At 32.9% G+C, this 115343-nt stretch carries 113 protein-coding genes, 2 pseudogenes and 1 other annotated feature (1 of these 116 running past the window's edge); of the genes and pseudogenes, 16 read left to right on the top strand and 99 right to left on the bottom strand.

The genetic code is table 11. The features are described from left to right. From JHK64_RS02120 to adhP, 3 genes are all read right to left on the bottom strand, one after another. A protein-coding gene (locus JHK64_RS02120; RefSeq protein ID WP_199567357.1) for an ABC transporter permease/substrate-binding protein crosses the window boundary here: on the bottom strand, positions 1-740 show its beginning. Its footprint begins 787 nt before the window's first position; the window shows 740 of its 1527 coding nt (coding positions 1-740); the start codon lies at positions 738-740; the stop codon falls past the left edge of the window. Beyond that, positions 737-1462, bottom strand: a complete 726-nt coding sequence (locus JHK64_RS02115; protein ID WP_199567356.1) for an ABC transporter ATP-binding protein — start codon at positions 1460-1462, stop codon at positions 737-739. The genes JHK64_RS02120 and JHK64_RS02115 overlap by 4 nt, the downstream gene beginning before the upstream one ends. A gap of 129 nt (positions 1463-1591) precedes the next feature. Further along, the gene (adhP, locus tag JHK64_RS02110) at positions 1592-2608 is read right to left on the bottom strand and encodes an alcohol dehydrogenase AdhP (protein WP_199567355.1); all 1017 of its coding nucleotides are present in this window, start codon (positions 2606-2608) and stop codon (positions 1592-1594) included. A gap of 189 nt (positions 2609-2797) precedes the next feature. On the opposite strand from adhP, the gene JHK64_RS02105 reads away from it, so the two are divergent. The 3 genes from JHK64_RS02105 to JHK64_RS02095 all read left to right on the top strand — a co-directional run bounded on the left by JHK64_RS02105 (position 2798) and on the right by JHK64_RS02095 (position 6000). Next, positions 2798-3529, top strand: coding sequence for a hypothetical protein (locus tag JHK64_RS02105; RefSeq protein WP_199567354.1), 732 nt, complete (start codon positions 2798-2800; stop codon positions 3527-3529). Positions 3530-3646: 117 nt separating this feature from the next. Next, positions 3647-4393, top strand: coding sequence for an ABC transporter ATP-binding protein (locus JHK64_RS02100; protein WP_199567353.1), 747 nt, complete (start codon positions 3647-3649; stop codon positions 4391-4393). Positions 4394-4518: 125 nt separating this feature from the next. Continuing rightward, positions 4519-6000, top strand: coding sequence for an ABC transporter permease (locus JHK64_RS02095; protein WP_199567352.1), 1482 nt, complete (start codon positions 4519-4521; stop codon positions 5998-6000). 38 nt (positions 6001-6038) lie between these two features. Here the strand turns inward: JHK64_RS02095 and pepC are convergent, their stop codons facing one another. The 5 genes from pepC to yjbM form a co-directional block, all read right to left on the bottom strand. Next, the gene (gene pepC / locus JHK64_RS02090; RefSeq protein WP_199567351.1) at positions 6039-7370 is read right to left on the bottom strand and encodes an aminopeptidase C; all 1332 of its coding nucleotides are present in this window, start codon (positions 7368-7370) and stop codon (positions 6039-6041) included. A gap of 130 nt (positions 7371-7500) precedes the next feature. Further along, entirely contained in the window at positions 7501-8484 is a 984-nt protein-coding gene (gene pta / locus JHK64_RS02085) for a phosphate acetyltransferase (protein ID WP_199567350.1), read from the bottom strand. A gap of 10 nt (positions 8485-8494) precedes the next feature. Beyond that, positions 8495-9385 carry an RluA family pseudouridine synthase gene (locus JHK64_RS02080; RefSeq protein WP_199567349.1) on the bottom strand — a complete coding sequence of 297 codons (891 nt, stop codon included), beginning with the start codon at positions 9383-9385 and terminating at the stop codon, positions 8495-8497. Next, complete coding sequence (locus tag JHK64_RS02075; protein WP_199567348.1) at positions 9382-10215, bottom strand: NAD kinase; 834 nt, start codon at positions 10213-10215, stop codon at positions 9382-9384. Before JHK64_RS02075 ends, JHK64_RS02080 begins: the two co-directional genes overlap by 4 nt. After that, complete coding sequence (gene yjbM, locus JHK64_RS02070) at positions 10190-10861, bottom strand: GTP diphosphokinase (protein WP_199567347.1); 672 nt, start codon at positions 10859-10861, stop codon at positions 10190-10192. Before yjbM ends, JHK64_RS02075 begins: the two co-directional genes overlap by 26 nt. A 94-nt stretch (positions 10862-10955) precedes the next feature. Between yjbM and JHK64_RS02065 the strand changes: the two genes are divergently transcribed. The 5 genes from JHK64_RS02065 (at position 10956) to JHK64_RS02045 (ending at position 14812) form a co-directional block, all read left to right on the top strand. Beyond that, a complete protein-coding gene (locus JHK64_RS02065) occupies positions 10956-11525 on the top strand; it encodes a CYTH domain-containing protein (protein WP_199567346.1) in 570 nt (189 codons plus the stop codon). 81 nt (positions 11526-11606) lie between these two features. Beyond that, entirely contained in the window at positions 11607-12584 is a 978-nt protein-coding gene (locus tag JHK64_RS02060; RefSeq protein WP_199567345.1) for a ribose-phosphate diphosphokinase, read from the top strand. A gap of 2 nt (positions 12585-12586) precedes the next feature. Beyond that, the gene (locus tag JHK64_RS02055) at positions 12587-13702 is read left to right on the top strand and encodes a cysteine desulfurase family protein (protein ID WP_199567344.1); all 1116 of its coding nucleotides are present in this window, start codon (positions 12587-12589) and stop codon (positions 13700-13702) included. A 1-nt stretch (position 13703) separates the two neighbouring features. Further along, positions 13704-14051, top strand: a complete 348-nt coding sequence (locus tag JHK64_RS02050) for a DUF1831 domain-containing protein (RefSeq protein ID WP_199567343.1) — start codon at positions 13704-13706, stop codon at positions 14049-14051. Positions 14052-14170: 119 nt separating this feature from the next. Next, positions 14171-14812, top strand: a complete 642-nt coding sequence (locus JHK64_RS02045) for a redox-sensing transcriptional repressor Rex (protein WP_199567342.1) — start codon at positions 14171-14173, stop codon at positions 14810-14812. A gap of 31 nt (positions 14813-14843) precedes the next feature. On the opposite strand, the gene radC is transcribed toward JHK64_RS02045, so the two are convergent. The 4 genes from radC to JHK64_RS02025 form a co-directional block, all read right to left on the bottom strand. Next, a complete protein-coding gene (gene radC / locus JHK64_RS02040) occupies positions 14844-15524 on the bottom strand; it encodes a RadC family protein (protein ID WP_199567341.1) in 681 nt (226 codons plus the stop codon). A gap of 84 nt (positions 15525-15608) precedes the next feature. Next, positions 15609-16748, bottom strand: coding sequence for an AI-2E family transporter (locus JHK64_RS02035; protein ID WP_199567340.1), 1140 nt, complete (start codon positions 16746-16748; stop codon positions 15609-15611). 37 nt (positions 16749-16785) lie between these two features. Then, positions 16786-17610: a Cof-type HAD-IIB family hydrolase gene (locus JHK64_RS02030; RefSeq protein WP_199567339.1), complete on the bottom strand. Its 825-nt coding sequence runs from the start codon at positions 17608-17610 to the stop codon at positions 16786-16788. Positions 17611-17711: 101 nt separating this feature from the next. After that, a complete protein-coding gene (locus JHK64_RS02025) occupies positions 17712-18350 on the bottom strand; it encodes a GDSL-type esterase/lipase family protein (RefSeq protein ID WP_199567338.1) in 639 nt (212 codons plus the stop codon). A gap of 166 nt (positions 18351-18516) precedes the next feature. Between JHK64_RS02025 and JHK64_RS02020 the strand changes: the two genes are divergently transcribed. Beyond that, a complete protein-coding gene (locus JHK64_RS02020; protein ID WP_199567337.1) occupies positions 18517-19005 on the top strand; it encodes a prolyl-tRNA synthetase associated domain-containing protein in 489 nt (162 codons plus the stop codon). A 55-nt stretch (positions 19006-19060) separates the two neighbouring features. Here the strand turns inward: JHK64_RS02020 and pgfM1 are convergent, their stop codons facing one another. From pgfM1 to miaA, 25 genes are all read right to left on the bottom strand, one after another. Continuing rightward, positions 19061-21997: a glycosyltransferase PgfM1 gene (pgfM1, locus tag JHK64_RS02015; protein WP_199567336.1), complete on the bottom strand. Its 2937-nt coding sequence runs from the start codon at positions 21995-21997 to the stop codon at positions 19061-19063. A gap of 3 nt (positions 21998-22000) precedes the next feature. Beyond that, positions 22001-22951, bottom strand: a complete 951-nt coding sequence (gene pgfS / locus JHK64_RS02010) for a glycosyltransferase PgfS (protein ID WP_199567335.1) — start codon at positions 22949-22951, stop codon at positions 22001-22003. A gap of 145 nt (positions 22952-23096) precedes the next feature. Further along, positions 23097-24170, bottom strand: coding sequence for an ABC transporter substrate-binding protein (locus JHK64_RS02005; protein ID WP_199567334.1), 1074 nt, complete (start codon positions 24168-24170; stop codon positions 23097-23099). Beyond that, positions 24163-24939, bottom strand: a complete 777-nt coding sequence (locus JHK64_RS02000) for an ABC transporter permease (RefSeq protein WP_199567333.1) — start codon at positions 24937-24939, stop codon at positions 24163-24165. Before JHK64_RS02000 ends, JHK64_RS02005 begins: the two co-directional genes overlap by 8 nt. Continuing rightward, positions 24936-25730 (bottom strand): ABC transporter permease, encoded by a 795-nt coding sequence (locus tag JHK64_RS01995; RefSeq protein ID WP_199567332.1) that lies wholly within the window; start codon positions 25728-25730, stop codon positions 24936-24938. The genes JHK64_RS02000 and JHK64_RS01995 overlap by 4 nt, the downstream gene beginning before the upstream one ends. Beyond that, positions 25714-26868 carry an ABC transporter ATP-binding protein gene (locus JHK64_RS01990; RefSeq protein ID WP_199567331.1) on the bottom strand — a complete coding sequence of 385 codons (1155 nt, stop codon included), beginning with the start codon at positions 26866-26868 and terminating at the stop codon, positions 25714-25716. Before JHK64_RS01990 ends, JHK64_RS01995 begins: the two co-directional genes overlap by 17 nt. A 3-nt stretch (positions 26869-26871) precedes the next feature. Beyond that, the gene (murB, locus tag JHK64_RS01985) at positions 26872-27789 is read right to left on the bottom strand and encodes a UDP-N-acetylmuramate dehydrogenase (RefSeq protein WP_199567330.1); all 918 of its coding nucleotides are present in this window, start codon (positions 27787-27789) and stop codon (positions 26872-26874) included. A gap of 99 nt (positions 27790-27888) precedes the next feature. Next, on the bottom strand, positions 27889-29157 hold the full coding sequence (locus JHK64_RS01980) for a bifunctional folylpolyglutamate synthase/dihydrofolate synthase (protein WP_199567329.1): 1269 nt from the start codon (positions 29155-29157) through the stop codon (positions 27889-27891). Between the two features lie 136 nt (positions 29158-29293). Continuing rightward, positions 29294-29470 (bottom strand): 30S ribosomal protein S21, encoded by a 177-nt coding sequence (gene rpsU / locus JHK64_RS01975; protein ID WP_000048058.1) that lies wholly within the window; start codon positions 29468-29470, stop codon positions 29294-29296. Positions 29471-29674: 204 nt separating this feature from the next. Then, positions 29675-30721, bottom strand: a complete 1047-nt coding sequence (gene rfbB / locus JHK64_RS01970) for a dTDP-glucose 4,6-dehydratase (RefSeq protein WP_199567328.1) — start codon at positions 30719-30721, stop codon at positions 29675-29677. 30 nt (positions 30722-30751) lie between these two features. Next, a complete protein-coding gene (locus tag JHK64_RS01965; protein WP_199567327.1) occupies positions 30752-31348 on the bottom strand; it encodes a dTDP-4-dehydrorhamnose 3,5-epimerase family protein in 597 nt (198 codons plus the stop codon). Then, entirely contained in the window at positions 31348-32217 is an 870-nt protein-coding gene (rfbA, locus tag JHK64_RS01960) for a glucose-1-phosphate thymidylyltransferase RfbA (RefSeq protein WP_199567326.1), read from the bottom strand. Before rfbA ends, JHK64_RS01965 begins: the two co-directional genes overlap by 1 nt. A gap of 59 nt (positions 32218-32276) precedes the next feature. After that, complete coding sequence (locus JHK64_RS01955; protein ID WP_199567325.1) at positions 32277-33380, bottom strand: NAD(P)/FAD-dependent oxidoreductase; 1104 nt, start codon at positions 33378-33380, stop codon at positions 32277-32279. 10 nt (positions 33381-33390) lie between these two features. Then, on the bottom strand, positions 33391-34179 hold the full coding sequence (locus tag JHK64_RS01950; protein WP_199567324.1) for a Nif3-like dinuclear metal center hexameric protein: 789 nt from the start codon (positions 34177-34179) through the stop codon (positions 33391-33393). After that, positions 34169-34855 carry a tRNA (adenine(22)-N(1))-methyltransferase gene (locus tag JHK64_RS01945; RefSeq protein ID WP_199567323.1) on the bottom strand — a complete coding sequence of 229 codons (687 nt, stop codon included), beginning with the start codon at positions 34853-34855 and terminating at the stop codon, positions 34169-34171. The genes JHK64_RS01950 and JHK64_RS01945 overlap by 11 nt, the downstream gene beginning before the upstream one ends. Beyond that, positions 34842-35492: an endonuclease III gene (nth, locus tag JHK64_RS01940; RefSeq protein ID WP_199567322.1), complete on the bottom strand. Its 651-nt coding sequence runs from the start codon at positions 35490-35492 to the stop codon at positions 34842-34844. Before nth ends, JHK64_RS01945 begins: the two co-directional genes overlap by 14 nt. Then, a complete protein-coding gene (locus JHK64_RS01935) occupies positions 35492-36178 on the bottom strand; it encodes a DnaD domain-containing protein (RefSeq protein ID WP_199567321.1) in 687 nt (228 codons plus the stop codon). The genes nth and JHK64_RS01935 overlap by 1 nt, the downstream gene beginning before the upstream one ends. A gap of 48 nt (positions 36179-36226) precedes the next feature. Next, a complete protein-coding gene (locus tag JHK64_RS01930) occupies positions 36227-36739 on the bottom strand; it encodes an adenine phosphoribosyltransferase (protein ID WP_199567320.1) in 513 nt (170 codons plus the stop codon). Positions 36740-36821: 82 nt separating this feature from the next. Next, on the bottom strand, positions 36822-37184 hold the full coding sequence (locus JHK64_RS01925) for a TIGR02328 family protein (RefSeq protein ID WP_199567319.1): 363 nt from the start codon (positions 37182-37184) through the stop codon (positions 36822-36824). Position 37185: 1 nt separating this feature from the next. Next, positions 37186-39387, bottom strand: coding sequence for a single-stranded-DNA-specific exonuclease RecJ (gene recJ / locus JHK64_RS01920; protein ID WP_199567318.1), 2202 nt, complete (start codon positions 39385-39387; stop codon positions 37186-37188). After that, entirely contained in the window at positions 39384-40154 is a 771-nt protein-coding gene (locus JHK64_RS01915; RefSeq protein ID WP_199567317.1) for an SDR family NAD(P)-dependent oxidoreductase, read from the bottom strand. The genes recJ and JHK64_RS01915 overlap by 4 nt, the downstream gene beginning before the upstream one ends. Beyond that, on the bottom strand, positions 40151-41083 hold the full coding sequence (gene rnz / locus JHK64_RS01910; protein WP_199567316.1) for a ribonuclease Z: 933 nt from the start codon (positions 41081-41083) through the stop codon (positions 40151-40153). Before rnz ends, JHK64_RS01915 begins: the two co-directional genes overlap by 4 nt. Positions 41084-41110: 27 nt before the next feature. Beyond that, the gene (locus tag JHK64_RS01905) at positions 41111-41746 is read right to left on the bottom strand and encodes a cystathionine beta-lyase (RefSeq protein ID WP_199567315.1); all 636 of its coding nucleotides are present in this window, start codon (positions 41744-41746) and stop codon (positions 41111-41113) included. Continuing rightward, positions 41733-42980 carry a GTPase HflX gene (hflX, locus tag JHK64_RS01900; RefSeq protein ID WP_199567314.1) on the bottom strand — a complete coding sequence of 416 codons (1248 nt, stop codon included), beginning with the start codon at positions 42978-42980 and terminating at the stop codon, positions 41733-41735. The genes JHK64_RS01905 and hflX overlap by 14 nt, the downstream gene beginning before the upstream one ends. Positions 42981-43054: 74 nt before the next feature. After that, entirely contained in the window at positions 43055-43951 is an 897-nt protein-coding gene (gene miaA / locus JHK64_RS01895) for a tRNA (adenosine(37)-N6)-dimethylallyltransferase MiaA (protein ID WP_199567313.1), read from the bottom strand. A 69-nt stretch (positions 43952-44020) separates the two neighbouring features. On the opposite strand from miaA, the gene JHK64_RS01890 reads away from it, so the two are divergent. After that, complete coding sequence (locus JHK64_RS01890; protein ID WP_199567312.1) at positions 44021-44197, top strand: DUF3042 family protein; 177 nt, start codon at positions 44021-44023, stop codon at positions 44195-44197. Between the two features lie 68 nt (positions 44198-44265). Here JHK64_RS01890 and trhO read toward each other — a convergent pair whose 3' ends face one another. Next, entirely contained in the window at positions 44266-45231 is a 966-nt protein-coding gene (gene trhO, locus JHK64_RS01885; RefSeq protein WP_199567311.1) for an oxygen-dependent tRNA uridine(34) hydroxylase TrhO, read from the bottom strand. Between the two features lie 596 nt (positions 45232-45827). Then, the gene (locus JHK64_RS01880) at positions 45828-47966 is read right to left on the bottom strand and encodes a transglutaminase domain-containing protein (RefSeq protein ID WP_199567310.1); all 2139 of its coding nucleotides are present in this window, start codon (positions 47964-47966) and stop codon (positions 45828-45830) included. A gap of 436 nt (positions 47967-48402) precedes the next feature. Here JHK64_RS01880 and ald point away from each other — a divergent pair, with 436 nt between their 5' ends. Beyond that, on the top strand, positions 48403-49506 hold the full coding sequence (ald, locus tag JHK64_RS01875; RefSeq protein WP_199567309.1) for an alanine dehydrogenase: 1104 nt from the start codon (positions 48403-48405) through the stop codon (positions 49504-49506). A 30-nt stretch (positions 49507-49536) separates the two neighbouring features. Here the strand turns inward: ald and addA are convergent, their stop codons facing one another. The 16 genes and pseudogenes from addA to JHK64_RS01800 all read right to left on the bottom strand — a co-directional run bounded on the left by addA (position 49537) and on the right by JHK64_RS01800 (position 67727). Then, complete coding sequence (gene addA / locus JHK64_RS01870; RefSeq protein WP_199567308.1) at positions 49537-53157, bottom strand: helicase-exonuclease AddAB subunit AddA; 3621 nt, start codon at positions 53155-53157, stop codon at positions 49537-49539. After that, on the bottom strand, positions 53154-56399 hold the full coding sequence (gene rexB, locus JHK64_RS01865; RefSeq protein WP_199567307.1) for an ATP-dependent nuclease subunit B: 3246 nt from the start codon (positions 56397-56399) through the stop codon (positions 53154-53156). Before rexB ends, addA begins: the two co-directional genes overlap by 4 nt. A 93-nt stretch (positions 56400-56492) precedes the next feature. Then, positions 56493-56711 (bottom strand): annotated as a pseudogene (locus tag JHK64_RS07560) (ABC transporter C-terminal domain-containing protein); the annotation flags it as partial. A 74-nt stretch (positions 56712-56785) separates the two neighbouring features. Beyond that, a pseudogene (locus JHK64_RS01860) lies at positions 56786-58370 on the bottom strand (ABC-F family ATP-binding cassette domain-containing protein); the annotation flags it as partial. Next, positions 58363-59574: a CCA tRNA nucleotidyltransferase gene (locus JHK64_RS01855; RefSeq protein ID WP_199567305.1), complete on the bottom strand. Its 1212-nt coding sequence runs from the start codon at positions 59572-59574 to the stop codon at positions 58363-58365. The pseudogene JHK64_RS01860 and the gene JHK64_RS01855, both read right to left, overlap by 8 nt. A 71-nt stretch (positions 59575-59645) precedes the next feature. Beyond that, positions 59646-60500 carry a DegV family protein gene (locus JHK64_RS01850; RefSeq protein WP_199567304.1) on the bottom strand — a complete coding sequence of 285 codons (855 nt, stop codon included), beginning with the start codon at positions 60498-60500 and terminating at the stop codon, positions 59646-59648. Between the two features lie 3 nt (positions 60501-60503). Continuing rightward, the gene (locus JHK64_RS01845; protein ID WP_199567303.1) at positions 60504-60878 is read right to left on the bottom strand and encodes a DUF1149 family protein; all 375 of its coding nucleotides are present in this window, start codon (positions 60876-60878) and stop codon (positions 60504-60506) included. A 96-nt stretch (positions 60879-60974) separates the two neighbouring features. Next, positions 60975-61970: an FAD-dependent oxidoreductase gene (locus JHK64_RS01840; protein WP_199567483.1), complete on the bottom strand. Its 996-nt coding sequence runs from the start codon at positions 61968-61970 to the stop codon at positions 60975-60977. 49 nt (positions 61971-62019) lie between these two features. Beyond that, positions 62020-62748 carry a tRNA (guanosine(37)-N1)-methyltransferase TrmD gene (gene trmD, locus JHK64_RS01835; protein WP_199567302.1) on the bottom strand — a complete coding sequence of 243 codons (729 nt, stop codon included), beginning with the start codon at positions 62746-62748 and terminating at the stop codon, positions 62020-62022. Further along, positions 62738-63256: a ribosome maturation factor RimM gene (gene rimM / locus JHK64_RS01830; protein WP_199567301.1), complete on the bottom strand. Its 519-nt coding sequence runs from the start codon at positions 63254-63256 to the stop codon at positions 62738-62740. The genes trmD and rimM overlap by 11 nt, the downstream gene beginning before the upstream one ends. Positions 63257-63383: 127 nt before the next feature. Then, positions 63384-63623: a KH domain-containing protein gene (locus JHK64_RS01825; protein WP_199567300.1), complete on the bottom strand. Its 240-nt coding sequence runs from the start codon at positions 63621-63623 to the stop codon at positions 63384-63386. Between the two features lie 5 nt (positions 63624-63628). Continuing rightward, entirely contained in the window at positions 63629-63901 is a 273-nt protein-coding gene (rpsP, locus tag JHK64_RS01820) for a 30S ribosomal protein S16 (protein WP_199567299.1), read from the bottom strand. Positions 63902-64008: 107 nt separating this feature from the next. Then, positions 64009-64626 (bottom strand): VTT domain-containing protein, encoded by a 618-nt coding sequence (locus JHK64_RS01815; protein ID WP_199567298.1) that lies wholly within the window; start codon positions 64624-64626, stop codon positions 64009-64011. Then, entirely contained in the window at positions 64619-65836 is a 1218-nt protein-coding gene (locus JHK64_RS01810) for an ABC transporter permease (RefSeq protein ID WP_199567297.1), read from the bottom strand. Before JHK64_RS01810 ends, JHK64_RS01815 begins: the two co-directional genes overlap by 8 nt. Before the next feature lie 3 nt (positions 65837-65839). Next, entirely contained in the window at positions 65840-66553 is a 714-nt protein-coding gene (locus tag JHK64_RS01805) for an ABC transporter ATP-binding protein (RefSeq protein WP_199567296.1), read from the bottom strand. Continuing rightward, positions 66546-67727 (bottom strand): efflux RND transporter periplasmic adaptor subunit, encoded by a 1182-nt coding sequence (locus JHK64_RS01800; RefSeq protein ID WP_199567295.1) that lies wholly within the window; start codon positions 67725-67727, stop codon positions 66546-66548. Before JHK64_RS01800 ends, JHK64_RS01805 begins: the two co-directional genes overlap by 8 nt. A gap of 173 nt (positions 67728-67900) precedes the next feature. Between JHK64_RS01800 and JHK64_RS01795 the strand changes: the two genes are divergently transcribed. Beyond that, entirely contained in the window at positions 67901-68710 is an 810-nt protein-coding gene (locus tag JHK64_RS01795; protein ID WP_199567294.1) for a PrsW family intramembrane metalloprotease, read from the top strand. Between the two features lie 82 nt (positions 68711-68792). Here JHK64_RS01795 and JHK64_RS01790 read toward each other — a convergent pair whose 3' ends face one another. From JHK64_RS01790 to cdaA, 18 genes are all read right to left on the bottom strand, one after another. Then, on the bottom strand, positions 68793-70055 hold the full coding sequence (locus JHK64_RS01790; protein WP_199567293.1) for a uracil-xanthine permease family protein: 1263 nt from the start codon (positions 70053-70055) through the stop codon (positions 68793-68795). Between the two features lie 17 nt (positions 70056-70072). Then, on the bottom strand, positions 70073-70594 hold the full coding sequence (gene pyrR, locus JHK64_RS01785) for a bifunctional pyr operon transcriptional regulator/uracil phosphoribosyltransferase PyrR (RefSeq protein WP_199567292.1): 522 nt from the start codon (positions 70592-70594) through the stop codon (positions 70073-70075). A 219-nt stretch (positions 70595-70813) separates the two neighbouring features. Then, on the bottom strand, positions 70814-71710 hold the full coding sequence (locus tag JHK64_RS01780; RefSeq protein WP_199567291.1) for an RluA family pseudouridine synthase: 897 nt from the start codon (positions 71708-71710) through the stop codon (positions 70814-70816). A gap of 1 nt (position 71711) precedes the next feature. Further along, positions 71712-72158, bottom strand: a complete 447-nt coding sequence (gene lspA, locus JHK64_RS01775) for a signal peptidase II (protein ID WP_199567290.1) — start codon at positions 72156-72158, stop codon at positions 71712-71714. A gap of 143 nt (positions 72159-72301) precedes the next feature. Then, positions 72302-72595 carry a 50S ribosomal protein L27 gene (gene rpmA, locus JHK64_RS01770; protein WP_018369751.1) on the bottom strand — a complete coding sequence of 98 codons (294 nt, stop codon included), beginning with the start codon at positions 72593-72595 and terminating at the stop codon, positions 72302-72304. A 21-nt stretch (positions 72596-72616) separates the two neighbouring features. Continuing rightward, a complete protein-coding gene (locus JHK64_RS01765) occupies positions 72617-72958 on the bottom strand; it encodes a ribosomal-processing cysteine protease Prp (protein ID WP_199567289.1) in 342 nt (113 codons plus the stop codon). Between the two features lie 13 nt (positions 72959-72971). Then, positions 72972-73286 (bottom strand): 50S ribosomal protein L21, encoded by a 315-nt coding sequence (rplU, locus tag JHK64_RS01760; protein WP_199567288.1) that lies wholly within the window; start codon positions 73284-73286, stop codon positions 72972-72974. Between the two features lie 15 nt (positions 73287-73301). Beyond that, positions 73302-73375, bottom strand: a sequence feature (ribosomal protein L21 leader region). 76 nt (positions 73376-73451) lie between these two features. Then, positions 73452-73991, bottom strand: a complete 540-nt coding sequence (locus JHK64_RS01755) for a GNAT family N-acetyltransferase (protein WP_199567287.1) — start codon at positions 73989-73991, stop codon at positions 73452-73454. Next, positions 73976-75184 carry a CapA family protein gene (locus JHK64_RS01750; protein WP_199567286.1) on the bottom strand — a complete coding sequence of 403 codons (1209 nt, stop codon included), beginning with the start codon at positions 75182-75184 and terminating at the stop codon, positions 73976-73978. Before JHK64_RS01750 ends, JHK64_RS01755 begins: the two co-directional genes overlap by 16 nt. 98 nt (positions 75185-75282) lie before the next feature. Further along, the gene (gene thiI, locus JHK64_RS01745) at positions 75283-76497 is read right to left on the bottom strand and encodes a tRNA uracil 4-sulfurtransferase ThiI (protein WP_199567285.1); all 1215 of its coding nucleotides are present in this window, start codon (positions 76495-76497) and stop codon (positions 75283-75285) included. A 1-nt stretch (position 76498) separates the two neighbouring features. After that, positions 76499-77647: a cysteine desulfurase family protein gene (locus tag JHK64_RS01740; protein WP_199567284.1), complete on the bottom strand. Its 1149-nt coding sequence runs from the start codon at positions 77645-77647 to the stop codon at positions 76499-76501. 50 nt (positions 77648-77697) lie between these two features. Beyond that, positions 77698-78348: a TIGR01906 family membrane protein gene (locus JHK64_RS01735; protein WP_199567283.1), complete on the bottom strand. Its 651-nt coding sequence runs from the start codon at positions 78346-78348 to the stop codon at positions 77698-77700. Continuing rightward, complete coding sequence (locus tag JHK64_RS01730; RefSeq protein ID WP_199567282.1) at positions 78338-79111, bottom strand: TIGR01457 family HAD-type hydrolase; 774 nt, start codon at positions 79109-79111, stop codon at positions 78338-78340. The genes JHK64_RS01735 and JHK64_RS01730 overlap by 11 nt, the downstream gene beginning before the upstream one ends. Then, the gene (locus tag JHK64_RS01725) at positions 79101-79835 is read right to left on the bottom strand and encodes an acyl-ACP thioesterase domain-containing protein (RefSeq protein WP_199567281.1); all 735 of its coding nucleotides are present in this window, start codon (positions 79833-79835) and stop codon (positions 79101-79103) included. The genes JHK64_RS01730 and JHK64_RS01725 overlap by 11 nt, the downstream gene beginning before the upstream one ends. Positions 79836-79839: 4 nt before the next feature. Beyond that, a complete protein-coding gene (gene hemW, locus JHK64_RS01720; RefSeq protein WP_199567280.1) occupies positions 79840-80970 on the bottom strand; it encodes a radical SAM family heme chaperone HemW in 1131 nt (376 codons plus the stop codon). A gap of 117 nt (positions 80971-81087) precedes the next feature. After that, a complete protein-coding gene (glmM, locus tag JHK64_RS01715) occupies positions 81088-82437 on the bottom strand; it encodes a phosphoglucosamine mutase (RefSeq protein ID WP_199567279.1) in 1350 nt (449 codons plus the stop codon). A gap of 55 nt (positions 82438-82492) precedes the next feature. Further along, positions 82493-83452, bottom strand: coding sequence for a CdaR family protein (locus tag JHK64_RS01710; protein ID WP_199567278.1), 960 nt, complete (start codon positions 83450-83452; stop codon positions 82493-82495). Then, the gene (gene cdaA / locus JHK64_RS01705; protein ID WP_199567277.1) at positions 83449-84306 is read right to left on the bottom strand and encodes a diadenylate cyclase CdaA; all 858 of its coding nucleotides are present in this window, start codon (positions 84304-84306) and stop codon (positions 83449-83451) included. The genes JHK64_RS01710 and cdaA overlap by 4 nt, the downstream gene beginning before the upstream one ends. A 105-nt stretch (positions 84307-84411) precedes the next feature. Here cdaA and murT point away from each other — a divergent pair, with 105 nt between their 5' ends. Both murT and gatD read left to right on the top strand, forming a co-directional pair. Next, positions 84412-85755 (top strand): lipid II isoglutaminyl synthase subunit MurT, encoded by a 1344-nt coding sequence (murT, locus tag JHK64_RS01700; RefSeq protein WP_199567276.1) that lies wholly within the window; start codon positions 84412-84414, stop codon positions 85753-85755. Beyond that, positions 85755-86543, top strand: coding sequence for a lipid II isoglutaminyl synthase subunit GatD (gene gatD, locus JHK64_RS01695; protein ID WP_199567275.1), 789 nt, complete (start codon positions 85755-85757; stop codon positions 86541-86543). The genes murT and gatD overlap by 1 nt, the downstream gene beginning before the upstream one ends. Before the next feature lie 36 nt (positions 86544-86579). On the opposite strand, the gene JHK64_RS01690 is transcribed toward gatD, so the two are convergent. The 20 genes from JHK64_RS01690 to cpsA all read right to left on the bottom strand — a co-directional run bounded on the left by JHK64_RS01690 (position 86580) and on the right by cpsA (position 107950). Further along, complete coding sequence (locus JHK64_RS01690; protein WP_199567274.1) at positions 86580-88496, bottom strand: ABC-F family ATP-binding cassette domain-containing protein; 1917 nt, start codon at positions 88494-88496, stop codon at positions 86580-86582. A gap of 51 nt (positions 88497-88547) precedes the next feature. Beyond that, positions 88548-88916 carry a hypothetical protein gene (locus JHK64_RS01685; RefSeq protein WP_199567273.1) on the bottom strand — a complete coding sequence of 123 codons (369 nt, stop codon included), beginning with the start codon at positions 88914-88916 and terminating at the stop codon, positions 88548-88550. A gap of 183 nt (positions 88917-89099) precedes the next feature. Further along, positions 89100-89621 carry a DUF1307 domain-containing protein gene (locus JHK64_RS01680; RefSeq protein ID WP_199567272.1) on the bottom strand — a complete coding sequence of 174 codons (522 nt, stop codon included), beginning with the start codon at positions 89619-89621 and terminating at the stop codon, positions 89100-89102. A gap of 149 nt (positions 89622-89770) precedes the next feature. Further along, on the bottom strand, positions 89771-90274 hold the full coding sequence (locus JHK64_RS01675; RefSeq protein ID WP_199567271.1) for a DUF1307 domain-containing protein: 504 nt from the start codon (positions 90272-90274) through the stop codon (positions 89771-89773). Positions 90275-90414: 140 nt separating this feature from the next. Next, the gene (locus JHK64_RS01670) at positions 90415-90921 is read right to left on the bottom strand and encodes a DUF1307 domain-containing protein (RefSeq protein WP_199567270.1); all 507 of its coding nucleotides are present in this window, start codon (positions 90919-90921) and stop codon (positions 90415-90417) included. A 218-nt stretch (positions 90922-91139) separates the two neighbouring features. Continuing rightward, complete coding sequence (locus JHK64_RS01665) at positions 91140-92396, bottom strand: nucleotide sugar dehydrogenase (RefSeq protein WP_425507300.1); 1257 nt, start codon at positions 92394-92396, stop codon at positions 91140-91142. Beyond that, complete coding sequence (locus JHK64_RS01660; RefSeq protein WP_199567268.1) at positions 92365-93771, bottom strand: flippase; 1407 nt, start codon at positions 93769-93771, stop codon at positions 92365-92367. Before JHK64_RS01660 ends, JHK64_RS01665 begins: the two co-directional genes overlap by 32 nt. After that, positions 93768-94790 (bottom strand): acyltransferase family protein, encoded by a 1023-nt coding sequence (locus JHK64_RS01655; protein ID WP_199567267.1) that lies wholly within the window; start codon positions 94788-94790, stop codon positions 93768-93770. The genes JHK64_RS01660 and JHK64_RS01655 overlap by 4 nt, the downstream gene beginning before the upstream one ends. 61 nt (positions 94791-94851) lie before the next feature. After that, on the bottom strand, positions 94852-96102 hold the full coding sequence (locus tag JHK64_RS01650) for an O-antigen polymerase (protein WP_199567266.1): 1251 nt from the start codon (positions 96100-96102) through the stop codon (positions 94852-94854). Continuing rightward, positions 96099-97259: a glycosyltransferase family 4 protein gene (locus JHK64_RS01645; protein WP_199567265.1), complete on the bottom strand. Its 1161-nt coding sequence runs from the start codon at positions 97257-97259 to the stop codon at positions 96099-96101. The genes JHK64_RS01650 and JHK64_RS01645 overlap by 4 nt, the downstream gene beginning before the upstream one ends. 11 nt (positions 97260-97270) lie before the next feature. Next, positions 97271-98440 (bottom strand): glycosyltransferase, encoded by a 1170-nt coding sequence (locus tag JHK64_RS01640; RefSeq protein ID WP_199567264.1) that lies wholly within the window; start codon positions 98438-98440, stop codon positions 97271-97273. Continuing rightward, entirely contained in the window at positions 98440-99648 is a 1209-nt protein-coding gene (locus JHK64_RS01635; RefSeq protein ID WP_199567263.1) for an ATP-grasp domain-containing protein, read from the bottom strand. The genes JHK64_RS01640 and JHK64_RS01635 overlap by 1 nt, the downstream gene beginning before the upstream one ends. Continuing rightward, positions 99649-100257, bottom strand: coding sequence for a sugar transferase (locus JHK64_RS01630; protein WP_199567262.1), 609 nt, complete (start codon positions 100255-100257; stop codon positions 99649-99651). It lies immediately after the preceding gene. A gap of 8 nt (positions 100258-100265) precedes the next feature. Further along, complete coding sequence (locus JHK64_RS01625; RefSeq protein WP_199567261.1) at positions 100266-101273, bottom strand: NAD-dependent epimerase/dehydratase family protein; 1008 nt, start codon at positions 101271-101273, stop codon at positions 100266-100268. An 18-nt stretch (positions 101274-101291) separates the two neighbouring features. Beyond that, positions 101292-102497 (bottom strand): DegT/DnrJ/EryC1/StrS family aminotransferase, encoded by a 1206-nt coding sequence (locus JHK64_RS01620; RefSeq protein WP_199567260.1) that lies wholly within the window; start codon positions 102495-102497, stop codon positions 101292-101294. Positions 102498-102500: 3 nt separating this feature from the next. After that, complete coding sequence (locus tag JHK64_RS01615) at positions 102501-104297, bottom strand: polysaccharide biosynthesis protein (RefSeq protein ID WP_199567259.1); 1797 nt, start codon at positions 104295-104297, stop codon at positions 102501-102503. 18 nt (positions 104298-104315) lie between these two features. Continuing rightward, positions 104316-105038, bottom strand: coding sequence for a tyrosine-protein kinase (locus tag JHK64_RS01610; RefSeq protein WP_199567258.1), 723 nt, complete (start codon positions 105036-105038; stop codon positions 104316-104318). Between the two features lie 9 nt (positions 105039-105047). Then, positions 105048-105740, bottom strand: a complete 693-nt coding sequence (locus JHK64_RS01605; protein WP_199567257.1) for a Wzz/FepE/Etk N-terminal domain-containing protein — start codon at positions 105738-105740, stop codon at positions 105048-105050. Between the two features lie 8 nt (positions 105741-105748). Beyond that, positions 105749-106480 (bottom strand): capsular polysaccharide biosynthesis protein Cps4B, encoded by a 732-nt coding sequence (cps4B, locus tag JHK64_RS01600; protein WP_199567256.1) that lies wholly within the window; start codon positions 106478-106480, stop codon positions 105749-105751. Continuing rightward, positions 106481-107950 (bottom strand): LCP family glycopolymer transferase CpsA, encoded by a 1470-nt coding sequence (gene cpsA, locus JHK64_RS01595; RefSeq protein WP_199567255.1) that lies wholly within the window; start codon positions 107948-107950, stop codon positions 106481-106483. Positions 107951-108089: 139 nt separating this feature from the next. Between cpsA and JHK64_RS01590 the strand changes: the two genes are divergently transcribed. Then, complete coding sequence (locus JHK64_RS01590; protein ID WP_199567254.1) at positions 108090-108995, top strand: LysR family transcriptional regulator; 906 nt, start codon at positions 108090-108092, stop codon at positions 108993-108995. A 28-nt stretch (positions 108996-109023) separates the two neighbouring features. Here JHK64_RS01590 and JHK64_RS01585 read toward each other — a convergent pair whose 3' ends face one another. The 5 genes from JHK64_RS01585 to rpiA are packed head-to-tail and all read right to left on the bottom strand — an operon-like array spanning position 109024 to position 113270. Then, entirely contained in the window at positions 109024-109794 is a 771-nt protein-coding gene (locus tag JHK64_RS01585; RefSeq protein WP_199567253.1) for a LytR family transcriptional regulator, read from the bottom strand. Position 109795: 1 nt separating this feature from the next. Further along, a complete protein-coding gene (deoD, locus tag JHK64_RS01580) occupies positions 109796-110506 on the bottom strand; it encodes a purine-nucleoside phosphorylase (protein ID WP_199567252.1) in 711 nt (236 codons plus the stop codon). A 9-nt stretch (positions 110507-110515) separates the two neighbouring features. Next, the gene (locus JHK64_RS01575; protein ID WP_199567251.1) at positions 110516-111322 is read right to left on the bottom strand and encodes a purine-nucleoside phosphorylase; all 807 of its coding nucleotides are present in this window, start codon (positions 111320-111322) and stop codon (positions 110516-110518) included. Positions 111323-111367: 45 nt separating this feature from the next. Next, a complete protein-coding gene (locus tag JHK64_RS01570) occupies positions 111368-112579 on the bottom strand; it encodes a phosphopentomutase (protein ID WP_199567250.1) in 1212 nt (403 codons plus the stop codon). A gap of 10 nt (positions 112580-112589) precedes the next feature. Then, on the bottom strand, positions 112590-113270 hold the full coding sequence (gene rpiA / locus JHK64_RS01565) for a ribose-5-phosphate isomerase RpiA (protein ID WP_199567249.1): 681 nt from the start codon (positions 113268-113270) through the stop codon (positions 112590-112592). A 221-nt stretch (positions 113271-113491) separates the two neighbouring features. Between rpiA and mnmE the strand changes: the two genes are divergently transcribed. Next, a complete protein-coding gene (gene mnmE / locus JHK64_RS01560; RefSeq protein ID WP_199567248.1) occupies positions 113492-114865 on the top strand; it encodes a tRNA uridine-5-carboxymethylaminomethyl(34) synthesis GTPase MnmE in 1374 nt (457 codons plus the stop codon). A gap of 179 nt (positions 114866-115044) precedes the next feature. Here the strand turns inward: mnmE and JHK64_RS01555 are convergent. Beyond that, positions 115045-115343, bottom strand: a 299-nt coding sequence (locus JHK64_RS01555) for an LPXTG cell wall anchor domain-containing protein (RefSeq protein WP_199567247.1), incomplete at its 5' end; no start/stop codon positions are given.

Raw genomic sequence — 115343 nt, 5'->3', positions numbered from 1 at the left:
GGTCCTAATTTACCAGCAATGACAAGTTCTTTTTGATTTTGATTAGGCATCATGTGTAATTGTGGGAGAAAACTGATGCTTAATCCAACAATCATAGCCATAAAGACTGCCATTATTCGTCTTAATTTTGCTTTTTCTAAATAACCAAGGACAAGATTAAAAATAATGGCTAAAAAGGCAGATGACAATGCACCAATTAAGATGAGGCTAGTATTGTTTCTATCAATTCCTAGCAAGATAAAAGAACCTAATCCTCCAGCTCCGATAAGAGCTGCAAGTGTTGCTGTTCCAATAATCATAACGGCGGAAGTTCTAATACCAGACATGATGACAGGCATGCTTAGTGGAATTTCAAACTTCTTTAGCTTCTCCCAGCGCGTCATCCCAAAAGCTGTTGCTGCTTCTTTCAAGCTAGGATCAATACCTCTTAAGGCAGTAATCGTATTTTGAAGGATGGGAAATAAGGAATAAATGATCAATGTTGATACAGCAGGGACTGTTCCGATTCCCATAAAAGGAATAAATAAACCTAAAAGAGCTAATGAGGGAACGGTTTGAAAAATTCCAGCAATATGTAAAACAACTTCTGAAATTTTCTTATTTTTTGAGAGCAAAATTGCCAAAGGAACGGCAATGAAAACAGAGATTAACAAAGCTAGCAAGGAGAGTTGTAGATGTTCCACTAGGGCATTTGTCCAATCAGAAAATCTTTCGTTAAAGGTTTCAATTAATGTCATCATAATCTTCCTCCTTTAAACAGACTCTCTACAAACTCATTTTCTGGAGAATGAATTAACTCTTCCGGTGTTCCGACTTGAATCAACTCACCCTTGTTTAAAACAGCGATACGATCACCCAAACGTAGTGCTTCATCAATATCATGAGTGACAAAAACAATCGTCATGCCAAATTCTTCTTGAAGAGCTAAGGTTAAATCTTGTAGTTGTTTTCTAGAAATAGGATCTAGTGCACTAAAAGGCTCATCCATTAGAAGAACTTTAGGATTTGTGATGATAGCTCTTAAAATACCAATACGCTGTTGTTCACCACCAGAAAGTTCACTCGGGTAACGTTTTAAGTACTTACTTGATAAAAGGCCAACCTTATCTAATAGTTGAGTGGTTTTTTCAAGCCGTTCTTTTTTTGACCAGCCTTTCATCTCTGGAATAAGGCCAATATTTTCAGCTACCGTCATATTGGGAAAAAGGGCAATTTGTTGTAAGACATACCCCATTTGCAATCTTAACTCTCTTGGAACAAGTTCGTGAATCAACTGATCTTGGAAATAGACACTTCCTGATGTTGGTTCAATCAAACGATTGATCATTTTTAATAAGGTTGTTTTACCGCTACCACTCGGACCAACTAAAACAAAGATTTCTCCTTGTTCTATCGTTAATGATAAATTATTAATAACCGTATTGTTATCATACGTTTTAATAATATTTTTAAATTTTATCATTTGTCATCCTTTCATTTGAAATAGGACATTTTCCTATTTTCTTATGTTACCATAGACAGATAAAATCAACAATTATTTTATTTAAAAAATGATGGCAATTTGCCATCATTTTTATATGATTATTTATACTTATAAGCTAAAATCAAGTACTTTTCTTCCTTGAATAAGCCCTTTTTCCATTTCATCAAAAATGGCGGGAGCATCATCAACTGGACATTTTTCAACGACTGGTACAACAAGTCCTTCTGCACCAAATTGGAAAGCTTCTTCAAGATCTTTTCTGGTTCCAACAAGAGAACCAACAATTTTAATGCCATCTAAAACGGTTTTAACGATAGAAACATCCATCATCTCAGAAGGTAAACCAACGGCTACTACTGTACCACCTGCACGAACACTATCAACTGCTTGATTAAAGGCAACTTTTGAAACAGCGGTAACAACAGCAGAATGACATCCGCCTGTTTTTTCTTGAATAAATCCTGCGACATCTTCAATTTCTTTACCGTTAACAACTAAATCTGCTCCTACTTGTTTTGCCAATTCCAATTTATCATTATTGATATCAATGGCGACAACATGTGCATTGAAAACTTTTTTGGCGTATTGAACGGCTAAATTACCAAGTCCACCTGCCCCATAGACAGCAATCCATTGACCTGGAGCAGCACCGCCTTCTTTGATAGCTTTATAGGTTGTTACACCAGCACAAGTAATTGAACTTGCTTGAGCAGGGTCTAAACCTTCTGGAACTTTTACGGCATAATCAGCTGTTACTACTGCATACTCACTCATTCCGCCATCAACACTATATCCTGCATTTTTAACTGTTCGACAAAGAGTTTCACGGCCTGTTGTACAATATTCGCAGTGACCACATCCTTCAAAGAACCAGGCAATTGAGACACGATCACCAACTTTTAAGGAAGTCACATCATCAGCAATCTCAGTTACTATACCAATACCTTCATGACCTAAAATACGTCCAGGAACTTGACCGAAGTCACCATTTGCCACATGCAAATCTGTATGGCAGACACCGCAATATTCAACTTTGACTAAAGCTTCACCATGACCAATTTTTGGTAAGTCATGATTAATAATTTCAACACCATTTGATGCTTGATTTACTACAACTGCTTTCATTATAGTCTCCTTTTTAAAAATTTACTTGAATCGATTACACTTTATGAAATCGCTTACAATTTTATTATACAAAAATAAATTTAAAAAACAATAACTTTGTTACATTTTTAACATTTTTTTGTTAACTAGTTAACAAACTAGAACTACTTTCATATTGCTTTTTTAACAAAAAGTGATTATGATAAAGATATGAGAAAAAAACTTCATCTACTTGCTGTTTGGAACAGTAAAACTGACACATCTCTTCATAAAAAATTTTTTGAAAAATTAGCAGACTCCTTTTCAGATATCTGTCATATTGAACTAATCGAAGCAAGTCAAATTGTTCCTGATAAGGTCTTATTAAGAAATAATTATGTTGGCTTATTAGCTTTTTCACCATTAAAAGTAGATTTGCCTTCTCTCTTATTTAGTAATCAGCCTATCAATGACAATGAAAATATTTATATCTCAAATATTTCTGAAGCTTTTACTAATCCTGAGAGCATACTTTTGATTAGTAATAAACTTTTCTTATTTGTAAACAAACTTCAAAAGAATTCTTTTAATTACCTACCATTTAATTTTTCCGTTTATGATGCTAATGATAGGTTAGACTATAGTAATGACAAAACTGATAATGAATTTTCTATTGAGAGTCAACCTAAGGAAAAGATTGAAGATTGGATTGTTGAAGAAGTGAAAAACTCACCTAGTCATTCTTTCACTCTAACAATTCCAACAATGTCATCTGAGAAAATCTTAATTCAACATTTTCAAGGACTTTACGATAAGAATCAACGTTATCATGGAGTGCTTCAGAATGTCTTTGATTTAAAACCAATTCTTGAAAACTATCTCAATGAAACAGGTCAAGCCATTGTACCTTGGTCAGATGTGACTTCAGGTGCTTCCATTAAAAATGATAATTTTGATTTATAACAAAGAGACAAACAAGTCTCTTTTTCTTTTAGATTGATGACTCTGTTCCGTTTTAACTTGACTTTGTATTATGCTTTAAGTACAATTATTATAAATAATATGAAAGGAACTCTGGAAATGATTACTTTTGAACATATAACAAAACGTTATGGTGATTTTGACGCTTTAAGCGATCTCAACTTAACCATTAATAATGGTGAAATTTTTGGTCTAATCGGTCATAACGGAGCCGGTAAAACCACTACTATTAGTCTTTTAACATCAATTATTGAACCAAGCTATGGTAAGATTTTAGTTGATAATTTACCTCTTGATGAAAACCGTGATGCCATAAAGAAAAGAATTGCCTATGTTGCAGACTCTCCAGATATTTTCCTTAGTTTATCAGCTAATGAGTATTGGCATTTTATTGCAAAAATTTATGGCATTTCTGATAATGTTACCAAAGAAAGAATTAACGAATTAACTAATCTTTTTGATATTTCAGACAAACAATATGAAACCATTGATAGTTTTTCTCACGGGATGCGACAAAAAGCGATGATTATAGGCGCACTAATACCAAATCCTGATATTTGGATTTTAGATGAACCTTTAACAGGACTTGATCCACAAGCTTCTTTTGATTTAAAAGAAATGATGAAAAGGCATGCTAAAGAAGGCAATACAGTCCTTTTTTCAACACATGTCTTATCAGTTGCTGAACAACTTTGTGATCGCATCGGTATCTTAAGAAAAGGTCAGCTAATTTTTGTTGGTACCTTATCAGAATTAAAAGAGAATTATCCAGATAAAGATCTTGAGACCATTTATCTTGAATTAGCTGGAAAAAATGGTAGACAAGAGGCAGGTGATCTTAAATGAATTGGTCAAACATTTGGGAACTCATAAAAATTAATATTCTATACACCAATCCTCAAGCCGCTACTGCTTTAAGAAATAAACAGAAAAAAAATCCACACAAAAAAATAACTGTCTATAAAAAAATGATGCAACAACAACTAGTAGGAATGATCGTTTTTACTTTCATTCTTCTTTATCTTTTTATTGGTATTGATTATAGTGTTCATGCCGGTTTATTCTCTATTCAAGTTGGTGTTTTTTCACTAATTTCTATTATTCAAGCTTTTTCTACATTTTTTTCTGTTTTTTATGATAGTAAAGACAGTAATCTCTATTTACCTTTACCAATAAAGTCTCAAGAAGTTTATCTTGCTAAGCTATTATCATCTCAAGGGAATTCTTTAATGTTTTTAATGCCAATTTTCGCTTTATTTTGTATTGCATTTGAACAACGTCTAGGGCTTCTAATTGGTACACTTCTTGCCATCTTATTATTTTTTGTATTAATACTGCTGATTAATTCAATTGCTATTATCCTTATTAATGTTACTGGTAATATTCTCGTTCAAAGTCCTTACAAAAAATTCATTTCAACAACTATTATGATTGTTTCTACCATTATTTCACTAACAATGGTCATTTTGATTCAAAATGTAAGTGCTGAAATTAGCATAGAAAACAGTACAATCGTGTTTCCAAATATTCCTTATTTTAGAGGATTTTATGATGTTGTTGCTAATCCAATGAGTTCTTCTAGTTTAATAAATTTTTGGTTAAGTTTTGTATTCTTGTTAGGATTAATGGTTTATATCAAAAAAAATATCATTCCTAATTATATTAAACAATTAAAAAATATTGATTTACAAAAAACTTCTATAACAAAGAAAAGAAAATCAAAAAATAATTCAGACTTAAACATCTTATTACTAAAACATCATTTTTCAACTATTATCAATGGTACATTAATTGTACAAAGCTTTTTGATGCCAATTCTTTTACCTTTTTCTTTTTTAAGACCATTGTTTAATTATGAAAATGGCACTAATGGTTTAAATCTCAGTCTAAGTTATTTTGGAATTGCTTTTCTAATTGGTGTAGTTTTAGGAAACTTTACCTCATCTCCATCGAGTTTTATTGGGGTTGCAATGTCTTTAGAACGTGAAAACTTCAATTTTATTAAAACGTTACCATTTAGTTTTTCCTTTTTTCTTAAACAAAAATTCTACTCACTTCTACTCCTCCAGCTCTCCATTCCATTAATTGTTTATACTATTGTTGCTTTCGTTTTTTTACATATCCCAATTATGCTATATTTCTTCTTTGTTATGGGACTTTTATTATCATCCTATTTAAGTAGCGAATGGCTTTATCAAAGGGACTATAAACTATTATCACTTAATTGGCAAAATATTACACAATTATTTTCTAGAGGAAAAGGAAAATGGTTAACTGTCGGAATTATTTTTGGCAATTTTATTTTTGGTGCAATACTAATCATGGCTGAAGTTTATTTTAGTAGGATTTATGACCCATTAGCAATAAGCATTATTAATATGACAGTTATTATTCCTTTGCTTTTATTCTTACACTTACGCATCAAGAAAAGATTTTGGAATCAATTACCATAAAAAATAAGACTACTGATTTTTCAGTAGTCTTATTTTTATTAAGCTAAAGCTCCCATTGGATCCCAAGGTGCCAACACTTTTGGTGTTGCTTCATAAGCTGCTAATTCTTCTTTGGTTAAGAGTTCTTTTCTAACAACAATTTGGTAAGTGTATTCGTCCATCCAAGCATCGCTTGCAACAAAATAGCCTTTCTCACCAACTTTTTCACCCCAAGAATTTTCAATCTTCCATTTTAATGGTTGATCATTTTCATCCAAATCAACCCCAGTTAAGACCATAGCATGAGTCATTAGACTTTCACTATAATCAAGGCGTCCAGCCTTATCTTGAGTCAGAGAAATGTCCATGCTAGATGAGAAGTCATAAGTATTTAGGGCCATAACACCATTTTTACGATCACTTGATTGTCCAACATCACAACCAAACCAGACAGTCTCACCAAGTTGCATTTGCTTGATGGCTAATTCTTTAAAACGGTCCATCTCAAGGTTTAGATATTTAACATCACGACTACCAACCACATTACCTAAGAGTTCAACTGTATATGATTTTCCGAAAGGTTTATCAGCAGTTGGTGCATTGATAATTGAAACATAATCAGATAATTTTAGGCCAACATATTTGTCATAAAAAGCTTGTGGTGTGATATCTTTTTCAGTAACATATTTATCATTCTTATCACGATATGAAAAATTGAATTGGCGTGGTGGCAATCCAAGATTCATCGCTAAGAAATTGAAAATTTCTTGAAGGAAAGTTTCTTTTTTGGCTTGAATATCTTCATCAGAAGCTTTTGAAGCTACAAGATCTCTTAATTCTTGTGCGTATTGGCGCAATAATTTATTAAGGTAAGTGTTTAATTCACGACTGGCACTTGAAGAGATTGATTCTGGGTAAATCGCTTTTGGTACGACACCATATTTTTCAAATAGAGAAACAACCATATCCCATTGTCCACCGTCTTGTTGTGGTGTGTCCAAAAGGAATTTAACTTTTCTACTTCCTAATTCTTGGTCTGCTGATGCAATAATTTGTTCTAAGAACCAATTTGACTTTTCATACTTATCCCAGAAAAAAGTATGTGCTTGAGATAATTCAAAATTTTCTAATTGATAGTCATGAATTAATTTATGACGAAAAGTATTAAGTGCAGCAAACATCCAGCAACGGCCTGAAGCTTTTTGGTTGGCAACAGGGTCTTTTGTCAAATCAATAGAAAAAGCATAATGATTTTCAATAGCGCTTTGACGTGTTTCAAGAGATTTTAATAATCCATTGTGTGTCACAGCATTTTCAATAGCAGAAAATTTTGTATTTTCCTCATAATCGTTAAATAATTTTTCCGTAAAATCATTCGTAATATTTTTCATCGATTACTCCTTTTCTTTAAAAAATAATATAGTATTTATTATATTACATTGGTAAAGATAATCAAGTAAAAACAGAATTAGTGACTAAAAAAACCCAAACTAATTTAGTTTGGGTCTCATTGGTTTATTATTAGTTATCAAGAGCTTGTGCTGCAGTAATAATGGCTAATTTGTAAATATCTTCGTCGTTTGAGCCTCTTGATAGGTCATTAACAGGTTTGTTTAATCCTTGTAAAATTGGACCAATGGCTTCAAACATTCCTAAACGTTCAGCAATTTTGTACCCGATATTTCCTGATTGAAGATCTGGGAAGACAAAGACATTAGCATAACCCGCCACACGACTACCAGGAGCTTTAATTTTAGCAGCTGCTGGAACATATGCCGCGTCAAATTGTAATTCACCATCAATGTTAAGATTTGGTGCAAGTTCCTTAGCCATTTGAGTGGCTTGTGCTACCTTGTCAACTGCTGGTGATTTACCACTTCCTTTTGATGAAAAGCTTAGCATAGCAACACGTGGTTCGATATCAAAGATTTTAGCAGTTTCAGCAGTATTGACAGCAATTTCTGCTAATTCATTTGCTGCTGGATCAATATTAATCGCACAATCTGCGAAAATTAATTTTTCATTGGTTGTTTCACGATTCATAATGAAAACACCTGATGTTCTTGACACACCTGGTTTAGTTTTAATGATTTGAAGGGCAGGACGAACAGTATCAGCAGTTGAATGAGCAGCTCCACTAACCATACCATCAGCCAAGCCCATTTGAACAAGCATCACACCAAAATAGTTAACGTCTTTCAAAATATCATCTGCTTGTTCTTCATTGACTTTGCCTTTACGTAATTCTAAGAATTCTTGCTTCATATATTCAAAGTGAACATAATCATTAGGATCAATGATGGTGATGTTTTTCATTGGAAAGCCCTGTTCAATCAAAAGCGCTTTAACCAATACTTCATCACCAAGAATGATTGGTTCTAAAATACCTTCTGCTTTCAAACGACCAGCTGCTCTAATCACACGCTCATCATCACCTTCTGGAAAGACAATTTTAAGATTTTTACCAGTAATTTTTTCTGTTAATGTGTCAAATAATGTTTTCATTATACCATCCTTATTGATTTTTTAAATATAGAATAACTCTTTCAAAGTCATCTGTCAAGCCACTTGAGAAGGTCATCAATTGATTTGTAAATGGGTCTACAAACGATAAATAATAACAATGTAACGCTTGGCGTTTAATGCCTTTATCTAAAGAGCCGCCATAAAGATCATCTCCTAACAAAGGATGACCTAGATGCGAGAAATGCACTCTAATTTGATGAGTTCTTCCCGTATGAAGTTCAATATCGACAAGCTTCACAGTACCGTACTGTTCAACAACTTGAAAACTTGTTTTCGCAGGTTTTCCTGATTCATGAACACGTCTTGTAATGATACTGTCGATATCACGAGCAATTGGAGCTGTTATTTCACCAAATTGTGGTAAGTCTTCTTCTCCATCAACCAGTGCATAGTAACGTTTTTTGATGGCTTTTGTCTGTAATTGCTTATCAAGTCTTGCATGAGCATAACCATGTTTAGCAAACAACATCAACCCACTAGTATCTCTATCAAGTCTAGTAACGATATGAATTTGTTTATTGTCATAACCTTGTTCAATAATGTAGTGTTTCACAAAATTAGCAATGGTATTATCATGGATAGCACTTGGGATACTTGCATAGCCAACTGGTTTATTAATCACCAGATAATGATCGTCTTCATAAACAATATCAAGGGAAAATGGGACCGCCTTTAGTTTTTCATAGGCTGCTTCATTAGGAATATTAACGGTAACAACATCACCTTCACTAAGATTATAGATGGCATTTTGCTCAATGCCGTTTACCCATATATTGCCACCTTTGTATTTGATTTTAGCCAACAAACCTCTTGAAATATCATGCTCTTTTAAAAAACTCTTCACTTTGCAAGATCGATCTGCTTTAAATTCAAATCTCATGCTTCATCTTCTCCGATAAAAGCATCTTTAACCCGTTGCCAGAAACTAGTGTGACTAGCCGTCTCAACAAAACTTACTTTTTGATCAGCAATTTCAAATTCAATTTTGGCAACATTTTTGTAAGAAAAAGTACGATTATCTACTGAAACGATGTAATTACCTCTTCTTTTAGGAATAATTTCAATCTTGTCTTTTTTAGGAACAACAATAGAACTTCCTAGTGTCCGATAAACACGATTGTTTAAGCTAGCAATTTCTGTCAATTGAAGAGCTTCAATAGTTGGATGCAATATAGCACCACCTAAAGACTTATTGTAGGCTGTGCTACCTGTTGGCGTTGATACAGCAAGACCATCACCTCTAAAACGCTCAAGCTTGACATGATTAATGATCACATCAGCAACCATCGTTTTTTCAACGCGCTTAATGGTTCCTTCATTGAGTGCTAGAGCGGTAATCACTCTTTCATCTAGTAAGGTAATGGTTACTTTTAAAACAGGATAAGTCACCTTACTACCACTATCAAGACGTAAACGCTTTAAGAGTGTATCTACTTCAAAATCTTGATAATCGGTATAAAAGCCTAAATGTCCTGTATGAATACCAACAAATCTAACCTTGTCTAACTCATTTTCATACATATGAAAAGCTGACAAGAGCATACCATCACCACCAATAGTAATGACAACATCGGGATTCTTTTTGGTTAAATAAAATTTAGGGTCATTGCGAAAAGCGGTAAATAATTTTGAGGCCACACGTTTACTTTCGTATTTACCATTAGCAATTATTGCCACTCTTATCTTATCTGTATAATTCATCTGTGTCATCACTATTTCCTACACCATCGTTTAATTTTCTAGTCTCTGAATCAAATAAAAGCTGAGCTTCTCTGATATCATCTCTAATTTTACGCATTTCTTCATCTAGTTGAAAAGCTATTCTTGCCGTAATTTCAAGACGTTCCTTAATTTGATCAGGAAATTCTCCCTTATATTTGTAATTAAGAGAATGCTCAATTGTTGCCCAAAAATTCATGGCTAAGGTTCTAATTTGTATTTCTGCTAAAACCTTTTTTTGACCAGTAATCGTCTCAACCGGATATTCAACAATCACATGATAAGAGCGATAACCACTCTCTTTCTTATGATTAATGTAATCACGTTCAATAACAATGTTCATGTCTTTTCTGTTTCTTAGTAATTCAAGTACCTCATAGATATCATCAACAAACTGCACCATAATTCTAAGTCCAGCTATATCTTGCATGTCAGTTGCTAGGTTTTCTTCACTAATAGAACGAACAATCATTTTTTCTTTAATACTTTCAACCGATTTAACACGTCCTGTGACAAATTCTATTGGTGAATGTAGTTTTTGTTTTCTAAACTGTTTTCTGACACCACGCAACTTAATCTTAAGTTCTCCAACTGTTTGAATATAAGGATCTAAAAACTCTTCCCAATTTTCGACCATCAGAGCACACCTTCCTTGTAAAAGTATTAACTTTTTTATAAAATTAATGTAACAACTTATTATACCATAAAAATAGGGGTTAAAGGAAAACAGTATGAATCATTTAGAGATAGAATATAAAACACTACTAAGTAAAGAGGAATTTCAGGCACTTGATAAACTATTTGCCCATATTCCTATCGTGACACAAACCAATTATTACATAGATAATCCTAATCAAGAGATTAAAAAGCAAAAAATGTCTCTACGTATTAGAACTTATCAAAATTCAGCAGAAATGACACTAAAAGTGCCTCAAAAAATAGGAAATTACGAATATAATCTGCCACTAACATTAAATCAAGCAAAAGAACTCATAACAGATTTTAAAATTCCTAATTCTAAAATTAAAAATATTTTAGACAATACTAAAATTGATTTATCGACGATTAAAGTCTGGGGGGCTTTAACCACAAAACGACGTGAAACAAAACTTGAAATTGGTTTATTAGCATTAGATCACAATACTTATGAAGACAACTCTGATTATGAATTAGAACTAGAAGTATCTGATGCCAAAAAGGGAAAATCAGACTTTGATTCCTTTTTAGAACAACATCACATTCAATTTAAATATGCTAAAAGTAAAGTGGCAAGAGTTTATCACTATTTACATGGGAATTAATTTTAGTCTTTTAAAAAAATCACTGAAATATTTTAGCTTTTTTGTTAAAATAGACTTATCATAAAAAGGAGCAAAACTATAATGACACAACGTTATGCTGACAAGCAACTAAAACTTTTTTCACTAACCTCAAATACTGAAATAGCAGAAAAAATTGCCGATGCCGCTGGGATTCCACTTGGCAAACTATCATCAAAACAATTTTCAGATGGTGAAATAATGATTAACATTGAAGAAAGCGTTCGAGGTGATGATATTTTTATCATCCAATCAACTAGTTACCCTGTCAATGATCATCTTTGGGAACTTTTAATTATGGTTGATGCATGTAAACGTGCCAGTGCTCATTCTGTTAATGTTGTTATTCCTTATTTTGGTTATTCTAGGCAAGACAGAATTGCTGCTGCTAGAGAACCAATTACTGCAAAATTAGTAGCAAATATGCTTGTAAAAGCAGGCGTTGATCGTGTCTTAACGTTAGATCTTCATGCTTCTCAAGTACAAGGATTTTTTGACATTCCAGTAGATAATCTCTTCACCATCCCTTTGTTTGCTAAAAGTTATGTTGAAAAAGGCTTAACTGGTGAAGAAGTCGTTGTTGTTAGTCCTAAAAACTCAGGCATTAAACGTGCTCGTGGCCTTGCTGAAATTTTAGATTCACCGTTAGCTATTATTGATTATTCTATGGATGATAGTGAACGTGAAGAAGGTTACATCATTGGTGATGTTGCTGGCAAAAAGGCTATTTTGATTGATGATATTTTAAATACTGGAAAAACTTTTGCCGAAGCTGCAAAAATCTTAGAACGTGGTGGCGTTACAGAGATTTTTGCAGTTGCTAGTCACGGATTGTTTGCTGGTGGTGCTGCTGATATTTTAGAAGTGGCTCCTATTAAAGAAATCATTATTACAGATTCTGTATGCTCAAACGTTCGTATCCCTAAAAATGCACACTATATTTCAGCAAGTGAACTCATTGCTGATGCTATTATTCGAATTCATGAAAAACAACCGCTCAGCCCCTTATTTGCTTACCATGCTGAGAATGAAGAAGGTTAATTATGCCTTATTTTGACAATGCATCTACTACTTTTTTAACACCATCAGTCATTGAGCAAATGACTAAAGTGATGAATTCTACACCTGCTAACCCTTCTAGTATTCATAGTTACGGCAGAAAAAGTAATCAACTATTAAGAGAAGCTAAAGAAAAAATAGCACGACTTTTAAACGTTAATGCTAAAAATATTATTTTAACTTCAGGTGCAACTGAAAGTAACAACACTGCTATAAAAGGGTATGCTTTAGCAAATGAGAACAAAGGTAAGCACCTCATTACTACTAGTGTTGAACATCACTCTGTTTTTGATGTCATGTCTTATTTGGAAAAAAATCATGGCTTTGAAGTCACCTACCTCTCTCCAATTGACGGCACAATCAGTGCTAATCAAGTAAAAGATGCTTTAAGAGACGATACCATTTTAGTTAGCATTATGCATACAAACAATGAAACGGGTCACCAATTTCCAATTAAAGCAATTGGTGACTTGTTGAAAAATCATCAGGCTGTTTTTCATGTTGATGCTGTACAAGCCATTGGCAAAGTTCCTGTTTATCCTGAAGAACTTGGTATTGATCTCATGTCCTTATCGGCACACAAATTTCATGGTCCCACTGGTATTGGAATTCTTTATTCGAAACCTCTACACATGATAAAATTGCTTCATGGTGGTGATCAAGAAGATAAAAAAAGAGCTGGCACTGAAAACCTTGTTGGCCTTGTTGGTATGGCTCAGGCTTTAGAAGACAGTTTGTCTCACCAAAAAGAGAATTACCAACATGTTGTTGCATTAAGAGATCTTTTTTTAAAACAACTAGATGGCGTAACATACTACCTCAACAGTCCCAAGGATGGTCTTGCCCATATTATTAATATTGGTTTTCCAAAAATTAATAACAGTATTTTATTAACTCAACTTGACTTAGCTGGATTTGCAGTTTCTACTGGTTCAGCTTGTACAGCTGGTAATGTAGAACCGAGTCATGTTCTTGCAGCTTTTTATGGAAAAGACTCAGAAAAGTTAAAAGAATCCATTAGAATTAGTTTTTCAGAATTTAATACCACTGAAGAAGTCATCCAATTAACAACAAAATTAAAAGAAATTATAGGTAAATAAAATGGCATTTGAAAAAGAAGTTTATTTAGAAGATAGTCAATACAGTTACAGAATTAGTCCTAACGTAAAAAAATATACATTACGTGATACGACTTTTATTCAAAATAAGGTTGGTCATTATGAACTTAATCGTTTACTTGAAAAAGTTCCCAACTCAAAAGAAGGATTTCCTCTTAAAATCACAATTAATTCTGATTTAACAGGGTTTAAGCTAACAATTACTGATAAGTCTGGTTTACGCCATGTCAATATCTTTAAATCAGAAGATCATAAAATGTTACAAGAAAAATTTTATTTCTTAATGAATAGTTTAGTTGATAGAGATATTTTTGAAAAAATTGAAAAATAAAAAGAAGTCTTTAAAGGCTTCTTTTTTCAAAAATAATTTTAAATTTTAAGCTTTATTTGTTGCATTTTTCACAACCTTTTTTTACAATAGTCTTATGAAGATTGAAAGAGAGATTTATAATGGCTTCTGATAAAATGATACCAAATGCAACTGCAAAACGCCTATCACTGTACTATCGTATTTTTAAGCGTTTTAATGCTGATAATATTAAAAAAGCAAACTCAAAACAAATTGCCGAAGCAATAGGTATTGACTCAGCTACTGTTAGAAGAGATTTTTCTTACTTTGGTGAACTTGGTCGTCGTGGGTTTGGTTATGATGTTCAAAAATTAATGAATTTTTTTGCAGACATCCTAAATGATAATGCTATCACTAACGTTCTCTTAGTTGGTGTTGGTAAACTCGGTGGCGCCCTTTTAAATTATCGCTTTCATGAACGCAATAAAATGAAAATTACGATGGCATTTGATGTCAAGGAAAATGAGTTAGTAGGAACAACTACTCCTGACGGTATTCCTATTTATGATATTTCTGATATTAAAAAATATATCAAAAAAACTAATATTGAAACTGCTATTTTAACAGTTCCCAGTAATAAGGCTCAAGAAGTTGCTGAAATCTTAGTTGATGCTGGTATCAGAGGGATTTTAAGTTTCTCACCTGTTAACCTAGCACTTCCAAAAAATGTAGTTTCACAATATGTTGACTTAACCAGTGAGCTTCAAACACTACTATACTTTATGAATCATAATGAAAACTAATCTGAAACAGTAGAGAATATCTACTGTTTTTTTAGAAAAAATCATCTTCTTCTCTAAAACTATAATAGTTCGATTGACCAACAATAATATGGTCTAAAAAAATAATTCCCAAGTCTTCACAAGTTCTTTTGATTTTATCGGTGAAGAGTTGATCATTTTCACTGGGATAACAAGAATTAGAAGGATGATTGTGGACTACAATTAGTGAGGTTGCCATTGCTTTACAAGCATAATGTAAAATTTCTCTTGGCTCTGCAATAGATCGTCTCACTGTACCAATAAATATTGTTTTTTGTTCAATAATTCTGTTTTGTGTATCAAGATAGATAGCCCTTAGTTCTTCTTGTTTTTTATCACCAAGTTCTAACATCATCTGTCTAGCCAATTTTTCACTACTTAGTAATTGATCAGTTTGCTTTATCTCAGCTTCTTTGATTCTTGTTGCAAATTCAATCATAGCTTTAATCTCAATGGAACGAATATGTCCTATGCCAAAAATTTTTTGAAGTTCTTGCAAAGAGAGATGCTTAAAGGCACCAATTGTTTTCACTTTTGTCAAAATAGAATTTGCCATATTTAAAACAGACTCTTTTTTATTGCCGGTTCTTAAAATAATGGCAAGGAGTTCCTGGTTACTTAAACGTTCAGCGCCTTCTACAACTAAACGCTCTCTTGGTAAAATAGCTTCTTTTTCAAATCTTATCTTATACATAAATCACCTCTACTTTTATATTCGTTTTAGACATTAAAAACCTTATCCAATGGACAAGGTTTTTAGTTTAGAATTGACGAAGTTTTATTTCACTACTGCATCTTCTTTCACTGTAGCTTTTTTACCCTTTTGTTTAGCAACATTATCCTTAACAATTTGATAAAGGCTAGCTGATAATGGAACAGATAATAACATTCCTAATACACCATATAATGATGCTCCTATCGCTATTGACAGTAACACCCACATAGACGGAAGACCTATTGAGCCGCCTACTACTCTTGGATAAATAATATTACCTTCAAATTGTTGTAAAATAACGACAAAAATGAGAAAGACTAGAGCTTGGGAAAGAGATTGTGTCATAATGAGAATAGCACCAATCGTTACCCCTATATAAGGCCCAACGACAGGAATAATGGCAGTAAAAGCAATAAGAATGCCTATTGTTGGAGCATAAGGTAAGCCAAGAAGCATCATACCAATAGCTGATAAACTACCAAGAATCATCGCTTCTAATGTTTGACTAACAAAGAAACTATGAAAACGCTTGTTCAAAATATCTGTCACGTAATGAATTTTTTCCTCATATTTAGACAAATAAGTAGATACTAAAAGATTAAACTGGTATTTAAGTTTCTTTTTATTCCCTAAAACATAAATGGAGAACACAAGACTAACAAAAACAGATAATAGGGTTGAAGCAATTGACGTCACAGAAGACAAAACACCCGTTAAGACAGATAAAAATTGCTCTAACACTTGTTTGCTGTATTGACTAATCAGTTGACTAAGCTCTGTTTCGGTTCCAAATAGTTTTAGCAGTCGAGAGACTAATTCATTATTTTGTAAATCATCGATAATTTTTTGAACATCTGAAGGATTAATTGATAATAGAGATTTTAAACTATCAATCAAATCTGGTAAAACAATAGTAAAAATAAGGGTTGCTACAATAATAAATGTCGCATAAGCCAAAAGCATGGCCAATGTTTTTTGGATTTTTTCATGTTTTTTAGGTGGAAAAACCATTGAAAATAATCTTTCGTAGGCAGTCATTACAATATTAATGACAAATGCTATTGCTGCTCCCATTAAAAAAGGGGTAGAGGCTTGATAAAGAGTTCTTAGAATTCCTTCACCTGTTGACCAATACGTCATAATGGCATAGCAAAGTGCAAAGGTCAAAATAACATAGTAAAAATAAATTTTGTTTAGCTTCATTTTTTCTCCTTAAATGATGAGTAAAAAAGACAATATTTTAACGCCCAAGTACTTGTTTTTCAATGATTTTAAAAACACCGTTATCACGATTACTTGGAGCAAGAAAACGAGCACTATTTTTAACATCTTGAGGGGCATTTGCCATAGCATAGGAGTATTTCGCTAATTTTAGCATTTCAATATCATTATGAGCATCTCCAAATGCCATTAATTCATCTTCCTTAATATTCCAATTACTCATGAAATGCTTTAATCCCCAAGCTTTATGAATACCTGTTGGTGTCACATCAACAGCACCGTAGCCACTTGTGACAGCTGTTAGAGATCCTGTAAAGTTATGATTGAATGATGTAATAATCTCATCTTCTTGGTCGACAGGAATGGCCATATTAATTTTTAAAAAAGGCTCTTTAGGAAGTTCTGAAAAAGATTTTATCGTTTTTATTCGACTTAAAAACGTCTCAAGTTGTTCTTTTTCAATAGCTGATTTAGAAAAATCAAAATGAGTGCCTTTTAAAACATATGATGTGCTAGCTGTTGAAATCATTACACGATAATCAACTAATTTGTCATGGTAAAAATCCAAAAAATCATAGACAAGATTATCTGAGATACCTTTACGAATAAACGTTTTTCCATTTTCCAATAAATGCGACCCATTTTCGGCAACAAAACTTAAGTCATCAACTAAACCATCAAACATCAACGAGAGACGTTCCATATTATTTCCCGTTGCTACCAAAAATTTGATATCTCTTTCTTTTAGGTCTCTTAACATTTTTTCAAAACGTGAACGATCATAACTACCTTTGTTATCTAACAAGGTACCATCCATATCACAAGCAATGAGTTTTACTGACATTTAATAATGACTTCCTTTCAAACTAATCATCAAAAGATGATTTTCTTTCATTGTATTATACCATAATAATAAAAAATAAGAGAATACAGTATTGCTGTTTCTTATAGATATTCAGTTTGATTAATCAACTCTGCAAGGACTTGATAGCCTTTGTCTGATAGATGAAGACCATCTTTTGTAAAATCAAATTTTAAATCACCTTTATTATCTAAAAAAGCATCATGTGTTTTCAAGAGAGAAACGTAATCAAACCTATTTGTTAACTCTTCATAAGCACGATTTAAGTCTGAGATTGTTTCATTATCTCTCATGCCAAATCTGCTTAAATCAAAAACAGTCGTATTTACAGGAAGAATTTCAAGCAAAACGATAGTAACAGACGGGTAATTTTCCTTGATTTTTTCAATGATTTGAGTTATGTTTGTTATCGTTTTTTCCTTGCTAATAGAGATGCCTATATCATTAGTACCAATTAAAATAAAAACTGTTTTCAATTGATCACCAAAGATGTGTGTGTCTAAATACTTTAGTAAGATATCTGACGTGTAGGCAGAAATGCCTCGATTAGCAACTACTTTTTGGGTTTTAATATAGTCTTCTAATTTAAAAAATTCGACAATTGAATCGCCAATAAAGATAACTTCTGGAAATCTTAAAGTACACCTGTTTTCGATTTGGTAGGCTTGTCTTTTATCATTTTGAATTTTAAAATAATAGCGTAACATTTTTTCATCAGACATTGTTAGTTGACCCCCTAGATATGTCTTGTTAATTAAATTTTGAATACAATACTTATCCTATTATACCATAAGATAATTCAACAAGATTAGCTTTTAAAATTTGCTGAAATGAAGGAAAAGTACTACAATTAACCTATAAGAGACTAAAGAATAAAAGGAGGTTATTATGACATTATATGAAGAATTAATTAATAAGCTTGATAGCTTAAAGATAGCTTATGACATTGTTTCTCATGAACCTGCTTTAACAACAGAACAAGCAGACTCATTCATTGAAGGGATTGAGGGAGTTCGAACAAAAACACTTTTTTTGACCAATAAGAAAAAAACTGCCTTTTATTTAGTTATCATGGATGATCAAAAACGTTTAAATTTAAATCATTTTAAAGAAAACATTAAAGAAAAAAGAATCAAATTAGCTTCTGAGCAACTCATTTTTGAGAAAATGTCATTAGAGCCAGGCGTTGTTTCTCCTTTTGGTTTATTATTTAATAATGATCATGATATTCGTGTTTATTTTGATCGTGAGATTATGGCAGAAAAAATAATGAGCTTTCACCCAAACATTAATACCAAAACATTATTCATTGCTACTAATGATTTATTAACTTTTATTGAACATTTGGGAAATACGGTCGAGATTATTGATTTGTAGCTTAAAATCATATGAAAAAGCATCCACAAAAAATGGGTGCCTTTTTAAATGACTCTTATTTATAACCAAGAGGTGATTTTTTATCTTTGTACCATAAAAATGATATCATAACAATCGATAGTGCAGAAACTGCTAAGCCGGTTTTTAAGCCTTTAGGAGAATAATGCATCTCTATATCATGTTTTCCTGAGGTGATGGGAAAAGATAAGAGACTATTCCAGGCTTTTGTTGTTTCAACGACTTCTCCGTCTACTCTAACAGTCCAATCAGCACTATAGGGAATACTTGTCATCATGACATCGCTATTGTCAGTGATGTCGACATGTCCCTTGATTGATGTGTTGGTCCATTCAGTGACGGTCATACTTTGTTTTAATCTGTCAGCAAGTATTTTTTCGATTTCAATATTATTGGCTCTAACAAGACCTGCATTTTCAATATTGACTTCATCATCTGAAAAACGCATTTCAAGAACTGTTTCTTCTCCTTCAGTACCATGTGTCAGTTGCCATAGTTGTTTTTGTGAATAAGATTTTTGATTGGTCAACCATTTATTGTTTAATAAAATTGATAAATGATCACGTTTCGTTTCTAGTCCTGAGGGTGTTAGGAAATAATAAGTAAATGAACTTTTTGGAATAATTTTAAATCGGATAATACCCAGTTGGTTTTTATCAATGCGATTATAGACCGGTTGTCCATTTGGACCATCGACTTTTTCCATATTTTCTATTTCAATGGCTGAAAAACTAAATTGTTCAAAATAATTAGTATCAGTTCCAGCCATTGATTTCAAGATAATATTTTGGTTGGCAACAGGATTATTTAATCCAAACAAGATACTTTGTGTTACTTTATTGGTTCCAAAAGCAACTGAGAAAACATTGGGATTTTCATAAACAAGGTAGCGATCATTTTCATCAATTTTATGATAGTAACTCGCTAAGTCAAAACGACTAGAATTTTTGTTGAAAAACATCTTTTCTGGATGTTCATCTGCTTCTTCTTGTGTATGGTCTTTTACATCAACATAGTATCTCACACCAAATAAAGCATCTGTTAAAAGAGTGCCGTTAGTGTATTGGGTTGAAGCATTAACACCAATATCACCTAAGTAAGAAAACAAGTCCATGGTTGAGCGCTCTAAACTAGAACTAAAGCTACTTAGTCCTGGATAAGAAACCAAACTCGGTGTTGTTCTTGAATAGGAAAAGGTCGATCCAATACGGTAAAATCCAACATCGCTTTTTGCTTGTATTTTATCTGTCACTTCTTTAACTGATAGGGTTGCATCTGTAAACTTATCTGCATCAGCATAATATAACGTATATTGCGATAGATAAGCATTAAGACCTAGTTCAAAAATGGTGACACCATAGATAAGCAACCATAAAAATCGGCTTGAACCAAAGAAATAGAACAGTAAAATAAGTACCCATGTCAACAAAGTAAAAACTACTTGCGTCAGTAAAAAGCCCTTAACAAGTAAAAAGTATTCCGCTGGAATTGTTAAAACGACTATTATTATCAATAAACTACGCTGTAATAAGCTGTATTCTTTTTTTTGCCAGATGAAATAGCTACTGATAACTGGAATAATCGTTAGTAAAAATAGAATCACTTTTGGATTTTCAATAACAAAGGTTGTTATTGCTTTGACCTGTTTTGGAGCGATATAAGTGTAAGATTGTGTCATGACATACGTCACTGACGCAAACATCAACAGTAGACCAAAGAAGAATTCTTTTCTATTTATTTTAACGGTTGCCTTTAGTACTTTATATGCTGTTAAAACAATAAAGAATGAGAAAATCCATGAAAAACGATAAAAGAACCCAGCCGGATTTTGGCCCATATGCCAAATCTTACTAGTAAATTCATTAACAAATGACACAAAGAAAACGGTTATTATTAAACCTGCACCAATTTTTTGATAAAGATGGTCTTTAACATGTCTGAAATAAAAGAATGAACTAATTAAAGACAAGGCGCCAACATAGATATTTGGAAGACTTGGTCCTTTTGACCAAGAATTGTCATCAAAACCACCTATCATTACTTTTGATATGATATCAAGTGGATTAATTTGGAAATCCCAGCTAAATAACAAGGCACCGCCTATTGCTCCTTTACTTTCCAATAAATTTAAGAAAATAGGATATAAAAGGAAAAAAACACTAGTAATAGCGAGGATCGAATAAAAAGCTGTTTTAAAAAGTGGAATAAAGAATGCCAGTGTTTTATCTTTTAAAGTTCCTCTTATTGCTAACTTGGGTGAAAGATAATAACAAGCGTATAAAACCACAAATAAACAGATCATATAGCCCATGTAAAATTGTAAAAACATGGTTAAAGCCAAGGTTAAAATATAACCAAATGGTTTTTTACCATCTAGTGTCTCTTCTAAAGTAAGAATAACTAAGGGAAGCATAAACATGGCATCATAAAACAACACGTTCATCTGGTAAGACACTAACATCCCTGAAAGAGCATATGATAATGATAAAAGAGGAACTAGCCAAGTCTTGGTAGATAATCCCTTATAACGTTTAATGAGAAGATGACTAAAACTTAATGAGATGGCACCATATCTTAATAAGATAGTGAGAAATACTGCCCATTTAAACTGTGACAGTGGTAATAAAATATAAAAAATATTAAAGGGACTAATCAGATAATACCCTAAAATACCTATCATTGGCCCACCAATCGATTTGGTAAAAGAATAGAAAAATCCAGACCAATCCCCTGATAAAATAGTTTCTTTGAGAAAACCGTAAAAACTAATGTATTGTTGTCCAAAGTCAACTGCCATCAAGGTTTTCTTGCCAAAAGGAAAGGCGCCCATAAAAAACCAGACAATAAGCATGACAAAAATGGGCAATAAGGCACTTGAAAGATAAGTGACTGCTTTTTTATGCTTTTTTAAAAATGGGAGATGGCGTTGATATAATTTTTCGAAAAAACTCACCAAATGAGTTGTTTGAGTCATTGATTAATCCTTCTTTACTTCTTCAATATTAGTGTCGCTGATAATATAATGTGGTCTCTTTTTAACTTCGTAGTAAATTTTACCAATGTATTCTCCTAAAATACCAATTGAAATTAATTGAACACCACTAAAGAGAATAATAGCTGCAATTGTTGTAAAATAACCACTAACAGCAGTATCTGGGTGTTGAATATATCTAAATAGTTCAAATAAAAGATACAAAATGGCCAAAGCAATACTAAATAAACCAAATTGGATAGAAATTCTTAATGGTTTATCATTAAACGAAATAAGTCCTTGAATAGCATAATTAAGAGATTTTCTAAACCCAAACTTACTTTTCCCTTCTTCTCTTACATGATTTTGATAAGGAATAACTTTTTCATTAAATCCAATCCATTCGTAAAGCCCTTTATTGAAACGATTATATTCTGGAAGTGAAATAAATTTTTTATAGGCTCTTCTACTTAAGAGTCTTAATTCTGATTTACCATCAGTCAAATGGACATCCATGAGACGGTTAGAGATCATATAAAATAATTTTGCAAAAAAACTGCTAAATGCTGATTCCCCTTGTCGATTTCTTTGCCCACTAACAATATCATAACCTTCTTTATAAGCATTGACAAATAAAGGTATAAGACTAGGCGGATGCTGTAAATCCCCATCCATAACCATAGCAGCATCGCCAGTTGCATGTTGAAATCCTGAAAGAATTCCACCCTCACGACCAAAATTACGGCTAAAACGGATAAACTTCACTTTATCATCAGAATTTGCAATGGTTTTCATTAATGAAAAAGTCTTATCTGTGCTACCGTCATCAATATAAATTAATTCATAATCAGAAATAGATTGATTTTGCATTTTTTTAAGTTGTTCAGAAATAGCGTGATGGGTTTTTTCTATCATTTTTTCTTCATTATAGTAGGTAATAATGACTGATAATTTCATATTTTTCTCCAATTATTAACAACTTTTATTTATTCTCTTTGATTCACTTAACCCTTATTCTATCATAATTTTAAAGCTTTTTCTATGCTTACTATAGCTAAGCCAGCTAAAAAATAACATAAAAAATAGTCTGAATCAGACTATTTTATTTACGATACATTTTAAATTGCAGATACAAATCATTATAAATACCAAGCCATTTTTGACCTAAATTATCATAGACTTCTAAGTGAGCAATTGTTTCAGGACTTGGGTAGAAAGATTGATCATTTCTAACTTCCTCATCGAGAAGGTCTTTTGCTTTTTGATTTGGAGTCGCATAGCCAATATAATCAGCATTTTGAGCTGCATTTTCAGGTTCAAGCATGAAATTGATAAATGCATAAGCAGCATCTTCGTGTTCTACTGATGATGGGATAACAATATTATCAAACCAAATATTAGATCCTTCACTTGGAACAACATAACGAAGATTTTCGTTAGCATCAAGCATTTCGCTAGCTTCACCTGAGAAGGTTATACCGATAGCAGCATCTTCTTGAATAAGATAGCCCTTCATCTCATCACCAACAATGGCTTTGATATTAGGTGTCAAATCATTCAGTTTTTCAACAACTTGATTGAGTTCCATCATATCTTTAGTATTTAGACTGTAAGAAAAAGTATTTAAACCAAAACCAATGACTTCACGGGCGCCATCAACAAGCATGATATCATTTTGATATTCTTTACGCCATAAATCTTCCCAGTGTCTAGGCTCATCTTCAACCATATCAACATTGTAAACAATACCAACTGTACCCCAGAAATAGGGAATAGAGTATTTATTTTTAGGGTCAAAACTCTTGTCTAAAAATTCAGTACCAATGTTTTCAAACCCTGTTATTTTAGATTTGTCTAGTGGAATGATTAGCTCTTCTTTAATCATTTTGTCAATCATGTAATCACTAGGTACTGCTAAATCATAAGAAGTGCCACCTTGTTTAATTTTGGTATACATGGCTTCATTAGAATCAAAGGTTTCATATTCAACTTTAATACCAGTTTCTTCGGTAAATTTTTCTAATAAATCTGGGTCAACATAATCACCCCAGTTATAAATCACTAGTTTGTTATCATTTTGACTACCACCAGATTCATGTTTCATGATGAGAGAAAGAGCCAAGAGAATACCAATAATGGCAAGGATACCTGTTAAAAAAACATAAAGTTTACGCATGGTCTTCCCCCTTATCTTGTGAAATCATATAATAACCAATCACTAGTAAGATACTAAACAAAAAGACGATTGTTGAAAGAGCGTTAATCTCTAGTGATATTCCCCTTCTAGCTCTTGAATAAATTTCAACAGATAAGGTTGAAAAATTATTACCAGTGACAAAAAAAGTAACTGCAAAATCATCAAGAGAATAGGTAAAAGCCATGAAGTAGCCGGCAATAATAGCTGGTGTTAAATAAGGAAACATGACTTCCTTCATCATTTGAAATGGTGTTGCACCAAGGTCATAAGCTGCATTCACCATGTCTTGGTTCATTTCTTTGAGTCTAGGTAAAATCATTAAAACAACAATCGGAATTGAAAAAGCAACGTGACTTAAAAGAACCGATGTCATACTAAGACTAAATCCTAGATAGGTGAATAAAATCAAGAAACTTGCACCAATCATAACATCAGGTGCAACCATTAAAACATTGTTTAGTGATAAGAAAGTATTTTGATGTTTTAAACGTTTTTGATATATCATAATAGCACCAAATGTTCCTATGATAGTAGCAATCAGTGCACTTAAAAACGCTAAAAAGAAAGTATCGGCAAGGATTATCATTAAACGCTCATCTGAAAACATAGTAACATAATGCTCAAGTGTAAATCCTTTAAAGCCATTCATATCACCACCATTATTAAATGAGTAGATAATCAAATAAACTATTGGAAGATAAAGAATTAAAAAGACAAAGGATAAATAAAGATTTGCAAATTTTTTCATTTTTGTCTCTCCTTTGTCACCCACATTGTTGCTAACATAGCTAAGATAAGTATCACACCTATAGTTGAACCCATTCCCCAGTTATCAGTTGTTAAGAAATGTTGCTCGATAGCGGTACCAAGAGTGATGACACGATTTCCACCAATAAGGCGTGTTAGCATGAATAAGCTAAGACTTGGAATAAAAACGGCTTGAATACCACTTCTTACACCACTCATAGAAAGTGGGAAAACGACTTGCCTGAAAGATTGTACACTACTTGCTCCTAAATCTTTACTTGCATTAACAAGGTTTGGATCAATATCATCAAGGGCATTGAAAATTGGTAGAATCATGAATGGTAATTCGATATAACTTGCCACAAAAATAAATGAAAAATCTGTAAATAAAATTTGTTGTGGTCCAATACCAATGAAACTTAAAAAACTATTGATACCACCATGTTGACCAAAAATGCCCATAAAGGCATAGGCTTTTAATAATAAATTGATCCAAGTTGGTAAAACAATGAGCATCAACCACAATTGCTTATGTTTTAGTTTTGTTAAAACATAGGCAGTTGGATAGCTGATTAAAAAAGTTATTAGCGTAATCACACCTGCATAAAACAATGAATTAAGGCTCATTTTGAGATAAGTAGCATTAGAGAAGAATGTTTGATAGTTTGCTAAAGTGAACTGCCCTTCTGTGTTAAAAAATGATTGGTAAACAATAAGTATAACTGGAGCAATAACAAACAGAACTATCCAAAGAAAGTATGGAACAGAGAAAAAACTAGAGGTTTTCTTCATTTTTTCCTCCTGCAATAGCCTTGATAAGGCCTTCTTCATCATCTTCTGCTTCAACATATTCTTCAATACGTGCATCAAATTCTTCTTCTGTTTCATTGAGACGCATGATATGAATATCTTCAGGTGTAAAGTCTAAGCCGATAATTTCACCTTCAATCGCTTTTCTCGTAGAGTGAATCATCCACTCATTGTCTAATTCATCATAGGCGATAATTTCATAGTGAACACCGCGAAAGAGTTGTGTGTCTACCTTAACTTGTAGTTTACCATCTTCTGGAAGCGTGATTTGTAAATCTTCTGGACGAATAACAACTTCAACTGGTTCATTTGGTCTCATACCACCATCAACAGCTTCAAAACGTTTACCGTTAAATTCAACCAAATAGTCTTCAACCATAATACCAGGAATAATATTAGACTCACCAATAAAGGTTGCAACAAAATGATTAATCGGTTCATCATAAATGTCAACTGGTGTTCCTGATTGGATAATTTCACCATCATTCATAACAAATATCCAATCACTCATCGCAAGTGCTTCTTCTTGATCATGTGTGACAAAAACAAAAGTGATTCCAAGACGTTGTTGTAATTCTCGTAATTCATACTGCATTTCAGTACGAAGTTTTAAATCAAGGGCTGATAAAGGCTCATCTAATAAAACCACTTTGGGTTCATTGATGATAGCTCTTGCGATAGCAACACGTTGTCTTTGACCACCGGATAGTTTTTTAATAGAACGATTTTCAAATCCTTCCAAACGAACCATCTTTAAAGCCTCAAGAACACGTTTTTTAATCTCGTCTTTTTCTACTTTTTTAACTTTTAAAGGAAAGGCCACATTATCAAAAACTGACATATGAGGGAATAAAGCATAGTTTTGAAAAACAGTATGAACATCTCTTTTATTAGTTGGTACATCATTGATACGTTCACCATCTAGATAAACATCACCACTAGTGGCATCAAGTAAACCTGCAATAATATTTAAAATAGTTGATTTACCACTACCTGATGCACCAAGAAGAGTATAAAATTTTCCTTCTTCAAGTTCAAAATTGATATTTTTTAAAACTTGAGTTTGGCTGTCCTCGAATGTTTTACTAACATTTTTGAATTCTATAATTGAATGAGTCAACGGTCATAAATCCTCCATAATCGTTTCTTTTTCCCCGATAATTCGAACTTCGGGTTCTAGCGTGACACCTGAATTTTCTTTTACGCGGTTAATAACATAGTGAATTAAATCTTCGTAATCTTTTGCTGTACCATCTAAAACGTTAACCATAAAGCCGGCATGTTTTTTACTAACTTCAACACCACCAATACGATGTCCTTTAAGTCCTGCTTCCATGATTAATTGACCAGCATAATAACCTGGTGGTCGTTTGAAAACAGAACCACACGATGGATATTCCAAAGGTTGTTTTAATTGACGAAGATGAGTGAGACGTTTCATTTCATTGTCGATTTGGTTGAAATCACCTGGAGCCAAAGCAAACTTAGCAGAAACAACGATAAACCCATTTTCTTGAATCACTGAAGAACGATAACCAAAGTTTAACTCAGAAGCCTGAATAGTTTTTTTCACACCTTCTTTTGATAATACCTTAACAGATAATAGAATATGAGCAATTTCACCTCCATAGGCTCCGGCATTCATAAAGACGGCACCACCAACGCTACCTGGGATACCACACGCAAATTCAAAACCTGTTAAACTATGAAATTTAGCAATTTTAGTTGTTTCAATAAGGTTTGCACCGGCTTCAGCCTCAATCACATAACCATTAACCGTCACAAGATTTAAACGGTCAAACATGATAACAAATCCACGAATACCACCATCTCGAACAATGATATTACTGGCATTACCCAACACCTTGTAAGGAATCTTGTGTTTATTTGCAAAACGGACTATTTTTTCAAGCTCTAGTTGGTTTCTTGGAAAAGCTAAGTAATCAGCTGCACCACCAACTTTGGTATAGGTATATTTTTTTAAGGCTTCGTCAAAGCGAATATCAATACCTGTTAAAGCCTCTTGTATTTTTTCTTTCATAATGATCTCTTTTTCATTTTTTTGTTAGCAAGTATTACTAACCTCATTATATCAAACTTTAGTCTCTTTGACGATAGATGTCGTAAAGAGTTTAAATCTTCAAATCTCTAAATTATCATTTCCAGTCATTAAAAAATGCCTAACTTGCGAGATAAAATAGAGTGAACCGGTAATAACAAACAAATCATTTGCTTTAGCTGTTTTTATTTGTTGCAACCAAGTTTGATAGTCTATCACTCTTTGATAACCAGAAGGATAAGCATCAAGAGTAAGAGCGTTGTAAAATTTAAAACTAGTCACAGTAATGTCTTCAAAAACAGATAGTTGTTTAAGCATACCGTCAACAGGTTTCGTATCAATTGCAGCAAACAAGATGTGAATTCTTCTATCTTTATAATGTTCTTTAAGAACAGACACTAAGGCTGATACACTTTCATTGTTATGAGCGCCATCAATCAAGATATTGTTTTTTATTAATTCTGTTCTACCAGCCCATTTACTGTTTGATAAACTTTTTTTAATGCTTTTTTCAGTGACATTAGGATAATAGTCTTTTAATAATAAAGAAGTCATAATAGCTAAACTAGCATTGTTAACCTGATGTTGACCATTCATTGCTAACGAAATATTGGTTAGGGAATGATTTTTCCAAGAAAAGTCAAAAGCATCACTGGTACCAAAAGCCTTAAAGTCTTTGTTTAACTCGAAAACAGGGCTATTTGTTTCTTTGGCTTTTTGATAAAAAACAGTTTTAACTTCTGGTAATTCTGAGGCGAAAATAAAAGGTACCTTATCTTTTAAAACTCCCACCTTATGTTGCGCAATTTCATGGTAACTTTCACCTAAAATCTTTTGATGATCTAAGCCTATTGAAGTGGCAATAACTGCTAAAGGGTTAAATACATTAGTTGAATCATGTAACCCTCCAAGTCCTGCTTCAATGATTGCAATATCAACAGGATTAATTTTTCCAAAATAAAGAAACATTAAAACAGTGATAACTTCAAATTCAGTTGCATTTTCAAGATCGGTTTCTTTAGGAAGTCGCTCAACGATTGGCTTAACAATAGTCACAAGTTGTAGAAAATCAGCTTCTGGAATCATTTGACCATTAATACTAATTCTCTCTCTAAAGTTTTCTAGGGCAGGTGAGACGAAGGTCCCCACTTTGTAGCCAGTATCACTAAAAATATCTTTTAAATAGTTAACTGTTGACCCTTTACCATTTGTTCCAACAACATGAATACCTTTTACCGAATTTTGAGGATTTCCCAGTTCATTTAAGACCCATTTCATCCTCTTAATACCTGGTTTAATACCAAATCTAAGTCTACCATGTATCCATGAAACAGCTTCATTATAATTCATTTTACTATCCTTGAATCTTTTATTTCTTATTTACAAAAATATGATTACGTAATCAGTCTTTTGATAAAAAAAGACTACTAAGGATTTTGTAACTTAGTAATCTTGTTTACTGATGTAAGCAAAGCTTAATCATTTATTAGAATTTCTTACGTTTACGAGCTGCTTCTGATTTACGTTTACGTTTGACAGAAGGTTTTTCATAGAATTCACGCTTACGTGATTCTTGAAGAGTACCAGCTTTAGTAACAGAACGTTTGAAACGACGAAGAGCATCGTCAAGTGATTCATTCTTACGCACTACTGTTTTTGACATTTTTTTCACTCCCCTCAATTTCAAAGTAACATTTTCACGTTCTTAGTCATTATACTTGAAATCACTAGCTTGGTCAAGCTTTTTTATGATAATTTTTAATTTTTTATTAGAAAAAAACACCTAAGTTTTAAAACAAAAATTTAAAATTTAAATACTAGTTTTAAAAGAAAATAACTCATCAATCAATGATTGATGAGTTATTTGTTATTTAATCACTTTTTGTGTTTTAGCGTACTTCGCTTCAACTGCTTCTTTTTCAGCTTTCCACCAGTCTTCATTATCAGTATACCACTTAATAGTATCTTCTAACCCTTGACTAAAATTGGTAAATTCTGGTGTCCATCCAAGTTCCTCACGTAATTTTGTTGAATCAATGGCATAACGTAAGTCGTGTCCTGCACGGTCAGTGACATGCTCATAAGCATCTTTAGGTTGTCCCATCTTTTCAAGAATTAATTCCAAGACTTCCTTATTATTTTTTTCACCATCTGCACCAATCAAGTAAGTTTCGCCAATACGACCTTTGGTTAAAATAGCCCAAACACCAGTTGAGTGGTCGTTAGTATGAATCCAATCACGAACATTTTTTCCTTCGCCATATAGTTTAGGTTTAATGCCACTTAAAATATTAGTGATTTGACGGGGAATAAATTTCTCAATATGTTGGTATGGCCCATAGTTATTTGAGCAGTTTGAAATAGTTGCTTTAACGCCAAAAGAGCGAACCCAAGCTTTAACAATCAAATCTGATGCTGCTTTGGTTGATGAATAAGGTGAACTTGGATTGTAGTTGGTTTCAGCAGTGAATTTTTCACCTGGTCCTTCGCCATGACCTGGTAAGTCTTCGCGAAGAGGCAAATCCCCATAAACTTCATCTGTTGACACATGATGAAAACGGATATCATATTTACGAGCTGCTTCAAGAAGAGTGTAAGTACCAATAAAGTTTGTATAAACAAATGGACTTGGGTCATTAAGTGAATTGTCATTGTGGCTTTCAGCTGCATAGTGAACAATAGCATCAGCTTTACTAGCTAACTTATCAACTAATTGGGCATCTGAAATATCTCCTACAACTAATTCAACTCGGTCTCCAAGAATTGATTTAATGTTGTTTTCATTTCCAGCATAAGTTAATTTATCTAAAACGGTAATGTGAACCTCTGGATGATTGTTATAAACATAGTGAACAAAGTTTGAGCCAATAAATCCTGCGCCACCTGTCACAATGATATTTTTAAAATCTGACATGTTTTTAAATTCTCCTTGGTTTTTTTCGTACTAAAGTAAATCTTCTTTTTTCAAAGGTTTAACATCTTTAAGCATTGGATGATTTTTGTCAGCTTCTGACACTTCTGCTTCTTCTAAATTTTCCCAAGAAATAGCAAGGCTTGGGTCAGCGTAGTTGACAAAAGCATATTTTGGTTTTAATTCAAGTGCCCAGTAATCATTGACTAAATAACTGTATGAAACAGTATCAGATAGAACTTGAAAACCATTAGCAACACCTCGTGGAACAAAGATCCCTTTTGAAGCGTCTATAACTGTCTGATAAACATGACCAAACGTATCACCTTCTCTTAGATCAACCCAAGTGCCTAAAACTTTACCATCATCTGCTACTGAAATGTATTTATCCCATGGTTCAGCATGTAAACCACGAAGAACATGTTTTCTTGAAAAAGAAACATTATTTTGTAATTTTCCATCTTGGAAAAAACTTTCAGGAAAGCCTAAAGGTAGCATTTTTTCCTTTTGAAAATTCTCTTTAAACCAGCCTCTGTTATCCCCGTGTACAGGAATATCAAACTCAATAAGACCTGGAATACTCTCAATTTTACGAGCAGATAACGTTTTACCAAAAAAATTTTCTGACATTAAGCTTCTCCAATCAAACGTAATAAGTATTGGCCATACTCATTTTTCTTAAGAGGTTGAGCAAGTTCACGGACTTGATCTTTTGTAATATAACCCATACGATAAGCAATTTCTTCTAGATTAGCCACTTGAACATTTTGAAGACGTTGAACGGTTTCAATATATTGTGCGGCTTCTAGAAGACTTTCATGTGTTCCAGTGTCAAGCCAAGCAAAACCACGTCCCATCAGTTCAACAGATAAATCACCACGCTCTAAGTAAGCTTTATTAACATCAGTGATTTCTAGCTCGCCTCTTTCAGACGGTTTAATCCCTTTAGCAATCTCAACAACATCGTTATCATAAAAGTATAGACCTGTTACAGCATAATTTGATCTTGGTTTCTCTGGTTTTTCTTCGATAGAAATGGCATTCATATTGTCATCAAATTCAACAACACCAAATCTTTCTGGATCTTTGACGTGATAACCAAAAACAGTTGCGCCAGTCTCTTTTGTTGCAGCTCTTTGCAGCATTTTTGTTAAACCAGCTCCATGATAAATATTATCACCCAAAATAAGGGCAACATTATCATCACCAATAAACTCTTCACCAATAATAAAGGCTTGTGCAAGTCCATCTGGACTAGGCTGAACAGCATAAGATAATGAGATACCAAACTCAGAGCCATCTCCTAATAATTCTTCAAATCTTGGAAGGTCTACTGGTGTTGAAATAATGAGAATTTCCTTTATTCCAGCTAACATCAAAGTAGATAGTGGATAGTAAATCATTGGTTTGTCATAGATTGGCATGAGTTGCTTTGAAGCAGCTCTTGTTAGTGGATACAAACGTGTTCCTGACCCACCTGCTAAGATAATACCTTTCATAATAGACTCCTTTGTCGTTTATTCATTCTATATTCTACCATTATTTAGTATTATTGTCATTATTCTTTCTGTTTTTGAATGTACTTTTCAATTGGATAATCAATCGGCTCCAGATCTAAAGTTTTTTCTAAAATTAATTGAACAAGTTGATAGGCAATTAATGGGCCCGTTGTTAAACCTGATGAGCCAAGCCCACTTGCTGCAAAAACATTTGGGAGCTGAGGAACTTGACCAAAAAAAGGAGAAAAATCACTGGTATAAGCTCTTGTTCCAACTCTTATTTCAGTTTTATCAGCTTGATTTAATGCAGTAAAATAAGTTAAAGCTTCTTTTTCGATTGTATCAAGAATACTTTTATCTTCTGATAAATCATAGCCCATATCATTTTCATGACTAGCACCTACACTCACTTTTCCATCAGGAAATGGAATAATATCAGCTTCACCTTCAGGCATTAAGACAGGGTAATGATTGAAAATATTTTTTGAAAAATAATAATCCCTTAGTTGTCCTTTTTGAGGTCTAACATCAACCTGATACCCAAGTGGTTCAAGAATAGAAGGTAACCAAGCCCCACTAGCTAAAATAACCTTGTCAAAAACGATACCATTAATCATGTACTGCTGATTTTCTGTTATCTCAAGACTTACCTTTTGATGGATAATTGTAATTTTGTGGGTATTTTGAAGAGTTTTTACCAATTTTCCTCCATCAACCCTAGCACCACCAGAAGCAAATAAGGTTTTTTTGAAACCTGATAAGTAAGGGTAATCCTCTTTTAAGTCATCAAAAGATTTTAAGGTTATTTCTCCAATTAAAGGCGCTTCTTGTTTTCGAATGTTAGCCAACTCAAAAAGTTCCCCAAGTTTTTCTTCTTTTTTCTTAAATAAAAAGACTCCCGATTGTTCATAGAAGTCATTTTTAATCCTATCATTTTCTAAATCTTGAAGTAATTTCTGGTAGAAATCAGCACCTAGACGTGCCATTTTATACCAAGCTTTATTACGTCTTTTAGAAAACCAAGGACTGATAATACCTGCAGCAGCCTTTGTTGCTTGACCTTTTTCATCGTCAAACAAAAAAACGGAGATTTCTTTTTCTTTGGCTAAATAATAGGCGGCAGTTGAACCAACTATGCCACCACCAATAATGGCAATTTTCATCTTAGAACTCCTACAAATGATAAAACGGATTAGTATTAGCTTGACTTTCAATAAAATCAACTTCCCAATCGTTTTCTTTCTTCCAAGCTTCAAATTTTTCATGTAATTTTTTAACAAATAAGACTTCAATATGATGTCCCGGATCAATTGCTAAAAGGCCATCTGTTAACATTTCTTGGGCTGTGTGATAGTAGATGTCACCAGTAATATAAACTTGAGCACCCTTAGCAATAGCTTCAGGATAAAAGCTCTGACCACTGCCACCGCAAATGGCAAGGCGAGATATCATTTGATTATCATTGCCATAGCTAATCAAACGCACACTATCTAAATGAAACACACTGGCAATTTTCTTAGCTAAGTCCTCAAAAGGCATTGGCGAAATAGTGCCAATACGGCCGATGCCAAATCCTTCTTTGCTTTCACTTAAATAGCTTGTTTCATGGATGTCTAATAAGTCACAAAACCAATCATTTAGTCCACCATCAACCACATCGATATTAGTATGACTAACGTACACGGCAATATCATGTTTTACCAGGTCAAGATAAATATTATTTTTTGGATTAGCGACAAGATTGACTAAGGGTTTAAAAATCGGAGCATGTTTTACAATTAACAGGTCAATATTTTTAGAAATAGCCTCTTTAACAGTAGCTTCTCTGACATCAAGTGCTATCATCACTTTAGAGACGTCCTTATCTAAACAACCAATTTGAAGACCAGAAATATCTCCCTCAAGTGATAAGTCTTGAGGACAAAACGCTTCATAACGATCAATAATAGCTTCAGCTTTCATTTAGAATCTCCTTAATCATTTCTATTTTTCTAGACAATTGTTCTCTTTCATTTTGATAATTTTCTGGAATTTGTTTCAAAGCAGTTAATAATTTTTTTTGCTCTTTTTGCCATTTTTTTATAAAAACAGGTGATTTTTCCTTAGAAAGAAAAGGGCCAAATTGTTTTTCTTTTTGTGTGATGTTTGATATGCCTGGTTTTACAACAATAATTTCATAAATTTTATCATTTTCTTCAAGAATTTTCTCTGCTGTAATCGTAAACTGATTTGCTACTAACCAATCTCTAAGTTCCTCTTCACGATTATTAGGTTGTAATATTAACTGTGAAATAGTGGATAGTTTTTCTTTTCCATTTTCTAAAATAGTTGAAATCAAGCGCCCGCCCATTCCACAAATGGTGATAACTGAGACATAATCATTATCTTCTAAGGCTTCAAGTCCATCAGCCAATCTGACAGTGATTTGTTTGTCGAGTTGATGTGCTTTAACATTTGATAAAGCTGATTGATATGGACCATGAACGACTTCACCAGCTATTGCACTACTAATTTTTTTATGTTGCAAAAGATAAATCGGTAGATAAGCATGGTCGCTTCCAACATCAAGAAGCTTGCTACCTAAAGGTACCAAGCTTGCGACTTCTTTTAAACGTTGTGATAGATTAAGTTCTTCCATAAGTTTCCTTATAATATTTGCAATAACTTTGAACAGGACAAATGTCACATTTAGGATTTTTAGCCAGACAATGATAGCGACCAAAGAAGATTAAACGATGATGAGTTACAATCCAATCTTTTTTAGGAACTTTTTTCATTAAATCTTGTTCAATTTCCACAACATCTGCCGTTGGTGAGGAAATATTTAACCTTTTTGCTATTCTTGCAACATGCGTATCAACAGCAATAGCCGGTATTTTGTAAATTTCTGCCAAGGTGACATTAGCTGTTTTTCGACCTACACCGGGTAAACTTTCTAATTCTTTGTGTGTTTTTGGTAGTTGACCATCAAATGTCTCAAGAATTAATTGCGCTGTTTTAATAATATTTTTTGCCTTTGTTTTATAAAGGCCGATATGTTTGATGTAACTTTCAACCTCACTAACCTCAGCACTAGCTAAATCTTCAATCTGAGGATAGCGTTGCCACAAATTTGGTGTCACTTTATTAACCGCTTTATCAGTTGTTTGAGCTGATAAAATAACAGCAACTAATAACTGAAAAGGAGTATTATAGGTTAATTCACCGTGGGCATCTGGAAAAAGGTCACCAATAATAGCCAGAACTTTTTTTAAGCGTTCTTTACCAATTCTCATCAATCACTCCATAAATTTAAAGCTGTCTTAAAATCATCTGAGATGGCAACGTTTTTAGGGTCTGCTTCTTCTCTTGCTTTTCGTCTTTCTTCCACTTGACGAACAGTTGTTATACCTTCTCTACGCCAATTTCTAAGAATTGCTTGAATGTATTTCCAGTTGGTTTTACCATTAAACACAGCCTCCTTTAGGGCTGCAAGAATAATTTCTGGATCAGTATTATCATCATTAACTAATTTAGTTAAATCTTCCAGTTCAAAAGGACTAAGCAAGCGACCAAGTTCTTGTTCAAAGCTTTCTACTAAAGGTTTAATAACGTTAACCGATTCTTGTTCTTGAGGTTTATTCGAAAAACTTTCTTGTGTTTGAAAGAGATCATCTAATTTTTTTAAAGCTGGCGTTGCATCAAACATAATCTCGCTATCACCTGCTAATTCGATGGTTCTAATTTCTAATAATTCAGCTTTTTTCAAATTAGAAATAGACCGATTAACATCAGCAACAGTTTTACCAATCGCTTTAGCGATATGACTTGGAGCTATTTCTTCAATTTTTGATGTGTTTTGCAGATAGAAAAATTGCCAAACCAAATAATCATCAACATTTTCGAAAATGTGATGAAAGTGAAATAATAAATCACTTGGTAGAACCAAAATCCCTGAATCAAAGGCTTTTGAAAAACTCATGATATCTCAATCCTTTACTCTTATTAGCAAATAATATTGTTATGATGATTAAAAATGCATCAAAACCTTGTAATCATAATCGCCAATAGCTTCTCTTCCTTTTAAATCATCTAATTCGATTAAAAAGGCACAACCGGCAACAATACCACCCATTTTTTCAATTAACTCGATAGTTGCTTTAACTGTTCCACCAGTGGCTAATAAATCATCAACAATTAATACTCTTTGCCCTGGTTTAATCGCATCTGCATGCATGGTAAGAGTATCAATACCATATTCTTTTTCATAATCTGCTGAAACAACTTCGCGTGGTAATTTACCTGGTTTACGAACTGGTGCAAAACCAATACCAAGTTCAAAAGCGACTGGACAGCCAACAATAAAACCACGTGCTTCTGGACCAACAATCATATCGATTTTTTTATCAGTCGCATACTGAACGATATCACGTATAGCATAGCTATATGCATTTCCGTCAGCCATTAGAGGACTAATATCTCTAAATTCAATTCCTTCTTTAGGGTAATCTTTAATCGTTGCAATATAATCTTTTAAATTCATTTTTAATCTTTCTAGGGCATCTGCCAAAAAATAGTTTACATTGTATTATATCATGAAATAAGTAAATGGTAAATTTATCACTTTATAAAATGATTTCTTTCTTTGCTAAGTTAGTTAAGCATTCATGAAGATAAGTGTCATCATGCTCAGGATAAATTGGTTGTGTAAGAAGCACTTCTTCTAAACTCTTGTAAGCTTGTGTATTCTTACCTCTGTATAGGGGATTAAGCCATAGTTTGTCAGGTTTATAACCTCTCTTAATCATTTCATTCATGATAAGTTGATGGTATTGAAACAATTTGTAAGGACTGTGACTAAAAACATAATTGACCGTTGCATGTTTTTTACCCCAGCCAGAACCACGTAAGGCTGCACATTCTCTATGCTGTCCCAAAAGTTGTTGTCTCGGTAATTTTTCAATCAAGGATTCATGCCATAATCTCATCTTAATCTCCTTTCAAATACTGATAGATTTCTTCCGGAGTTCCTAGTGCCATCAATGATTGAAATGCCACTGTTTTTTTCAAATCTTGATAAATGTGACTTTCAGAAATATCCCTCTTTTGAGCCGTTTTATTGACAGTCATTACGCCATCATCGATAGTGACAAAGCCAAGTTCTTCAAAAATTTGTATCATCTTAATGAGCAGTAATTTTGGAATCGTTAAATAGTCAGAAAGCTGATTTAATTTGTGACGAATGTCAAAACTTTCAAATTGGAAAATCGTTTTATAAAGGTGGGTAAACTGCTCTCTTGTTCCAAATCCTGATAGATAGTAAGGATGTTTAATCGTATTTTTGAAATATATTGCTTCAAATTCTCTGTTAGTAAAAAGAGTTTTTAATCTTGCTTCATTTTCTGGAATATCAGCAATAAGGACAACAGAACTTTTTTTGTCTTCATCAATCGTCGGAATATTTTCAGGGAAATAGGCATTTTTTGCTCTGATATCAATCAGTTGGACACCATTTACTCTAGCATCAACCAACATGAGTTGAATAGAGGTATTGCCATTCCATTTATTAACAGATAAAGTGGTTACCATCTCAATGTTTTGTAACTGTTGAAATTCTTGAGCTAAATGTCCTAAATGAAAGGCAACAACATCACATTCAACACCATCTTGAGTGACTCTTAATTTAAGATGACTATTAGCTGCACCCATTGTTCTTGCTGTTTTAACAGCAAAATCCTTTAGTATGAAACAGGGTTTCTTATTATCCATCCCAAAAGGAGCCAGTTTATCAAAGCTTTTTAAAAGTGAAAAATCAATATCAGATAGACTAAGAAAGCCATCAATAGAAAGATTGTTTTTTTGAGGGCCTTCAATATGATTGGCAATCATATCATCACGAACTGCTTTTGAAAGGGTAGCTATTTGACTTGTTTCAATGGTCATACCAGCAGCTCCACTGTGTCCTCCAAAAGCAACAAATAATTGACGATTTTTATTGAGAGCTTCAAACAAGTTAAAACTATCTGGACTTCTACCACTACCTTTTGCATAATCACCATCAATGGTTAAGACAATAACAGGCTGACAAATTTGTTCCAAGATACGACCAGCAACAATACCTAAAACACCTGGATGCCATCCTTTTTTAGCCAAAATTTGAATAGGTTGAGAGTTATCAACCATGAGCATTGCTTCATCATAGATAGATTGAACCAAGGTTTTTCTTTCTTCATTTTTAGCTTGAATCATTAAAGCGATTTGCTGAGTTTCTTCTTCATCAAAGCCAGTTAGTAATTCAATAGCTGGATTTGGGTCATCTAATCTTCCAAGGGCATTAAGTTGTGGTGCTAAGATAAAACCAATTGTTTCTTCGTTGATACTCTCTTTTTCGACATTTGCTAGGTTTAATAAATCTAATAGGCCTAAACGCTCGGTATCTTTTAAGACTTTTAATCCCATTTTAACAAGTGTTCTATTTTCGCCCGTTAAACTAACCATATCAGCAATAGTACCAATCGCCACTAAATCAAGTAATTCAGCAGGAATTGTTTCTAAAAGAGCACAGGCTAGTTTAAAAGCCACCCCACAACCTGCTAGATATTTAAAGGGATAATCTGCACCTTGATGTTCTGGGTGAATAATAGCATAGGCATCTGGTAATTCAGGTGGCATACTATGGTGATCGGTAACGATGACATCAACACCCATTTCATTAGCATAGGTAATTGCCTCGTGGCCTGAAACACCATTATCAACCGTAACAATGAGATTAACCTTTTCTTGTTCAATATAATATTGATAAACACTTTTATTTGGTCCATATCCGTCGACAAAACGGTTTGGCAAATAGATAATACTCTCTGCTCCCAATGCTTCAAAGGTTTCTTTTAAAATAGAAGCTGCGGTCATACCATCAGCATCATAATCCCCGTAAACAAGAATTTTTTCATTCATTTCAACAGCCTGTCGAATCCTATCGACTGCTTTTTTCATATCATTTAATAAAAAGGGATCGTGCAATTGTGATATATCAGTTGATAGAAAATCATCAAGCTGCTCTTTCGTTTGAATCCCTCTACGATAAAGAATTTGACTAGTAATCTCATCAATGCCTTCTTTTTTTAGAAGGTCACTATTATCAAAATTAAGCTCTTTTTTGGGTAATAGCCAATTATATTTTGGTGCAATCATTTAAAATTAAAAACCTTCCTTGCTAACATATCAGATAGTTTCGGGAATAAAACATAGCATTTATGGGCTATATTTAAAAGTAGAGGGAGATTGATGTCACGTTTATTTTTTCCCATGTTCTTAATGATTTTTTGAGCAACAACATCAGGCTTTAAGGTAAATTTTTCTACCGTTTTTAAATAACTTCCTGAAGGATCTGCTCTATCAAAGAAATTGGTTTCAATTGGACCAGGATTAACCGTTGTAACATAAACATTGTCTTTAGCGAGTTCTAGACGAAGGGCATTTGAAAAACCAATCACAGCAAACTTTGTTGCAGAATAAATACTTGACTTGTTTGAGGCAATAAGCCCTGCCATACTTGCGATATTAATAATATGTCCTTGCTTTTTTTGAGCCATTTTTTGTCCAACTAATTTTGAAAATTGAATGGTGGCAAAAGTATTGACATCAAACATTTCACGCATTTCATCAGCAGTAAAATCGGTAAAATCCTTAAATTCACCAAAACCAGCATTATTTATCATGATATCAATTCGACCAAACTGGTCGTATATGTCATCCACCATATCACTAATTGCCTTGTCGTCACGTATATCAAGTGACTTAAAAAAGTAATTTTCTGATGACCCATAAATGGTTTGTAATTTCTCTTTTTGGCGACTTAGCAAAATCAACTGGTCGTTAGTTGGTAGTTGTTTAACGATTGATTGTGCCAAACCACCACTGGCACCTGTGATAACAATCACTCTTTTTGTTGTATTCATTTGATAATAATCTCTTCTAAATCTTTCACCACATGTGTGTTTTCAAAAATCGTTTTGGCATCTTTTTCTAATTGGCGAATATCTTTTGATAAGAATCGTGCACTCACGTGATTCAATAATAATTGTTTTGCTCCTGCTTCTTTTGCAACCTGTGCGGCTTGCATATTAGTAGAATGAGCATGATTTTTTGCAATTTTTTCATCACCTTTACCATAGGTTGACTCATGAACAAGAACATCAGCCCCCACGGCTAAACGAACACTAGCGTCTGTTTTTCTTGTATCTCCTAAAATAGTGATAATTTTTCCTTTTTTAGGGGCAGATAAATAGTCTTTCGCATGAATTATTCGACCATCTGATAAGGTAACATCTTGACCATTTTTTAATTGACCAAACAAGGGACCAAACGGAACCCCTGCTTTTTTTAAACCTTCAGCATCTAATGTGCCTTCTAAATCTTTTTGCATGACTCGATAGCCAATACTAAGAATGCTGTGATCGAGCTTTTCAGCAAAAACGATAAATTTATCGGATTCAAAAATCTTTCCTAGTTGCTTTTCTTCTAATTCGTGAAAGTGAATTCGGTAGGGTAGGCGTGAACCAGTCACGCGTAAACTAGATAAGACATAACTTCTAATCCCAACAGGACCAAAAATATCAATATCAGTTTGTTCATCATTTGCCTGAAAGGATCGACTTGATAAAAAACCAGGAAGACCAAGCACATGGTCACCATGTAGGTGACTAATAAATATTTTTCGTACTTTTCTAGGTTTGATGGTTGTTTCTAAAATTTGTCTTTGGGTCCCTTCGCCACAATCAAACATCCAAATCTCATTAATTTCATCAAGCAATTTTAAAACGAGACTTGATACATTTCTTGATTTTGAAGGTTGTCCGGCACTAGTGCCTAAAAATTGAATTTCCATATGTTTTCTATACTTTCTAATCTCTAACTATTCTTGTTCAACATAAATAATCACTTGTCTTTGCTTAAATTGATAATATTTTTTTCCTAAATAATCATTTGCTGCTTCTAATAATTCATCTTCATTAAAACTTGAAATTTGGATGATATTGTTTTTAAGTTGTTTAATATCTGTCACTAAAAACCTTGTTTGACAGATGATTTCAGGATCTGTTTCATCAAACTCTTTTGCCATCATTTTAATCTGATTATTTTCTACAAATACTTTATAGTGAGGAAAAAGTTGTGCTATTTGTAATAATAATTTCTCAGTAATTTCAGCAGGTTTTTCGCTAAAAACTTGGGCTATTTCTTGGTCATTTTCATAAGCAAACCCATAAGCCTTGCCTTTTAAGTTCAATCTAATAAAGGGATTTTTTTCGACAAAGCTTGGCTTATCATCAAATAATTGAAGCGCTAAACTCAGTTGAAAATAATAATCGGTCGCTGCTTTAGGGGATTGTTTTTGATAAATCTCAGCAAAGTAAGCATTAATAACACTCGGCGGTGGCGTAATAAAACGCATGACTTCTTTTTCATCCATCGTGTTAAAAAGATGGGTCAAGTAATGTTGATCAAGACTGGTAAAACCACCGTAAGTCATTGCTAATTTAAGATAATCCATGATAGAATTCCTCTAGTTTCCATTTGTTTTTTGGAGAAATATAGCCTTTAACAACTTTTGTACCATCTTCTAACTCTTTTTCTTCTAAAAGAGCTAGTTGACTCAACTCAAATAATTGGTAACTGTTTTCTGGTTTAATGGTCATATCAAAAGATTGAAATTGCTTTTTAATGTCATCAATAATAACCGAACGAATTGTAGTTGAAGCGTTTGGTGATTTGGCAGAAATCATCACTCTTGGATGAAGATTTGGTACAAAATTTTCTACCAAATCCATTTTGTTGTAAACAGCTAAGCGAGGTATTTTAGCCATATCAAGCTCTTTTAATAAATCTAGGACAATCTTTTCTTGTTCAAGATGATTGGGGTCGCTAGCATCAATCACGTGGAGTAATAAATCTACTTGACGACTTTCTTCAAGGGTTGATTTGAAAGCGGCAACCAGCTCTGTTGGTAAATCTTGAATGAAACCTACAGTATCTGTTAGTGTTGCTTGAAATCTGTCTTTCAGATAAATTTGTTTTGTTGAAGCATCAAGAGTTGCAAATAGTTCATTAGCTTCATAATGACTGTTGTCAGTCAAAAGATTCATTATGGTTGACTTACCAGCATTGGTGTAGCCAATCAAACCAATATTAAATGAAGATGATGCTACCCTTTTTTCTCTAATCGTTTCTCTATTTTTAGCAACAATTTTTAATTTTCTTTCAATATCATTAATTTGATTTCTGATGGAACGTCTATTCAATTCGAGTTGACTTTCTCCTGGTCCTCGACTTCCAATACCACCAGCTTGACGGCTTAGCATAATGCCTTGTCCAACTAATCTAGGTAAAAGATACTTTAATTGAGCCAATTGTACTTGTAGTTTTCCTTCATGGCTTCTTGCTCTCATCGCAAAAATGTCAAGAATTAACTGCATGCGATCGATAACTTTAACACCAAGTTTTGTTTCAAGATTAATATTTTGTCTAGGTGTTAAACGATTATTAACAATGACAGTATCAATTTCCTGCGCATCAATGAGTTGTTTAATCTCTTCTAGTTTACCTTTTCCGATAAAAGTGGTACTGTCATATCTTTCTCTGTTTTGTAGAAGACTATCAATAACCAAAGCACCCGCAGTCTGAGCTAATTGTTCTAACTCAAGCATTGACATTAAAATATTAGTATCACTTGGCAAGGATACACTTAATAAAATAACCCGTTCTTGCTCTTTTTTGGTTTCAAACATTAGTTGTCTCCTCTCTTTAATCATCTTTTTATTATACCATAAAATCACTGTTAAAATCTAACTAAAAAGAGGCTTTATTCGGCCTCTTTTTGACTTAAAAATATTTTAACGTTTTGATCAATAATATCAAAAACATTATCTTCATTCACTTGAAAGAAGGTAACACCCATTCTATTTTTAAACCAGGTTAACTGTCTTTTTGCAAATCGTCGAGTGTTTTGTTTTAATTGATTGATGGCTTCTTCTAGTGATACCTTCCCTTCAAAATAAGGGAAAAATTCCTTGTAGCCAATTCCTTTTGTAGCTTGGCTATTTGGATAGTTATCATAAAGCCATTTTGCTTCTTCTAGTATTCCTTCTGACATCATCTTATCAACACGATGATTGATACGTTCATATAGTTTTTCTCTATCATCATTTAAACCAATAATCAAGCTATCATATTGTGGTGGTTGATTTTCTAGATTTTTACCAAATTTAGCAATTTCTAGGCTTCTAATCGCTCTTCTGCGATTTAATTCACGAATCTGCAATTTTTCCTTTTCAACTAATGAAAAGAGAAGCTCATCTCTCAAGTCTTCTAAGTACTTACGATAGTCATTAACTTCTTTTTGATTCATATATCCACCAAGATGATAGCCCTCTAATAAACTTTGAAGATAAAGACCAGTTCCACCTACAATGATTGGAACTTTTCCTTTTTCGACAATAATATCAATGGCTTTTTTAGCCTCAGAAACAAAATCAAAAACAGAATAATTATCTGTGACATCAACCATGTCAATCAGATAATGAGGAGCCTCTTCTTGTTCTTTTTTAGTAACTTTTGCTGTACCGATATTAAGATGACGATAGACTTGTTGGCTATCACCACTAATGATTTCACCATTGTATTTTTTAGCAATTTGAATCCCTAGAGCTGTTTTTCCAATCGCTGTTGGACCGAGGATAACAATAATTTTTGTTTTCATACCTTTTCCTTGAATTTTTAGGCTTTTTTCGTTAGTATATATTATAACATAAGAAAAAGGAGAATCCCTATGTCTAAAAATTATAGTTTCTTGAAAGGCTTAGCAACCGGTGTTGTTGGTACTTTAGCAACCGTTGCTGGTGCTGTATTTGCAGTTAAAAAAACCATTATTGAACCGGAAGAAAAAAAAGCTGCCTTCATTGAAGAAAATCGTAAAAAAGCAGCTCGCAGACGCGTCTCACGTTAAGTAAGACACTTGAACATAAAAACAGGATTCTCTGGAATCCTGTTTTTTTATAATTTTTGTATCATCCTTTAAGCTGTTACTTCTAACGATTCACCAATCTTGTTAAGTGCTTCTTCCCACTCTTGTCTAGTTAAACCATTTTCAGTAATGTAGCGATTTTTTTCATGACGACGGCACTCTTTAGAGCAACCACGTAAGTATTTGTCTTCATTTTCTTTAGACGTTAATATCTGACGGTTACAAAATGGGTTACCACAATTAACATAGCGTTCACAAGGTGTCCCGTCAAACCAGTCAACACCAACAATTTTAGGATCTACTTGATTGATTGGAACAGCAATGCGTTCATCAAAAACATACATCTGTCCATCCCAAAGCTCACCTTTAACTTCTGGGTCTTTACCGTAAGTAGTAATACCACCATGTAATTGACCAACTTCTTCAAAACCTTCACGTAATAGCCAGCCAGAGAATTTTTCACAACGAACACCACCAGTACAGTAAGTGACAATTTTTTTATCCATGAATTTTTCTTTATTGTCTCTAATCCATTTTGGTAATTCTCTAAAGTTTCTGATTTCTGGTCTAACAGAACCACGAAAATGACCCAGGTCATACTCATAATCATTACGAGCATCGATAACGACTGTGTCCTCATCAAGAATGGCTTCTTTAAATTCTTTTGGTGAAAGATATTTCCCAGTCAATTTCAAAGGATTAACATCATCTTCTAGTCCTAGATGGACAATTTCACGTTTGTAACGAACAAACATCTTTTTAAAGGCATCTGTTCTTTCTTCATCATACTTAAACCACAAATCAGCAAAACGTTCATCACTATGAACATAGTCCATATATTTTTGAGTGGTTTCATAATCACCTGAAACAGTACCATTGATACCCTCATCAGAAATAATGATGCGACCCTTTAAACCAATGCTCTTACAAAAAGCTAAATGTTCTTTTACATATTCTTGTGCGTTCTCAATTGGTGTGTATTTATAGTAAAGTAATACTCTTATTTTATCTGACAAAATATTCTCCCCATTCATTTAGATAATTACTTAGCAGTATACCTTTTTTTACGAGATATGGCAACTTCTTGAAATTTAAGAGTTATTAAAAAAATATCCCTATATCCTTTAATTTAAAATCGTATACTAATTTTTTTACGGGAATTTCTTTAAAAAGTAATATTGAGCAGAAACATAAACATAATACTTTACAATTCAAGTACAAATAAGTCTTTTTGTATTTCTGTTTAAAATTAACATCCATGCTTCCTCTTATTAGAAATTGTATAGCTCTTAACTTTTCATCTTACTTGGAATTATTTGATAATGTCATATTAAAAAGATTAATTTAGATTTCGAAAACCTTGATAATAAGTCCATCATACCATGACATAAATTGTCAGATGTTTCTTCTTGGAAAGCCTTAAAAATTGCATATTATTCTTTTTCATTTTTACTCCTAGTTATGAGTTCTTACTAATAGACAAAAGCTAAGGCTTCTATGTAAGCCTTAGCTTTATATAATGATAAACTAAAATTAAAAATATTTAACTTATAAAAGTTACAAACGAGTTAGAGCTTTATTTTATTCACTATCTAAACAGATTAACAATATTCTATCGATAATTTGAAATAAAGTTTGGAACAATATATCTTTTCTCATCTTGTGTATGTGAGCTTGTCAAGATTTCATCATCATGTGAAAGATTAAAATACTCTTCTTGCCTACTAGGATCGTCATGATCATTCCATGTTATATCAAAGTAACGCCATTCCCCATCAATTTTAACAGCATTCCAAGCATGACCAGCATTTTGATCGCCATTAACATAGCCAGTAACAGTAATCACTTCTAAACCAGCTTTTTTTGCCATATAATTAAACGTTTGAGCATAACTAATACATACCCCTAAATGCTCAACACTAATTCCATAGGCATGGTAGGCATCTGCAAAATCACTATCTAATAACCAACTACCCTTACCTTGTTTAAAAGCTTCATAGTCGTATTCTGAGTTTGAAATAATGTATTGGTTAATAGCTCTTGCCTTCTCTATTTCTGTCATTCCTTCTGTAATGATTTCAGAAACAGCTTTATCTAAAACATCACGAATTTCTTTAGTTTTTTTGTTTCTAGTCTCTTTATCTAGATCATAATATGACACTAATATTTTTGAATTATCTGCAGACAATTGTACATTTCGAATATGTGGAATCGTTGGATTTTGGTATTCAATTTCTGAAATAACATCATTAATGAAAGAAGTATCGACAGCTTCAGTAAACTGAGAAATATCAATATAGTCATTACCAGAAATCATGTGAGCTGCCAAATATTCTCCCAGTGCAGTTGTTGAAAAAATCTTATCTTCAACTTCAACATAACCAGAAGCAAGTTTACTTTTGATATTTGATTCATCAAACTGTGAGTAATCAAAAGTATTACTTGAAATACCTGTTTTTTGATTTTGTTTTTCAGCTTTTTTATTAAATGTCTTAATATCTTTAGCAACCTCTTTTTCATCATAAGATTTAACCTTTAAAGAATCGCTAAATTTAGTTCCTTTAATCTTATAATAAACCAAAAAAGTATCGAATTTGCTTACACTTGTTTCTTCAGGAATTATCTCTATTGGAAACATTTTGGTTGATCCATCCGCCATTGTAATTGGTGTTGTGGTAGGTAAATCAGTTATTTTTTCAAATGGCTTGTTAAGTGGATATAAGAATCTTGAAGTATAGTAGGCGATTTTAACGGGTAATTTATCATTAATATCTCTGTTTGAAATCATATTTGAAAAAGCAGATTGGTTTTGCTTGTTGACAGCTACAACAGTGATAAATGTAGCATCATTGTAGGCATTAATCTTTTCTGTATCACTTCTTTTAAGCTCTGTTTCAGCAGCACTAGACTCATCTAATAAATAATCTTCAAGTCCTATATCATAATTAATAAAAGCTTCGTTTTGACTAGATCTTGAAAAAGATTGTTCTATTTGAGAGGAATCCCACTCAGTTTTAGTTGTTGTGCCAATTATTATTGGATGAGATCTAACATTTAATCCACCCTTATCATCTCGGTGACCACTTACATAATTTCTAATAATATAGTATTCGGAAGCATTCTCTACTTCATTCCATGTTAGTTTTAGCAAACCATCATCATCAATTTGATAATTAATATAGGGTGCTTGTAACTCATCTTCACTGTGATCAATTTTGTAAATTTGAACAGTTGGTTTTTTTAATAGTTTACCTGTTTCTAGATCATTATAAGTCACAAGGTATAAAATATTTAACCTTCCCCAATCATTATTTCCTGTAGCAGTTATTTTTTTACTTTCATCTGCTCTATTAGACATGATAACTTCATTATCCGCGAAAATTTTGAGTTTCCCAGCATAATCGTCTCTTTCAAAACTTGCTCTACCTGAACCATCTATATAATTTATCTTCAATCCATAATCCGTGTAAATACCAACTGGTATATTTGTACTATATGATTTCGTCACTTGGTGTTCTTCAAAATCAGCAAATGGTGCTAAAGTCCATTCAGTTTTTTTCATGATATCTAATTCAATAGCATCCGTTGCTTTAATTGTTTTTATTTCTGGAATAATTTCATACTGACTATCTTTTTGGTATTTTGCAATTAATTCTGTTGTTGCCTTTTGATTTCCTTGGTTTACATTACTTCCTTGTTGGCAACCTGAAATTCCTAGGATTGCCAAACAAGTTATAATGAAAGTAAACATTTTTCTTCTCATAAGATATCACCTTTCTTTTAATAAAATAATTTGACTTTTGACATTAGCACTTTGTTTTTTAGTTAACTTTCATTGATTAATGACTCTACTAAAAACTATTCCTCTTCTTTTGATATAACTAAAACTAATAACCAACTCTTTTTTCTTTAGATAAATTTAGCGCCTCCAGTTCTTTAAAGTATCTTAACCATAATAACTATTCTTGTTTTAAAACAAAAATTTAAAATAACAACACTAATTAAAAATACAATTTTTTATCGTTTAACGTAATCTTCAATTTCACTTACCTTTATTATACTCTTTTTTATTACATTTTTATAGCTGGATTAAACGAAATTATAGGTTTTTTGTTGACTGATTTCTCAGATAGTGTAAAATATGTAAATGAAGAATTATTTATATAAAAGATTGAAAGGATGAGACTATGATTATCGGTGTTCCAAAAGAAATTAAAATTCATGAAAACCGTGTAGGTTTAACACCTGCTGGTGTTCTATCCTTAAAACAAAACGGCCATGAAGTGCTTATCGAAACAAATGCAGGTTTAGGATCTGGTTTTACTAATGAGGAATATATTGAGCAGGGGGCCAAAATTGTTGATTCTGCTGAGGAAGCTTGGGATGTTGACCTTGTTATTAAAGTTAAAGAACCTCTTAAAGAAGAGTATGCTTTTTTCAAAGAAGGTCTTATCCTTTTTACCTACCTTCACCTAGCCCCTGCCCCTGAATTAACAAAAGCTCTCCTAGATAGCAACATTATTGCAATTGCTTATGAAACTGTTGAAAAAGAAGGTCTCTTGCCTCTACTTAATCCAATGAGTGAGGTTGCTGGACGTATGGCAGTACAAATTGGTACTCACTACCTTACAAAAATAAATGATGGTCTTGGTATTCTAATTGGTGGGGTCCCTGGCGTTAAAAAAGGAAAAGTTGTGATTATAGGTGGTGGTGTCGTTGGTACCAATGCAGCTCAAATGGCTGTTGGCTTAGGTGCTGATGTGACCATTTTAGATGTTAATCCTAAACGTTTAGCTGAATTAAACACACAATTTGGTAATAGCATTCAAACTTTGATGTCAAACCCACTTAATATCGCTAAAGAAGTTAAGGAAGCCGATCTTCTTATTGGGGCCGTTTTAATTCCAGGTGCACGCGCTCCTAAACTTGTAACAAGTGATATGATTTCTTCGATGAAAAAAGGGTCAGTCGTCATTGATGTTGCCGTTGACCAAGGTGGTATCATTGAAACTGCCGATCATTCAACCACTCATGATGAACCTGTTTATGTGGTGAATGCTGTTACCCACTACGCTGTTGCCAACATGCCTGGTGCTGTTCCAAGAACATCAACTATCGCACTAACCAATGTGACTCTTCCTTATGCTATTGAAATTGCAAATAAGGGTGTTGAACAAGCAATAAAAGATAATAAAGCACTTTATAAGGGTGTTAATATCTACCGTGGTCTTTTAACAAATGAGTCTGTGGCTAAATCCCTTGACTTATTCTATTCAGAATTAAAGTTATAATATAAAAGAAGTTGCTCAAGCAACTTCTTTTTAATATTTAACGACTTCTAAGGTTTCTCCACCTAATAAGACTAAGTACTTTTCAATTGTTTCAATCTGATAAGATTTTTGAAGTGCTTTGGCATAGAGACTCAGCTGTTCTTGATAACGTTGTTTAATAACCTCAGCATCTTGATACTTGTCTGTTTTATAATCAAACAAAATAATTCTATCATTCCATTTGATAAAGCCATCTATAATACCTCTAATAACAAAAGGTTCTTGACTTAAAGGATCTATTTCTAACATAGCAAAAGGTGCTTCGCGGTATAATTTATCAGGATTTTTAATGATAAGTTGACCAAGTTCTGTTGTAAAAAAGCTTAGAATTTTTGCAATGTCAATTTTTGCTTTAACAGCATCAGAAGCATCAACATAGGTAAGTGTTTCTTTAACAAGTTCAGTTGTTAGCTCTTCTGTGATTGGTAAGCGTTGCATCAATTCATGTACTGCAGAACCTATCTCAGTTGCTGTGACATTTTTTTGATTTGAAAAATCAGGAAAACTAAAATCAACAGCTGGTTGATATTTTGTCATTACTGCCATCTCACTGTTTTGCATAATCGGTTCATAAAAAGCTTTTATTTGACTTGGTGTTTTAACCATTGGTAGATTGATAGCTGCTTCATATTGTTTATTTAGTTTATCTACATTTTCCATGATGTCAAGTGCTCGTTTGATCTCCTGGCTTTGACGATTATGTTCTAAATCATTTATAGGAATTGGATTTGCCTGTTTGATTTGACCAATTTTATCTGGTGTTAGTTCTGATTGTTCTACAAATTGAACCTTAACAGTTTTTGAAGTATTGGGAAAGGCTTCTTTAACTGCTAAGACCCAATCCTGAAAACTGGCAAAACGTTCTCTACTTGAGGTTGTTAATTTACCATTTTTTTCCTGTCCATCAAAACGATTAGTTAATTTTTCTTGGCTTCCTTTACCAATCAGATAAAGTTTTTTCTCAGCACGCGTCATAGCAACATAAAGTAAACGCATTTGTTCTGATAAACTAGCCAAGGTTAATTCTTGCTGATTTTGTTGATAAGCTAATGTTTTCATTGAAACTAAAAGATGAGGTAATGGTGTCTTATTACCAAATTCTTCTTTCATATCAGCTAAGAATTTGATGCCAATACCATTGTCGCGACTTAAAATCATCGATGCTGTTTCATCTCTTTTGTCAAAGCGTTTATCCATATTGAGAATAAATACGTATGGAAATTGTAGTCCTTTACTTTTATGAATGGTCATTAGGCTAACAGCTTCTTTTGGTGCTACCACTTCTACATCAGCTAAGTCATTTTCGGTTTCAATAATCTTATCAATCATTCTAATAAAACGAGATAGACCTTTAAAACCAGTTGTTTCAAATTGATCTGCTCTGGTTGTTAAAGCATAAAGATTGGCTTGTCTTTGCTCACCATTTGGTAAGAGACCAACATAGTCATAGTAATGACGGTCTTGGTAGATTTTCCAAATCAAATCATACAATCCATGCGTTTTTGTATAGTGACGCCATGACTCTAAGGTTTGATAAAATCGTTTTAGTTTTTGATAATCTTTTTCTCTGATTAATTCAGGATAAGCCCCTTTTTTATTAAGTGCTAGTAAGAGTTTCTCATATAAATAAGACTTATCTTTATTGCTTTTTCCTTGAAGTGAAATCCGTGTCATTTCATCTTCGTCAAAAGAAAACATTGGTGATCTTAAAAGAGCGACAAGGGCATAATCATTTAAGGGATTATCAATGACTCTTAAGGTATCTAACATGACCATAACTTCAACAGATTGAAGATAATGTTGCTCACCACCATCAGAAACAAGAGGAATACCGTGCTTTTCAAAACTTCTTATAATGGCATTGTTACGTGTTCTAGATGATACAAGAAGCGTAATGTCATTAAAAGAAACATTTTTCTCATTTCTAAGTCTAATAATTTCTTTTGCTACCAGTTCAACTTCAAAAACAGTTAAATCATCATTATCAGTTTCATCTAAACTACTGTCTGTATCATAGATTAAAAGTTCTGTCTGATTTTCTTCACTAGCTAACAACTGTTCTTTACTACCTCCTAAGAGGCTATGTGTGTCATTATAGTCAATGTCTCCAACTTTTTCATCCATTAACCGTCTAAAGATAGCATTTGTCGCATCTAGTACTTCCATTTGACTACGGAAATTCTCCTTGAGTAAAATGAGACGACCATTTGCTGGATTTTGTTGATAATCTTTAAATTTTTGATTGAAAATTTGTGGATCGGCCTGACGAAAACGATAAATCGATTGCTTGATGTCACCTACCATAAAGCGATTATGACCAGAAGATAACAATTCTAGCATTTTTTCTTGACTATGGTTAGTATCTTGGTATTCATCAACCATAACTTCATGGTATTTTTTTTGAAAGCTATGACGAACATACTCATTTTCTTCCAAAAGCTGAATGGCAAAATGACTGATATCAGCAAATTCAAAAGCATTTTCAAATTTTTTACGCATCAAGTAGTCAGAATGAAAATCAATCATGAAATCTTTTAAAAGTGCAATTAAAGGTAAGGCTTGTTCTTGATAACGAATAATTGTTTCAATATATTTGAATTGATTGATAAATTGGTGTAACGAAGCATATAGACTATATTTTTGCCCAGCAATAGTCACTTCATTTCCAGCTGGTAATAATGCCTCAATCGTTAGGGCCAACTTCGAAAAATCAATGCTATTATAATCATTTTCCACTTCATAGGCTGACTCTCTTAAAGCAGTAAAAAGCTTTTGATGTTTTTTGTAGACAGCTGTGGGAGTTCCTTGCTTGGTAGTTTGCTTGTATTCTGGTAAAAGTGTTAAATCCTCCAGTTGATTAGCAACACTGTACATTTCTTCTATAAATTTTTCAATAACAGTACTTGGTAAATCATGGATGCTGACATATTTTTTAGTACCCTTATCAAACGTCAAATTTAGCCACTGGATGGGATCGCTTGTAGATTGGATAAATTGATGAATGGCGTCAATCACTTGGTAAAATCCCTTAGTATCTTTTCTTTGCCCAGAAAAATTAGTGACTAATTTCTGGAACAAGCTAGCCTTATCACCAGTCATATATTTCTCAAATAAAGCGTCAAAAACATCATGCTTTAAAATATCTTGCTCACTTTTATCTTGCAAAATACGAAATTGTGGTGAAATACCTAATAAATAGCCATATTGACTAACTACTTTTTGAGTAAAAGCATCCATTGTCCCAATATCAGCATGTTGGAGTGCTGCAATTTGTAAAGACAAGTGTCTGCGACTCTCATTATCAATACTTTCCTTTATTTCCTTTGTTAATTTTGTTTCCAATCTCTCTTTTAATTCATTTGCAGCCTTAACTGTAAAAGTGGAAATAAAGAGTTCTTCAATCCCGATACCTCTTTTAAGTTTATCAAGAATACGTTCAACCATGACAAAGGTTTTTCCAGAACCAGCAGAGGCTGAGACCAAGATATTTTGACCGTTGCTATATATGGCTTCTATTTGTTCGCTTGTTCTTTTTTGCTGTTTATCAGAAACTTTTTCTTGATTTTGCAATGTTCTTATCTGATCTTCTGTTAAAAAGGGAAGCTGCTTCATTTCTCAATCTCTCCTTTCATTTGTTCTAGAATCAATTGCTGTTGACTAGCGCGTGGAAAAGTTTTCAATTGCCGAGCATTTGATAAATGCTGATTTGCTTCAAAACGTGTAATGGCTTTAAACTGATCGCCAGCAACTGACTTATTGTCTTTTGTGTATGGATTAATAGCATAATGTCCTGATAAAATTTTCTTTGCCGCTTCTTTGTACAGTTTTTCATTATAAGCTATCATAATCTCTAAATCATTTTCTGAAAAAGTGGAGCGTTTATTGGCATAGAGTTGGCTTAATTCTTGACTTTTTTCTTCTACAAATAATCCTTTATACTTTAATTCTTCAACGGATTTAGATAAAACATCTTCAAGAGATTTCGTTTGATCAAGTGAAAGGATTGGATTTTTCATATGGAGATACATAGCGCCAAAAATACTTGTTATTTGCTCAAATTCCTTAGCACTTCTTAATGCAGCTATATAAGTGATAAGTTGCGGGCTTAAGCGATTGTAAAAATCAGCTAAATTGAATTTTTTATCGCTTGATTTATAATCAACCACGCCATAACTATCCGTTTTTGAAAAATAATCTAGTCTATCAATTTTTCCTTTAATATTAACCAATCTACCATCACCCAAGTCAAGAGTATTTTGATTATCAGCTCCAAAAACAAGTTCCTGAGCTATCACGTCAATAGCAGGATTATCTTTTAAAACAACAGCTGTTTCTTTAGCAATATCAAGTAAAACAGCTTTTGAAAACTCACTTTTCGTATCTTGTTGATAAAGAGACATAAAAATAGGTTCAAGACTCACTTTGTTAATGGCTAAAGACAATTTGTCATCAAAGTGATTAGAACTCTTATCAGCCATCAGTAATTCAAAAATACGATGTAGAAAATTACCATGTTGACTGGCATCGGGATGAATGGAAGCTTGTTCTTTTAGACCAAGAACATATTTCAAAAAATACTTATATTCATTCTCATAAAAGTCAGTTAAAGCTGACGCAGATAATTGCAACTGCTTGTCTTTTGGAAACTTAATCGCTAAAGTATCCTTTGCTAAAGGAGCAACATGTAAATCCTCGTTTGGACTAGGCAAAAATAGATCTTCTTTTGCTAGTTTTTTCTTCAAAACACGAACAGCAACTGACCAAAAAGTCCTCTCATCTTTACTCAAATCTTCTTTTTGAATGTCCTCTTGATAAAAATCAACCAAACGGTTTAATAAACCACTATAACTTCCCAAATCATCAGGATTGATAGTTGTTAGGTCTTTATTTTTTTCAATAACAGGAAGCCCTATCTGTTTAAGGACTTGTAAGTATGGGGATGACATTTCTTGACTGTCATTTATTATGCTTGGGCTAGAAAGAACCAATTCTTTTGTAGCAGCATTAAGAAGAGATAGAGCGACAAGATGATTTTTTTTCATCATTTCTTGACTTGGAATATCAAAGCGAGCTATTTTTTTGACACTTTGATTAATGGCCAGTCTCTCTTCATCTGTAATAAGACTTGTATTTTTAGATGCTTTTGGGAAATGAGATTGGCTAAGACCAATAGCAAATACAAATTGATTGGTATGAGGTTCTATTAGATCAAATGATTTCACATTAACAACATCTAACGTAGCAGGTACTATACGATAATTGGCAGATAACATCCCAATCTTAAGAAAACTTAGAAAAGAAGCTAAATCCAATTTATCATTTTCAAATATGAGTTGGAATTGTTCTAAGATGTGAGTGAAAGTCTTCCAAACTTCTTGATGTTTCTCCGCTTCTTCTTGGGTTGAGGTCTTTGCAATATTTTCTAAATGCCAATCTAGTTGGACATCTTTTAACAGCGTCATGAGGTTATCTAGTAATCCTTTTGCAGTTTTACTTTGACTATTAAAAAAATGAAGTAAAGGTGACATCACTCGGTGTCTAATGTCATTTATTTTTTCAAGATCAAATTGTCCTGCATTATCATAGATAAATTGACGAGAAAAAGCAGCCTTTCCTTTAATATCAGCATAATTAATGTATTTCTCAAAAAGATCACGTTCCATTTGTGAAAACTGACCAAATAGACCTGACTTGAGAAGATTAAGAAGATCTTCTGCCCTAAAACGATAACGTTTCAATCGCTCAAGTGCATCAATAAAATGAACAAGAGGATGATGGCTCATTGACTCTGGTTTTGAAAGATAAAAGGGAATCTGATACTTATCAAAAATAGTTTTAATATAAAGATGATAACTATCAACATCTCCTAAGAGGACTAAAATATCCTTATAACGATAACCTTCGTGAAGTTTTGACCGAATCGCCTTTGCGACTTGTTCTACTTCTTCTTTTTGATGAGAGACTTCCCAGATAGTAACTGGAGAGTCGTTTGAAATTGCTAATTCTAGAGGCGTTTTGGAGAAATCATAATAACTCTCAACTGTTCGTGAGAGATTGGCAAAAAAAGTTTCTGAGGTCTTTGCAATATATTCTGGTTTCACCAAAAATAAAGACGCCAAGTGTCTTAGAAAATCAACACCAGCTTGATAGATATTACCTTCTGAATAGTTAGAACGATAGGCTTTTTGACTGGCATAAGTTCCAATAATAATCTCACTAGTCTTTTCTTCTAATCGCTGAATAAGCAATTCTTCTTCAGCAGAAAATCTTGTAAAACCATCAATAACAAGCACAACATCGGCTAAAGCCTTATCAAGGAAACCAGATGCCACTTGGTTTGAAAAAAGACTGATTGGAGAAATACTTTCAAAATGATTATTGTTAAGCTCTTCTTCTAAAGCAGTAAAAATCTTTGATAAGTCTTGAAATTTTAGATTATCTAGCTCAGTTAGTTCTAATAAACTCATATTGGCTGTCTTTAGTTCTTGATATAGATTGACTAACTGATCAATAAAATTGGGATCTTTCTTTAAAAGGCCATAAATAGGTAAATCCTCTTCAGAAAATTGTGATAAGGTTTTTTGAAAAAGCATAAAAAGACCAATATCATCAATACTGGTCGACTTAACCGTATTATTAAGGGTAAAATAACGCGCCATTTGCGTAAAACGTGTAATCGTAATAGCAAAGGAAGCTTGTTCAGGTAGTAGGCTAAGAACTAGCCGTTCCTTTTCAAAGGACAGAGAGTTTGGCGCAATATAAAAAACCCTTTTCCCTTTTAACGCATATTCATGAGCTTTTTTTGCTAAAATACCAGACATGTCATTATAAATATCAGTGTATAATAATTTCATTTCTCCACCCATCTCTCACTTTCTTAGTTAATATTATAACAAAAAAGCCCATCAAGTGGGCTGAAATAGTTATGAAAAGATATAACAAAACATTTATTGACTCAATTGACTGAGATAATCATAACGCTCATATTTTTCAAGAAGGTCTTCATTATTTTCGTCTAGTTCTTTTTGAAGTTTAGCTAATTGACTATAGTCACTAGAAGCCTCGAGCATTTGTTTTTCTATTTGAGTAATACTTTCTTCAAGTTGTTCTATAGCGTCTTCAATCGTTTCCCATTCCTGTTTTTCAAAGTAAGACATTCTCTTTTTAACAGTTTCTGGCTTACTATCTGATTTTGTTTTTGATGCCACTTTTTTTTGCTGTTCTTCTTTTAAACGAACTTGAAAGTTTTTTTCATCAAGATAATCTGTGTAATTACCATAAAATACTTTAATGGTATTATCTTCAAAAGCTAAGATCTTAGTTGCCACCTTATCAAGAAAATAGCGGTCATGACTAACAGTAATGACAGGCCCACTAAAACCTTGTAAAAAACGTTCAAGAACAGTTAAGGTAGCAATATCAAGATCATTGGTGGGTTCATCCAACAAGAGAACATTTGGTTTTTTAATGAGAAGTTTTAACAAGTAAAGGCGTTTTTTCTCACCCCCTGATAATTTGGAAATCAAGGTGCCATGACTTGATCTTGGGAATAAAAATTGTTCTAACAATTCACTAACACTTGTGATACCAACTTTTGTTTTAACCTCATCTGCCACTTCTTGAAGATAATTAATAAGCCGTTTATTCTCATCCATCCCTTTAATCTGCTGAGAAAAGTAACCAATTCTCACCGTTTCACCAATAGATAAATGACCTGAACTTGGTGTGATATCTCCTGAAATTAGATTAAGCAGGGTTGATTTACCAACACCGTTATCACCAACAATACCAATCCTATCTTTATTTTGAATCAATAAATTAAAGTCTGAGATAATAGGTTTATCAGGATAGGAAAAAGAGACCTCCTCAAAAGAAATGACTTTTTTGCCAATTCGTGTGGTATCAAAATTTATTTCTAAATTGTCTGATGCCACATCATTTTTTACTTCGTTTTCTAGTTTTTCAAAACGATTTATCCGAGCTTGTTGTTTTGTTGCTCTGGCTTGAGGTTGAGTACGCATCCAAGCCAACTCTTGTTTGTAGAGTTGTTTTTTCTTATGGAGGCTACTAGCTTCTCTTTCATCTTGTTCTGCTTTTAAGCGAACATAGTCTTGGTAATTGCCTTGATATTCTGTTAACGAAGCATTGGCTAATTCAAAAATACGAGTTGAGATGGCATCTAAAAAATAACGGTCATGGGTGATAAATAAGACTGTTTTTTGACTATTTTTAAGATAGTCTGTTAACCAAGAAATGGTATCAATGTCAAGATGATTGGTTGGTTCATCAAGTAATAACAAATCACTATCAGATAAAAGCACTTGAGCTAGTTGAACACGTCTTTTGAGACCACCAGATAACTGTGAAATGGTTTGATTGAGATTGTTAATACCAAGTTTTGATAGCACAGTTTTAACATCACTTTCGATAGACCAAGCATCAATGGCAGTCATTTCAGACATGACTTTTTCTAAGCGTTCTTGATTATCATTAGAATAATCCATCATCAGATCTTCATATTCTTTGATTAATCTCATTTCTTTTAGGTCTTCTGATAAAACCGTATCTAGCACTGTTTTTGAGTCGTCAAAAACTGGATTTTGTTTAAGATAAGCTATTTTATAATCATTGGCATGAGAAAAAGGAGAAACATCGCCATCAAAACCTAATTCTCCAGAAATAACTTCTAAAAGAGTTGTTTTTCCAGTGCCGTTAACACCAATAATACCGATGCGATCAAGTGGATGAATCATAAAAGAAATTTTTTGAAAAACTGTTTTGTCACCAATCGTTTTAGTCAGATTGTCTACTAAAAAATCACTCACTTGCTAATCTCCTTTCAACAAAACTTAAAATAGCTTTTTCAGTATTATCCAAATGGCCAGCAACAATCTGACGTTCAATATCACTTAATAATTTTCCAAGTTTAGGACCTGGTTTTAACTGATACAAAGTCATAAGTTTACTACCATTCACAACAATTTCTCTTTTATCATGAATTGATAGTTGACCATCCAATTCAGACACTTTGTCATAATTAAATGATAGTCCTTTTGCTTCACGCAATGATTCTACTTGGTTAATGATACTTTTTCCAAAACGATATACATCCTGTCTTGAAATGTCACGCTCAAGGCGAATCTGATAAACGGCTAACAGATTTTCTACAGATTTTTGGAACTCATTTGAGGTTTTCCATTTTTTTAGAAAGCTCTTAATACTTTTTACTTGAAGGCACATTACGAGATTTGCCCAAGCCTGTTCAGAAGTTTCAAACTGAAAACTAGGCGTAAGCTCATCAAGCATTAATTGTAAGCTTTCTTTACTATTTTTTAATTCAGGCAAAAAGTGATAAACATCACTTGAAAGCAATTGTTCCAATCCTTTTCGCCAAAAAGGGGCCATTAATAATTTATCAAGTTCGATAAAAATGCGTTCAACTGAAATTTTTTCTAGTAGATTGGCATTAGCCATCATGGCAGAAAATGTTTTTTCTTCAATGGAAAAACCAAGACTTGAAACAAAACGTAAGCCTCTCATAATTCTTAAGGCATCTTCGTTGAAACGTTCCTTGGCATCACCAACTGCACGTAATGTCTTTTTTTCTAAATCCTGTAATCCGCCAAATAAATCAATGACTTCTGAGTCATTATTTAAAGCAAAAGCATTAACGGTAAAATCTCTTCTTTTCAAGTCTTCTTTGAGAGAACGCACAAAGTGAACCTGACTTGGCCTACGGTAGTCAACATAAGCTTCCTCGGTTCTAAAGGTTGTTATTTCATAAACCTCATCCTCCTCAAGAACTAAAACAGTACCATGTTCAATACCGACATCAACAGTTCTTGAAAATATTTTTTTGATTTCTTCAGGATAGGCACTTGAAGCAATATCAACATCATGAATTGGACGTTCTAAAATAGCGTCTCGGACACTGCCACCAACAAAATAAGCATCATACCCAGACTCTTTAATCTTAGACAAAATAGGTAAAGCCTTCTGAAATTCAGAAGGCAACGTTTTTAATCTCATCATTTTTCCCAACTAACTTTTAATGACTAAATAAATGCGTTACAATAAAAAGATTATTAGTAATAATTCTTTTACTTATACTTAGAAACAGGAGAAAATGCAATAGCAACAGCACCTTTTCCTAAATGAGCAGCAATGACGCTACTAAAAGTAGTAATTGACACTTCACCAGAAAAATCAGAATTTAAAAGTAATTCTTTTAATTTTTCAGCCTTTTCTATAGCATCTGCATGCACAATGGAAACATCAAAATGATCATTTGAAGTGGCTTCATTTAAAATTTCAATGAGTCGATTGTGTGCTTTTTTCTCAGTTCTAACTCTCTCGTAAAGCTCTAAAATTCCATTATTAAAATATATAATTGGTTTAATACTTAAAAGATTACCAATTAAAGCAGAACCATTTGATAAGCGTCCACCTTTTACAAGATGATTTAAATCATCAACAACAACATAAGCACCTGTCTCAGGAATTTGTTGTAATAAATCAGCTTCAATAACTGAAAATGGTTGACCAGCTTCATAAGAGGAAATGGTGTTTTCAACAAGCATTCTCAGAGGAAAACTAGATGTTTTAGTATCAGGAAAACGAATCGTTAAATGATTATATTCATCGACTAAGTAGTGAATGTTTTGATAAAAACCAGAAATTCCACTTGATAAAAACAGACCAATGACATGAGTATAATTTTCTTTTGAAAGATAAGCCAACACATCATCCAAATCAGAAAGGCTTGGTTGACTGGTCGTTGGAAAGTCTTTAGCAGTTTCTAATTTTTCATAGAACTCATCAATCTTTAAATTCTTACCTTCTATAAAAGTTTCATTATCAATAATAACGGGTATATCTAAGACAAATACATTATCTTTCTTCTTAAGACTTTCAGCTAAATTAGCAGATGAGTCTGTGATAACAGCTAATTTCATTGATTAAAACTCCAAATTCAAACCAGCTCTATCAAGAGCAATCTCTGATACTTCATAAGTTAATCTTTTAAGAATGTCAAGTAGTGGAGAAGCCAACTCTTTAGCCTCTTCTTGTGAAAATTCATTTGGTTGATTAATAATGCGGTCTTTAACCAAGTTTAACTGTGAAATCATCCCACTAATAACAAATTCTTCTTGAACGATAATAAATTGAAGTGTTGAAACAATAGTAGTTTGTGTCTTCTCCATATTTTTTTCAACTAGCTTAAACTTTACTTCGACTGCTGTTTCAGGTGTCCCATTTTCTTTTTCCCACTCTATATTGCGAGCATCATAGTGATATTGGTTCACGAATTCTTTTTGACGAACAATTTCCATCTTTTTCTCCTTACTAACAATTACTACTTATTATAGCATAATAAAAGTAGTTCTTAAAGTTATTACCTAATATTGTAGATTGGTTAATCAAATCAATTAATCGTTGATTAGACTAGTCGAGTGAACCACGCGATTGTCTCTATCTGGGTAAATAAGTTTAATAGCTTGACTAACGGCTAAGGGGGCTTCACCAAAACCAGTAGCAATAAGTGAAAGTTTACCGTCATAGGTTGCTGCATCACCAACGGCAAAAACACCTTCTAAAGTAGATTCAAAAGTCGAAGAAACCTTGATGCTTGTCCTTTGACTATCAATAGGCCAATTTTTAAGATTTTTATTTGACGTTGTAAACCCAAAACTAACGATTAAATCATCTAATGGTAGTCCAAGTATTTGATCATCTTTAACTTTTTGAATATTGAGTTGACTGATATTACCTTCTTTAGCTTCAAAGGAAACAGGAATAAAAGGCGTTAAAAGCTTAACAGTTGATTTTTTCAAAAGCTCAACACTATGTTCATGAGCACGAAATTGATCACGACGATGAACAAGAGTAACACTCTCTGCTATTTTTTCTAATTCTAAAGCCCAGTCTACTGCTGAGTCCCCACCACCACAAATAACAATATTTCTATTTTTAAATTGATTAAGCGATTTGACGTGATAATAAAGGTTTGTTTGCTCGTAGTTTTCTTCGTGAGCTAATCCTAATTTTCTTGGTGAAAAAGCACCATTGCCACAAGCAAAAATAATTGTTTTTGAATGATGAGTAGCTTTTGACGTTTTGATGATAAAAACATCATCTACTTTTTCAAAAGATTGTACTTCCTCTTTTAAACAGACTGTAACTTTGTCTGATACTAAATCTAGCTGTTTGATAAGGTTATTCACCAATTCCTTACCTTGAATAGTAGGATAGGCTGGAATATCAAAAATATTTTTCTCAGGGTATAAAATAGCAGGCTGACCACCTAATTCTGATAAACTTTCAATGAGTTTAACACGAACACCACGTAGGCCAGCATAAAATGCCGTGAAAAGACCTACTGGACCTCCACCAACAATTGTAATATCATATGCATTTTCTTTTATTATCATTATTTCTCCATCAAATGTATTTAATAGTTATTATTTAATTAATTTAGTCAGATGAATGTGATTCTTCTTTAATTTCTTTTAGCAACAGTTTTTCTTCTTCCGATAATGAATAATTCTTCAATAAATCAGGACGTCTCTGATAAGTTTTTCTTAGACTTTCTTTTAAACGCCACTTTCTAATATTTTCATGGTGACCACTCATTAAAACATCAGGAACTGTCATCCCTCTAAAATCATAAGGACGAGTGTATTGTGGATATTCTAATAAACCTGAAGAAAAACTATCTTCTTGATGACTAGCTTCTTTACCAATCACATCAGGAATCAAACGGACAGTCGCATCAATAATTGTCATTGCTGCTAATTCGCCACCTGTTAAAACAAAATCTCCTAGAGAAATTTCATCTGTTACTAATTTCTTGATGCGCTCATCGTATCCTTCATAGTGACCACAAATAAAAACCAGCTTTTCTTCTTTGGCTAATTCCTCAGCATAAGATTGTGACATTTTTTGACCAGAAGGATCTAATAAAATAACACGTGCATTATCAGTATCGATAGTGTCCATAGCATCAAAAATAGGCTGAGCTCTAAGAAGCATACCTTGACCACCACCATAGGGTTCATCATCAACATGTCTAGCTTTTTCGGCATTATCTCTAAAATTATGATAATCAATAGTAAGTAAACCTTTTTCTTGAGCTTTACCAACTATTGAATGTTCCAAAGGGGCAAACATCTCAGGAAATAAAGTCAAAATATCAATCTTCATCGTCTAGTCCTTCCAAAATGTCAACATCTACTCTTTTATCTGGAAGATTAACTGATAAAATAACAGAAGGAATGTAAGGTAGCAATAAGTCTTTTTTTCCTTTTCTTTGAACCACCCAAACATCATTAGCACCAGGTTGTAAAATTTCTTTAATCACACCAATTAATTGATTGTTTTCATAAACTGATAACCCAATAATTTCATGATAATAAAATTCATCAGATTCAAGAGGTGTTAATAACTCTTCAGCTATTTTTAAATAAAAATCTTTAAATTTTTCAACCTCATTAATATGATATAGTCCTTTAAATCTAAGAATATCAAAGTTCTTATGTTGACGATGGCTTGCCACTTCAAGATTTCTCACAAATTGATTATTTTTGTCAAAAAGTGCCAACTGGCTTCCAACTCTATATCTTTCAGAGACAAAGTCTGTCACACTCAAAACACGTACTTCACCTTTTAGACCTTGAGTGTTTACAATTTTACCAACGTTAAAATAATTCATAGCAACTCCAATTATCTTGTTTTATTCATTCTATCATTTTCGATTATAATAAACAAGATTAACTACTGATATGATAATATTATAATAATAACTTAATTAATCACAATAAAAAGCAGTAGACAAGCTACTACTTTTCATCGATAACAATTCTAACTTTTTTACCTTGTGTTGGGACGGAATAGACAATTGATCTTATTGCTGTAATTGTACGCCCTTTTCTGCCTATAATGCGACCAACATCATTTGCATCTAAATCAAGATGGTACTCCAAAAATTCAGGAGTATCTTCAATTTTGATTGAGAAATTTTCTGGATGTGAAATAAGAGGTTTCACAATTGTAATAATAAGATTTTCTATTGTATCCATAGGCCTTACTTCGTAAATTTAGAATCGTGGAATTTTTTCATAATTCCAGCTTTTGAGAAAATGCTACGAACAGTATCAGAAGGTTGTGCACCTTTAGATAACCAATCAAGAACACGCTCTTCTTTAAGTGTTACTTGGTTTTCTGCTAAAAGTGGATTATAAGTTCCAACTGTCTCAATAAAACGTCCGTCACGTGGTGCACGTGAGTCTGCAACGTTGATACGGTAAAAAGGTTTTTTTCTTGAACCCATACGAGTTAAGCGAATTTTAACTGCCATTTTTTCTCTCTTTTCTTTATTGTTTTTAATATTATAACAAATATTCTTCACTTATTATAACATAAAAAAAATAGGTGTCAAGAAAAAATCTTGACACCTTTAAAATTTTAGAAAAAATCTTTAAATAAATGACCACCATAAATCCAAAAGTAACTGTATGCAACAATAGAGAATGGTTTAGTAATTAAAATAATAGTTATAAATTTACGATAACTCATCTTGGTTAGTCCGGTTACCATAACAAGTACATCAGCAGGCGATACTGGAGATAGCATATTTAAGATAAAAAAGTATTCATAAGTTGGGCTAGATAATTTTTCTTCGTAGTAATTCAATTGCTTTTCCTTGGTGAATAATAAGATAAATTTTCGACCATAGGTTCTAGTAATCGTAAATAAAATAATACTACCGATGATAATACCAATGTAGTTGAGAATAAAGCCAACAATTGGTCCGAAAGCAATAAAGCCGACAACCGTTGTCACACCTCCAGGAATAATGGGGATAATAACTTGAACAATTTGTATAATGAAAAATAAAATTGATCCCCAAAAAAGGTGCTCTTTTATCATTTGTGCTAAGGCATCTGGATTGTTTAAAATATCCAGTCCTTTAACTAGATAAATAACAAGTCCAATTGATAAAATAATAGAAATGATTCCTAAAACATGGAAAAACTTTTTTAATTTTTCATATTTTTCTTGCCTTCTAGTTAGCTTACTCATATCTTAAAGCCTCAATCGGATCTAGCTTACTCGCTTTATTTGCTGGAAGAATACCAAAAATAATACCGATAAATGCAGAAAAGAGAATACTACCAATAGCTACCGTTAAAGAAACACTAGGATGCATATCAGGCAATGATTGGTCAATAATGGCTGTTGCTAAATATGCAATGACTAAACCAATCAAACCACCAAGCATGGTTAATACCATAGACTCAATTAAAAACTGGGTTAAAATATTTCCTCTAGTTGCTCCTAAAGCTTTTCTAAGACCAATTTCTCTTGTTCTTTCTGTAACAGAAACTAGCATGATATTCATGACACCAATACCACCAACCAATAGCGAGATACCAGCAATTGAGCCAATAACTGTTGTCATAACGCCAAAAGCTTCATTTATATCATTTAAGACTTCTTCTAAGTTATAGGTTTTATAAAAACCATTTTGTGCACCCGATAAGTTGGTTAATTTTAGCCCAGCTTCTTCACCTAGAATCGAAGCATTTTGAACATTATCAACATGGATATAAATCATTGAAATATCTTCTACATTAAATTCAGCAGATAATTGAGTATTAGCCATAATAGCAGCTCCATCAGTTGGAATACCCATAACCATCCCAGATTCATCAACTTGTTCTTTGTAAATACCAACAACCAAATAAGCCTTATCACCCACAGAAACCACTTGGTTTAGAGCATCTTCTGGACTATCAAAAAGTTTTTCTGCTAGTTTAGTATCAATCATTATAATACGAGAAAATTTTTGAAAATCAATCATTTGAAATGAGCGACCTGCTACAATTTCCAATTCTTTCACGTCGAAATAAGTTTGATTGACACCTGTCACATTAATACTTTCAGCTTTTTTTGATTTAAAATCGATAGTTTCGGTTGTCATGTTGGTAACATAATAATTATCGATTCCTTCTGTTTCAGCAACTATTTGTTGTAACCACTCCTCTTTTATTTGAGGGGGTTTGTAGTCTTCAAAATTTTCTTTTAATCCATCAAGCGAATCTGGTTCATAGTATAACTGAATATCTTGTTGTTCAGATGTAAAAATACTAGTGACTTGTTGTTTCATCCCTTCACCAAGTGCCATGATAATAACAACTGATGTTACACCGATAATAATACCAAGCATGGTCAAAAGAGACCTCATTTTATGGCTCAAAATGGAAGTCAGAGCAAATCTCCAATGTTCCATAAATTACTCCTCCTTCACTTCTTCTTGTTTAGTCCATTCTTCAACAATTTCACCATCTCGAAGAACAATGGTATGCTTGGCATAAGCCGCAATTTCAGGTTCATGAGTAACCATGATGATTGTCTTACCTTCATTATTTAAGGTAGTCAATAAGTCCATGATTTGTTGACCTGTTTTTGTGTCTAAAGCACCAGTTGGCTCATCTGCTAAAATCAAAGATGGGTTATTAACAAGTGCACGGGCTATAGCAACTCTTTGTTTTTGACCACCCGAAAGTTCAGATGGTAAGTGGCCTCTTCTATCTGACAATTCAACTTTTTCAAGGAGTTCTTCAGCCATTTTTCTACGTTTTGTTGAAGAAACACCAGCATAGATAAGAGGGAGTTCAACGTTTTGAACAGCATCTAATTTTGATAGCAAAAAGAATTGTTGAAATACAAAACCTAATTCTCTATTTCTAACTTCTGCTAATTTTTTCTCTGATAAATCATCAACATATTGGCCATTTAATTCATACTCACCTGATGTTGGTCTATCAAGTAAACCAATCATATTCATCAATGTCGATTTTCCTGAGCCTGATGGACCCATAATGGCTAAAAAATCACCTTTTTCAACAGTTAAATCAATGCCCTTTAAGACTTGTAACTCTTCATCACCATTATGGTAACTCTTGATAATCTTATGTAATTTAATAAGGGTATTTTCTTTACTCACTTGGCTTTTCCTCTACTTCATCATCATATGGTACAGCGATGTCACCATCAATGGTTTGACCATCTTTAAAATCGTCCCAAGGGAAGTCAACAACCACTTGACCAACCTCTATACCACCAGTAACTTCTTGATAAATGGCATCCGCCTTTCCAATGGTTACCTCAACCTTTGAAATTTTGCTCGTGTCTTTATCATAAACCCAAACATAGTTTTTATCTTTTTCAGTAACAATAGCAGTCACAGGAACAAGTTTATTTTTCTCATTATTAACAACTTCAATACTTACCTTGAAGCCTTGTTTTAAACTATCTGCATTGCTAGTGAAATTAACTTTAAATGGATAAGTTGAAGAATTTGAAGATTGTTCACCAACTCCACTAGCAGTTTCTGTTGGATAGTTTGAAACATAATTAATCTTACCGGTAAATGATTGATCTGGATAAACTTTTGATGTGATTTTAACATCTTGATCAACTTTAATATTGGCTAAATCATATTCAGTTAAATTACCCTCAACTTGTAATTGTCCTTCACTAACGATATGAATTAGAACTTGTCCACCTTGTTTTGAAGGATTAACTGACGTATTCACTTCAACCACTGTCCCACTAACGTCACTGATAATAATTGTTTGATTAAGAGCTTCTTGTGCTTTGTTAACAACTGCTTGAGCATCTGCATAAGCATCATATAAGTCATTGAGCTGACTGTCTACAGATTTTCCAGAAACAGCACCTTCTTCTCCCTCAAGAGCTTGAGCACTAGCTGCACCAGTTCTGACTTCTTCAATTTGACGACCAACTTTATTTAAGGCTCTAACAGCTTGATCATATTGTGCTTGAGCTTCTGTAGTGTCATATTGCAATAATTTTTGTCCAGGCTCAACGGTGTTACCTACTGCAACATCAAAGGAAGCAACCTCACCTTTAGAAGGATCATAATAAACATATTGTTCATTAAGAGCTTTCACAGTTCCTGACAACAAGGTACTTGAAGCAATTGAACCCTCGGTAACTTCTGCTAGTGTATAAGGAGGCTTTTCATTATTGTCAGCTACAGAATTTTGAGAATTACTCCAAAAATAAGCTACTAGAGTGACTACTAAAACTAAAATTGGCAATAAGATAAAAAGAACTTTCTTTTTTTTAGACCCGCCTTTACTTTTTCTTGACATATCCGTCTCCTTTGTATTGTTTATTTAATACAAGTATACTTTTTTTAAAAATAAAAGTCAAACATAAATTGATAAAAATAGTAAAAAAATTTATACGTTAATTATCTTTAGTCACATTGACAAAAAACTAAGATATTGCTAAACTGTATCTTAATCTATTAAGGAGAAAACAAATGCCAATTTTAACTAATAAACAAAAAATAGCAGCTTCTATCTGGCTTTTTTTAATCGTCTATGGAATTGATTTTGAATTATTCCCTCTAATAGGCTATGATGGTTCAGCAATCAATCAAATCATTATTCTTTTTAGCACTCTCTTGCTAGCTATTTATATTATACCAATATCCCTAGCCATAAGGTTTTTAAAAAAACAATTAAATATTCCTAATAAACTCCTAATTGTTTCTATCATTTCAGGAGGACTAATCACTGGATGGCTTTCTAGTATTGGAAATGGACTTGCCTATTCAATATTGCAGACATTTGGTTTTAATAGTGTCTTTCTACAAGACTGGGAAGCAGCCCTAACAGCACCTTTTGTCGAAGAAGCTATCAAAGCTTTAATGGCTTTTGCAATTCTTTTCTTTTTCAAAGCTTTTAAAAAAGAAACAGTTTTTATGACTGGTCTAACAGTTGGCTTTGGTTTTCAAATAGTTGAGGATTTTGCCTATATTTTAACAGATGCTTCTGAACAGATTGACTACACAATTGGTACGGCTCTCTCAAGAGTTTCTGGAGCTCTGTCGTCACATTATCTTTACACCTCCGTTTTATGTTTGGGCATTTTTCTATTAGTAACAAAGTCACAAGAAATACCCAAAAAGAAAATATTGACTTGGGCTTTCTTACCAATTTTTCTTCATTTCTTATGGAATTCACCATTAAATGTTAGTTCAGTTGTTTCTGCTATTTTAGTAACAGTCGCTGTCTTTTTATTTATCGATGCTCTAACATTTGTCTATCCAAAACCAAATCAACAATAATAAAAAACTTCTTAGATGACGATTGTTAAAATAACAGTATCATCTAGGAAGTTTTTTTATACTTAATCGTATGCTAAACTAATTAATCATTTTCTGGTAGGATTTGATAAAGTAAAATTCCAAAAATGGTTGAGACTGCAACACCTGGGATGTGAAGCCAAGGTGTTTGAATAATCAGACCACCAATACCTGAAATAAGAATAACACTTGTGATAAAAAGATTTTTTTTATTATCTAAATCTACTTTTGACTCAATCAATATCTTAAGACCACTAGCACCGATAACACCAAAAAGAGCTAATGAAATGCCTCCAACAACTGGAGTTGGGATAGAATGAATTAAAGCAGAAATTTTACCGATAAAACTGAGAAGAATGGCAAATACTGCTGCTCCTGCAATCACATAAACAGAATAGATTTTATTAAGGGCCATGACACCAATATTTTCACCATAAGACGTTACTGGCGGTGCTCCAAATAATCCTGCAAGAACTTGAGCGAGACCATCACCAGCTAGGGTTTTATCAAGACCTGGATCTTTAAAATAATCTCTTCCAGTTAAACTGTTTAAAACCATGACATGACCGAAGTGTTCAGTCATTGTGACAAAAGCGATTGGTGCCATCGTTAAAATGGCACTAGGATAAAATTTTAAGCTATAGGTTAAAAATGGTATATTAAAGGCTGGTAAACTAAACCAGTTAGCAGTTTGCACTTCAGTAAAGCTGACAATTTCTTGACCTGTTACCAAACCAAATAAAAGCGAAAATAAATAGCCTGAAATAAGTCCTAACAAAATTGGAATGACACCTATAATACCTTTCCCAAAGATATTAAAGAGAATAACAGCAAATAAAGTAAACAAGCCAATAACAACATAGCTAACGTTATATGACCCATCTTTTAACATGACGTCATTAACCGCAACAGAAGCTAGGCTAAGTCCAATAACCATAACGATTGGACCAACAACAACAGGCGGTAAGATTTTGTCAATCCAGTCATTTCCTAATTTTCGAACGATAAGGGCCACAGCAAAATAAACTAGACCACCAGTAATTGCCCCTTGTGCGACTGCTCCAATCCCATCTGTTTTTAGAAGAGTTTGCATGGCGCCAATATAGGCAAAACTTGATCCCATGTAGGCTGGAATTTTATATTTCGTTACAGACAAGTGAGCCAAGGTCCCAAGACCACTTGAAAAGAGTGCAACCGCAGGATCAATACCAACAAGTATGGGTACCAGTACCGTTGCTCCAAACATCGCAAAAAGATGTTGAAAAGATAAACCTACAAGTAAACTTGGTTTTGGCATATCATGAACGTCGTATCTCATTTCTTCCATTATTTATTATCTCCTTTTTAACTTGGGTCATTTAGAATAATTGCATCTTCATTATCAACTTCAGACATTTTAACAATAATTTCTTCTGTTGAACTGGTTGGGATATTTTTACCAACATAGTCTGCTCGAATAGGCAATTCCCTATGGCCACGATCAACAAGAACGGCCAAAGCAATTCTAGCAGGACGTCCTAAACTAACTAAGTTATCAATCGCAGCACGAATGGTGCGACCAGTGTAGAGAACATCATCAACTAAAATAACATCTTTATCAGTGACGTCAATTGGAATTTTTGTAGTATCTTCTTCCACCTTGATATCATCTCTAAAAGCTTTGGTATCAATTTCACCTACAGGGAGAGAAATACCTTCTAACTGATTTAATTTCTCTTGTATCCTTTGTGCAATATAAACACCACGTGTTTTTATCCCTGCTAAAACAATGTTGTCAAGGATTTTATTGCGTTCAATGATTTCATAAGTTATTCGCGTGATGGCTCGTTGCATCGTGATATCATCAACAATTTTTTTGCTTTTCACCCTTTGTCTCCTTTTTTCTATTAAAAAAGTCTCCTTTTTCAAGGAGACCACAGAAAAAATCTAAGCATAAGGGGACCTATGCTTTTTTTATGCTCACCTTGATTGCCTCACGGGACAATTTTAAAGGATCTTATTTTTATAAAAGAATATCACATTATCTAACTTTTAACAAGTCTTTTTTTATTTTTTTATAAGAAAACATAAATGTGTTGAATGATTCTAATTATTTAAATCTCTTAGCTGTTGTAAGGTCTTTTGGAAAATTTCAGGTGGTTCAACAGAAAATGTCATTGTTTTTTTGGTTTTTGGATGAGTAAAACCGATGGTTTTAGCATGTAAAAATTGTCCATGACCATTTAGTGTTTTTCTTGGTCCATATAAAGGATCTCCAGCAATAGGATGACCAATATAAGCCATATGAACTCTAATTTGATGAGTTCTCCCTGTTTCTAACGTCAAGGACACTAAAGTATAATCCCCAAATCTCTCTAAAACTTCAAATCTTGTCAGTGCAGGTTTACCACCTGTTTTGACTGCTTGTTTTTTACGATCTTTGTCACTTCTTGCAATAGGTGCCTCAATAACACCACGATCGTTAGGAAGATTACCATGAACAATGGCCAGATAATGGCGATAGGACTTCTTGTCTTTTAATTCTTGTGCTAGTAATTGATGGGCATTATCATTTTTAGCTATCATTAATAATCCAGAAGTATCTTTGTCAATCCGGTGAACAATGCCAGGTCTAATGACACCATTAATGCTTGATAAATTTTTAATATGAAACAATAAAGCATTAACAAGTGTTTTTGATGGGTGACCATGAGAAGGATGAACAACCATTCCTTGAGGCTTATTGACTACTGCTACATCGTCATCTTCATAAATAATTTGGATAGGAATATCTTCTGCCACATATTCTAAAACAATCTCTTTGGGAATTTCGTAAGTGACCACATCACCGATCTTGACAGCGTATTTTGGCTTAACCTTTTTATCATTAACGGTAACAATACCCTTTTTAATTTCTTCATTGGCTTGTGCACGTGACAATTCAGTATAATCAGCAAGTACCTTATCTAGACGATGACCTGCTTCTTTGATGATTAATTTCATTTTAATTTTCTTTCCATAATGCTAAAACAAGAACAAGGACACCGACAGTTAAATAAGAATCAGCAACGTTAAATATGGCAAAATCCATAAAATCCAACTGAATCATATCAACAACATATCCTAAACGCAAACGGTCAATAAAATTACCAATACCGCCTGATAGAATTAATAAGAGTCCTATTCGAGTGATGATTTGATGATCTTTTGACTTAATAAAAAAGCGAGTAGCAGCCCCAAGAAAAGCGATGGTTATCACGAAGAAAAACCATTGCTGATTTTGAAGGATTGAAAAAGCAGCCCCGTAATTTCTTAAATAAGTTAAACTAAATACACCAGGTAAAAATGCTTTAACCTCACCAAGAGAAATATTAGAAACAATCCATAACTTACTCAATTGGTCTAAAATAATTAGAACAATACCTATACTAATAAAATGTATTTTCTTCATTTGGTCTTTTAAAACCTTTCTTTGACAGTCTTTTAAAAATATCTGACATTATTATACCATAAGATAACTATTGAAAAAATGTCAAGTTTTAAGTAAAGAAAAAACTTTCTCTAAAAACAGAGAAAGTTTTTATTAGTGTCTTATTATTTTGCAATTGGATAGACAGAAACTTGTTTTTTGTCACGTCCTTTACGTTCGAAGCGAACAACACCTTCAACTTTAGCAAAAAGTGTGTCATCTCCACCACGTCCAACGTTAACACCTGGATAGATGTGTGTTCCACGTTGACGGTAAAGAATTGAGCCGCCAGTAACAGTTTGTCCGTCAGCTGCTTTAGCTCCTAAACGTTTAGATTGAGAATCACGTCCGTTTGAAGTAGATCCTCCACCTTTTTTGTGGGCGAAAAGTTGCAAGTTAGCAAGATTCATTTTTAACATAATGTTATTTCCTCTCTTTTGTTAGTTTGTCATGACGCTTGTTTTGACATATTCTGGGGAGTCCTCAGAAAGTTTTGTCATCCCAAGTAGAAATGATTCAAATAAAAGTTGAATGATTTCTTTATTAGGTGTGGTGTCAAGATTTGAAAAATCAATAATCATCTCACCACCCGTAATATCATTAATACGATACTTTGGAATATAAGCTGCTAAATGCTCTAAAGAATTAATCAAATTAACTGATAGAGTAGATACAGCTGCACACATGACATCGTGGCCATATTCTCCACTGGCAGCGTGGCCCATTATTTTAATGTTAACAGGATCGCCATTAGATAATTTTGATATGGTTGCTTTAATCATGTGTTATTCCTTTTTAAGCGTTGATGGCTTTAATGATAACCTTTGTATATGGTTGGCGGTGACCTTGTTTACGGTGACTACCTTTTTTAGGTTTATATTTGAAAGTAACAACTTTCTTTTGTTTACCTTGTTTTTCAACAGTTCCAACAACTGTTGCGCCAGATACTAATGGTGTTCCAACAACTGTTTTTTCGCCACCAACAAGAACAACTTCGTCAAAAGTAACTTCTGCTCCTGCTTCAACGTCAAGTTTTTCAATGTAAATCGCTTGATCAACTTCAACTTTAACTTGTTTGCCACCAGTTTTAATGATTGCATATGTGCTCATGATGCACCTCCTATAATTTTTGTGAAGACTCGCCTTGTATTGTGAGATTATATCTACTTAAAACAATAGTCGCGCGGTTGCACGGGATGTGCATTTAGTCAACGTTACAATTTTACCACTATTTCTAGTCTTTGACAAGGGTTTTAAACGATTATTCTTATTTTTTTAATCAATATCGATAGGAATAATACCATAAGATATTTTTCGAAGCATTTTTTTGAATTCTCCCATATCAATCTCACTACTAGTTGACAATAGTTGATACTTTTCACCCATTTCATAGTAAAAATGTGGCATCAAATGATAACCATTTTTCTCATAAAAAGCAAGACGATTCAAACGTTCTTGGTAATTATCTGCTTCTTCATCCATTTCTTCAATGGCTAAAACAACTGGACGACCTTTTGATGATGATCTGATGGTATTTAATAAACGACTGCCATAGGATTGATTGCGATGTAAGGGATTAACTGCTAAAAATAAGAGAAAAACAAAGTGTTTGGAAAATATAATATAAGATAGGCCGACAAATTTATCATCATCATAATAAGCAATAAACTCAATATCACGTCGGTAAGCATTTAATAATAAAGGGAGATAGGGAAATCTTTCAACTTCTGGAAAGGCTGATAAGTATAATTCTTTAACATCTTTAGAGACTTTTGAAAATAGAGTCACTTTCTTTTGGATTAATTGCTCGGCCATTTTAAATCCACCAATTCATTCATTTCTTTATAAGCTAAATCAACTTTTTCTTTCATCGCATCATCTATTGTATCTCTATATTTGCCACCTGCGATGAAATCTTCCAAAATCAAAACACGATAATCACGATATTCATAACCTTCTATACCATACTCACCTTTTCCCCAAGACCATACTTGTGTAGGATGAGCTTTAGCTGTTTTAATCGTTGTTTTATCACCTTTCTTTTCAAAGGTAACATCCATTAAAACGCCACGTTCTGTCCAGATATCATCAACAGTCTCAAGACGTTGATTTGAAATAAAATTACCCATCGAATAGATGATTAATTTATTTTGACCATCTTTTTCAACAATTTCTGAAGGTTCTGTCACGTGAGGATGACCTCCAAAAACAACATCTGCTCCCCAATCAATCATTTTATGATAAAGGTCAATTTGTTCTTGAGTTGGTTCTCTTTGATATTCAACGCCCATTTGTGGCATGATAATAGTGACGTCAGCTTTTTCTTCAGCTTCTTCAATTTCAACTTGCATTTTTTCTTCATTTAAATCGGACAAGTGTTTTTCGTATTCCTCTTGAGTCAAGTTGGCTTCCATGCCATTATAACCATAGGCATAAGCTAAAATTGCAATCTTTATCCCATTAACTTCCTTGATGAGAATATCTTCTGTCTCGCGATTAGTTTTATAAACACCAACTGAGTCAATACCTTGTTCTTGAAAGACATCAACTGTGTTAAGTGCACCAGCTAGTTGAGAATCAAGAATATGGTTATGAGCTAAATCAACTACATCATAGCCGACACTTTTTAAATTTTCAGCAATTTCACTAGGGGCATTAAATAAAGGATAACCGGCTAGTGGAAAGTCTGGACTTATCGTTCCTTCATAGTCACCAATCGCTAAATCAGGGTCACTAATCCAACTTTTAGCATATTCAAAATAAGGTGTAAAATCATAACTATCATCAGATTTTCTAGCACTAGTGTATAAAATATCGTGTAATAAAATATCACCATTAGCCACTACTCTAGCTGTTTTCACTGAGTTATCAGTTTTTTTTGTTGACTTCTCTATGGGTTTTGTTGATGTTAATTGTGAACGATTAATCAGGATACCCAAAAAGGTAATTGCCAATAATGATAAGACTGATAATAGTAGTAATAATGTTTCTCTTTTAAATTTAAACATACCATTTTCTCCTTACAACTATTATACTCTATTTTACAATACTTGATAAGTAAAAATAAAAAACTAGAAAAAGATCTTCTTTTCCTAGTTTTTCTTTTTTAGAGAAAATCATCAATCAGTTGTGACAGATTATCTTCTTCCACTTGAGGAGTGATTTCAATAATCTTCATATTAGCTACTGCACGCGCCACTAATCCTCCCACATCAAGACGCTTTTCATAAATTTCAGCCTTATTTACTTTTGGTGTTGTCTTAGGATGATCTGGTGCAAAAATAGTACAACAATCCTCAAAAGGTTGGATAGAAACATCAAAAGTATCAATTTTTTCAGCAAGTTCAATGATTTCAAGTTTGTCCATGGTGACAACAGGTCGAATAATTGGTGTTGACGTCACTGCATTGATGGCTTGCATACTTTCTAACGTTTGACTGGCTACTTGGCCAAGACTTTCCCCGTTAATGATGACTAGACCATGACGTTTTTCTCTAATAGCATCAGTAATTCGCATCATAAAACGACGAGTTAAAGTCATAAGGTAAGCTTCTGGTGTTTTATTTTTTATTTCTTCTTGGATTTCAGTTAAAGGAACCTCAATAAATTGAATATTGCCTCCAAACTTAACTAATTTTCTAGTTAATTCATGCGCTTTTCTTAAGGCACCTGGGCTTGTATATGGTGGACTAGCAAAATGAACAACCTCAATTGACACCCCTCTTTTAAGCGCAAGATAGCCTGCAACGGGTGAGTCAATACCGCCAGATAACATCAACATGCCTTTACCAGACGTTCCAACCGGTAGCCCCCCAGCGCCTTTAATATTTTCATGGGATAAGTAAGCTGCTTCATCTCTGATTTCAACCTTCAAATCAATATCTGGTTTTTTCATTTGAACCTTGATATCAGGGATAACGTCAAAAACAGCATCTCCTAAAACTTGATTCAACTCACGACTATCTAACTCAAAGTCGTGGTCGCTTCGCTTACTTGTAATTTTAAAAGTCATCCCTTCTTGATAGATGTGTGTCATAACATCTTGAACAGCTTGTTTGATCGCTGGCATTTCTTTTTTAACCTTATAAGAAGGTGAGAAAGCCTGAATACCAAAGATTTCTTTTAGAGATTCTGCTACTGGTAGATAATTTGTCCCATTTAAAAATACATGAGCCCGATCACGATCAGCTGTGACCTTGACCATAGGATAAATTGATAACACATCTTGAATGTTTTTCTTTAATTTATTGATGAAACGCATACGGTTTTTACCCTTAGTTGATAATTCACCATAGCGAATCATAATTTCTGAATATTCCATTCTAACCTCTCACTTTTTCCATTTTTTCATAAATATGGTTGAAAACTGTTAAAAACTGTTCCACTTCTGCCATATTATTACTATCATTTAGACTGATTCTTACAGCTGTCTGAGCTAAACTGGTTTCAACTCCCATACTGATTAAAGTCCCTGCAATTTTACCTGCACGTGATGAACATGCGCTTGTCGTTGAGAGATAGATATCATGTTCTTCAAAGGCATGTACCAAGACTTCTCCTCTAATTCCTTTAATACCAAAAGTAAGGATATGGGGTGAAAAATTATCCGTATTTTCTGAGAAGAGAACGACATCTTTATTTTTTACCAATGCTTGGTAAATAGTCTCTTTCATTTGTGTTAAACGTTGATTGACTGTGTCTCTTTGTGCCATGACTAAACGAAGGGCTTTTGCCATAGCAACAATCGCAGGCACATTTTCAGTTGTGCTTCGTAATTGTCTTTCTTGTCCTCCACCTGATAGAAGCGGTGATATCATCTTACCATCTTTTTTATAAATAAAACCAACACCACGCATGGCATGGAATTTATGACCAGAAAAGCTAGCATAGTCAACACGTTCAGGTAGAAAGACACTTGTATCTATTTTACCGATAGCTTGAACAGCATCCACATGAAAAGAAATTTTTGGCCAAGCTGTTAAAACTTCAGCAAGTTCTTGAATGGGTTGAATAGCGCCAATTTCATTATTAACAGCCATAATAGAAACTAAAATCGTATCTTTTCGTACCATTTTTTCCAAATGCTCAACAATAACAAATCCTTGTTTATTAACTGGCGCATAATCAATCTCAAATCCAAGTTTTTCAAGTGCTTTGGCTGATTCAGTCACTGCTGGATGTTCAATGCTTGAGATGATAATGTGTTTTCCAAAACTCATCTTTTCAAAAGCAACTCCTTTAATCACCCAGTTATCACTTTCTGTTCCACCTGATGTGAAAAATATCTCCTCAGGCTTCTTACCAATTAATTCTGCGATTTGCTTTCTTGAAGCTTCTAAAATTCTTGAAGCTTGCGAGCCTAGTTGATGTAAACTAGATGGGTTACCAATAATTTTTTGGGAAACGTCTTGATAGGTTTTTAAAACTTCTGGATAAGGCATTGTCGTTGCCGCATTATCAAAATAAATCATGTCCTGTCCTTTCATGGAAATAGATGGCTAGTAAAACCATTTTCTTAAAATCATTTCTTTGACCTTTGGGAGAGCTTATTAGAAAGAGAACGTCTTGCCATCAAATAAAAAAGAAACATGATAGCTTCATAGAGAATAAAAAAGACGATAAAACAAGCTAGGAAAAACTCTTCTGGCAGTATTAAAATCACAGGATCTGTAGCTGGATTAAATAACCATGATGAATCCCCTGGAAACAAAAGCGTGTGAAAGAGTGTAAAAAAATTGTCAAAGCTGATAAAAAAAGCAAAACCAGCTACTAACACCGGTAAAATAAGAGCAAATAAATAGTATCTTTGATAATACCATAACCTTTGTTTTTTAAGAGCTTCTTTAAAAAACGATAAGCTTGGAAGAGCTAAAACGATAGCGACTGCTTGTGCGAGATGAAATAACCATTTAACATCAAAAAAGTGTTTAAGTCCACTTTCAGAAGTTGGAAAATCAGGCATCAGCAACTCTAATTTTAGAGGATTGGTCAAAAAAAACATTAAATCATTAAAATTACTTGTAATTCTTTTAGCTGGTAGAGCGACGATATCTCCCAGACTAAAATAGTCAATGGCTAATGGATAACTAAGCCAAACCAAATAAATAGTGACTAAAATCGCTAGTGAAAGTAGCCAGATGATAGAAAATAGGCTTAATATTTTATTTTTCATCAAACGACCACTCCGCTAAACTGTTTAATACAAAATCAGGTTTGATAGGTAAGCTACTAATCTCCTCAGGCTTGGTAAAACCAGTTGTCACTAAAAGACTTGCAATGCCGTTATCAATAGCAGCGCGAATGTCTGTCTTATAATTATCGCCTACAACAATAGCGTCTTTTTTGTCAACATCTAAAATTGCTAAAGCTTTTTCAATGATGATAGCTTCAGGTTTTCCAATAATCGTTGGTTTAACACGTGTTGCTGCCTCTAAAAAGGCTAAAAGAGCTCCTGCACCTGGTTGTAATCCTTTTTCAGTAGGAATATTTAAATCAGGATTCGTACCGATAAAGGTGGCTCCATTTAAAATAGCTAGTGTTGCAATTGAGAGTTTGTCATAATCGAGTGTCCTATCTAAACCAACCACTACGTAAGCTGGGGTTTTTGTGTCTTCAATATAACCAGCACCATAAATGGCTGATTTTAAGCCTTCCTCACCTAAAACATAAGCTGTTTTTTCTTTTCCTAAATCATTCATATAATCAAGTGTGGCTAAAGAGGCCGTATAAATTGTTTCTAAGCCTGTGTTGATATTGAACTGTTTAGAAAGCATGTCTTTGATCATTTGAGGAGTTCTTGTTGTATTATTGGTCAAGAAAAGATAGGGGATTTGTCGTTCTTGTAAGTGATGAACAAATTTTTCCCCTTCAGGAATCCGATTTTTACCTTTATAGATTGTGCCATCAAGATCGATGATATAAGCTTTATAAGTCATTTTTTCTCCATTCGATAATAGCTTGGGCATGAACAGCGTCATGATATTGTATTTCGTGATAGGACGTATTGTCATTAAACTGAACTTTTGAAGAAATCGCCCCTTCACCAGTAATTTCTTTTAAAAAGCGTAGATTAATCTGTTTTGGCGTATGCTCTTTCAAAAATTCAAATGAAAGACTATCATAGACCCAATTGAGGTATTGGCTATTAGTCACATGACCATTCAAATCATAGTCAAAAAACGTGATAGGCAGTTGCGTCTCTATGCTCTCATCGAGTTTTGGATATTTGGGACCCTTAAATCGTTTTTTTGTTCTCTCAGATTCATAAGGAGCTACAATTTCGTCTACTACAGAACTCAATTTTCTTGTTCTATAGTCAATCAAGACAAAACTGCCCATAATTGTTAAAAGAAGGTTGCTATCTTGGTCAAGAATTTTGAATTGACGATAACAAAAATAGTGATTATAACTGAGTGCTTGCGTTTCAATGGTAATTTCTTCATCATAATGTGGAAGACGATTAATGGTTATATCATAGTCAGTAATCACCCAAACCAAGTGATAATCAGCAAATATTATTTGATCAGAAACACCAAGTTCTTTTGATTGGAGACCAGAAACATAGAGACATCTTGCAAGAAGATGAGATAATTTCATATTTTGGTTAAGATCAACATCATAAAACGGTACACGAAGAGATACACTGTATTTTTTCCCCATAATATTACTCCAAAATAAATTTCTCTGCAACACTATCTCCAAGAAATAGTCCTTTTTTCGTCATCCTCACTCGATCGCCTGTTCGTTGCAATAAGCCGTCTTGGTAAAGTTTTGAAACAACGTCACCGTACTGTTCTTCAAAAGAAAGATTAAATTTTTCTTCAAAGCGTTTTATTGAAACCCCTGATTTTTTTCGAAGCCCTAAGAAGAGTTCTTCTTCTATTTTTTCTTTTAAACTGAGGACTTCTTCTGTGACTCTTGTTGACCCTTCTTCAACAGCGTTTAAATAATGTCTAATTGGTCCATGATTTTTATAGCGAATCCCATCAATGTAACCTGATGCACCAGCCCCACAGCCGTAATACTCATCATTATTCCAGTACATCAGATTATGTTGACTTTGAAAACCGGGTTTGGAAAAATTGGAGATTTCATAATGCTCAAACCCATTGTTTTCCATCTCAGCGATAATATAGTCAAACATTTCTGCTTCTAAATCCTCAGTAGGCAATGGTAACTTACCACGACGCATTTTGTTCATAAAAACGGTGTGATTTTCAAGAATCAAACTATAAACACTAAGATGCGGAATGTCAAGCTTGAGAGCTTTTGCGACATTTTCCTTAACATCAGCCATGGTTTGATTAGGAAGCGCATAGATTAAGTCAATCGAGATATTATCAAAACCTGCTGCTTTTAAACTATCAATACTTTCGTAGATTTGACTCTCATTGTGTCCTCTACCAATTTGTTTCAAGTGTTTATTATTAAAGGTTTGAACACCCAAGGACACACGATTAACACAAGAATTTTTCAAAACAGCAATCTTATCTTTTGTAAGGTCTCCAGGATTTGCTTCAATGGTGAACTCTGATAGCTGAGAAAGATCCAAATGCTTTTGTAAGTGTTGTAATAGATAATCCAGCTGATAAGCATCGATGGCAGTTGGCGTTCCCCCACCAATATAGAGCGTTTTTAATTTTTTAATGCCATAAGAATCAAATTCACGAATAAGAACCTTTAGATAGTCATCTACAGGCTGATTCTTTATAAAGACTTTAGAAAAATCACAATAATAACAAATTTGTGTACAAAAAGGGATATGTACGTAGGCTGACGTCGGTTTATTTTGCATAGGACTATTTTAACATTTTTAAATGATAAAAAACAAATATCTTTTCTTATATAGCTAATCACTGTCTTTTAAGGAAACTAATGAGTGAAAAATGCATCGCTTAAACGATGCATTCTTCTAAATTCCTATTTCAGCTTTAACAACTTCTGCAATAGTATCAACATAATAATCCACTTCTTCATGTGTTGGTGCTTCAGCCATCACACGTAAGAGTGGTTCTGTGCCACTAGGACGCACTAGAATACGACCGTTACCAGCCATTTCTTCTTCCATCTTTTTGATAATTTCTGAAATAGCAGGCACTTCCATAGCCTTATTCTTCATTTGGTTTTCAACACGAATGTTAACCAATTTTTGAGGGTAAATGGTTAGTTCACCAGCCAATTGTGACAGTGATTTTCCAGTTTCTTTCATAATTTTAGTTAATTGGATTGCTGTCAATTGCCCATCTCCTGTTGTATTATAATCCATGATAATGACATGACCAGATTGTTCACCACCAAGATTATAACCTGACTTTCTCATTTCTTCGACAACATAACGATCGCCAACAGCCGTTACAACTTTATGGATATCTTCTCGATCGAGGGCTTTATGAAATCCAAGGTTAGACATAACAGTTGTTACAATAGTATTTTTGGCTAATTCACCTTTTTCATAAAGGTATTTACCAATAATATACATGATTCTGTCACCATCAACAATCTCACCTTTTTCATCAACAGCAATTAGTCGATCACTATCACCATCAAAAGCTAAGCCAATAGCTGACTGACTTTCTATAACAAGTTTTTGAAGGGCTTCAGGATGAGTTGACCCAACACCATCATTAATGTTTAAACCATCTGGCTGTTCACCAATAATTTTAATATCAGCATTTAAATCTAAGAAGATTTGACGTGCTGAGGTACTTGCTGAACCATTAGCCGCATCTAGTGCCACTTTCATTTCTTTTAAGTCAACACCTGTGGAAACAAGGAATTTTTCATATTTTCTTAAGCCTTCTGGAAAATCAACTAATTTACCAAGACCTTTTGCACTTGGACGAGGAAGAGTATCTTCTTCTTTATCAAGTAAGGCTTCAATTTCTAATTCTCTCTCATCGTCTAATTTAAAACCATCACTACCAAAGAATTTAATCCCATTGTCTAAAGCAGGATTGTGGCTGGCAGAAATCATAACGCCAGCACTGGCGCCTTCTGTTCTTACAAGATAAGAAACAGCAGGTGTTGCTAAGACACCAAGTTTATAAACTTCAATACCAACTGATAAAAGACCAGCAACTAAGGCTGATTCAAGCATTTCTCCTGAAATACGTGTATCTCTTGCTACCAAGACTTTTGGTGTCCCTTGTTCATGTTGACTTAGTACATAACCACCAAATCTACCCAATTTAAAAGCTAATTCAGGTGTTAATTCAACATTCGCCTCACCGCGAACACCATCTGTTCCAAAATATTTTCCCATAATAATCTAGTGATTACTCACTATCCTCCTTCTTTATTTTCCTTGTTACAAATACTTATTTTTTCTCAACTGTCAAGGTTAGTTTCATTGTTTCTGGAACAACAGAGACATTATCATCCAATAATTCAATTGTTCTAATTGTATTTTTCTTAACATTAGAAATATCAACAGGTACTCTGATTTCAGTAGTATTATCTAAATCTTCTTGAGAACCAAATATCAAGGCCTCACTACTCTCTAGTTCATAGCGAATATCTTTAAGACTACTATCGATTGTTCCTGTCAATTCAATGACAATAGGAACAGTTTTGCTAAGTCGTTTTAACTCAACTGATAGCTTGGCACTCACTGGATCAATCTTACTAGGCAATATTGTACCATTTTCTGAAACTGCTTGTAAGATAACATCTTCTTCTAAATCATCAGATAACTCATAATCATCAGGAAAAGAAGCTACGACATGATCAATTTGATCAATTGTCGCCTCATCACTAGTAACTTCTACTTCTTTGATATCAGAATTAATACTCTTAAGTTCATAACCCTTAGCTATTTGTTCATCTTTAATGGTAGGTACAACTTCAAACTTCTTAGTTTCTTTTTTTCCGATAGTGACTTCCATCGTTGCAGGAGACACTTGTCCAGTCACCTCAGAAGGCATATCTTTGATAACTAATGGCACTTTCGTTTGACCAACCCCAAGATTTGTTAAATCAGCCACGACTTGAAAATTTCTTGTTGATGGATTAATTTCTGAGTCAAGCTTAACACGATTAGTAGATGTTAAATAAACTTCAACCTCATAAGAATAACCACTGATAAAATATTCATCACTATCATACTTAATATCAATTGGAATATTTTCCAGAGTATGTGTGTAAGTTTCTGTCACACGATTAATTTGAGATGTTGTGCTGTTATAATTGCTTGATTTTGCGGTTAGAAATAAAAAAAGTGCAAAGAAAACTGAAGCTAGTATCAGACTAATTTTTTTAACTAAAAATCGTTTCATCAAGATTTCTCACCTCCCAATAGTTTTTTCCAATTAAAGGTGTATCGTTTCTTTTTATCTTTTGGAGAAAAGACCGAGTGTAATTCTTTATCAAATTCATCCAAGGAAAGGTCATGTTCTAATCTTTCTTTGTAGGCGATGGATATAGCACCAGTCTCTTCAGAAATAATAACAGTTAGAGCATCTGAACGTTCTGACAGACCAATGGCTGCTCTATGACGTGTCCCAAATTCTTTTGAAATATTTTTTGAATCAGTTAAAGGCAGATAACAAGAAGCCGCTGCCACCTTATTGCCACTAATAATAACAGCACCATCATGTAAAGGTGTATTTGGGATAAAGATATTAATTAAAAGTTGGCTTGAAACGTCTGCATCAAGTGGAATACCTGTAGAAATATACTCTCTAAGTCCTTGTGTTTTTTCAATAGAAATCAGAGCACCAATTTTACGTGGACTCATATATTTGACTGCTTTGACCAAAGCAGTAATTAGTTTTTCTTCGTCAGTTAGAGTCTGTGTTTGAATAAAGGATTGTGGTGTTCTTCCAAAACGCTCTAAGCCCGAACGAATTTCAGGGGCAAAAATGATAACCCCAGAAATAACACCGTAGGTAATAACTTGGTTCATCAAATAGGTAAGGGTGGTAAAACCTAGTAAACCAGAAATAAAACGGATAACTACGAATAGTACTGCCCCTTGCACTAAAGACATTACCTTAGTTCCAGCAAGTGCTTTAATAAACCGATAAATTAACCATGATACAATTAATATATCTATAAGATTAATCATAATGGTAATCGGGTTATCAAAAAGTGAATTCCAAAAATTAGCATCAATATTAAATAAATTACTCATACAACACTCTCTCGTTCTTATCTTTTTTTAAATTCTTTCTCATTATACCACTTTTTGTAGTTTTTTTCTTTATTAGAAATCTAAATTTTATGTTAAAATATAGGAATGAAACTAAAAACTTTGGCAGCTTTAACTGCAGGAAAAACAAGTAAATTTATTTTAAATAGATTAGGAAGAGGCTCGACATTACCCGGTAAAATAGCTCTTCAATTTGATAAGGATATTCTAAAAACACTAGCTAGTGATTATGAAGTGATTGTAGTAACTGGTACCAATGGAAAAACCGTTACCACAGCTTTAACTGTTGGGATTTTAAAAGAAGCCTTTGGAGAAGTTATCACAAACACCAGTGGCGCCAACATGATTACTGGTATCACTTCTACTTTTTTGAGTGCCAAAAAAGGTAAGTCCGGAAAAAAGATTGCTGTTTTAGAAATTGATGAAGCCAGTCTTCCAAAAATAACAGACTACCTAGCACCAAGTTTGTTTGTGTTCACCAATATTTTCCGTGATCAAATGGATCGTTATGGTGAAATTTATACGACTTATCAAATGATTCTTAACGGGACAGCAAAAGCACCCGAGGCAACAGTTATAGCTAATGGGGATAGCCCACTGTTTCACTCTAAGAAAATTCCTAATCCGATAAAATATTACGGATTTGATACTGAAAAACACGATCCACAGTTAGCTCACTATAACACAGAAGGTATTTTGTGTCCGAGATGTCAACACATTTTAAAATTCAAACTTAACACTTATGCTAACCTTGGTGATTATATCTGTGAAAACTGTGGTTTTAGTCGCCCCAAACTTGACTATGCTCTTACAGAGTTAACAAATATCTCAAATACTGATTCTGAATTTGTGATTGATAATCAGCGCTATAAAATTAATGTTGGCGGCTTATACAACATTTATAATGCTCTTGCTGCAGTGGCTGTGGCTGAATATTTAGACGTTCCTGCTGAGAAGATTAAAAAAGGGTTTGAAAAAAGTAAGGCAGTCTTTGGTCGACAAGAAACTTTCAAGATTGGCAACACTTCTTGTACACTTGTCTTGATTAAAAATCCAGTTGGTGCCAGTCAAGCTTTAGAGATGATTAAATTAGCGCCCTACCCATTCACACTTTCTGTCCTTCTTAATGCTAATTATGCCGATGGCATTGATACCAGTTGGATCTGGGATGCTGATTTTGAAAGCATTACAGAAATGGCTATCCCAGAAATTTTTACTGGAGGAATTAGAGAATCTGAAATTGCAAGACGCTTGCGCGTGACTGGTTTCCCAGAAGAAAAAATGACTTCTGTATCTTCTCTTGAAGAATTGATGACAAAACTTGAAAATCAAGAAACAGATCATGCCTATATTCTAGCAACCTATACTGCCATGCTTGAGTTTAGAGAGATTCTAGCCAATAAAAAAGCTGTGCAAAAGGAGATGAAATAATGGTTTATCGAACAATTGAATCCCCTAGTGATAAAGCGTTTCGTTATGAGTTAAAAGTCGCTCATCTTTATGGTGATTTGCTTAATACTTATGGTGACAATGGAAATATTCTAATGTTAAAATATGTAGGTGAGAAACTAGATGCGAAAATGTCATTTGATGTGGTTTCTCTGGGTGACTCTTTTAATGCTGATGATTATGATATTGTCTTCTTTGGTGGAGGGCAAGATTATGAACAAGCTATTGTTGCTAAAGACTTACCGCCTAAGGCAAAGGAAATTGATCGCTTCATCCAAGAAGATAAAGTCTTGTTAGCCATTTGTGGTGGTTTTCAACTGCTAGGTCAGTATTATGTTCAAGCTAATGGTGAAAAGATTGATGGTATTGGTGTGATGAACCACTACACCTTGAATCAAAAAAATAATCGCTTTATCGGAGACATTAAAATTCATAATGAAGAATTTGATGAAACCTACTACGGCTTTGAAAATCATCAAGGACGTACCTTTTTATCTGAAGAAGAAAAACCACTTGGTAAAGTTGTTTATGGACATGGTAACAATAAAGAAGATGGGACAGAAGGCGTACACTATAAAAATGTTTATGGTAGCTACTTCCATGGACCAATTCTGTCACGCAATGCTAAATTAGCCTATCGCCTTCTTACAACTGCTCTTAAAAATAAGTATGGTCAGGATATGGCATTAAAAGCCTATGACGACATACTTTCTTTGGAAAAATCAGAAGAATATTTAGATGTTAAGAATAAAGCTGACTTTAAAGCTTAAGAAAAACTCACAGATAAAATCTGTGAGTTTTTTAGATTAGTTCTCTTCAAAGTCTTCAATCATTTCAGCGATTTCTTCCCATTTAGTCATCGTATTTGTTTGTTGTGTTGTTTGGTCTTCAAGTTGTTCTTGAAGTAAGATAAGTGTTTCAGCATCATTGGTCTGTGTCATTTCAGTTTCAATTTCTGCTATACTAGCATCCAAATTTTCCAGTAATTCTTCAAGATCAGAAAGCTGTCGGGTTAATTTTCGCAATTCTTTTTGACTAGCTTTTTGGGTGTGATAATCATTTTTTTTATCATGCTTAGGAGAGTTTTCTGTCACGTTGTCAGCTTTTAATGTCACTGCTAATTCTGTTTTTTTGGCAAGGTAGTAATCATAATCACCAAGATAAAGTGTACTACCTGTTTCAGAAATTTCAATCACTTTTGTTGCCACTCGATTGATGAAATAACGGTCATGACTGACAAAAATTAAGGTTCCGTCATAATCGATGAGGGCATTTTCAAGCACTTCTTTACTATCAATGTCTAAATGGTTAGTTGGCTCATCCAGTAAGAGAAAGTTGTTATTTTCCATGGATAACTTGGCAAGTAATAGTCTAGCTTTCTCTCCTCCTGATAAGACAGAAACAGTTTTTTTAACATCCTCACCAGAAAACAAAAAGGCGCCTAACCGATTTCTAATAGCCACTTCTGGCGTTGTTGGAAAAGCAGACCATAATTCTTCCAGAACGGTATTGTTTGGTGTTAAACGCGACTGGGTTTGGTCATAATACCCACTTTCCACATTAGCTCCAAACTTAATATCACCAGCAATTAAAGGAATATCACCAATAATGGTTTTAATCAGTGTTGATTTCCCAATGCCATTTGGGCCAACTACTGCTATGGCATCATATTTTCTAATGTCTAGTTGAATCGGCTCAGCTAAGATGTCACCATCATAACCAATAGCAGCATCTGAAACGGTTAAGACGACATTCCCTGAAGGTTTCTCAGAGTGAAAGGTCATGTTAGCCTTTTTTGTTTGCGTTGAAGGCTTATCTAGTCGTTCTATTTTTTCCAGTTGCTTGCGTCTGGATTGTGCACGTTTAGTCGTTGAAGCTCTAGCAATATTTCGCTTTACAAAATCTTCAAGATTGGCAATTTCTTTGGCTTGTTTTTCAAATAATTTTTCTTGAGTGGCTAATTTTTGAGCTTTTTGTTCAACAAAACGGGAGTAATTACCAACATACCTATCAAGTGAATTGGGTGTTAAATCAAGCGTAATCGTTGTCACCTTATCTAGAAAATAACGGTCATGACTAACAATCACTAAAGCGCCTGGGTAATTAACAAGATAGTTTTCCAACCAGGCAATCGTCTCGATGTCTAAATGATTGGTAGGCTCATCAAGCACTAAAAGCTCAGGTTTTTCCAATAACATTTTTGCTAGAGCAAGACGTGTTTTTTGTCCACCAGATAACTCTTTGATTGGCATTTCCCACATGGTCTCATCAAACTTGAAGCCGTTTAAAATACTTCGAATATCTGATTCATAGGTGAAGCCCCCTTGATGTTTGAAATTCTCTGACAACTTATCATAGTCTGACATTAGTTCTTGTAACGACTCATGTGAAGCTGTTGCCATTTTTTCTTCCATCTGTCGAAGCGTTTTTTCTGTTTGTCTTAGCTCATTAAAAACACCAAGCATTTCTTCATATATCTTATTTTCTGAATCAAACTGACTATCTTGAGCTAGGTATGATAAAGAAAGATCTTTTTTTGTACTTACTTGACCAGTGTTTGGACTCTCCTCACCAACTAATAATTTAAGAAGCGTTGATTTACCTGCACCATTACGACCAACTAACGCAATTCGGTCACGTTCATCAACTTGAATAGTGATGTTATGAAATAAAATATCTCCAGCAAAGGAGCGTTCTAGCTTGTTTCCTTGTAAAATAATCATATTAATATTGTAACAAAAAAGCCCACAAAGTGGGCAAAAATTTAAAAGCTTTTAAAACTTTGAAACGACAAGATTAACGAGGTCTTGATTTTTCATCAATAGATAAAGTCCAATCAAAATAATGGCAACAAACAAGACAAATTTAATCAAACCTTTAACAAAACGGATTAAAATAAGTACTCCCATAGAGACAATAAGCCAAATCCAAGGCGACCCTTCTATCAAAGTTTTAAGATTTTCAAGGTTATTACCCGTTAGAGCATGGATAGACTCGGGCACTTTTGACATGATAGCTTGTGAGTCAATGCCTAAATGATCAAGAATCGTTTGACTACCCATTTTTAACCAGGTGAAAACACCTGTATTAAACAAGAATAGAAAGACCTGCTCTGGAAATTTTTTAATCGTTCTAACTAGCATTGTTTATCATTACTCCTTTTAACGTTAACCCTCAAATTATTATTAGTGGTTAAACATGTCTTATATTCTATAAAAAAAGAGAAATAAAAGCAATCAATTATTTTAACATAAAAATTTTAAGTGCTAGCTCATCAATGACAAAAAAATAACAAGTAAGCTCACTTACTTGTTATTTCATTTTATTTATTCTTCAAATTCTTTAAATTTGCCATCTTTGACTTCTTCAAATCCACTGTTTTGAGCTTTTAGAGGAGCTGTGCTTTGTTCTAAACTAATATAAGTAGCATTTTCATTATCAAGCTCAAATCCAACAATATTTTTTACCTCTTTTAGATCAACTTGTGAATAATCAACCATTACAAATTCTTTTAAATATGTATCTTCATAGCTAATCTCATGTTCAACACCTTTTAAACCCTGATATTGTTCAACAAATGGTGCAACTTTTTCTTTTGCTTCCTCAGCTGAATCAACGCCAAACATTTCATAAGACATGGTATTGATGGTTTCTTGCTTCAACACTTCATCGCTACCATCTTCATAATAGAAGGTATAGATAACGTTGTTTCCAGGGGAAGAATGTTGAAAACTCATCGTTTTTAAACTGTCATCCGATGTTTCCTTAGATGTTTTAGAACCACAAGCTGCAAAAAAAACCAATGTCAGCATTAACAAAATGCTTAAAATAATATTTCTTTTTTTCATCGTAATCTCCTAATTGATTTGATACTATTATTATATCGCTTTATTGTTAATAAAACAATATTACTCAAGCCTTAAATCTTCGTGGTATTAAAAAATGATGTTAATGAAACTATTCTCATTAATAACAATAATTTAAATTTCTATTTTTTTTAAGGTTGAAACTCTTTAAATTTACCATCTTTAACTTCTACAAAGCCACTATTTTTATCCCTAAAGGGTTTTACTGATCTTGTTAGACTAAAATAATCAGCGTCTTCTCCTTCTATTTCAAATCTTGGATTTTCTTTTAATTGTTTTAAATCGATTTTTGAATAATCAACAATAATCTTCTCTTTTAGATAATCTGTTTCATATTCAACTGCCTGAGTAACGCCTTTGATAGTTTCATATTCTTTGGATAATGGTTCCAAAAGCTCTTTAGCTTCTTCTTTTGAGGCAACCCCAAAAGCGTCGTATGTAAAAATAGTAACTGATTCTTGCTTCACAATTTTGTCACTACCTTTTTCATAGTAAAAAATGTATCTGATATCTCTACCCGGCATGGCATTTTGGTAAGCAATTGATTCTATTTCTTTTTCTTTTGGACTACATGCACTTAAAATGATTATTATAATGACAACAAAAAAGCTTATTAGTATTTTATTTCTCTTCATTTTATACTCCTCATTTAAGTCATGTCTTTATTTTATCTTCTTAAAGGAAATATGGCAATATTTTTTAATCCAAATAATGACAATTAAAAAGCCATTGATAAACAATTGTCTATCAATGGCATTAATTAAAAACCTTAGTTTTAATTTAAGGGTTTAAACTCTTCAAATTTGTCGTCTTTAACTTCTTTGAAACCACTTTTTTCGAGCATTTCTAACGTTTGTTTGTAACTAATATAGTCAGCATTTTCAAGATTATTTGAAAATACTCCTGGAATATCAGCAATCTCTTTTAAGTCAACTTTTTCGTAATCTATCACTAACTCTTCGTTGAGAGTTGTCTCACCATAATCAATTTTATCTGAAATACCATTTATTCCTTGATATTGAACAGCAATACTATCTAAAATATCTTTTGCCTCATCAGCTGTTTCGACACCTAAACCGGCATAATCCATCTGTGTATGTGTTTCTTGCTTAATAATAGCATCTTTATCTTCATCGTAGTGGAAAGTCATACGAATGTCCACTCCTGGCTGATTTCTTTGGAAGTAAGTTGTTTTTAATTCCTTTTTGTCAGATCCACAGGCTACTAAAACAACAAGAGCTAGCAACGATAAAATGCTGAGAATAATTTTTTTTGCTTTCATAGAAGTCTCCTTAATTATTTGATACTATTATTATAACTTTTTATGAGTGATAAAACAATGTTATTAAATAAAATAGTATTCTTTTAATTTCTCTAAAAAGTAAGAGAAATTGGTAGCTAAAATTTATTTTTGGAATGATATTTCTAAAAATTATAAAAATCGCTAATATAACATTGTCAAACTAAAAGACACCACAATATTAATCACTTTTTTAGAACTCAATCTCTACCAAATAAATCTCTAGTATAAACTTTATCTCTAACATCATCTAGAATAGTATCATATCTATTAGCAATAATAGCATGAGATTTTTCTTTAAAAGTTGCTAAATCATTAACAACTTCATTATCAAAAAAAGTAGTTCCATCTTCTAAAGTTGGTTCATAGATAACAATTTTTGCACCTTTAGCTTTAAGGCGTTTCATAACACCTTGAATAGAAGATTGTCTAAAGTTATCACTATTACTTTTCATGGTTAATCGATAAACACCGATTATAATCTCATTGTTGTTAATATTGTCATGAGGTTGTGTTTTAGCAATTTCTAAAATTCTTTTGGCAATAAAATCTTTTCTTGTTTTATTACTTTCGACAATTGCTGAAATCATGTTTTGTGGAACATCTTGATAATTTGCCAAAAGTTGTTTGGTATCTTTTGGTAAGCAGTAACCACCGTATCCAAATGATGGGTTATTATAATACGAACCAATTCTAGGATCTAATCCAATGCCTTTAATAATTTCTGCAGTATTTAATCCTTTTTGTTCCGCATAGGTATCAAGTTCATTAAAATAAGAAACACGTAATGCTAGATAAGTATTGGAAAAAAGTTTAACAGCTTCAGCCTCAGTAAATCCCATCATTAATGTTTCTACATTTGCTTTTATGGCACCTTCTTGAAGCATTTCAGCAAAAATTTTAGTTTTTGCAAGTAATTCTTTGTCTTGAAGATTAGTTCCAAGAACAATACGACTTGGATATAAGTTATCATACAAGGCCTTAGATTCACGTAAAAACTCTGGACTAAAAATGATATTATTAGTTTGGTATTTAAAACGAACTGACTCTGTAAATCCAACTGGAACTGTAGATTTTATAACCATTATTGCTGTAGGGTTAACGCTTAAAACCATTTCAATGACTGACTCAACAGCACTAGTATCAAAGAAATTTAATTTAGTATCATAATTAGTGGGTGTCGCTATAATGATATAGTCGGCATCTTTATATGCTTCTTTTGCGTTAGTAGTAGCAATAAGATTAAGATTTTTTGTTGCTAAATACTCTTCAATTTCTGTGTCATGAATTGGAGATTTTCTTTGATTAATTAATTCAACTTTTTCAGAAAGAACATCTACTGCTGTTACTTGATGATGTTGTGATAACAAAACAGCAATCGATAAACCAACGTAACCTGTACCTGCTACAGTAATTTTTTTTGTTTTATGCATGATGACTCCTTTTTTGAATGACATAAAATATGACTAAACTAATTAAATAAATAATAATGCCAATAGCAATTTTAATGATTAAATTTTGAAAATTACTAAAATCTAGATTAATATGGTATAACAACAAGTACATCATAAATCCAATGATGACGAAAGGACTAGCTTTAATAATATATTTACCTATCGGAAGACTTTTTCGAATACTGTATATTTGAAAAAGACAAACAGACATTTCAGCAAAAAAAGTTCCTATTGCTGCCCCTATTGCTGCCATATTAGGAATTAAAAGTAAGTTGATGATGATATTGACAACTGCTCCTAAAATAGTTGATTTTATATAAATGGAATCCATTTTATGAGGAATAAGGAATTGCGTTCTGATGATATTAGCTATTGCAATAAAGATACAACTGGGTAAAAGAATTTGAAACAATAGTATATTTACTTCATACCCTTGACCATAAAAAAGTGGTACAAACTCTTTGCTAACCCCCATTATACCAAAAGACATGGCTGAAATAATTAATAAAGTAAACCACATAGAGCGTTCCAAATATTTTTCACTTGTTTCAATCATTCCTTTTGAAATAATATGTGAGATTTTTGGTAACATTACTGTACCAATAGATGTCACTATTGCCAATGGAATCTGGATAATTTTCTCCGATGTTTCAAAAAAACCAACTTGACTAAAATCTGCTAATTGGGCAAGCATCACTTTATCCATCATTTTGTAAAGACTAATGGCAATGACAGGTATAAAGAGAATTATGTTTGGCTTAACATGACTTAATATTTCTTTTATCGAAACTTTTTCAAAATTAATATATCGTCTTATAACAATCCATAAAACTATTTGAGAAAGCAATATACCTATCACGTTAATAAAAGCATATATATTAACATCTTGGCTTGATTTAACAAATAAGAATATGCACAGTAAAGTCATTAATTTTATGATTGAATTTCTAATAACTGTTATTCTAAAATTTTCAATTCCAAAAAAGAACCAATTAATATCAAGACCTGCTGATAATACGTAGAAAAACATTATCAAAGCAATGTTCTTATCTGCAGCAAAATAAAATGCGTAAAAAAGATAAACTATTGTAATCACAAACGATAACAATAATTGGAAAAAATAGATTCCCCAAAAATTTTTTGAAAGTTCTTTCTTATCCGATCTAGAAATAGCTATAGTCCTGTTTCCATAGTTGTTAACCCCTAACATAGCAAATAAGACAAAATAATAGGCAACAGTGTAGGCATACGAATAACTCCCAATTCCTTCTGAGCCTAGAACTCTAGAAAGGTATGGCGTTGTCAGCAAAGGGATAGCCATTAATAATATTTGGTATAAGAAATTATACATAAAATTTTTTTTAAGGTTTGAATTCAATTATTTGGCCTCACTAAATATTTACTTTTACGTCTTACACCAGTTAATAACCAGTTTAACAAACTACTATATCTTATGATATATTCAAAAATTAAAATTGAAAAGATCAGAGATAAGCTAAACATTAAACAAACACAAATAGTATAATCAAGTTTTAAATATCGCCATAAAATAAATCTTAAAACAACTAATAAAGGTCCATGTAGCAAATATATATACATGCTAGTTTTTCCAAGATAACTTAAAAACTTTTTAGCGTGAGTTTCTCTTTTTTCAAATAAAAAAGAAATTTTAAGAACCATTAATATTCCAATAATAGCTAATAAAAAAGCAAAATAAGACAAGTCATAATAATAGTACGGGTAAAAAATAATTAGAAAAACAATTGGAATAAATAACCAATTAATTTTCTTTAAATAAGAAAAAAAGGTTTTAGAATATCTCTTAAAAATAATTCCTATGATAAAAAATACATAGTTGTAACATAAATATTTTAAAACACTATATGAAGGATTTAATATTAATCCACGCGTTAAAAAAGATAAAGTCGTAAAAATAATTAAGAAGATATAAATATTTTTTTTAGTAAGAAAATAGTAACTAATGATAATTGATAAAGCTAAAACATATAAAAACCAAAGTCCTCCATTAGGACTGACTCCAATTAAAATTTTCCAAAAAGATCCTGTATCATACTTTGAAACAGCTAAACCGGAAGCAAAAAGTCTCAATGGTATGTATACAATACTCATAAACAAGTATGGTATTACTAATTTTTTAAGTTTTTTTACAGAATTAAAAGTTTCTTTTTCATACACAACATTATATGCTAAAAAACCTGAAATAAAAAAGAATAAAGGCATATGAAAAGTATAAATTAAACTTTCAATCATTCTAAAAAAGGGGACACTTATTCCACTCTTAGAAGTTGCATCAGGAAATGAGTGTCCTAAGACAACTAATAATATCCCTATACCCTTAGAAATATCAATAAAATCCCAATATCTTATCTGTTTCATAATTCTCCTTTATCAATTTATTGAAATTTTTTTAATACTAAATTTCAATAACTAAATATTATTACTTTATTACAATTTTTAAGCTAATAATTTTCTTCAAAACAAGAGTAGTAATAATAGTAATTAGTACGGGTACCAATTTGCCTGTTGAAAATCCAAAAGAATAAATAATATAAAAATAAATAGATATAGAAAAAGAGTCAAAGTAATCTTGCATATATTTATAGCTTAAAATATAGATATAACCCAGAACAAAACCTCCAACAATAATTCCTAAAATACCAAAGTTAGCATATAAATAGGACGGAGTAGAAAATGGAACAGAACCAGTTCTTGAAGGAAGCATATTAGAATTTGTATTTATACTAACATTATAACCTCTAATATAATTAACCAGATATAACCCATCATCAATTGGTGGTTTATCAATTTTCCCAGGTATAACAGATGGAATAATATTTAAATACCCTCTACCATATAATTTGGGTTCTTCTGAAAATTTTTCATAAACAAACATATCTCTTCCATCATAACTTAAATTTCTTACAATATCAAAAATTCTAGAGGTCTCAATAGTACCTGAATTTTGGACTCTTTTTTGAGATGCTGAAAAAGATAAAAAAACTATTAGTAAGCCAACCATTAAAACTCGTGGATTAACAGCATCATAAATTTTGAATTTCCTTACTTTAAAATGATATATAAATAATAAAATCAAAAATAAAATTAATGCAGGAGTTCTATTTGTATAAACCAAAAAAGAAAATACGTAAAATGAAACCATTAAAACTAAAATAACTAAGTAATTTAACTTTTTATAATGTAAATATTTATCTGTTAATGCTAAAATAGCAATCACCATAAATTTATAAAAAATATTATAAATTCCGAAACCATGTGATTGTAATTGATAAGCCAATTGAGGATTACTCATTATATTTGAAACTCCACCAAGCTTATTAAAAACTATTATTTTTGCTAAAAAACCAATAAAATAAAAAATAAAAATACTTGACATTGGAATGTCTTTATAAACTTTTTTATTATTAATTTTTTTCCCCATAAATAAATAAATAGCAACTAAGGTAGATATTATAAAAATAATCTCATAAATAAGTAATTTAAATGTTAAAGGTTCAGTAAAAAGAATTGAAGACTCTTCTTCAAGTAAAAATAAACCGGGAACATATCTTATAAATTCTAATATTAAAAATAGTTTACTTGGAGATAATAAATCATCGTCAAAGTAAAAAGAAAATAAAAACATCAAAAGAATGAAAAAAGCAAGAATAGTAGCATAAATTTGAATCATATTATATCTCCATTAATAATCTTTAGAAACATTTTTCTGTGACTATCAACTGCTTCATCTTCATTCATTTTTTTCGTAAAATAATTCTCAGTCTCTTCAACTACTTTTTGATAGCTTATGTCATCCAAAGATGCTAATTTATCAAGAGTCTCAGAAAACATATTTGGGTAATCTAAATTAATAGAATAACCAGCTATGTTATTAACATCATCCCAAGGAGTTGTTCCTTGACTAATAATCACTGGTAATGAATTAGCTAAAGATTCTGCAATGACATGTCCATAATTTTCATTGATCGTCGGAAACAACAGGTAATGATAATCTTGTAACACACGAGACATCGAATCTCTCTCAATAATTCCCTTATAGGTTATTTTTATATTTTCAGGTGATTCCTTTATTAGTTTCAGACATTCTTCCCAATATTCTTTTGATTCAATTGGACCATAAATATCAAAACTAATAGTCTTTTTACAATTGTTTACTGCTTTTATAGCGTAATGTAAATTTTTCACATGATGAATTCTTGAGAAAAAAACAATTTTCAATTCATCAATTTTTTTTGTCCGATTAATTATTCTTTCTTGCCTTTGAATAGAAATATTTGGTGAAAAGAATAAATGAGAAGACTTTGGTTTAAAAAATTGTTTAATACCATTTACTTCATCACTGCTTGTTGCATGAAAGTAAGCATTATTAAACATTCTTAAAAGGTTTACAAGTCGTAAATAAGTAACTTTTTTTATTTTTTTAATAGCTACTCTGTCAGCACTAACTTCACCTCTTGGAGAAAACAAGATGGGGATGTTTAATTTTCTACCATTAATTAATGAGACGATTTTATTATTTGGAGTTAAAACTCCTGAAAACCAAACAAGACTAGGTTTTAAAGTTTCTAACATTCTCCTATTTTCTTTAATTGAAAAATCCAAATCATTATTCTTAACGTACATTACCTTGGCTTTTCCAACACTGATCCACTGTGAAACTGGGACATCAAAAGGCTTGTTATCATTAAAATCATGATTATAAGCTATAATGTAAAAATCAAACTCTTCACTAAGAGAGTTTACGGTATTTTCTATACTTGTAATTGGCCCTCCAGAATTTTTAGAAGGGTAATAGTATCCATTAAAAATTAGTATCTTGGGTTTCATTTTATTCCTAACTATTTTGTCGCATTAATATGTTTCAATAATTTAGTAAATTTGCTGTGAACGACCTTTTCATCAAAATTTTCCAAATAGACCAATCGAGATTGTTGCGCCATTTTCTCTAAATTATCAGTTGTCATTTCTGATATTTTTTGAGACACTTTTTTAATATTATCATTATTAATATTAAAGCCACAACTATACTTCTCTATCATCGCTTGACTATCATAAGGCAAATTATTAATAACTGGTATCCCCCAATGAAAATATTCTAAAGATTTCATTGTAGCACCAACAACAACATTATCCTTCATGATATTTAAAGCGAAATGACTCCCTTTGATAATCTTTTGCTTTTGAAAATCATCATAGACAATGCCATGATTTATTAAAGTGATATTATTAAGCTGTGCTTTTTCAATTAATTCAGATTCTCGTTCTCCTCCTCCTATTAGATGGAGCTCAACTCTTCTATATTTATTCAGCTGTTTTAAAAATGAAACAATAATGTCAATATCAACAATATTATTTAATGCACCAATGTAAATCACTTTAACTATTTTTTTGAATTCAGTAGAGTCAAAAGTCCAATAATTAGTTTTGGTGAAAAAATCTTCTTTACTTAAATAAATGACTTGACTTTGAGAAGGTAGCAAATATTTTTTTAATCTTTCTTCAAATAATTGACACTCAAAAATAACAATGTCCGAGTTATTTAAATTTTTATTTCTAATATTTCCCCAGAAATGTAAAATTGGTAACAATATTTTTTTCTTTGAAGAAGATATTGGAAGAGTCTCTGGCCACATGTCACCAACCTCAGAAATCAATTGAACTTGAGGATTCTTTTTTTTATATTTAGTCGCGAAAAAATATAGACTATTGGGTGGGCCACTACAGTATATAAGATCAGGCTTTAATCTTTGTAATTCATCATAAACACTTTTAGCAAGCATCACATGTGACATAATTCTTTTAATCGATATATTTTTAGAATATCGTAAAGTTTTTAATAAAGTAGTGTTCTTACGATTGACTGAATAGGCCTCTTTTTTTCTGTGATCAAAATCAGAAGTTAATATTGTTGAATCATAATTGAATTCCTTTAGATAATTGACCACATACTTAATTCTAACGTTATAACTATAGCTATCAAATGGTGTTATTATAACAGCTTTTTTCATTACTCTTCCTCACAGTACACATTAACTGTCTTGATGGCCTTGTTTGCAACATCTAATGCTAATGTTGCAGTTTTCCCAGAAGATAGAACATAACCCAATCTATCAGTGCTATTTTGAATATCTTTTAAAACACTACCAATTTCTTTAACAAAAACAATATCTTCAACACCATCAATTTTTAAAGCTTCTTCAATATTTGAAATTTTTTGAAGCTTTCCGTGATATCCGACAAAGTATTTTATTGCTGCCCCTTTAGACCATTTTTGTTCAATAAAAACAGACTCTCCTAAAGACATTTTAATGCAATTTTCAACTAAATCGATTCCTGTTGACATAGGAACAAGGTGCGTTGAGATGTTATCTCCTCCAAGCCTAGCCCCAATCTCAACTATCTTAGGACCTTGTTTTGTTACAATAATTTCAGTATGTGAGGGACCATTTTCAATACCAAGCGCTTTATTGGCTTTAATAGCGACCTCTTTAATTTGTTCAACTACATTTTGATTTAAACAAGTCGGCTGACTATGTCCAATTTCAACAAAATTTGGATAGCCTGTTGTTATTTTGTCTGTAATTTGAATGACAAAAATTTGACCATCAATGGCAAAAGTTTCAACACTAACTTCAGGACCTTCCATAAATTCTTCAACTAATAAAATTCCTGATCTTGAAAATTCTTTACTATATTGAAAAGATTCAACAAGTTTATCTTTATTATCTATGTCTAAATATTGTATTCCTCTACTTCCAGAATTATCTGATGGTTTTAAAATGACTTTGTGACCAAGATCTGAAATATAGCTAACCGCATCAATAAATTCAGAAAAACTATTTACTTTTTTAAATTGTGGAATTGGTACTTGATTGTCAAATAGTACTTCTCTCATCTTATTTTTATCTGTTGCGTTTATGGCTGTATTTTCACTTGGTCCAATAAGATTTAATTTTTGACACACATATGAAACTGTTCTAATAGGAAGATCACTTGCCAATGTCATAATACCGTCAATTTGATGTTTTATTGCTGCAGCTAAAACTTTTTCTTTATCAATCGTACTAATATATTCCCTATAGATACCTTCTTGTTTAAAACCTACTGCATTTTCATCCATATCTACAACAACTACTTTTAGCCCTAATTGCTTGGCTTTTAAAATTGCTGGAAGCTGTAAAATACTTCCTCCTAAAATCATAATGGTCTTTGACATTTATTCTTTCCTATCTTTTGATACTTCTCCTCGGTAGACATCTTTATGACTAAGAACAGATTTTATAGTCCATACGATTATCTTGCAATCAAAAACAAATGACATATTATTAACATAGTAAATATCATTCTTTAATTTTTCTTTTGTTCCGACTGCATTTCTATTTATTGCTTGGTTATATCCGGTAATACCAGGTCTAACAGTTAGGATAATTTTTTCCTCATCTGTGTATTGATTTAAATAACTAGCTGAATCAGGACGGGGACCAACAAAGGACATGTCTCCCTTTAAAACATTTAAGATTTGAGGTAACTCGTCAATACTCGTTTTTCTAGCAAATTTCCCAAATTTTGTAACTCTGGGATCACTTTCAGAATTAAAAGTAGAACCGTCTTCAGTTCTAATATCTGGTGCGTCAACAATCATTGTTCTTAATTTATACATTCTAAATGGTTTACCGCGCAAACCTGATCTACTTGCCATATAAAAAACAGGACCTTTATCTTCTAGTTTTATAAAAATAGCAGATATTAAGACAATGATTAACGTTGGAATCAATAATATTAGTGCAATAAAAAAATCAATAACTTGCTTTATTATTATGTACATACATCACCTCAGTAGTTAAACAATTCTTTATGTTTTTCATTATCCAGATCTTTTTTATAGTCAAGCATCATATCCTTGAACTTCGAGTATTTTGGAACAAAATTAAAGTCATTCTTAGCCTTTTCCATAGAAAAAAGATAAGATGATGTGTTATTTGTAACATTTGAATTATATAAAATATTAGATGTTTTTTGATGATTTTTTGAAAAAACATCTATGATAGTTTGAACCTGATCAACTAATGTAACTGGAGTTCCCGAGGTCATGTTATACAAACCCGCTGCATGATCATTATTATAAGCGCAATAAAAAGCGTGAGCGACATCTTTAACATAAACTACATCTCTAGTTAATTGTGGATTACCATAGATAGTAATATCTTCACCAGATGACGCTTTTTCAATAAATATTTGAAGACCAGATTTTACTTTTTTTCCATTTACAAATAATGATCCATGTGGGCCAACACCATAAACCGGTGGTAATCTAAACCAAGCATTTCTCATACCATGTTGTTGATTATAATATTCCATAACATCACACGCAGCATTCTTTGAAAACACATAGACAGCATGATCACCAGAATAATTATAGTCTCTAGGCACAGATTCTGTTAAAGGATATTCTGACGTCCATGAGTTTTGGACATCTGCGTATGACGTTGTTGATAATAATTTTTTGATATTATTTTTACGACAAAATTCTAGAACATTTATTGTACCTATCGTATTAACTTCAAAATAATCTTTAGCATTTTCATCGTTTTCTAAATCAGCTGTAGCATTAGCAGGAAGCAATGCACTTAAAAGTATAACTGCTTCAACATCTTGTGTAGGTAAATTATCAAAATCTTCGGGTTTAGTAATATCTAAATTATAATAATCGACACCTAATGATTCATAATAACTTCTAAATTTATTATTTCGTCCAGTAACAGCAATTTTTTTACCTTGCTTTAAAAATTCATCAACGGTATAAACACCAATAAAACTTGTACCTCCAATTAGAATAATCATAATTTTTCCTACTTTCTTTTAAATAGTTGAAACAATAGTTTTTAATGTATCAATAATATAGAAAACTTCTTCATCAGTTAATTTGGTATGCAATGGTAACGTTATTTCATTTACAAAATAATTAAAAGCTTTAGGAAAATCGGCAATATTAAATCCCATATTTTTATAGGCGGTTAACATTGGTAAGGGGATATAATGTACATTGCAAGAAATACCCTTTTCAGCCAGTTTTCTGATAACTTCATTTCTTGACTCTAAATCTAACCCTTCTATATGAGTGATATATAAATGCATAGAAGATGTGTAATTTTTTCCAATATGAGAAAGAGGTTTGATTCGTGTTCCTTCAAAACCTTTATTATACATCTCAACAATCTGTCGTCTACGCTGTAGTAACTCAGGGTATCTGTCTAGTTGTGCCAATCCGATTGCAGCCATGATATCTGTCATATTGCATTTATAACCTGGAACAACAATATCATATTCCCATGATCCAGATTTTGATTTTGATAACGCATCTTTTGTCTGCCCATGAAGCGATAAAATTTGAAATTCTTTATATAGTTGTTCATCATCTATAAAAGGTTGGCTTTTCCAAGTAACACTACCACCTTCAGCAGTTGTTAAATTCTTTACTGCATGAAAAGAAAAAGAAGAAAAATCTGCTATTGAACCTGACATTCTTTCTTTATATGAACTACCTAATGAGTGAGCACTATCGGACAAAATCACAATTCTGTTAAGTAATCTTTGATATTTGCCATTTGGCTCAAATAAAGCCAATTTATTCTCTATAATTTGATAAATTCTATCATAGTCACAAGGAATTCCAGCTAAATCAACTGGAATAATGGCTTTAGTTTTTTCAGAAATTAAACTTGCCATTAAATCATAATTCATTTCAAAAGTATTATCTTGAATGTCTACCATAACTGGAGTAGCTCCAACATGCTCAATAACACTACATGATGCAGTATAAGTCATTGCTGGTACAATAACTTCATCTCCTTCACCAATATTTAATAGTCTAAGAACAAGTTCTAAACCTGCCGTTGCTGAATTCAAACATACTGTTTTATTTGTTTTTGTAAATTGTGATAATTTATTTTCAAATTCCTTTGTTCTTGGACCTGTTGTTATCCAACCTGATTTTAAAACTTCTTCTACGGCTTTTATCTCTTTATCAGAAATATCAGGTGGTGAAAATGGGATATTAAATGTCATTTTTTACTCCTGTTTTGCAAATTCAATTAAACTTTCCTTAAGATTTTTTTCATTTTTTAGTAATAAGCCATCAATAAATTCTGTCACCTCATGGATATCTTTATTTGTCACTTTTCCGACAAATATTTTTTCATAGATTTGCTCGGTAACACGCTCTTCTTCAGATAGTAACTCTTCATAGAGTTTTTCACCAGGACGTATGCCTGATTCAACAATTTCAATTTCGCCTTCGTTGTAACCACTTAGCTTAATTACTTTTTTAGCTAATTCTAGTATTTGAACAGGCTCTCCCATATCTAATACAAAAATTTCACCACCTTTAGCTAGATAACCAGCTTGAATAACAAGACGGCTAGCTTCAGGAATAGTCATAAAATAACGCGTCATACGAAAATCAGTAACAGTGACTGGACCACCATTTTTAATTTGTTCTTTAAACAAAGGTACAACGCTTCCACGACTACCAAGAACATTTCCAAAACGAACGGCAGCAAATTGTGTACCTTGATTATCATTTAGACCAGTGACAATCATTTCTGCAATTCGTTTCGTAGCTCCCATAACATTTGGAGGATTGACAGCTTTATCAGTAGAAATCATAACAAATTTTTCAACGCGTGCTGCTTTAGCAGCCTCAGCAACATTTTTTGTACCAAAGATGTTGTTTTTAACAGCTTCTTTTGGATTATACTCCATCATAGGAACATGCTTATGAGCAGCAGCATGATAAACAATATCTGGTTTATACTCTTGCATTAATTGAAACATTAATTGCCTATCTTGAATATCTGCAATCAAAGGTTTTATCTCAGTGTACTTTGAATACTTACCGGAGATTTCACGATTAATTTGGTAAATAGAGTTTTCTCCATGACCCAATAATAAGAGACGTTTAGGATGAAATTGTGAAACTTGTCGACAAATTTCAGAACCTATGGAACCACCTGCTCCAGTTACCAAAATTGTTTTATCAGAAAAGTAGTTACCCAATTGAGTTTGATCTAAAAAAACTTCCTTTCGACCTAATAAATCGGACACATCAATTTCTTTAAGTGTGCTAACAGAAACATTTCCAAGAATAATTTCTTCAACACTTGGCATACTATTTACAATAATACCTAATTCATTACAGATATCGACAATTTTTTCCCTTTCTGTTCCGGACAAACTAGGAATAGCAATGGTGACTTGTTCTATCTCCAATTCTCTTACTAATCTTGGTATATCAGAACGGTTTCCCAAAACTTTTTTACCATGTACATAGGTATTTAGTTTATTAGGATCTCCATCAACAATTCCGACAATTTCAATATCTGAAGATTTTTGTAGAACTGTACTAATAAATAAACTACCACCAGACCCTGCTCCAACTACTAACGTTCTGAGTGGTTTTTGATATTTGTTTCCAATACGAACTTTTTTGGTATGAATTATCCTCCAGACAAGTCTAGGTATGATAATTGAAATCAAAGAAAAAATGAAAGATAAAAAGATAAATCGAAGACTAAATTGTTTGAAAAATAAAAATGATAAAATTAAAAGTAGAGTATGTGCCACTATTAAAGCAATACTAATATTGGCTATAGCTCTATAATCTGTATATCTAGTCAGTATTGAATAGATTTTCAGATAAAAACCCATAAGAAAATAGGTACTGGATAAAATAATTAAGGAAAACAGAAAATAACCTTGCGTAATGTCTGCTATCACTTCTAAAAAATGAAGTACTGTCAACAATGAACAGAATATCATCAAAAAATCTACAACAATTAAAATAATTTTTTTTGTTGAACGTTTCATGATATCACCCTCATATTTCTAGCTTCTTCTAAGCAAAGATTTCTTTCCTGTTTTTTTAGATTGATTTCCATATTCACCATAAGCACCATAAGCACCATATTGTTCTAACGTTGAATCAACTTTATTTAAGATAATACCAAGAAATTGTGCACCACTTTGCTCCATCTGTTCTTTCGCTTTTTGCACAAAACGTTTCTTAACAGATCCTGCCTCTGTAACAATAATACTAGCATCACATTTCTGAGCAATGATAGCCGCATCAATAACCAACCCAATAGGTGGAGAGTCAATAATAACATAGTCATAAACTGAACGAGACAATTCTACTAATTGTGAAAAATTTTTATTTTGTAATAAACTTGTTGGATTTGGTGGTACTTGACCAGCTGGAACAACCATCAAGTTTTCAACATTAGTATCAGAAATAATCTCTGAGAGTTCGCAACGTCCAGATAAAAAACTTGTCAATCCTTGTACCTTTGCGTTTGCTTTGAAGGTTCCTGACATAACAGAGTTTCTTGTATCGGCATCGATTAAAAGAGTTTTGTATCCTGATCTAGCCATAGATATGGCTAGATTAACTGAAGTAGTACTTTTTCCTTCATTGGGTTGAACTGATGTGATAACAATAGTTTTAATATCTGTTCCACTAAATTGAATATTCGTTCGAATAGAATTATAGTATTCTTCGGTTTTCTTAACTAACAATGCTTTTTGTCTAACTAATTCTAACTGTGCCATTTTTAACTCCTATTTCAATTTGTCAACTGAAGGAATAACACCAAGTAGTGTCATACCAAGAACTTCCTCAATATCTTCTGGTCGTTTCACACGATCATCTAATAGTTCAATAACCAATACAATTAGAGTGGTAATGAAAGCACCTATTAAAAATGCTAAAAGGGTATTCCGTCTAATTTGTGGGGAAGATGGGCTTGAAGATGGTTTAGCGGTTTCTAAAACAGTCACATCTTCTACTTTGGTTATTTCTTTAATCTTTTGAGCCGCAACCTCTCGAACAGCATTAGCTAAATCGCTAGCTTCTTGAGGATTTTCATCACTGGCTGAAATAGAAATAATACGAGTATTAGTTGGAATATTAATGGCAATTTTTTTGGAGAGAGTTCCCTCAGAGTAGTTTAATCCTTCTTTTTCAACAACATCTGAAAGGACACTATTAGATACAATAATCTCACGATAATCTTTTACCAGATAATCTCCAGCTTGCAAATCTTGCGTTGTAATACTGGCATCTGAATTTTGATTAACAACATAGATACGAGTTGTTGATGTATAAGTTGGTTTGATTAAAAAGATATTAATAACAAGCATAATCGTTGCTAATAAAGAAGAAACTAATAAAATTAAAAATTTCTTATTCCAAATTTTCCTTAATAAAAATAATATATCAATTTCAATCTGACCGTTATCTTTCTTTTCCATTTTTCCTCCTAAATATAATGGTTTTCTAATAATGTACCTGGATTTTTGTTAAAAAGTTCTTCTGCTTTTTCTTTGCCAAACTCCTTTTTAATATGAGCATATGCCTGCTTCATATAGGGAGGTCTAACGTCTGTATTATGCATATCACTAGCAACACAGTGGACCAAGTCTTTTTCTAAGAAAAATTTCGCCCTTTTTTTGTAGATTTTGTACTTGTCAGCAAATAGTTTTGGTTTTAAAACATTAGAACTATTGATTTGAGTATAGCAACCCATATTAATGATTTCTAATACTCTTTTTTCATCAAATTCAAGAGCGTTATAACGTTCTATATGTGCTACTAGTGGTGTAATACCCAACATAAGAACATTAGAGAGTGCTGAGTGAATATCCTTCCAAGGTGTGCCAGAACTAAATTCTATTAGTGCAAACCTTGAATTATTCATAGTGGGCATGGTTTTGTTTTCTAATCCTTTTTGAACATCAGCAGAATAATATAATTCGCCACCATAATAAAGCTCAAGATCAGGATGAATCTCCTTCATTTTTTCCTTAACGATTTGAAAATTTTTCGAAATTTTTTCCTCAGGTGTTTCAAACATTCCTTTTCGTCTGTGAGATGTTGACACAACTTTTCTAACGCCTTGAGCATAAGCCATTTTCAATAAGGATATACTATCTTCCAAAGTGGGTGGACCATCATCAACATCAAAGATGATATGTGAGTGAACATCAATCATTTAGTTACCCTCCATCGTCTCTTTGATTGCCAATTTGGCATTTTCTAAACTATTTTCATCAAGTGATAGCATGTATAAACTTGCTGAAGGCATCGCATAAGAAGGTAATTCTCCAGTGGATCCTGTCCCGTCAACTGACTGAGATAAAACAGAATACCTTCCACCTGTACTGAGCTGATCATTGGCCAATCCCATCATGGTTTCGAGTGGCATATCGGTTTGAATCGAATCACCGATACCATTAATGATATTAGTATAGTTTGTGATAGCATTGATAGAGGTTAATTTATCAATAATAGCAGCAATGACTTTTGTTTGGTTTCTACCACGATCTTTATCACCGTTTTCTAGCGAATAACGTTCCCTAACAAATGCAAATGCTGTTTCTGAAGTCATTTGAATTTTTCCAACTGGAAAATCATAACCACCAACAGTACTGGTAAATGCTTGATCGTTTTCTACTTCAATTCCTCCAAGAAGATCAATTAACTTCAAGAACGATGTGAAATTTATTTTAGCATAATAGTCAATCTTGATATCGTAAAGATTTTCCAGCGTATGAATTGATGCTTCGACACCGTAAATACCCGCATGAGTTAATTTATCATATTGATTGTTACCACCATCAGGAATTTGAACGTAGGCATCTCTAGGTGTTGTTGTTAGTAAAACCTTATTTGTTTTACGATTTACTGTCAAAATGATATTAACATCAGAACGTGACACTGAAGAAATGGAACCATAAGTATCAATACCACTGATATAGATATTAAAAGAATCAGTGTTTGTTACATGAAGATCAGGTTTCTCAATTTGTTTTACAACCTTGTAGGTAAAGATAGTTTTAAGGTTGTCAGAAAAATTAGGGTGTTTAATCTCTAACAAACTACTATAAGCATTACTCATAACCATTGCTGGCTCTTCCCCAGCTATAAGAGATTCATAGGCAGCTTCATAGGATTCGATTGTCTCAACAGTAAGTGTTTGATTTTTCTCAGTTTTAATATTATCTATTAAAGCTTCAATATTACTTCTATCACTATTCAGTGGTGCCAAAACATTATCTAATTGACTAATATCCGTAATTTCACTATCTTTAGGAACAACCACACTCATCTCAATTTCAGAGTAGCTTGCTGTTTCATTTAATTTATTAGAAACATCAATGGTAGATTTCGTAAAATAAAGACCACTACCAGCCCCAACACTCAAGAATATTAGCAATATAAGGGTAAAGATTTTTGCCTTTTTTTTAACAATTAAAAAGAGACTAATTAAAAAAAATAAAATTAGGCTCACAGCTATTAAAACATTAATATATCTGACGTTTAAAAAATTATATTTAAAGATGTTAAAAAGAAATAAGCCACTTAATAAAGAATAAATGACTAATAATGCAATATTTATACCTCTGAAAAAATCAAAAGAATTTGAAGATTTTTGTTTAGTTCTTCTAGAACTATAAGACATTTTTTTCACCTCAATAACACGGAATTTTCTCCACCATTGTATCATAATTTCAGCTTTTTTGCAATTTTATTTCATATGTTAAATTTTTACAAAAGTGTAATATTCGCTTATCTTTTTTATTTTGTGATAAAATAGAGTTATGAGAATACAACAACTACACTACATTATAAAAATTGTTGAAACAGGTAGTATGAATGAAGCTGCAAAACAGCTCTACATCACCCAACCTAGTTTGTCAAATGCCGTTAGAGATTTAGAAAAAGAAATGGGCATTACCATCTTTTTTAGACATTCAAAAGGTATTCGCCTTACAAAAGATGGCGTCGAATTTCTCTCTTATGCTAGACAGGTTGTCGAACAGACTTCCCTACTTGAAGAACGCTACAAATCACCTAATAATAACCGAGAGCTTTTTAGTGTGTCTTCCCAGCATTATGCTTTTGTTGTCAACGCTTTTGTGTCGTTATTAAAGAAAACGGACATGACGCGTTACGAATTATTTCTAAGGGAAACGAGAACCTGGGAGATTATTGATGATGTTAAAAATTTTCGTAGTGAGATAGGTGTCTTGTTTTTAAACAAGTACAATCAGGATGTCTTGACTAAACTGTTTGAAGATAATCATTTGACTGCGACAAGCCTCTTTAAAACACAGCCTCATGTCTTTATCAGTAAATCTCATCCTCTGGCTAAAAAAACAATGTTAAGTTTGAAAGATTTAGAAGATTCTCCGTATTTTAGCTATGATCAAGGTCTCCACAATTCCTTTTACTTTTCTGAAGAGATTATGTCACAACTAACACATAAAAAATCTATTGTCGTTAGTGATCGTGCCACTCTCTTTAATCTCTTAATTGGCCTTGATGGCTATACTATTGCTACCGGTGTTTTAAATAGCAACCTAAACGGGGATAACATTATCTCCATTCCTTTGGATGTTGAAGATGAGATAAACGTTGTCTATATTACCCATCAAAAAGCATTGCTGTCAAAAATGGGAGAACGGTTCATCGATTACCTCATTGAAGAAGTCAAATTTGAATAAACAAAAAAGCAGTGAGTCCACTGCTTTTTTATGTTAACCACTTCTTTTTAATAAAATGATTCATCTGATCAAAATAAAATTCTTTTCTGTTGTATTCTAAACCAGTGAATTCTGCTAAATCAATAATTTTTTCAAGAAAGAGTTTCGAAGAAAATCCCGTAGTTTGGTGTAATTCTTTTTCATCAAAAGCTCTTATCAAGTGCGATAAGGGATTTCTAACCGATTTTTCAAACTGTCTTAGCAGTTTTACCGTTTCTTTGATTTCATCAGGCGCATTAGACACTAAAATCATGTCAACTAAACTTCTTGATGTAACACGGGAATCTCTCCGTCTAGAGATGAACGATTGAATGGTTTGATTATTTGACGTTTTCATCTTTTCAAACCGCCAAGTATCATAACGATCCGACCTCGAATTTTCAACATAATCAAATAAATCAGGAACTTCTTTCAGCAAAACTCTAATAAACAAACGGTAAAGAATAGGGCTAACACTTCTGACAAAATCAATGATACGACCATTTTTGATTTTAGCTTCTAAATCTAAAATATAATTAAGAATTGTCTCTTCAGTCTTTGAATGACTCACTAAATTAAGACCATAGTTTTGTTTAATAGATTGATTTTTATCATGATGCCTGTAGAGAAAATCAATATTTAATTCTCTACGTTCTTTAAGCATTTCTAAAATATAAAGACAGTCTGTATCAATGCCATCAATAAGACTTGCCATCTTAAAGGCATTTTGATAATCATAAACGTCTAATAAGAAATAGAGGCCTTTTTCAGATTTATTCATATTATTCACTTATCAAGGTTTCAAGTCCCACAGTCATCATATCAGTAAAGGTTGTTTGACGCTCTTGTGCTGTTGTGTCTTCTTCTGGATTTGTCAGATTATCAGAAATCGTCATAATACCAAGAGCTTCCACTTGATGTTTAGCAGCAAGATAATAAAGAGCAGCCGCTTCCATTTCAACTGCTTTGATACCCATGCTTCCAAGTTTAATGATTTTATCAAAAAAATCAGAATAGAATAAATCAGCTGATAAAACACTGCCAACGTGAGTAGTCATGCCAAGTTCTTTAGCAATATGATAAGCCTTGTCTAACAATTTAAAGCTAGCAATTTGTGGAAAATCAAACTCTGGCCAATCATTTCTAATGATGGCTGATGTTGTCGCTGCTGCCTGTGCTAAAACCAGTTCGCGAACATGAACATCTTTAGATGTTGAGCCTGCTGTACCCACACGAATCAATCGTTTGACACCATATTCAGTAATTAATTCATGGGCATATATAGAAATAGAAGGCATCCCCATTCCTGTTCCCATCACACTGACACGATGTCCTTTGTAGGTTCCTGTATAACCTAACATTCCTCTTACTTCGTTAAAAAGAACTGGATTTTCCAAAAAGTTTTCGGCAATAAATTTAGCACGTAAAGGATCACCCGGTAAGAGAATTTTATCGGCGATTTCGCCTGGTTTTGCTGAAATATGAATTGACATGTTTTCTCCTTATAATTCAACTAGTATTGATTTGATCAGATTTTTAAACTGATCTTTAATTCTTGTAGTAACTTCTACCACTTCATCATGATTTAGTTCTGATTGGAAACCTGCTGCATAATTAGTGATGGCAGAAATACCTAAAACTTTTAATCCTGAGTGCGTAGCAACAATAACTTCAGGTACAGTGGACATACCAACGGCATGAGCACCCATCAGTTTGTAAGCTCTAATTTCAGCCGGAGTCTCGTAAGTTGGACCTGCTACACCAAGATAAACACCATTTTCAAGCGTCATACCAAGATTTTTGGCAACTTTGTGAGCAACCTCGCGATAAGCCTTAGTATAAGCATCTGACATATCTGGAAAACGTGGTCCAAATTCTTCTAAATTAGGACCAATCAAAGGATTTTCACCGGTCATGTTAATATGATCTGTGATAGTCATTAATGTTCCTGGACCATAACCAATACCTCCTGCAGCATTGGTCACAATAACACCTTGACAACCAAGAGCCTTCATAATTCTGACAGGAAAAGTCACTGTTTCAAGTGGATTTCCCTCATAAAAATGGAAACGTCCTTGTAAGGCTAAAACATAACGCCCAGATAGTTTACCGTATACCAGCTTTCCAGCATGACCAACCACAGTTGATTCTCCCCAGTTAGGGATTTCAGAATAATCAACGACAATCGCCTCATCGATGTCATCTGCTAAATCACCAAGACCTGAGCCTAAAATTAAACCAAATTCTGGTTTTGTCATGCCTTTTTCTTCTAAAAAGGCTGTTGTTTCTTTAATTTTATCTAATAACATTTCTTCTCCTTTGTTATTGTTAACGAGAACGTTTCTTGTCACTCACTAGTTTAACTCACTTAAAAAGCTTTCGCCTATCATTCCTTTTGAAACGCCAAAGTTTTCAGCAATAGTCGCAGAAATATCAGCAAAATGTCCAACAGGAATGACACCACCACCTTTAAAGCTCTTACTAAACATCAAAAGTGGAATATATTCACGTGTATGATCTGTTCCAACAAAGGTTGGATCATTACCGTGGTCGGCACTAATCATCAACAAGTCATTTTCTTTCATGTTGTCGATAATTTCAGGCAAGCGACCATCAAATAACTCTAAACAATCACGGTAACCTTCTGGATTACGACGATGACCATACTGGGCATCAAAATCAACGAGGTTGGTAAATGATAAACCAGTTTTAAACTCTTCAAGGTTAAGTGTTTTGATAAGCGTGTCAACACCGTGTGAATCTGATTGGTTGTGTCCCATATCATTAGAAATTCCTGAGCCATTAAAGATATCATTGATTTTGCCAATAGCGTAGGTAGGCACACCAGCTTCGTATAGATGGTTTAAAACCGTGTCTGAAAACGGTGATGTGGCATAATCATGACGATTTGCTGTTCTTGTGAAGTTACCAGGCTCACCAACGTAAGGTCTTGCAATGATACGACCCAAAAGTGATGGACGCTCTAAAGTGATAGAACGAGCAAATTCACAAATTCTATACAATTCATCAATCGGAATAATGTCTTCGTGGGCTGCAATTTGAAGAACTGGGTCAGCAGATGTGTAGACAATTAGCTCACCTGTTTTCATTTGACGCTCACCAAAATCAGCAATCACTTGTGTTCCAGAATAAGGTTTGTTAGCTTCTCTGATAATCTTGCGACCAGAAAATTCTTCAATTTTTTCAAGTATTTCTTCTGGAAAACCATCTGGAAAAACATCGAAAGGTTCTGTGATTTTAAGTCCCATGATTTCCCAATGACCAGTTAAAGTATCTTTCCCAAGAGACACTTCTTCTAACTTAGTCACATAACCACTTGGACTATCTTCTTTTGGAACAGTTTTAAGTGGTGTTTCTCTTGGAATATTTCCAAGACCAATTTTTTGCATATTTGGAACATCTAACCCAACTTGCTCAGAAATATGTCCTATAGTATCAGACGTGGTATCTGGCGTATCAACGTTGAAAAATTGGTCAGCATCAGGCGCTGAACCAATACCTACTGAGTCTAAAACGATTAAATGTATGCGATCATATTTTGCCATTTGTTTCTCCTTATTTCTTTTTTTCAATGATGGAAACACCTTTTGATGATCCCACAATAACAGTATCAACCATATCGTTAAAGAGACCATGCTCAACAACACCTACGGTTTCATCCAATAATTTTCCTAATTTTTCAGGCTCATGAATGACATCAATATGTAAGTCAATAATATGATGTTTCATATCAGTCACTAATAGTTCGCCATTTTCGTCATAGCGATAGGTTGGTTTGAAACCAGCTTTTTCAAATTGACGAAAGAGTTGTTTAATCCCGTAAGGAATAACCTCAACAGGTACTTTAAATGATCCTAGTTTTTCTGATAATTTGGATTCATCAACAATCCAAATATAATGCTTGGTGTAACTAGCAACAATTTTTTCCATTAAAAGTGCAGCGCCACCACCTTTAATACCATTTAAGTCATCATCAACTTCATCTGCACCATCAACAGTGACATCAACATGAGTCACATCATCAATTGATTTTAAAGGAATACCAAGTGCTTTGGCTTGATCTGCAGTCCGGTGGGATGTTGTCACCGCAACAATATCAAGACCTTCTTCTTTTACTCGACGACCAAGTGCTTCCACAAAAAAAGCTGCCGTTGAACCTGTCCCAAGACCAACAATCATTCCATCTGTTACAAATTCAGCAGCTTTAATACCAACTAATTGTTTTAAATTTTCCATTATAACTCCTAGATAGTTTTATCAAATAATATTATACCATATTTCATACGTTTTTCGCATAAAGGGTTTTATCACTCCAAAAGAGTGGGTTTTTCTTTTTTATGTGAGTTGTTAGAATAACAATCTCTTTTTTTAAGTTTTTTCCTTAACGTGATATAATGTTAACTAAGGACTTTTGTCCAATAAGTTTTCTTAAAACGAATGAAAAGATTGAGGTTTTTATGATTACAAAAGAATTTGATACCATTGCCGCTATTTCAACCCCTCTAGGAGAGGGGGCTATTGGTATCGTACGCCTTTCAGGAACAGATGCCATCTCGATTGCTAGTCGTATTTTTAAGGGCAAAGATTTGAGTATGGTCAACTCTCACACCTTAAATTATGGTCATATTATTGACCCTGATAACAATGAGATTCTTGATGAGGTGATGGTTGGTGTCATGAAAGCACCAAAAACCTTTACCAGAGAAGACGTGATTGAAATCAACACTCACGGTGGTATTGCTGTCACCAATGAAATTTTACAACTGGTTTTACGTCAGGGTGCTCGTATGGCAGAACCCGGTGAATTTACTAAACGTGCCTTTTTAAATGGCCGGGTTGACTTAACTCAGGCGGAAGCTGTAATGGATCTTATTCGCGCTAAAACGGATAAGGCCATGTCTATAGCCGTTAATCAATTAGACGGGTCTTTGTCTACTTTAATCAACAATACCAGACGAGAAATCCTAAACACACTCGCTCAAGTAGAAGTTAATATCGACTACCCAGAATATGATGATGTTGAAGAGATGACTACAGCACTTATTAAGGAAAAAACACAAGCGTTTGAACGTTTGTTGAGTAATCTACTGAAAACAGCAAAGCGGGGTAAAATTTTGAGAGAAGGATTATCAACGGCAATTATCGGTCGACCAAACGTTGGCAAATCAAGTCTTCTTAATACGCTCCTCAAAGAAGATAAAGCGATTGTCACTGATATAGAAGGAACCACGCGAGATGTTATCGAAGAATATATCAATATTAATGGCGTACCACTTAAACTCATTGACACTGCTGGTATTCGTGAAACTGATGATGTCGTTGAAAAAATTGGTGTTGAGCGTTCTAAGAAAGCTCTTGAAGAAGCTGATTTGGTACTTCTAGTCTTAAATAGTTCAGAAAAACTCACCAAGCAAGATGAGGAATTGCTTGCAATCAGTCAAAACAGTAATCGTATTATTCTACTTAACAAAACTGATTTGCCTCAAGTAATTGAGGAAGACAAACTGCCAGAAGATTGTATTAAAATATCTGTTTTAGAACATACCAATATTGATAAAATCGAAGAAAAAATCAATGCTATTTTCTTTGATAATGCTGGCATTGTTGAAAAAGATGCAACTTATCTCTCCAATTCTCGCCATATATCCCTTATTGAAAAGGCTATTGAGAGTTTAAAATCTGTTAACGAAGGACTTGAACTACAAATGCCTGTTGATTTACTTCAAATTGACTTGACAAAAACTTGGGAAATTCTTGGTGAAATTACTGGCGATGCGGCACCAGATGAACTGATAACACAGCTCTTTAGTAATTTCTGTTTAGGCAAATAATTTGTTATCAGTTAAATCAAATGTTTATATCCAAAAATATCCTTCTAAGTTTCAAAAAATAACATCTGTAATAATGACAAAAACACCCTAAGAATAAGGATGACTTTCCTTAACTCTCAGGGTGTTTTCTGGTACAATGACTAATTCTAATTACCTTTTACAATTAAGATGATGAAATATTATTCTTCTTTTTTATTTCTTTTAGAAGTTATCAACAATATCATACCTAACAGTATTGATAATAACGCTTGAGGTAAGAATACTTTATCTGATTCACCTGTGTTTGGTAACATTTTCTTATAATGAACGTTCTCCTTAACACTTTCATTAACTTTCGGTGAAGCTGGAATTTTTTTGTAGATATGGATTGTATTACCTTTAGCATCTACTTTCGTTTCAACTAGTTCATAATTTGGAATATTACCATTCTCATCAGGTGTTAAGGCATTCCCTTCTGTATCAATGTAAATGGTATAAT

Origin of the sequence: Streptococcus zalophi (assembly GCF_016481285.1) — a bacterium.
Classification (GTDB): Bacteria; Bacillota; Bacilli; order Lactobacillales; family Streptococcaceae; genus Streptococcus; species Streptococcus zalophi.
This window is presented reverse-complemented; position numbering and strand designations above follow the sequence as displayed.

What these genes read in the sequence shown, in the direction of transcription:
- murT (WP_199567276.1), top strand. Translation starts at nt 84,412, where the DNA reads ATGAAACTAAAAACTTTGGCAGCTTTAACTGCAGGAAAAACAAGTAAA.
- rnz (WP_199567316.1), bottom strand. Translation starts at nt 41,083, where the DNA reads ATGGAAATTCAATTTTTAGGCACTAGTGCCGGACAACCTTCAAAATCA.
- JHK64_RS01950 (WP_199567324.1), bottom strand. Translation starts at nt 34,179, where the DNA reads ATGAAAGCTGAAGCTATTATTGATCGTTATGAAGCGTTTTGTCCTCAA.
- JHK64_RS01610 (WP_199567258.1), bottom strand. Translation starts at nt 105,038, where the DNA reads ATGGCACAGTTAGAATTAGTTAGACAAAAAGCATTGTTAGTTAAGAAA.
- JHK64_RS01650 (WP_199567266.1), bottom strand. Translation starts at nt 96,102, where the DNA reads ATGATTCAAATTTATGCTACTATTCTTGCTTTTTTCATTCTTTTGATG.
- JHK64_RS01935 (WP_199567321.1), bottom strand. Translation starts at nt 36,178, where the DNA reads ATGAGTTTTTCAAAAGCCTTTGATTCAGGGATTTTGGTTCTACCAAGT.
- mnmE (WP_199567248.1), top strand. Translation starts at nt 113,492, where the DNA reads ATGATTACAAAAGAATTTGATACCATTGCCGCTATTTCAACCCCTCTA.
- hemW (WP_199567280.1), bottom strand. Translation starts at nt 80,970, where the DNA reads ATGCAAAATAAACCGACGTCAGCCTACGTACATATCCCTTTTTGTACA.
- JHK64_RS02080 (WP_199567349.1), bottom strand. Translation starts at nt 9,385, where the DNA reads ATGAGATTTGAATTTAAAGCAGATCGATCTTGCAAAGTGAAGAGTTTT.
- JHK64_RS01620 (WP_199567260.1), bottom strand. Translation starts at nt 102,497, where the DNA reads ATGACATTTAATATCCCATTTTCACCACCTGATATTTCTGATAAAGAG.
- adhP (WP_199567355.1), bottom strand. Translation starts at nt 2,608, where the DNA reads ATGAAAGCAGTTGTAGTAAATCAAGCATCAAATGGTGTTGAAATTATT.
- JHK64_RS01725 (WP_199567281.1), bottom strand. Translation starts at nt 79,835, where the DNA reads ATGGGGAAAAAATACAGTGTATCTCTTCGTGTACCGTTTTATGATGTT.
- JHK64_RS01735 (WP_199567283.1), bottom strand. Translation starts at nt 78,348, where the DNA reads ATGAAAAATAAAATATTAAGCCTATTTTCTATCATCTGGCTACTTTCA.
- JHK64_RS01880 (WP_199567310.1), bottom strand. Translation starts at nt 47,966, where the DNA reads ATGTTTACTTTCATTATAACTTGTTTGGCAATCCTAGGAATTTCAGGT.
- murB (WP_199567330.1), bottom strand. Translation starts at nt 27,789, where the DNA reads ATGAAAGAAAAAATACAAGAGGCTTTAACAGGTATTGATATTCGCTTT.
- JHK64_RS02065 (WP_199567346.1), top strand. Translation starts at nt 10,956, where the DNA reads ATGAATCATTTAGAGATAGAATATAAAACACTACTAAGTAAAGAGGAA.
- JHK64_RS02045 (WP_199567342.1), top strand. Translation starts at nt 14,171, where the DNA reads ATGGCTTCTGATAAAATGATACCAAATGCAACTGCAAAACGCCTATCA.
- JHK64_RS02075 (WP_199567348.1), bottom strand. Translation starts at nt 10,215, where the DNA reads ATGACACAGATGAATTATACAGATAAGATAAGAGTGGCAATAATTGCT.
- JHK64_RS01995 (WP_199567332.1), bottom strand. Translation starts at nt 25,730, where the DNA reads ATGAAGAAAACCTCTAGTTTTTTCTCTGTTCCATACTTTCTTTGGATA.
- JHK64_RS01670 (WP_199567270.1), bottom strand. Translation starts at nt 90,921, where the DNA reads ATGAAAGCAAAAAAAATTATTCTCAGCATTTTATCGTTGCTAGCTCTT.
- JHK64_RS01925 (WP_199567319.1), bottom strand. Translation starts at nt 37,184, where the DNA reads ATGAGATTATGGCATGAATCCTTGATTGAAAAATTACCGAGACAACAA.
- JHK64_RS02020 (WP_199567337.1), top strand. Translation starts at nt 18,517, where the DNA reads ATGACATTATATGAAGAATTAATTAATAAGCTTGATAGCTTAAAGATA.
- JHK64_RS01755 (WP_199567287.1), bottom strand. Translation starts at nt 73,991, where the DNA reads ATGGCCGAGCAATTAATCCAAAAGAAAGTGACTCTATTTTCAAAAGTC.
- JHK64_RS01905 (WP_199567315.1), bottom strand. Translation starts at nt 41,746, where the DNA reads ATGGATTATCTTAAATTAGCAATGACTTACGGTGGTTTTACCAGTCTT.
- JHK64_RS01780 (WP_199567291.1), bottom strand. Translation starts at nt 71,710, where the DNA reads ATGAAATTAATCATCAAAGAAGCAGGTCATCGTCTAGATAAGGTACTT.
- ald (WP_199567309.1), top strand. Translation starts at nt 48,403, where the DNA reads ATGATTATCGGTGTTCCAAAAGAAATTAAAATTCATGAAAACCGTGTA.
- JHK64_RS01635 (WP_199567263.1), bottom strand. Translation starts at nt 99,648, where the DNA reads ATGTCAAAGACCATTATGATTTTAGGAGGAAGTATTTTACAGCTTCCA.
- JHK64_RS01590 (WP_199567254.1), top strand. Translation starts at nt 108,090, where the DNA reads ATGAGAATACAACAACTACACTACATTATAAAAATTGTTGAAACAGGT.
- rfbB (WP_199567328.1), bottom strand. Translation starts at nt 30,721, where the DNA reads ATGTCAGATTTTAAAAATATCATTGTGACAGGTGGCGCAGGATTTATT.
- JHK64_RS01680 (WP_199567272.1), bottom strand. Translation starts at nt 89,621, where the DNA reads ATGAAAAAAAGAAATATTATTTTAAGCATTTTGTTAATGCTGACATTG.
- JHK64_RS02000 (WP_199567333.1), bottom strand. Translation starts at nt 24,939, where the DNA reads ATGAAAAAATTTGCAAATCTTTATTTATCCTTTGTCTTTTTAATTCTT.
- JHK64_RS02050 (WP_199567343.1), top strand. Translation starts at nt 13,704, where the DNA reads ATGGCATTTGAAAAAGAAGTTTATTTAGAAGATAGTCAATACAGTTAC.
- JHK64_RS01750 (WP_199567286.1), bottom strand. Translation starts at nt 75,184, where the DNA reads ATGTTTAAATTTAAAAGAGAAACATTATTACTACTATTATCAGTCTTA.
- JHK64_RS01825 (WP_199567300.1), bottom strand. Translation starts at nt 63,623, where the DNA reads ATGGATACAATAGAAAATCTTATTATTACAATTGTGAAACCTCTTATT.
- JHK64_RS01685 (WP_199567273.1), bottom strand. Translation starts at nt 88,916, where the DNA reads ATGCTAGTTAGAACGATTAAAAAATTTCCAGAGCAGGTCTTTCTATTC.
- JHK64_RS02035 (WP_199567340.1), bottom strand. Translation starts at nt 16,748, where the DNA reads ATGAAGCTAAACAAAATTTATTTTTACTATGTTATTTTGACCTTTGCA.
- glmM (WP_199567279.1), bottom strand. Translation starts at nt 82,437, where the DNA reads ATGGGAAAATATTTTGGAACAGATGGTGTTCGCGGTGAGGCGAATGTT.
- JHK64_RS01575 (WP_199567251.1), bottom strand. Translation starts at nt 111,322, where the DNA reads ATGTTATTAGATAAAATTAAAGAAACAACAGCCTTTTTAGAAGAAAAA.
- pepC (WP_199567351.1), bottom strand. Translation starts at nt 7,370, where the DNA reads ATGAAAAATATTACGAATGATTTTACGGAAAAATTATTTAACGATTAT.
- recJ (WP_199567318.1), bottom strand. Translation starts at nt 39,387, where the DNA reads ATGATTGCACCAAAATATAATTGGCTATTACCCAAAAAAGAGCTTAAT.
- JHK64_RS01605 (WP_199567257.1), bottom strand. Translation starts at nt 105,740, where the DNA reads ATGGAAAAGAAAGATAACGGTCAGATTGAAATTGATATATTATTTTTA.
- rexB (WP_199567307.1), bottom strand. Translation starts at nt 56,399, where the DNA reads ATGAAATTATTATACACTGATATTTATAATGACATGTCTGGTATTTTA.
- JHK64_RS01815 (WP_199567298.1), bottom strand. Translation starts at nt 64,626, where the DNA reads ATGAGTAAGCTAACTAGAAGGCAAGAAAAATATGAAAAATTAAAAAAG.
- JHK64_RS01730 (WP_199567282.1), bottom strand. Translation starts at nt 79,111, where the DNA reads ATGACTTATAAAGCTTATATCATCGATCTTGATGGCACAATCTATAAA.
- radC (WP_199567341.1), bottom strand. Translation starts at nt 15,524, where the DNA reads ATGTATAAGATAAGATTTGAAAAAGAAGCTATTTTACCAAGAGAGCGT.
- JHK64_RS01845 (WP_199567303.1), bottom strand. Translation starts at nt 60,878, where the DNA reads ATGGAAATTGTTCGTCAAAAAGAATTCGTGAACCAATATCACTATGAT.
- JHK64_RS01570 (WP_199567250.1), bottom strand. Translation starts at nt 112,579, where the DNA reads ATGGCAAAATATGATCGCATACATTTAATCGTTTTAGACTCAGTAGGT.
- JHK64_RS01765 (WP_199567289.1), bottom strand. Translation starts at nt 72,958, where the DNA reads ATGATTAAAGCAACCATATCAAAATTATCTAATGGCGATCCTGTTAAC.
- JHK64_RS01945 (WP_199567323.1), bottom strand. Translation starts at nt 34,855, where the DNA reads ATGGAAGAACTTAATCTATCACAACGTTTAAAAGAAGTCGCAAGCTTG.
- JHK64_RS01645 (WP_199567265.1), bottom strand. Translation starts at nt 97,259, where the DNA reads ATGAAACCCAAGATACTAATTTTTAATGGATACTATTACCCTTCTAAA.
- JHK64_RS02100 (WP_199567353.1), top strand. Translation starts at nt 3,647, where the DNA reads ATGATTACTTTTGAACATATAACAAAACGTTATGGTGATTTTGACGCT.
- cpsA (WP_199567255.1), bottom strand. Translation starts at nt 107,950, where the DNA reads ATGTCTTATAGTTCTAGAAGAACTAAACAAAAATCTTCAAATTCTTTT.
- thiI (WP_199567285.1), bottom strand. Translation starts at nt 76,497, where the DNA reads ATGGAATATTCAGAAATTATGATTCGCTATGGTGAATTATCAACTAAG.
- gatD (WP_199567275.1), top strand. Translation starts at nt 85,755, where the DNA reads ATGGTTTATCGAACAATTGAATCCCCTAGTGATAAAGCGTTTCGTTAT.
- JHK64_RS02030 (WP_199567339.1), bottom strand. Translation starts at nt 17,610, where the DNA reads ATGTCAGTAAAACTCATTGCTTGTGATATGGATGGTACCTTGTTAGAT.
- cdaA (WP_199567277.1), bottom strand. Translation starts at nt 84,306, where the DNA reads ATGAGTAATTTATTTAATATTGATGCTAATTTTTGGAATTCACTTTTT.
- JHK64_RS02095 (WP_199567352.1), top strand. Translation starts at nt 4,519, where the DNA reads ATGCAACAACAACTAGTAGGAATGATCGTTTTTACTTTCATTCTTCTT.
- rpsP (WP_199567299.1), bottom strand. Translation starts at nt 63,901, where the DNA reads ATGGCAGTTAAAATTCGCTTAACTCGTATGGGTTCAAGAAAAAAACCT.
- JHK64_RS01675 (WP_199567271.1), bottom strand. Translation starts at nt 90,274, where the DNA reads ATGAAGAGAAATAAAATACTAATAAGCTTTTTTGTTGTCATTATAATA.
- JHK64_RS02060 (WP_199567345.1), top strand. Translation starts at nt 11,607, where the DNA reads ATGACACAACGTTATGCTGACAAGCAACTAAAACTTTTTTCACTAACC.
- JHK64_RS01630 (WP_199567262.1), bottom strand. Translation starts at nt 100,257, where the DNA reads ATGTACATAATAATAAAGCAAGTTATTGATTTTTTTATTGCACTAATA.
- JHK64_RS01640 (WP_199567264.1), bottom strand. Translation starts at nt 98,440, where the DNA reads ATGAAAAAAGCTGTTATAATAACACCATTTGATAGCTATAGTTATAAC.
- JHK64_RS02005 (WP_199567334.1), bottom strand. Translation starts at nt 24,170, where the DNA reads ATGCGTAAACTTTATGTTTTTTTAACAGGTATCCTTGCCATTATTGGT.
- rpmA (WP_018369751.1), bottom strand. Translation starts at nt 72,595, where the DNA reads ATGTTAAAAATGAATCTTGCTAACTTGCAACTTTTCGCCCACAAAAAA.
- JHK64_RS01915 (WP_199567317.1), bottom strand. Translation starts at nt 40,154, where the DNA reads ATGAATACAACAAAAAGAGTGATTGTTATCACAGGTGCCAGTGGTGGT.
- JHK64_RS01615 (WP_199567259.1), bottom strand. Translation starts at nt 104,297, where the DNA reads ATGAAACGTTCAACAAAAAAAATTATTTTAATTGTTGTAGATTTTTTG.
- JHK64_RS02115 (WP_199567356.1), bottom strand. Translation starts at nt 1,462, where the DNA reads ATGATAAAATTTAAAAATATTATTAAAACGTATGATAACAATACGGTT.
- deoD (WP_199567252.1), bottom strand. Translation starts at nt 110,506, where the DNA reads ATGTCAATTCATATTTCAGCAAAACCAGGCGAAATCGCCGATAAAATT.
- hflX (WP_199567314.1), bottom strand. Translation starts at nt 42,980, where the DNA reads ATGTTTGAAACCAAAAAAGAGCAAGAACGGGTTATTTTATTAAGTGTA.
- JHK64_RS01855 (WP_199567305.1), bottom strand. Translation starts at nt 59,574, where the DNA reads ATGAGATTAAAAACGTTGCCTTCTGAATTTCAGAAGGCTTTACCTATT.
- pta (WP_199567350.1), bottom strand. Translation starts at nt 8,484, where the DNA reads ATGAAAACATTATTTGACACATTAACAGAAAAAATTACTGGTAAAAAT.
- JHK64_RS01810 (WP_199567297.1), bottom strand. Translation starts at nt 65,836, where the DNA reads ATGGAACATTGGAGATTTGCTCTGACTTCCATTTTGAGCCATAAAATG.
- miaA (WP_199567313.1), bottom strand. Translation starts at nt 43,951, where the DNA reads ATGAAAACAAAAATTATTGTTATCCTCGGTCCAACAGCGATTGGAAAA.
- JHK64_RS01800 (WP_199567295.1), bottom strand. Translation starts at nt 67,727, where the DNA reads ATGTCAAGAAAAAGTAAAGGCGGGTCTAAAAAAAAGAAAGTTCTTTTT.
- JHK64_RS02055 (WP_199567344.1), top strand. Translation starts at nt 12,587, where the DNA reads ATGCCTTATTTTGACAATGCATCTACTACTTTTTTAACACCATCAGTC.
- JHK64_RS02025 (WP_199567338.1), bottom strand. Translation starts at nt 18,350, where the DNA reads ATGTCTGATGAAAAAATGTTACGCTATTATTTTAAAATTCAAAATGAT.
- lspA (WP_199567290.1), bottom strand. Translation starts at nt 72,158, where the DNA reads ATGAAGAAAATACATTTTATTAGTATAGGTATTGTTCTAATTATTTTA.
- addA (WP_199567308.1), bottom strand. Translation starts at nt 53,157, where the DNA reads ATGAAGCAGCTTCCCTTTTTAACAGAAGATCAGATAAGAACATTGCAA.
- JHK64_RS01930 (WP_199567320.1), bottom strand. Translation starts at nt 36,739, where the DNA reads ATGAATTTAAAAGATTATATTGCAACGATTAAAGATTACCCTAAAGAA.
- JHK64_RS01665 (WP_425507300.1), bottom strand. Translation starts at nt 92,396, where the DNA reads ATGTCATTCAAAAAAGGAGTCATCATGCATAAAACAAAAAAAATTACT.
- rimM (WP_199567301.1), bottom strand. Translation starts at nt 63,256, where the DNA reads ATGAATTATTTTAACGTTGGTAAAATTGTAAACACTCAAGGTCTAAAA.
- JHK64_RS01795 (WP_199567294.1), top strand. Translation starts at nt 67,901, where the DNA reads ATGCCAATTTTAACTAATAAACAAAAAATAGCAGCTTCTATCTGGCTT.
- JHK64_RS01690 (WP_199567274.1), bottom strand. Translation starts at nt 88,496, where the DNA reads ATGATTATTTTACAAGGAAACAAGCTAGAACGCTCCTTTGCTGGAGAT.
- JHK64_RS01655 (WP_199567267.1), bottom strand. Translation starts at nt 94,790, where the DNA reads ATGAAACAGATAAGATATTGGGATTTTATTGATATTTCTAAGGGTATA.
- JHK64_RS02105 (WP_199567354.1), top strand. Translation starts at nt 2,798, where the DNA reads ATGAGAAAAAAACTTCATCTACTTGCTGTTTGGAACAGTAAAACTGAC.
- JHK64_RS01980 (WP_199567329.1), bottom strand. Translation starts at nt 29,157, where the DNA reads ATGAATTATAATGAAGCTGTTTCATGGATACATGGTAGACTTAGATTT.
- JHK64_RS01740 (WP_199567284.1), bottom strand. Translation starts at nt 77,647, where the DNA reads ATGATTTATTTTGATAATGCGGCAACGACAATGCCTTATCCAGAAGTT.
- rfbA (WP_199567326.1), bottom strand. Translation starts at nt 32,217, where the DNA reads ATGAAAGGTATTATCTTAGCAGGTGGGTCAGGAACACGTTTGTATCCA.
- JHK64_RS01625 (WP_199567261.1), bottom strand. Translation starts at nt 101,273, where the DNA reads ATGATTATTCTAATTGGAGGTACAAGTTTTATTGGTGTTTATACCGTT.
- cps4B (WP_199567256.1), bottom strand. Translation starts at nt 106,480, where the DNA reads ATGATTGATGTTCACTCACATATCATCTTTGATGTTGATGATGGTCCA.
- rpsU (WP_000048058.1), bottom strand. Translation starts at nt 29,470, where the DNA reads ATGTCAAAAACAGTAGTGCGTAAGAATGAATCACTTGACGATGCTCTT.
- pgfM1 (WP_199567336.1), bottom strand. Translation starts at nt 21,997, where the DNA reads ATGACTCAAACAACTCATTTGGTGAGTTTTTTCGAAAAATTATATCAA.
- JHK64_RS01585 (WP_199567253.1), bottom strand. Translation starts at nt 109,794, where the DNA reads ATGAATAAATCTGAAAAAGGCCTCTATTTCTTATTAGACGTTTATGAT.
- JHK64_RS01790 (WP_199567293.1), bottom strand. Translation starts at nt 70,055, where the DNA reads ATGGAAGAAATGAGATACGACGTTCATGATATGCCAAAACCAAGTTTA.
- pgfS (WP_199567335.1), bottom strand. Translation starts at nt 22,951, where the DNA reads ATGAAATTATCAGTCATTATTACCTACTATAATGAAGAAAAAATGATA.
- yjbM (WP_199567347.1), bottom strand. Translation starts at nt 10,861, where the DNA reads ATGGTCGAAAATTGGGAAGAGTTTTTAGATCCTTATATTCAAACAGTT.
- trmD (WP_199567302.1), bottom strand. Translation starts at nt 62,748, where the DNA reads ATGAAGATTGATATTTTGACTTTATTTCCTGAGATGTTTGCCCCTTTG.
- rpiA (WP_199567249.1), bottom strand. Translation starts at nt 113,270, where the DNA reads ATGGAAAATTTAAAACAATTAGTTGGTATTAAAGCTGCTGAATTTGTA.
- JHK64_RS01890 (WP_199567312.1), top strand. Translation starts at nt 44,021, where the DNA reads ATGTCTAAAAATTATAGTTTCTTGAAAGGCTTAGCAACCGGTGTTGTT.
- nth (WP_199567322.1), bottom strand. Translation starts at nt 35,492, where the DNA reads ATGAGAATTGGTAAAGAACGCTTAAAAAAAGTTCTGGCTATTATTGGT.
- JHK64_RS01955 (WP_199567325.1), bottom strand. Translation starts at nt 33,380, where the DNA reads ATGAAAATTGCCATTATTGGTGGTGGCATAGTTGGTTCAACTGCCGCC.
- rplU (WP_199567288.1), bottom strand. Translation starts at nt 73,286, where the DNA reads ATGAGCACATATGCAATCATTAAAACTGGTGGCAAACAAGTTAAAGTT.
- JHK64_RS01850 (WP_199567304.1), bottom strand. Translation starts at nt 60,500, where the DNA reads ATGAAATTAGCTGTTATCACAGACTCATCTGCTAATTTAGCTGAAAGT.
- JHK64_RS01965 (WP_199567327.1), bottom strand. Translation starts at nt 31,348, where the DNA reads ATGTCAGAAAATTTTTTTGGTAAAACGTTATCTGCTCGTAAAATTGAG.